This window comes from Granulicella paludicola (assembly GCF_025685545.1).
In the GTDB taxonomy this organism is placed as follows: Bacteria; Acidobacteriota; Terriglobia; order Terriglobales; family Acidobacteriaceae; genus Granulicella; species Granulicella paludicola.
Genome location: NZ_JAGSYC010000020.1, coordinates 229,027 through 336,353, shown reverse-complemented (window position 1 = coordinate 336,353; position 107,327 = coordinate 229,027). Strand labels below are relative to the sequence as shown.

Annotated in this window: 79 protein-coding genes and 1 tRNA gene (1 of these 80 running past the window's edge); 22 read left to right on the top strand and 58 right to left on the bottom strand. The window is 59.6% G+C overall.

The features are described 5' to 3' along the window. The first annotated feature begins 332 nt into the window (after positions 1-332). Entirely contained in the window at positions 333-2,915 is a 2,583-nt protein-coding gene (locus OHL14_RS04555; protein WP_263378134.1) for a glycosyl hydrolase 115 family protein, read from the top strand. A gap of 25 nt (positions 2,916-2,940) precedes the next feature. Here OHL14_RS04555 and OHL14_RS04550 read toward each other — a convergent pair whose 3' ends face one another. Further along, on the bottom strand, positions 2,941-4,278 hold the full coding sequence (locus tag OHL14_RS04550) for a hypothetical protein (RefSeq protein WP_263378133.1): 1,338 nt from the start codon (positions 4,276-4,278) through the stop codon (positions 2,941-2,943). A 372-nt stretch (positions 4,279-4,650) separates the two neighbouring features. On the opposite strand from OHL14_RS04550, the gene OHL14_RS04545 reads away from it, so the two are divergent. Continuing rightward, positions 4,651-6,915 carry a GH92 family glycosyl hydrolase gene (locus OHL14_RS04545; protein ID WP_263378132.1) on the top strand — a complete coding sequence of 755 codons (2,265 nt, stop codon included), beginning with the start codon at positions 4,651-4,653 and terminating at the stop codon, positions 6,913-6,915. A 492-nt stretch (positions 6,916-7,407) separates the two neighbouring features. Continuing rightward, entirely contained in the window at positions 7,408-8,589 is a 1,182-nt protein-coding gene (locus OHL14_RS04540; protein ID WP_263378131.1) for a glycoside hydrolase family 27 protein, read from the top strand. On the opposite strand, the gene OHL14_RS04535 is transcribed toward OHL14_RS04540, so the two are convergent. Continuing rightward, positions 8,579-9,799, bottom strand: a complete 1,221-nt coding sequence (locus OHL14_RS04535; protein WP_263378130.1) for an MFS transporter — start codon at positions 9,797-9,799, stop codon at positions 8,579-8,581. The two genes, OHL14_RS04540 and OHL14_RS04535, sit on opposite strands and share 11 nt — an antisense overlap. A 111-nt stretch (positions 9,800-9,910) precedes the next feature. On the opposite strand from OHL14_RS04535, the gene OHL14_RS04530 reads away from it, so the two are divergent. Genes OHL14_RS04530 through OHL14_RS04520 form a run of 3 tightly spaced genes read left to right on the top strand, consistent with a single transcriptional unit; the run spans position 9,911 to position 16,106 of the window. Further along, on the top strand, positions 9,911-11,881 hold the full coding sequence (locus tag OHL14_RS04530; RefSeq protein WP_263378129.1) for a hydantoinase/oxoprolinase family protein: 1,971 nt from the start codon (positions 9,911-9,913) through the stop codon (positions 11,879-11,881). Then, complete coding sequence (locus OHL14_RS04525) at positions 11,878-13,482, top strand: hydantoinase B/oxoprolinase family protein (RefSeq protein ID WP_263378128.1); 1,605 nt, start codon at positions 11,878-11,880, stop codon at positions 13,480-13,482. Before OHL14_RS04530 ends, OHL14_RS04525 begins: the two co-directional genes overlap by 4 nt. After that, on the top strand, positions 13,479-16,106 hold the full coding sequence (locus tag OHL14_RS04520; protein WP_263378127.1) for a M1 family metallopeptidase: 2,628 nt from the start codon (positions 13,479-13,481) through the stop codon (positions 16,104-16,106). Before OHL14_RS04525 ends, OHL14_RS04520 begins: the two co-directional genes overlap by 4 nt. An 11-nt stretch (positions 16,107-16,117) precedes the next feature. Here OHL14_RS04520 and OHL14_RS04515 read toward each other — a convergent pair whose 3' ends face one another. From OHL14_RS04515 to OHL14_RS04470, 10 genes are all read right to left on the bottom strand, one after another. Next, a complete protein-coding gene (locus tag OHL14_RS04515) occupies positions 16,118-17,215 on the bottom strand; it encodes an MFS transporter (RefSeq protein WP_263378126.1) in 1,098 nt (365 codons plus the stop codon). Between the two features lie 41 nt (positions 17,216-17,256). Continuing rightward, positions 17,257-18,309 (bottom strand): LacI family DNA-binding transcriptional regulator, encoded by a 1,053-nt coding sequence (locus OHL14_RS04510; protein ID WP_263378125.1) that lies wholly within the window; start codon positions 18,307-18,309, stop codon positions 17,257-17,259. Positions 18,310-18,356: 47 nt separating this feature from the next. After that, positions 18,357-20,552, bottom strand: a complete 2,196-nt coding sequence (locus tag OHL14_RS04505) for a VWA domain-containing protein (RefSeq protein WP_263378124.1) — start codon at positions 20,550-20,552, stop codon at positions 18,357-18,359. A gap of 13 nt (positions 20,553-20,565) precedes the next feature. Beyond that, a complete protein-coding gene (locus OHL14_RS04500; RefSeq protein ID WP_263378123.1) occupies positions 20,566-23,784 on the bottom strand; it encodes a TonB-dependent receptor in 3,219 nt (1,072 codons plus the stop codon). A 6-nt stretch (positions 23,785-23,790) separates the two neighbouring features. Then, positions 23,791-24,549: a TIGR03435 family protein gene (locus OHL14_RS04495; RefSeq protein ID WP_263378139.1), complete on the bottom strand. Its 759-nt coding sequence runs from the start codon at positions 24,547-24,549 to the stop codon at positions 23,791-23,793. Between the two features lie 102 nt (positions 24,550-24,651). Then, entirely contained in the window at positions 24,652-25,470 is an 819-nt protein-coding gene (locus OHL14_RS04490) for a TIGR03435 family protein (RefSeq protein ID WP_263378122.1), read from the bottom strand. Between the two features lie 29 nt (positions 25,471-25,499). Continuing rightward, positions 25,500-26,672 (bottom strand): TIGR03435 family protein, encoded by a 1,173-nt coding sequence (locus OHL14_RS04485; RefSeq protein WP_263378121.1) that lies wholly within the window; start codon positions 26,670-26,672, stop codon positions 25,500-25,502. Between the two features lie 275 nt (positions 26,673-26,947). Continuing rightward, the gene (locus OHL14_RS04480) at positions 26,948-28,096 is read right to left on the bottom strand and encodes a phosphatidylinositol-specific phospholipase C1-like protein (protein WP_263378120.1); all 1,149 of its coding nucleotides are present in this window, start codon (positions 28,094-28,096) and stop codon (positions 26,948-26,950) included. Between the two features lie 183 nt (positions 28,097-28,279). Beyond that, on the bottom strand, positions 28,280-29,047 hold the full coding sequence (locus OHL14_RS04475; RefSeq protein WP_263378119.1) for a 5-deoxy-glucuronate isomerase: 768 nt from the start codon (positions 29,045-29,047) through the stop codon (positions 28,280-28,282). 150 nt (positions 29,048-29,197) lie between these two features. Beyond that, on the bottom strand, positions 29,198-30,058 hold the full coding sequence (locus tag OHL14_RS04470) for an inositol oxygenase (RefSeq protein WP_263378118.1): 861 nt from the start codon (positions 30,056-30,058) through the stop codon (positions 29,198-29,200). A 478-nt stretch (positions 30,059-30,536) separates the two neighbouring features. On the opposite strand from OHL14_RS04470, the gene trhO reads away from it, so the two are divergent. Continuing rightward, positions 30,537-31,262, top strand: coding sequence for an oxygen-dependent tRNA uridine(34) hydroxylase TrhO (gene trhO, locus OHL14_RS04465; RefSeq protein WP_263378117.1), 726 nt, complete (start codon positions 30,537-30,539; stop codon positions 31,260-31,262). A gap of 725 nt (positions 31,263-31,987) precedes the next feature. Here trhO and OHL14_RS04460 read toward each other — a convergent pair. Beyond that, positions 31,988-33,004, bottom strand: a complete 1,017-nt coding sequence (locus tag OHL14_RS04460) for a LacI family DNA-binding transcriptional regulator (RefSeq protein WP_263378116.1) — start codon at positions 33,002-33,004, stop codon at positions 31,988-31,990. A 34-nt stretch (positions 33,005-33,038) separates the two neighbouring features. Then, positions 33,039-34,340, bottom strand: coding sequence for a DMT family transporter (locus OHL14_RS04455; protein WP_263378115.1), 1,302 nt, complete (start codon positions 34,338-34,340; stop codon positions 33,039-33,041). A gap of 442 nt (positions 34,341-34,782) precedes the next feature. Here OHL14_RS04455 and glpK point away from each other — a divergent pair, with 442 nt between their 5' ends. Together glpK and OHL14_RS04440 are read left to right on the top strand one after the other, a co-directional pair. Continuing rightward, positions 34,783-36,288: a glycerol kinase GlpK gene (gene glpK, locus OHL14_RS04445; RefSeq protein ID WP_263378113.1), complete on the top strand. Its 1,506-nt coding sequence runs from the start codon at positions 34,783-34,785 to the stop codon at positions 36,286-36,288. After that, on the top strand, positions 36,285-37,844 hold the full coding sequence (locus OHL14_RS04440) for a glycerol-3-phosphate dehydrogenase/oxidase (RefSeq protein ID WP_263378112.1): 1,560 nt from the start codon (positions 36,285-36,287) through the stop codon (positions 37,842-37,844). Before glpK ends, OHL14_RS04440 begins: the two co-directional genes overlap by 4 nt. Before the next feature lie 18 nt (positions 37,845-37,862). Here OHL14_RS04440 and OHL14_RS04435 read toward each other — a convergent pair whose 3' ends face one another. After that, positions 37,863-39,032, bottom strand: coding sequence for a cellulase family glycosylhydrolase (locus OHL14_RS04435; protein WP_263378111.1), 1,170 nt, complete (start codon positions 39,030-39,032; stop codon positions 37,863-37,865). 78 nt (positions 39,033-39,110) lie between these two features. Here OHL14_RS04435 and OHL14_RS04430 point away from each other — a divergent pair, with 78 nt between their 5' ends. After that, the gene (locus OHL14_RS04430; RefSeq protein WP_263378110.1) at positions 39,111-40,130 is read left to right on the top strand and encodes a LacI family DNA-binding transcriptional regulator; all 1,020 of its coding nucleotides are present in this window, start codon (positions 39,111-39,113) and stop codon (positions 40,128-40,130) included. 3 nt (positions 40,131-40,133) lie between these two features. On the opposite strand, the gene OHL14_RS04425 is transcribed toward OHL14_RS04430, so the two are convergent. Then, positions 40,134-41,072, bottom strand: coding sequence for a hypothetical protein (locus OHL14_RS04425; RefSeq protein WP_263378109.1), 939 nt, complete (start codon positions 41,070-41,072; stop codon positions 40,134-40,136). A gap of 185 nt (positions 41,073-41,257) precedes the next feature. Between OHL14_RS04425 and OHL14_RS04420 the strand changes: the two genes are divergently transcribed. Next, entirely contained in the window at positions 41,258-43,333 is a 2,076-nt protein-coding gene (locus OHL14_RS04420) for a M1 family metallopeptidase (protein ID WP_263378108.1), read from the top strand. Between the two features lie 127 nt (positions 43,334-43,460). On the opposite strand, the gene OHL14_RS04415 is transcribed toward OHL14_RS04420, so the two are convergent. Then, complete coding sequence (locus OHL14_RS04415) at positions 43,461-45,014, bottom strand: VWA domain-containing protein (RefSeq protein WP_263378138.1); 1,554 nt, start codon at positions 45,012-45,014, stop codon at positions 43,461-43,463. A gap of 137 nt (positions 45,015-45,151) precedes the next feature. Between OHL14_RS04415 and OHL14_RS04410 the strand changes: the two genes are divergently transcribed. Further along, complete coding sequence (locus OHL14_RS04410) at positions 45,152-46,054, top strand: S1/P1 nuclease (protein ID WP_263378107.1); 903 nt, start codon at positions 45,152-45,154, stop codon at positions 46,052-46,054. Between the two features lie 70 nt (positions 46,055-46,124). Here the strand turns inward: OHL14_RS04410 and OHL14_RS04405 are convergent, their stop codons facing one another. From OHL14_RS04405 to OHL14_RS04365, 9 genes are all read right to left on the bottom strand, one after another. Further along, the gene (locus OHL14_RS04405) at positions 46,125-49,562 is read right to left on the bottom strand and encodes a TonB-dependent receptor (RefSeq protein WP_263378106.1); all 3,438 of its coding nucleotides are present in this window, start codon (positions 49,560-49,562) and stop codon (positions 46,125-46,127) included. Between the two features lie 169 nt (positions 49,563-49,731). Next, a complete protein-coding gene (locus OHL14_RS04400) occupies positions 49,732-52,275 on the bottom strand; it encodes an Ig-like domain repeat protein (protein ID WP_263378105.1) in 2,544 nt (847 codons plus the stop codon). A gap of 350 nt (positions 52,276-52,625) precedes the next feature. Next, positions 52,626-53,177 (bottom strand): hypothetical protein, encoded by a 552-nt coding sequence (locus tag OHL14_RS04395; protein WP_263378104.1) that lies wholly within the window; start codon positions 53,175-53,177, stop codon positions 52,626-52,628. Then, positions 53,174-53,800 carry a response regulator gene (locus OHL14_RS04390; protein WP_263378103.1) on the bottom strand — a complete coding sequence of 209 codons (627 nt, stop codon included), beginning with the start codon at positions 53,798-53,800 and terminating at the stop codon, positions 53,174-53,176. The genes OHL14_RS04395 and OHL14_RS04390 overlap by 4 nt, the downstream gene beginning before the upstream one ends. 3 nt (positions 53,801-53,803) lie before the next feature. Next, on the bottom strand, positions 53,804-56,548 hold the full coding sequence (locus OHL14_RS04385) for a sensor histidine kinase (protein WP_263378102.1): 2,745 nt from the start codon (positions 56,546-56,548) through the stop codon (positions 53,804-53,806). 265 nt (positions 56,549-56,813) lie between these two features. Continuing rightward, complete coding sequence (locus OHL14_RS04380; RefSeq protein ID WP_263378101.1) at positions 56,814-58,247, bottom strand: sulfatase-like hydrolase/transferase; 1,434 nt, start codon at positions 58,245-58,247, stop codon at positions 56,814-56,816. Positions 58,248-58,290: 43 nt separating this feature from the next. Next, positions 58,291-59,457 carry a Gfo/Idh/MocA family protein gene (locus OHL14_RS04375; protein ID WP_263378100.1) on the bottom strand — a complete coding sequence of 389 codons (1,167 nt, stop codon included), beginning with the start codon at positions 59,455-59,457 and terminating at the stop codon, positions 58,291-58,293. A 91-nt stretch (positions 59,458-59,548) separates the two neighbouring features. Beyond that, the gene (locus tag OHL14_RS04370) at positions 59,549-60,436 is read right to left on the bottom strand and encodes a TIM barrel protein (RefSeq protein WP_263378099.1); all 888 of its coding nucleotides are present in this window, start codon (positions 60,434-60,436) and stop codon (positions 59,549-59,551) included. Positions 60,437-60,479: 43 nt separating this feature from the next. Next, positions 60,480-61,814, bottom strand: coding sequence for a Gfo/Idh/MocA family protein (locus OHL14_RS04365; RefSeq protein ID WP_263378098.1), 1,335 nt, complete (start codon positions 61,812-61,814; stop codon positions 60,480-60,482). A 233-nt stretch (positions 61,815-62,047) separates the two neighbouring features. Between OHL14_RS04365 and OHL14_RS04360 the strand changes: the two genes are divergently transcribed. Next, positions 62,048-62,395, top strand: coding sequence for a cupin domain-containing protein (locus tag OHL14_RS04360; RefSeq protein WP_263378097.1), 348 nt, complete (start codon positions 62,048-62,050; stop codon positions 62,393-62,395). On the opposite strand, the gene OHL14_RS04355 is transcribed toward OHL14_RS04360, so the two are convergent. Both OHL14_RS04355 and OHL14_RS04350 read right to left on the bottom strand, forming a co-directional pair. Continuing rightward, positions 62,392-63,297, bottom strand: a complete 906-nt coding sequence (locus OHL14_RS04355) for a D-hexose-6-phosphate mutarotase (RefSeq protein WP_263378096.1) — start codon at positions 63,295-63,297, stop codon at positions 62,392-62,394. The two genes, OHL14_RS04360 and OHL14_RS04355, sit on opposite strands and share 4 nt — an antisense overlap. 21 nt (positions 63,298-63,318) lie before the next feature. Continuing rightward, on the bottom strand, positions 63,319-64,068 hold the full coding sequence (locus OHL14_RS04350; protein WP_263378095.1) for an SDR family NAD(P)-dependent oxidoreductase: 750 nt from the start codon (positions 64,066-64,068) through the stop codon (positions 63,319-63,321). A gap of 239 nt (positions 64,069-64,307) precedes the next feature. Between OHL14_RS04350 and OHL14_RS04345 the strand changes: the two genes are divergently transcribed. Both OHL14_RS04345 and OHL14_RS04340 read left to right on the top strand, forming a co-directional pair. After that, positions 64,308-65,609 (top strand): L-fuconate dehydratase, encoded by a 1,302-nt coding sequence (locus tag OHL14_RS04345; protein WP_317890392.1) that lies wholly within the window; start codon positions 64,308-64,310, stop codon positions 65,607-65,609. 36 nt (positions 65,610-65,645) lie between these two features. Then, positions 65,646-66,476, top strand: coding sequence for a fumarylacetoacetate hydrolase family protein (locus OHL14_RS04340; RefSeq protein WP_263378093.1), 831 nt, complete (start codon positions 65,646-65,648; stop codon positions 66,474-66,476). A gap of 74 nt (positions 66,477-66,550) precedes the next feature. Here the strand turns inward: OHL14_RS04340 and OHL14_RS04335 are convergent, their stop codons facing one another. Beyond that, positions 66,551-67,405 carry an IclR family transcriptional regulator gene (locus tag OHL14_RS04335; RefSeq protein WP_263378092.1) on the bottom strand — a complete coding sequence of 285 codons (855 nt, stop codon included), beginning with the start codon at positions 67,403-67,405 and terminating at the stop codon, positions 66,551-66,553. Between the two features lie 63 nt (positions 67,406-67,468). Between OHL14_RS04335 and OHL14_RS04330 the strand changes: the two genes are divergently transcribed. Then, positions 67,469-68,926 (top strand): amidohydrolase family protein, encoded by a 1,458-nt coding sequence (locus OHL14_RS04330; protein WP_263378091.1) that lies wholly within the window; start codon positions 67,469-67,471, stop codon positions 68,924-68,926. 372 nt (positions 68,927-69,298) lie between these two features. Here OHL14_RS04330 and phoU read toward each other — a convergent pair whose 3' ends face one another. The 8 genes from phoU to OHL14_RS04290 all read right to left on the bottom strand — a co-directional run bounded on the left by phoU (position 69,299) and on the right by OHL14_RS04290 (position 78,555). Continuing rightward, positions 69,299-69,967, bottom strand: coding sequence for a phosphate signaling complex protein PhoU (phoU, locus tag OHL14_RS04325; protein ID WP_263378090.1), 669 nt, complete (start codon positions 69,965-69,967; stop codon positions 69,299-69,301). Next, positions 69,964-70,722: a phosphate ABC transporter ATP-binding protein PstB gene (gene pstB, locus OHL14_RS04320; protein WP_263378089.1), complete on the bottom strand. Its 759-nt coding sequence runs from the start codon at positions 70,720-70,722 to the stop codon at positions 69,964-69,966. The genes phoU and pstB overlap by 4 nt, the downstream gene beginning before the upstream one ends. Next, complete coding sequence (pstA, locus tag OHL14_RS04315; protein WP_263378088.1) at positions 70,722-71,612, bottom strand: phosphate ABC transporter permease PstA; 891 nt, start codon at positions 71,610-71,612, stop codon at positions 70,722-70,724. The genes pstB and pstA overlap by 1 nt, the downstream gene beginning before the upstream one ends. Next, the gene (gene pstC, locus OHL14_RS04310) at positions 71,612-72,667 is read right to left on the bottom strand and encodes a phosphate ABC transporter permease subunit PstC (RefSeq protein WP_263378087.1); all 1,056 of its coding nucleotides are present in this window, start codon (positions 72,665-72,667) and stop codon (positions 71,612-71,614) included. The genes pstA and pstC overlap by 1 nt, the downstream gene beginning before the upstream one ends. Positions 72,668-72,797: 130 nt before the next feature. Next, positions 72,798-73,820, bottom strand: a complete 1,023-nt coding sequence (pstS, locus tag OHL14_RS04305; protein ID WP_263378086.1) for a phosphate ABC transporter substrate-binding protein PstS — start codon at positions 73,818-73,820, stop codon at positions 72,798-72,800. A gap of 119 nt (positions 73,821-73,939) precedes the next feature. Continuing rightward, positions 73,940-75,814 (bottom strand): hypothetical protein, encoded by a 1,875-nt coding sequence (locus tag OHL14_RS04300; protein ID WP_263378085.1) that lies wholly within the window; start codon positions 75,812-75,814, stop codon positions 73,940-73,942. Positions 75,815-76,179: 365 nt separating this feature from the next. Then, positions 76,180-77,535, bottom strand: a complete 1,356-nt coding sequence (locus OHL14_RS04295; protein WP_263378084.1) for a sensor histidine kinase — start codon at positions 77,533-77,535, stop codon at positions 76,180-76,182. 228 nt (positions 77,536-77,763) lie between these two features. Continuing rightward, positions 77,764-78,555: a winged helix-turn-helix domain-containing protein gene (locus OHL14_RS04290; RefSeq protein ID WP_263378083.1), complete on the bottom strand. Its 792-nt coding sequence runs from the start codon at positions 78,553-78,555 to the stop codon at positions 77,764-77,766. 338 nt (positions 78,556-78,893) lie between these two features. Between OHL14_RS04290 and OHL14_RS04285 the strand changes: the two genes are divergently transcribed. After that, positions 78,894-81,446 carry a beta strand repeat-containing protein gene (locus OHL14_RS04285; RefSeq protein WP_263378082.1) on the top strand — a complete coding sequence of 851 codons (2,553 nt, stop codon included), beginning with the start codon at positions 78,894-78,896 and terminating at the stop codon, positions 81,444-81,446. A gap of 207 nt (positions 81,447-81,653) precedes the next feature. Next, on the top strand, positions 81,654-83,075 hold the full coding sequence (locus tag OHL14_RS04280) for an APC family permease (RefSeq protein ID WP_263378081.1): 1,422 nt from the start codon (positions 81,654-81,656) through the stop codon (positions 83,073-83,075). Between the two features lie 133 nt (positions 83,076-83,208). On the opposite strand, the gene OHL14_RS04275 is transcribed toward OHL14_RS04280, so the two are convergent. Together OHL14_RS04275 and OHL14_RS04270 are read right to left on the bottom strand one after the other, a co-directional pair. Further along, a complete protein-coding gene (locus OHL14_RS04275; RefSeq protein WP_263378080.1) occupies positions 83,209-83,832 on the bottom strand; it encodes a TetR/AcrR family transcriptional regulator in 624 nt (207 codons plus the stop codon). 184 nt (positions 83,833-84,016) lie between these two features. Then, positions 84,017-85,000: a DUF4410 domain-containing protein gene (locus tag OHL14_RS04270; RefSeq protein WP_263378079.1), complete on the bottom strand. Its 984-nt coding sequence runs from the start codon at positions 84,998-85,000 to the stop codon at positions 84,017-84,019. A gap of 422 nt (positions 85,001-85,422) precedes the next feature. On the opposite strand from OHL14_RS04270, the gene OHL14_RS04265 reads away from it, so the two are divergent. Continuing rightward, complete coding sequence (locus tag OHL14_RS04265) at positions 85,423-87,384, top strand: M61 family metallopeptidase (protein WP_263378078.1); 1,962 nt, start codon at positions 85,423-85,425, stop codon at positions 87,382-87,384. A gap of 107 nt (positions 87,385-87,491) precedes the next feature. On the opposite strand, the gene ligA is transcribed toward OHL14_RS04265, so the two are convergent. After that, positions 87,492-89,663, bottom strand: coding sequence for an NAD-dependent DNA ligase LigA (ligA, locus tag OHL14_RS04260; RefSeq protein WP_263378077.1), 2,172 nt, complete (start codon positions 89,661-89,663; stop codon positions 87,492-87,494). A gap of 86 nt (positions 89,664-89,749) precedes the next feature. On the opposite strand from ligA, the gene OHL14_RS04255 reads away from it, so the two are divergent. Continuing rightward, positions 89,750-90,022, top strand: a complete 273-nt coding sequence (locus OHL14_RS04255; protein ID WP_263378076.1) for an oxidative damage protection protein — start codon at positions 89,750-89,752, stop codon at positions 90,020-90,022. Positions 90,023-90,114: 92 nt separating this feature from the next. Continuing rightward, positions 90,115-90,191 (top strand) — tRNA-Pro (locus OHL14_RS04250). Between the two features lie 44 nt (positions 90,192-90,235). Here OHL14_RS04250 and OHL14_RS04245 read toward each other — a convergent pair. The 15 genes from OHL14_RS04245 to OHL14_RS04175 all read right to left on the bottom strand — a co-directional run bounded on the left by OHL14_RS04245 (position 90,236) and on the right by OHL14_RS04175 (position 102,567). After that, a complete protein-coding gene (locus tag OHL14_RS04245; RefSeq protein ID WP_263378075.1) occupies positions 90,236-90,730 on the bottom strand; it encodes a TadE/TadG family type IV pilus assembly protein in 495 nt (164 codons plus the stop codon). Further along, a complete protein-coding gene (locus OHL14_RS04240) occupies positions 90,730-91,191 on the bottom strand; it encodes a TadE/TadG family type IV pilus assembly protein (protein WP_263378074.1) in 462 nt (153 codons plus the stop codon). The genes OHL14_RS04245 and OHL14_RS04240 overlap by 1 nt, the downstream gene beginning before the upstream one ends. Then, a complete protein-coding gene (locus OHL14_RS04235) occupies positions 91,188-92,588 on the bottom strand; it encodes a pilus assembly protein TadG-related protein (RefSeq protein ID WP_263378073.1) in 1,401 nt (466 codons plus the stop codon). The genes OHL14_RS04240 and OHL14_RS04235 overlap by 4 nt, the downstream gene beginning before the upstream one ends. After that, complete coding sequence (locus OHL14_RS04230; protein ID WP_263378072.1) at positions 92,588-93,937, bottom strand: ArnT family glycosyltransferase; 1,350 nt, start codon at positions 93,935-93,937, stop codon at positions 92,588-92,590. The genes OHL14_RS04235 and OHL14_RS04230 overlap by 1 nt, the downstream gene beginning before the upstream one ends. A gap of 18 nt (positions 93,938-93,955) precedes the next feature. Next, entirely contained in the window at positions 93,956-94,312 is a 357-nt protein-coding gene (locus OHL14_RS04225; RefSeq protein WP_263378071.1) for a DUF192 domain-containing protein, read from the bottom strand. Positions 94,313-94,490: 178 nt separating this feature from the next. Continuing rightward, on the bottom strand, positions 94,491-95,396 hold the full coding sequence (locus OHL14_RS04220) for a type II secretion system F family protein (protein ID WP_263378070.1): 906 nt from the start codon (positions 95,394-95,396) through the stop codon (positions 94,491-94,493). Between the two features lie 2 nt (positions 95,397-95,398). After that, positions 95,399-96,367 carry a type II secretion system F family protein gene (locus OHL14_RS04215; RefSeq protein WP_263378069.1) on the bottom strand — a complete coding sequence of 323 codons (969 nt, stop codon included), beginning with the start codon at positions 96,365-96,367 and terminating at the stop codon, positions 95,399-95,401. Positions 96,368-96,373: 6 nt separating this feature from the next. After that, positions 96,374-97,711, bottom strand: a complete 1,338-nt coding sequence (locus OHL14_RS04210; protein WP_263378068.1) for a CpaF family protein — start codon at positions 97,709-97,711, stop codon at positions 96,374-96,376. Positions 97,712-97,725: 14 nt separating this feature from the next. Further along, complete coding sequence (locus tag OHL14_RS04205) at positions 97,726-98,973, bottom strand: AAA family ATPase (protein ID WP_263378067.1); 1,248 nt, start codon at positions 98,971-98,973, stop codon at positions 97,726-97,728. Between the two features lie 14 nt (positions 98,974-98,987). Then, a complete protein-coding gene (locus OHL14_RS04200; protein ID WP_263378066.1) occupies positions 98,988-100,343 on the bottom strand; it encodes a type II and III secretion system protein family protein in 1,356 nt (451 codons plus the stop codon). A gap of 56 nt (positions 100,344-100,399) precedes the next feature. Then, the gene (gene cpaB / locus OHL14_RS04195) at positions 100,400-101,212 is read right to left on the bottom strand and encodes a Flp pilus assembly protein CpaB (RefSeq protein ID WP_263378065.1); all 813 of its coding nucleotides are present in this window, start codon (positions 101,210-101,212) and stop codon (positions 100,400-100,402) included. After that, on the bottom strand, positions 101,209-101,754 hold the full coding sequence (locus OHL14_RS04190; protein WP_263378064.1) for an A24 family peptidase: 546 nt from the start codon (positions 101,752-101,754) through the stop codon (positions 101,209-101,211). Before OHL14_RS04190 ends, cpaB begins: the two co-directional genes overlap by 4 nt. Positions 101,755-101,870: 116 nt before the next feature. Next, entirely contained in the window at positions 101,871-102,053 is a 183-nt protein-coding gene (locus OHL14_RS04185) for a Flp family type IVb pilin (protein WP_263378063.1), read from the bottom strand. A gap of 78 nt (positions 102,054-102,131) precedes the next feature. Further along, positions 102,132-102,314, bottom strand: coding sequence for a Flp family type IVb pilin (locus OHL14_RS04180; protein ID WP_263378062.1), 183 nt, complete (start codon positions 102,312-102,314; stop codon positions 102,132-102,134). A 70-nt stretch (positions 102,315-102,384) separates the two neighbouring features. After that, positions 102,385-102,567 carry a Flp family type IVb pilin gene (locus OHL14_RS04175; RefSeq protein WP_263378061.1) on the bottom strand — a complete coding sequence of 61 codons (183 nt, stop codon included), beginning with the start codon at positions 102,565-102,567 and terminating at the stop codon, positions 102,385-102,387. 728 nt (positions 102,568-103,295) lie between these two features. Here OHL14_RS04175 and OHL14_RS04170 point away from each other — a divergent pair. Continuing rightward, a complete protein-coding gene (locus tag OHL14_RS04170; protein WP_263378060.1) occupies positions 103,296-103,979 on the top strand; it encodes a Crp/Fnr family transcriptional regulator in 684 nt (227 codons plus the stop codon). A 185-nt stretch (positions 103,980-104,164) separates the two neighbouring features. Here OHL14_RS04170 and OHL14_RS04165 read toward each other — a convergent pair whose 3' ends face one another. The 3 genes from OHL14_RS04165 to OHL14_RS04155 all read right to left on the bottom strand — a co-directional run. Then, entirely contained in the window at positions 104,165-105,805 is a 1,641-nt protein-coding gene (locus OHL14_RS04165) for a glycosyltransferase family 39 protein (RefSeq protein ID WP_263378059.1), read from the bottom strand. Between the two features lie 317 nt (positions 105,806-106,122). Beyond that, positions 106,123-106,977: a spherulation-specific family 4 protein gene (locus tag OHL14_RS04160; protein ID WP_263378058.1), complete on the bottom strand. Its 855-nt coding sequence runs from the start codon at positions 106,975-106,977 to the stop codon at positions 106,123-106,125. A 41-nt stretch (positions 106,978-107,018) separates the two neighbouring features. Further along, positions 107,019-107,327 carry the 3' end of a TonB-dependent receptor gene (locus OHL14_RS04155; RefSeq protein WP_263378057.1) on the bottom strand. It continues 3,051 nt past the right edge of the window, so 309 of the gene's 3,360 nt are visible here — the last part of the coding sequence; its start codon lies beyond the right edge, outside the window; its stop codon occupies positions 107,019-107,021.

The following is a 107,327-nucleotide window of genomic DNA, read 5'->3' as shown; positions in this document are numbered from 1 at the left end:
CGAAGTTGACCCGAAGAAACGTGCAGTCGTTCAAGCTCGCGGTAAGGCGAACCGCTCAGCCTCCGGCAAGCCCCTTAAGCTTCTGCATGAGTGGGCCGGTCGGGAAGGATTAGACGTGGCTATTTCACAGTGATGCCGGATTAGTCCCGGTATGTCGGCTTCTGGGAAGCGACGCGCCGCTCTTCCCCACCTGCGACAACAAGCCACGCCTTCCTCCACGCCGGAGAAGCCGGAACTGGTCCTGAGAACCGCGCCTCTTCCTATCCACCCACAGCAACCATGCCACAGAGGGACCCCTTCGGGTTCCCGGCGTCCCGCTACAATCAACCTCAATGCGACGCCTTACTCTAGCCCTGATCCTCACCGCCTCGCCCGTCTCGTTCGCCCAGGCCTTCCCGCATTCCACCCTGGTCCACTTCGACCACACCTCCGGCGACATCGCATTAGCCGACCACGGCCACACCACCGCCATCTACCTCGACCCCTCCGAAGCCGGCACCCTCGCGGCTCCTGTCGAAGCCTTCGTCTCCGACATCGAGCGCGTCACAGGCAGCAAGCCGCAGATCCTCACCACGCTGCCGTCCAGCGCCGACAATCTCATCCTCATCGGCACCTCCGGCCACCCGCTCATCGACGACCTCTCCAACAAACACAAACTCAACACCAGTTCCATCGATCACAAGTGGGAGAGCGCACTCACCACCACCCTCGACAAACCATTCCCCGGCATCAAGCACGCGCTTGTCATCGCTGGCAGCGACCGCCGCGGTGCAGCCTTTGCTCTCTTCTCACTCTCGCGGCAGATGGGCGTCTCCCCATGGAACTGGTGGGCCGATGTCCCCGTCCCGCACCAAGACGCCGTCTTTATCACCGCGCACAACGAGCTCCAACCCGAACCCAGCGTCCCCTATCGTGGCATCTTCCTCAACGACGAGGACTGGGGCCTGCGTCCCTGGGCCGCGAAGACGATGGACCCATCGCTGCACAACATCGGCCCCAATACCTACGCCCGCGTCTTTGAACTCCTGCTGCGCCTCCACGCCAACTCGCTCTGGCCAGCCATGCACCCCGGCACACTCGCCTTCAACGCCGTGCCCGCCAACGCAAAGTTAGCCGACAAGTGGGGCATCGTCATGGGCTCTTCGCACTCCGAAGCCCTCCTCCGCAACAACGTAGGCGAGTGGAACGAAAAGACCGACGGCCCCTGGAACTATCAGCTCAACAAGCCCGCCATCGACGCCTATTGGGATAAGCGCCTTGTCGAAAACGGCCACTTCGAAAACTTCTACACCGTTGGCATGCGCGGCGTGCACGACACCGGCCTCGAAGCCACCGGCGACGCCATCACGAAAGCCCATCTCGTTGAGCAGGTCATGCACGACCAGCGCGACCTCCTCGCCAGACACGTCAACCTCGACGTCACCAAAATCCCACAGGTCATCTGGCTCTACAAGGAATCTCTGGAACTCTACCGCGCCGGTATGAAGGTTCCCGACGATGTCACCCTCGGCTGGACCGACGACAACTACGGCTACATCCGCCAGCTCCCCACCACAGCCGAGCAGCAGCGTCCGGGCGGCTCCGGCATCTACTACCACGTCTCCTACTGGGGCTTCCCCCACGATCACCTGTGGCTCTCGTCCACGCCGCCCGCCCTCATCCGCGAAGAGATGACCAAGGCCTTCGACCACAACGCCCGCCGCTACTGGGTACTCAACGTCGGCGACATCAAACCCGCCGAGACCGACATCGACTACTTCATGCAGCTCGCCTGGAACGAGCCAGCCATGGCAAAGATCGACCAGCGGACCTTCCTCACCGCCTGGGCAGCCGAGCAGTTCCCCGCCACCCTCGCCCCCTCCATCGCCAGCCTGCTCGACCGCTACTACCAGCTCAACTTCGTCCGCAAGCCCGAGTTCATGGGCTTCAACGGCTACGACGACGGCATCAACCGCACCGCCTTCAACCCGCTCGCCTGGGGCAATCAGAACGCCACCCGCGACGCCGCTTGGCAGCGCCTCGCTCACGACACCACCACCCTCGCCTCGTCACTCCCCGCCGCCTATCGCGACGCCTGGTTCGAACTCGTCGGTTACCCCATCGAAGCCTCCGCCGTGCAGAACGAAAAGTTCCTCGCCGCCGACCGCACCTACCTCGACGCCCACGAGCACAAGCCCCTCGCCACCGACGCCGCAACCTCGCAGTCAGCCTACGACCGCATCCAGACCCTCACCGCGCAGTACAACTCGCTTCAATCCAGCAAGTGGGACGGCATGATGTCCTCCGCCCCGCGCAATCGCCACGTCTTCGAGATGCCCACCCTCGCCACCGCAGCCGACGCCGCAAAGCCCCTTCCCACCTCGTGGGGCGCACCCGCTTCCCCCAAAGCCGAACGCGACGTCATCTCCCTCAACGCCGCGCTCTACTCCGCCAAGTCGGACGGCACCGCCGACCGCTGGAACACCCTCGCCGATCTCGGCATCACCGGCACCTCCATGGCCTACGGATCTCCCGGCCTCCTCGCAAACGCCGCAACCCCCAGCAGTCCCGCACCGTGGCTCGAATACACCTTCACCACCACCAGCACCCAGCCCGCGCAACTCTCCATCTACACCCTGCCGACCTTCCCCGTAGATGCCGACCATCACCTCAGCTTCGATGTCTCTCTTGACGGCGGCGCTCCGCAAACCCTCGACCCTGGAGCTACTGGCGAGTGGCACGAAAACACCGCCCCCACCTGGGCCGCCAACGTCCTCCGAAACGCAGCCGTCCTCACACTTCCTCTAGGTGAGCTCCCCGCAGGCTCCCACAAACTCCGCCTCATCTACCGAGACCCCGGCGTCGTCTTCCAACACCTCACCATCACCTACCCCGACACCCCGCCCGCCTACCCCGTCCCACCACCATCTCGCTAAAAAACCACTTCCCACTCCCAACTCCCTACCTCTGATACACCCGATACGCCACCACCTCAGCGCTCATCGGCGTGCTGTTCAAATGCGTCGTCCTCAGCACCACCTCAAAATACGGCAGCGTATCAACCTTCAACAGCTTCTTTAAATTAGCCAACGCCTCCTCCGAAGTCAGCCACTCCCCAGCCGCATCCGTCGCCTGCCCATCCACCCCGGCGATGCTCAGCGCCTTGCCCGTATGGTCCGGGTTTGGCAGAAACGTGATCACGCTGTAACCCACCGTCGCCGTCGAATTGGAAGGCACCACGTACGTCGCCTGCTCACCCTTCGCCGGAGCGCGGTTGATCACATACGAGAAGTTCTTCTCCAGGTTCACACCGATCGTAAAGTTCTGCTGGTCCTTCAGCAGTCCCTGCCACGGGTTCGACTTCGGCCCCCCAATCAGGATCAGGTTGTCCTGCTTCAGCAGCGGCGGCGTGTAGTCCCGCGCATAGTACACATGCAGATTCTTCGCCGTCGGATCCAGCGCAATCACCCGCTGCGCCACCCGAAAGTCCCCCAGGCTGCCCGAGGTCCGGTTCGCAATAATCTGCAGGTCCGCCCGCCTGTCCGCACTCAGCGCGGTCGATTGAATCTGACTCATATAGCTGTGATCCAGATAGGCATCCAGCGCAATCGGCTGCTGCGTAATATCTTCCACCAGAGAAAACGACGTATCTGCAAGGATCACATCGGTATTGATCTTCGTGCCCAGGAACGCTCCCCAGAACGAAGCCAGCGCCGGCGTATCCCGCGAAGCATAATGTGGCTTCTGCAACTCCTGGTTCTCCACCCACAGCACCGCACAGCCAATCGCCAGCGCGGCAACCACCACCGCAGTCGCTCCCCACGCCCATCGCATCCATCCGCTGGTGGCAATAGCCGGGCTCGCCGGGACAACCGTCACCTCGGTCGCAGCACCCACCACCGGGGCAGCAGCCACTGCCTCTTCCACCTGCGGATGCCGATACCGAAACACCGGCATGTAGCTTCCGCGCGGAATTTCGAACACCAGCGGCTCGTCCGCGCCGTCGTTCGTGAAGTAGTCCTCAATCCGCTTGCGCAGGTCCGTCGCATTCACACGGACAATATTGTCCACGCTCGTGTCATACCCCACCATGCGCCCGAACACTTCGGAGCCGATCTCCTGCTCCTGCACCTGCTCCACGCCGTCCTTCAACGTGCGCTGTCCCACAAACTGCAAAAACTCCCGCATCCGAGCCGCGCGCCGCAGCTGTGGGCTTCCCACCACCCGCTGCAACACCTCCCAGCATGCCTCGGCGTCGAGCACCCCCTTCTCCCGCACACCTGGTTCACGCACCGCCATAAAACGCCTCGTAGTCCTTTCGAAGCTCGCCGAACATCTGGGGAGCTTCTGATTAAGTCCGCTTTGAAGGGTACGGGCTTCAGCCCGTACGGTGAAAGCCCTGTAAAATCGTGGGCTTTAGCCCCGGAGGGTACGAATGTTTAAACCCAAACAGACTTTTTCAGAACTTTCCTGGATGCCCCGTGCCTGACACTCTCATTGTCAGGCATGGGTGCCGATACCCTCACACCTTTCGAACGTCTCTCAGCTTACCATTCAGCCTATTTCCAGCAGATTTCACTCCTTACTCGAACCCTAACCGTAAGACCTCGTCCCCTTACAGCGAAATCACTTGCGAGTCCTCCACTCGCTCCCCCACACTTCTTCTCTCTTATGCGTACTCTTTTGCTGCTGTGCCTCACCACTCTCGTCGTCTCGCCTTCGCCCGCCCAGCAAGCCCCCAAAAAGCCGGTCGACTTCGTCAACGAGTACATTGGCACCGCCAACGAAGGCCAGACCTTCCCCTCCACCGCGCCCCCCTTCGCCATGACGCAGTGGACCCCCCAAACCCGCGCCGGCAACATCAAGTGCGTCCCGCCCTACTACTTCGCCGAAACCCGCCTCCAGGGCTTCCGCGCCAGCCACTTCCTCTCCGGCTCCTGCACCCAGGACTACGGCAGCATGACCGTCATGCCTATCAGCCTCCCCGCCGGAGCTGACCCGACCCTCAAGCTCACCCCCGACGCGCGCGCCTCCGCCTTCGACCGCGCCTCCGAGCACGCTACCCCCTTCCACTACTCCGTCACCCTCGCCGACTACGGCATCGACGCCGACCTCACCGGCACCACCCGCTCCGGCATCCTCCGCTTCCGCTTCAATAAGCCCGGCCAATCCCTCCTGCTCATCGAATCCAACGCCCCCCACAACGAAGGCACCCTGCACATCGACCTCGCCGCGCAGGAGATCACCGTCGTCACCCCAGTCCGCCGCATCTACGCCGGCAGCGGCCGGCCAGGAGGCTTCAGCGGCAACTTCACCCTCCGCTTCGACCACCCCTTCCGCATCGGCGGCACCTGGGCAGGCAAGACCGCTCACCCCGGCTCCACGGATCAAAGCGGCACAGCCGACGGTCTTCCCGGCGCCTACATCGCCTTCGACCTCAAACCCGGCGACACTGTCACCGCCCGCGTAGGCAACTCCTTCACCAACCTCGACGAAGCCCGCCATAACCTCGCCTCCGAGATCCCTGGCTGGGACTTCGACCGCGTCGTCTCCCAGACCCGCTCCGCCTGGGATAAAGCCCTCAACGCCATCCAGATCGACGCCCCCGACACCCAGAAGCACATCTTCTACACCGCCATGTACCACGCCATGCAGCTACCCCGCGTGCTCTCCGACGTCAGCGGCACCTACCCCACCTTCGCCTCCGGTGGTCCCGACGCAACACAGCGCCCCGCCGTCTCCAACGCGAAGGATTACGTCTACTACGACGACTACTCCCTCTGGGACACATTCCGCGCCGTCCACCCCCTCTTCACCCTCATCGAACCCACCCGCGAGCGTGACATGGTCCGCTCCCTCATCGCCAAGGGCGATGCAGGCGGCTTCCTTCCCATCTATCCGGCATGGTCCAACTACACCTCGGAGATGATCGGCGACCACGCCGACGCCGTCATCGTCGACGCCTGGGCCAAAGGCATCCGCGACTTCGACCTCGACGACGCTTATCGCCTCATGCGTCACAACGCCACAGCCTCGCCCGCTACCCACGACCTCTACCTGGACGGACGCGGTCGCCGCGGCCTCGAGTCCTATCTCAAGTACGGCTACATCCCCCTGGAAGACACCATCCCCGACGCCTTCCACAAGAACGAACAGGTCTCCCGAACCCTCGAATACGCCTACGACGACGCCCTCGTCGGCACCATCGCCAAGGCCCTGCATAAAGTCGACGACGAAGCCCTCTTCGCTAAGCGCGCCCAGAACTACCGCAACGTGATCGACCCCAGCGTCGGCTTTGCTCGCGGCCGCCACGCCGATGGCACCTGGGTCACTCCCTTCGAGCCGCTCAAGCCAGCCACCTACGTCACCGAGGCCCTGCCCATTCAGTACACCTTCTTCGTGCTGCAAGACATCCCCGGCCTCATCGACCTGCTCGGCGGCAAACAGCCCTTCATCGTCAAACTCGACGAGCTCTTCGATGGGAAATTCTACGACCACGGCAACGAACCCAGCCACCACATCGCCTACCTTTACGACCACGCCGACGCCGCCTGGAAGACACAGCTCCGCGTCCGCAACGTAGCCGACTCTGTCTACAAGAACACCCCCGACGGCATCGCAGGCAACGACGACTGCGGCCAGATCTCCGCCTGGTACATCTTCAGCGCGCTAGGCTTCTACCCCGTCACTCCCGGCACCCCAAACTACGAGATCGGCACTCCCCTCGTCGACAGCGCCACCCTCAACCTTCCCAGCGGCAAACACCTGCGTATCGAAGCCAGGGGCGCAAGCTCAGGCCTCACCTACATCCAGTCCGCCACCCTGAACGGCAAACCCCTTACCACCTACTACCTCACCCAGGACCAGCTCACCTCCGGCGGCACCCTCATCTTCAAAATGTCCGCCACCCCCAACAAATCCTGGCCATCCCACTGACTCTTCCCTGTCATTCCCGAAGGCAATCTGCGTCTCGCCCTCGTTTGTCATTCCCGAAGGGAATCTGCGTCTCGCACTTGTTTGTCATTCCCAAAGGCAATCTGCGTCTCGCACTTGTTTGTCATTCCCGAAGGGAATCTGCATCTCGCTCTTGTTTGTCATTCCCGAAGGAAATCTGCTTTTCGCCCGCACCACCTCGTCTTCTCTCTCCTCTACCGCCTTTGAAACCCTGTCAAGCCCCCCGACCCTCCCCACCGCCACAAACCCTCATAAACACTGCCGTTTTCACTCGAAAGAAAATTGGATGTTTACTACTCTCAACTTGATATCCTTCAGATAGGCCTCCGAGAAAGAACCTGAATAGTGATTCGGACTTGTACAACCCAAGGCCAGACCTACCTCCCTTCGAATCAAGACTTTAGGACTTAAAGTATGGGGGGAGAGGGGGTACCCCTACCCAATGCAAGCGTTTGCATACTATAGTGGTTGCCCATGCGATCCCTCTCGACTCTCCTCATCGCCCTGACTCTCGCCTCCCCTTTGGCCGCGCAGCAACCGAAGCTCGCCGCCACGCCGCCGATGGGCTGGAACTCCTGGAACTGGTTCGCCGGCAAGGTCACCGACAAGGACATCCGCCAGGCCGCCGATCTCCTCGTCTCCTCCGGCATGAAAGACGCAGGCTACGTCTACGTCAACATCGACGACACCTGGGAAGGTAAGCGCGACGCCAACGGCGTCCTGCACACCAACGACAAGTTCCCCGATATGAAGGCCCTCGCCGACTACGTCCACTCGAAGGGCCTAAAGCTCGGCATCTACAGCTCACCCGGCCCCTTCACCTGCGCCCACTTCGAAGGCAGCTACGGTCACGAACAACAGGACGCCGATCTCTACGCCTCCTGGGGCATCGACTATCTAAAGTACGACCTCTGCGGCTTCCGCGAAATCCAGAACAAGGAAGCTCCTGACGACATCCCGAAGCAGTACGCCATGATGCGCGCCGCCTACGAGAAAATGCATCAGGCGATCCTCAAGACCGGTCGTCCCATGATCTACTCACTCTGCCAGTACGGCTGGGACGAGGTCTGGCAATGGGGACCGGAAGTCGGCGCCAACCTCTGGCGCACAACCGGCGATATCAACCCCAGCTTCGATCGCATGGCCTACATCGGCCGAGAGCAGGCAGGCCTCGGCAAGTACGCAGCCCCCGGACATTGGAACGACCCCGACATGCTCGAGGTCGGCAACGGCAAGCTCAACCTGGACGAAAACCGCACTCACATGGGTATGTGGGCGATGCTCGCCTCGCCTCTGTTGGCTGGCAACAACCTCAGCGAATTGACGCCCGAGGTGACGGCGGTCCTCACCAACAAGGAAGTCATCGCCATCGACCAGGACCCGCTCGGCAAGCAGGCGGAACGCATCTACGCTGAGGGTCCCGTGGAAATCTGGGCGCGTCCACTTGCTGACGGCAGCCGCGCCATCGACGTCATCAACTTCGGCGAAAGCGAGACCTCGCTCCGCGGCGTCCATCTGCACCTGAAGGAAGCGGGCGTCGGCAGCGGCTGGAAGGCCCACGACATTTGGGGCAACAAGGACCTCGGCCCCATCAAGGACGACTACCACTTCACGCTAAAGCGCCACTCATCCCTTCTGCTGCACCTCACGAAGTAGCAAGCCGCGGCGCTGATCGTAGTCTCGTCGCGATCAGCGCCGCCAACAAAAACGCCACAGACGTCAGCGTGAGCGCCGCTCCCAGTCCATGCTTCTCTGAAATCAACCCGATCAGATACGGCGCAGCCGCGCTAGCAATCCGCCCCACGTTATAGACAAACCCCATCGCCGAAGCCCGTAGCTGCGTCGGAAACAGCTCGCTCGCAATCACCGCGAAGCCTGAGAAATATCCCGTCCCAAAGAACCCCACAATCGGCCCGACAATCAGCAGCAGATAAGGATTCGCGACCGAAGCGAACACCGGCACCGAAGCCGCCGCGATTAGCAGGAACACGATGTAGGTCCGCTTCTGCCCGAACCGCGCCGCGATGTATCCAAAACTGATGTAGCCCAGAAACGTCCCCAGCTGCATCACAATCGTCCACCCCGACGTGTTCACGATGCTCAGCCCATGTCCGCCCGCAGCCACCGGGAGCGACAGGAACCGCGGCGTCCACGTAAACAATCCCCACCATGCAAACAGTGCAGCCGCGTTCATCGTGGCGCACACCAGCGTCCCATGTGCCAGCGGTCCGCGAAACAACTGCATCACCGCCGGCCGCGCCACACGGTCGCGCTCGAACGACGCAGGCTCCTGCACGCTGTGCCGAACCCACAGCGTCAAAAACGCCGGAATGATCCCCGCAAAGAACACCGCCCGCCATCCATAATGCGGCAGCAGCACCGCCGTAATCGCAGCCCCCAGCGCATAGCCAATGGCCCAGAAGCTCTGCACAAACGCCAGCGCCTTCCCTCGCGCCTCTGCCGGAAACGTCTCCGCCACCAGAGCCGCACCAGCAGCCCATTCGCCACCCATGCCGAGCCCCAGCAATACACGGCAAGCAGCCAGCGCCATCGCCGTGTGCGTAAAGCCACACATCATCGTAGCAATGGAGTACAGCAGCATGCTGCCATTCAACGCGCGAGTTCGGCCCATGCGATCGGCAAACCAGCCGAAGAAGATGCCACCAATCGCCGCCGCAATCAACGTGGCCGACATCATCGCCCCGCTCATCGCGGAGGTCAGATGCATCTCCTTCTGCACCGCGGGTAGGATCATCGCATAGATCATCACATCCATACTGTCGAGCATCCATCCCAGCGAAGCCGCCGCCAGCGCACGCCGTTGCGTCGCCGATGCCGCTTTCAGCCAGCCTTGAGTTATCTGCAAAGGTCATCCTCATCCGGCGAAGCTCTCGCCTGCGTGGCTGGTATTGTTGCGTTACAGTCAAGCATACTGCGTAGGTAGCCTCACTTTACATCTGCAACTCAGGAGCAGCGTTTGCGCATCGCCATTGACACAGGAGGAACCTTCACCGACTGCGTAGCGCTTGTCGATGGGCAACTGAAGGTGCTCAAGCTGCGCTCTACACCGCACGATCCCGGCGCCGCGGTCGTGCAAGGCGTCGCACAACTCAGCTCTGGCAGCGAACGCGCACATCTCTGTCACGGAACAACAGTCGGCACCAACGCGATGCTCGAACGTAAAGGCGCGCGTGTCGCCTTTGTCACGACGCAGGGCTTCGAAGACACCATCGCCATCGGCAGGCAGACACGCCCCAAGCTCTACGCCTGGACCTCCGAGCCCAACGTCTGCCTCGTGCCGCAGGACCTTCGCTTCGGCATCCCTGAACGCGGCACCTCCGAAGGCGAGATTCTTCGCAGCCCCACCGACGCAGAACTCGCCACCCTCGTCGAGCAGGTCCGCAGCAGTGGAGCCGAAGCCATCGCCATCTCACTCCTCTTCGCCTTCCTCAATCCCGAGAACGAGCGTCGCGTCGAGGCCGCGCTGCTCACCCTCGGCTTGCCCGTCTCCACCGGCCATCGCATCCTCCCCGAGTTCCGTGAGTACGAGCGCGGCTCCACCCTCGTTGTCAACGCGTACCTCGCTCCAAAGATGCAGGGCTACCTTCTCGGCCTCGAACAGTCCATCCGCTCCGAGCACAACGGCACCGTGCAGGTGATGCAATCCTCCGGCGGCATCGTCGGTGCGCAGCTTGCCGCCAAGGAACCTGTTCGCACCGTCCTCTCTGGCCCCGCTGGCGGCGTCATGGGAGCCTGGGCCATGGCACAGGCCGCAGGCATCGACCGCATCCTCGGCTTCGACATGGGCGGCACTTCGACCGACGTCTTCCTCGCCGACGCACGCAGCGGAGGCCCCTCGCTCACCACCGAGAGCTCCGTCGCAGGCGTCCCCGTCAACATCCCCATGCTCGACATCCACACCGCAGGCGCTGGCGGCGGCTCTCTCGCCCGCTTCGACGCTGGCGGCCTGCTGCGCGTCGGTCCCGAATCCGCTGGAGCCGTTCCCGGCCCCGTCTGCTTTGGTCGCGGCGAAGAGCCCACAGTCACCGATGCCAACCTTCTCCTCGGTCGCCTCGATAGCGAGCAGTTCATGAACGGCACGGTCACGCTCGACATCGACCGCGTCAGAAACTGCTTTGAAGCGCGCAAAGGAACGCTCGCCTCCGCCGAGCTTTTCGCCGAAGGCATTCTCCGCGTCGTCGAAACACAGATGGAACGCGCCATCCGTCTCATCTCCATCGAGCGTGGCCACGACCCGCGCGACTTCATCCTCGTCGCTTTCGGTGGCGGCGGTCCGCTGCACGCCTGCGCCGTCGCCCGCGCTCTCAGCATCCCGCGCGTGATGGTCCCAGCCATGCCCGGAGCACTCTCTGCCGTCGGCATCCTGCTCGCCGACTCCGTCCGCGACTACTCGCGCACCGTCATGCTCCCCCAATCGCAGCTTCTCGCCCTCGAAGAGGAATTCCTCGCCCTCGAAGCCCTCGGCTCAACCGACTTCAGCCATCAGCCCCACCTCCTCGAACGTAGCGTCGACCTCCGCTACGCAGGCCAGGGCTACGAACTGAACGTACCCTATACCTCAGCCGCCGCAGAAGCCTTTCACGCCATGCACACACAGCGCTACGGCTTCGCCAACCGGGAACGCCCTCTCGAAATCGTCAACGTTCGCCTTCGCGTCCGCATTCCCTCTGAGCCCCACATTCCCACGCGCACCACTCCGCGCACAGGCGACGGCAGCGCGGCTTTGCGCGGCAAGCAGCGCGTCTTCTTCGCAGGTGCTTGGCATACCGCAAACGTCTACGATCGCGACCGCCTGCATCCAGGCGACATCTTCGCCGGACCCGCACTTATCGCGGAGTACACCTCCGTCACCGTGCTTCCACCGCATGCCTTTCTCCAAGTAGACGAGCTCGGCAACCTCATCCTAGACGTGGAGATATCACAATGACCATCGACGCCGTCGAGCTTGCCGTCTTCCAAAGCGCTATGCACTCCATCGCCGAAGAGATGGGTGCGGCTCTGCGACGCACCGCCATCTCACCCAACATCAAGGAGCGTCGCGACTATTCCTGCGCCGTCTTCGATGCCCAGCATCGCGTCATCGCCATGGGCGACCACATGCCCGTGCATCTCGGCTCCATGCCCATGTCGGTCGAAGCCGCCGTCACCTCGCTCAAGCTCGAACGCGGCGACATCGCCGTACTCAACGACCCGTACTGCGGCGGCACACATCTACCCGACATCACCATGGTGCAGCCCGTCTTCTGCGAAGGCCTCGCCACGCCCTCGTTCTACGTAGCCGCCCGCGCGCATCACGCCGATGTAGGCGGCATGTACCCCGGCTCCATGGGCCCCGCCCGAGAGATCTTTCAGGAGGGCCTGCGCATCCCTCCCGTTCGCCTTGTGCGCCACGGCGAAACGGATCGCGACCTGCTCCACCTCATCCTGCTCAACGTCCGCACGCCCGCAGAACGCGAAGGCGATCTCGCCGCGCAGATCGGTTCCTGCCGCGTGGGCGAGCGGCGACTGCTGCAGCTCGTCGAACGCTACGGCGAGGCAAAGCTACAAGCGATGAGCGAAGAATTGCTCGCCTACTCCGAACGGTTGGTGCGCGCCGAGCTGAAGCAGCTACCCTCGGGCGTCTACGAAGCCGAAGACTGGCTCGACGATGACGGCGTAAACGACATTCCCGTGCGTCTCGCCGTCAGCCTCACTATCGACGCAGCAGCAGGTGCCATCGCCATCGACTTCGCAGGCACCTCCGCACAGGTGGCAGGCAGCATCAACGCCGTCCGCGCCATCACACTCTCTGCCTGCTACTACGTCCTCCGTTGCCTGCTCAGCGAAGACGTACCTGCCACCGCAGGCATCCTGCGTCCACTCACGTTGAAGCTCGAACCCGGCACCGTGCTCGACGCCACACCACCGGCGGCCGTCGCCGGTGGCAACGTAGAGATGTCGCAGCGCACCGTTGACGTCCTGCTGCGCGCGCTGGCCAAAGCCGCGCCCCATCGCGTGCCCGCAGCCAGCGCCGGCACCATGAGCAACCTCACCATCGGCGGCATCGATCCTCGTTCCGGCGCTGCCTTCACCTACTACGAGACCACCGCAGGCGGCATGGGCGCGGGCCCACATCAGGATGGACTTTCCGGCGTGCAGACCCACATGACCAACTCGCTCAATACGCCCATCGAGGCACTCGAGTTCGCCTACCCGCTGCGTATGAAAAGCTATGGCTACCGCCGCAGTTCCGGTGGAGCAGGCGAACATCGCGGCGGCGATGGCCTCATCAAAGAGCTCGAAATCCTAAGCGATGCGCAGGTCACCCTCCTCGCTGATCGCCGCAAGTTCCGCCCCTACGGTCTGCAGGGCGGCGAAGAAGGTTCACCGGGCCACACGCTTCTCATCGAACCCGGCGCAATGACCGCCATAGAGCTTCCAGGCAAAACCAGTCAGCGCCTCAAACATGGCTCGCTACTTCGGCTGGAATCTCCCGGCGGCGGCGGCTGGGGCGCAACACCCACAAACACTACACGGAGAGATGCATGATCCCGCTTCGCCTTTCGACCCTCGCCACGGCCTGCACATTGCTCCTGTCGTCATCCTTCGCAGGCGCACAGAGCCCAGGTCCCGGCGTGTCGAAAGACCTGGCCGTCAGCCGCGCAGCGCGCATCTCGAACCTACACTACGCCCTGTCATTCCAGCTGGCACCCCACGCTTCCGTCATCCCCGGCACGGAGACCATCGACTTCACCAACACTGGCACCGGCGACCTCGCACTCGACTACCGCGATGGTTCTATCTCTCAGGCCTCACTTAACGGCACCGCCATTCCGACCGCTCTCACCGATGGTCATCTCAACCTCCCGGCGTCCGCACTCGCAAGCGGAAAGAACGAACTCAAGCTCACGTTCATTAGCCAGGTTGCGACCTCCGGCAAAGCTTTCACCCGCTACGAAGATCGCGACGACCACAACGAATACCTCTACACCCTCTTCGTCCCCATGGACGCCAGCATGGCCTTCCCATGCTTCGACCAACCCGACCTCAAAGGACGTTTCGCGCTTCAGATCACCGCTCCCTCCGAGTGGACGATCATCGCCAACACCGCCGCCGATCGCAAAACAAGAGATGGCGCGACCGCAATCTCCATCTTTCCCGACACCCGCCCCATCAGCACCTATCTCTTCGCGTTCGCCGCAGGCCCGTTCGAAGCGCTCGCCGGAGTCACCGCGGCGGAGCCGACCCTCTACGTCCGCAAGTCACAGCTCGCCCGCGCGAAAGCGGAAGCTCCGCAGGTCCAGAAGATGGCCGCGAGTGGCATCCGTTATTTCTCTGACTACTTCGCTCAGCCGTTTCCCTTTCCCAAGTACGACCTCGTGCTCATCCCCGGCTTTCCCTTCGGCGGCATGGAGCACGCTGGAGCCAGCTTCCTCAACGAAGACGGTGTACTCTTCCGCACCGCACCCACAGCCAGTGACTACTTCCGCCGCAATATCCTCGTGCTTCACGAGACCTGCCACCAGTGGTTCGGCGACCTCGTCACCATGCGCTGGTTCGATGACCTGTGGCTGAAAGAAGGCTTCGCGCAATATATGGCTTACAAGGCTCTCGCACAACTCGAGCCCGCGCAGAATCCCTGGAAGCACTTCTATGAGGACATCAAGCCCGCAGCCTATGCCATCGACGAGACGCAGGGCACCACGCCCATCTTTCAGAACATCGCAAACCTCAAAGACGCGAAGTCTGCCTACGGTGCCATCGTCTACCAGAAAGCTCCGTCCGTGCTGAAGCAGCTGAATTTCTTCCTTGGAGAAGACAGCTTCCGCGATGGCCTTCGCCTTTACCTCAAGCAACACGCTTACGCAAATGCACAGTGGGCCGACCTTGTTCACGCCTTCAGCACCGCCGCCCAAAATAATCAGCAGCAGCGCGACGTGGACAGCTGGGCGAAGGCATGGATACTGCAACGCGGCATGCCGGAGGTCACAATCCACTTCGAATGTGCTGCAGGAAAAATCACGAAGCTCACACTTCATCAGCAGGATGTACTACCCGATAGCTTCCTGTGGCCCATTTCGAATGACGTGCTGCTCTCTTCGTCTTACGGCGCCGAAGTCCTCCACGTCCGCTGGAACACCGCGGTTTACCCCGTCGCAGAAGCCGTCGGCAAAACCTGCCCAACCCTGGCCTTCGCCAATGAAGGAGACTTCGGCTATGGACGTTTCCTGCTCGATGCACCCAGCGCAGCCAGCGCGACCCAGGCGCTCGATACAACACACCCGCAGCTATCCGCAAGTGTCGCCGACCCTCTGCTTCGCTCCATGCTTTGGGGTGCCCTGTGGGACAACGTCCACGTCGCCGCGACCTCGCCAACCACCTACATCGACCTCGTGCTGAAAGCGCTTCCGCACGAAACCGATGAGTCCCTCTCGCGCATCGAAGGCGTTCACCTCACCACCGCGCTGCACGCCTACCTGTCTGACGCCACACGCGCTGCATACCTTCCCCGTGTAGAGGACGTGCTTTCCGACCGCATGCTCCACGCCTCCACACTCGGTCTGCGCATCGTCAGCTATCGCAGCTTCACCGGCATCGCCGAAACCCCACATGCACTCGCGCAGGTAAAGTCTCTACTCAACGGAACTCTCTCAATCGCGGACATGCCACTAAAGCCTCTCGATCGTTGGAACCTCATCGGCCATCTCATCGCGATGAACGACCCTGCCGCATCCGATCTCTTCTCTACTGAAAAAGCCAAAGATCATAGCGGCGAGGGTCAGAAGTATGCCTACGCCGTCGAAGCAGCCACTCCCAGCGCCGCCACCAAGCAACGCTACTTCACTGAGTACCTGCACTCCACCGACAGACCGGAAGACTGGATCACCCAAAGCCTTGGCTCTTTCAACAGCTGGAACCAGACGACCCTCACTGGCCCTTATCTCACCCAGGCTCTCAACGCGCTACCCGAGATCAAGCAGCATCGCAAGATCTTCTTCCTCGGCGCATGGCTCGGCTCCTTCATCGACGGACAGCATAGCCCCGAGGCACAGACCGCCGTCCATCAATGGCTCAGCGTCAACACCATCGATCCTGATCTACGCTTGAAGGTCCTTGAGGTCTCCGACGCCCTCGATCGCACCGTCATGATCCGCCAACGGTTCGCACACTAACCGCACACGACTCACGCCTCCACGCCTCTCTGCCTGCGATACGCCACAGCGCACAAACCCATCACGACACTTCCAGCAAGCGGCACGCTTAGTCCCGCAGCCAGCGACTTCGTACCGCCTGACACCAGCCCCGTCAGCAAAGGCAACGCTGAAGAGCCTATGCCCCCCGCAAGAAACATCACATTGCCAGCCTCTCCATATCCCAGCAGCAACGACAGCACCAGTGGATACACCGGCCCAATCGCCAACCCGAGCAGCAGCGCGCCACTGAGAATGAACCACCCTTGCGGTCTCACAATCACCACGAACAAACCAACACTCATCAGCCACGGACTCACCCGCAACACCAGCTGCTGAGTCGAGACCGCAAGCGATCGCTGTGACTGGATCAATCGACTCAGCAATAGCCCCGCCCAAAAACATGTCACCGTGCTGATCGTCGCTCCAAGCAGCAGACCCGAGCGCTTGGAGTAAGCCTCCAGCCAGCCACCCACGCTGCTTTCAATCCCCGTAGCCAGCGGCACCAGCACAAGTAGCAGCAGCGGCAACGCCCGAATGCCGCTCAAGCGCGACGGTATCCCCTGCCCCGTCGTTGAGCTTTCACCGCTGTCCAGCAGAAAGATCGCCAGCAGCGCCAGTGCGATAAAGTAAATCGCCACCCCATAAAGCACCGCCTGCAAGGACCAGTGCGCCGCTCCCCGCAGCAACAGTGTGGGGCTAAGAAACGCACCAAAAGCCCAGATCATATTGAGCCGCGCCATCTCTGCCGTCCGCTCCAGCGGCCGACGCCGCGACTGCAGCAGACTCACCGAGGTCATCGTCACTCCCAGCCCGCCACCAAACAACGTCATCGCTAGGAAAACCTCCATGCGCGACGCCAGCGCCAAAGCCACAACGCCCGCCGCGATACACAGACACCCACGTGCAATCGACTTCGATAGCCTGCCGCGAGACAACAGCGCGCCGATGCTGGACCCTACAAAGAACAAGAAGAACAGCAGCCCTGCCTGCTGATCGCTCAACGCCCACCGCGCCAGCAACACCGACAGCAAGGTCCCCGGCAGCACCACGCCCGTCCCGGTTCCCGCAAACGCGGCATATACAATCACGTCCGTCACTCTGCCTGTTTTCAGCCCGGTCACCGCGGCCACTAGCGACCCCTCTTCACAGCGCGCGCCACAGGCCCAGTCGATTCACGCAGCATCAGAGAAGGCTCAATGCGCGTCAGTTCCGGCACCGCTTCCCCGCCGATCTTCTTCAGCAACAGCGAAGCAGCCGCAGTCCCCATTGCCTCCAGCGGCTGCCGAATCGTCGTCAATCGTGGCGTGTAAAACTCCGCCGCCATGATGTCGTCAAAACCCACCACTGAAACATCCGTCGGCACGTGCAGCCCCGCATCGTAGAGAGCGCGCACCGCTCCGATCGCAGCCACATCGTTGAATGCAAGCACCGCCGTAAAGTCCTTGTGCCGCGAAAGCAGCTCCTTCACGCTCTCATAGCCCAGCTCTGGCGAGTAGCTGTCCTTATCCAGATGCATCGTCAGCTCCGGCAGCACCTGTAACCCGAGGGCCTTCGCCACGCGCAACGTCGCTTGCCAGCGGCTGCGTGAATCCGAACTGAACGTCTGGCCACGCATCATTGCAATCCTGCGATGACCTAGCTCATACAGATGTTCCAGCGCCAGCTCCGCGGCCCGCTCATCGTCGAGCATCACATTGGGAACGCCCGCGATCGCCGTGTGTGACGCGAGCGTCACCGCCGGACAGCTCAACGCTTCCTCAAAGTGCGTATCGATCAGCAGCAGACCCTCCACCCCGCGCGCCTGTAGCAGTCCCGGATACTTGCTCACAAGATCAGCGCGATGGCGATGATGTGCCGTGAGAAAGAAATATCCTTCCTTCATCAGCAGATCCGCCGCGCCACTCAGCACCTGCGAGTGATAACCGTTCCCGATCTCCGGCAGCAGAATGCCAATCGTGTGCGTGCGACGCCCCTGCAGCGATCGCGCAATGTGGCTCGGTTGATAGCCGAACTTCTTTGCAGCATCGCGAACACGTTGCCTCGTCTTCTCTGGAATCGAGCGGTTGGGCGCGTCGTTCAGTACGAACGACACCGTAGCCGCACTCAGGTCGAGATACGCTGCGAGCATCTTCAAGCTCACAGGGCGGCCCGGTTCTATCGGCAGAGAAAGTTTCTTCGTCATCACGTCTGAACAAGTCTAGTGCAGACATGAGGCGACAACCAACGGCGTTAGCGCACAAGCTGTATAGGGTAGCGGCGGAAAGTGACCTTGCCCTTCACCGGATCGATCACACTCACCTGGCAGTCATATCTGCCCGGCGCCAGGCTGCCCAGACCAACCTTGAAGCTCAGCGGCACCACACCCAACCGCGTGCCCGGCTTAGGCAGCACGGCTGTCGGCGCCGTCTCAAAGACCTTCTTGCGGTCCTGATAGAAGGTCACAAAAGCCAGCACCGGTGTATCGGGAGCTGTGGGCGTCGCAGGCGTGGCGGTAGATGTGGACGCAGGAGTTGGCGCAGCCGCGCCCTTCGTATAAGCCTGCAGATACACATACAGATCGCGGTCCACGCTGAAGACCCGCGTCACGCTCGGAATCAGCTTGCGACCATCCTCAACCAGCGGATTTGCTGCGTCGTTCTTCGCAGCATCCTTGCCATGCGTCGCGTTATACAGCGCATCCTTGCTATCGACGCGCTGGCTGCTCAGCACCACAGAACTGATCGGCAGTCGCGTCACCTCTTTGTTCAGGTTCGGGATCACAAACGATCCCTGATACGTCCCGATGCGCCCCGTTTCGTCATCACGCGCCAAAAACTTGATCGAGTACTTGCCCGGCGTAAGCGTAAAGCCTGCATCGTATTCGATCGGCTGATGCGCCAGGTCGGCCGCCGTTGATTCGTTCAGTTTGATGTTCACGCTGTCGCGCACATTGCTGACCGTGATCCCGCCCAGCTCATCCTTCACCTCGCACACAAAGTCGATCAGCGTGTGCTCCGCTCCCATCTTCTTCGCTAGCGCCAGCTCACGTCCCGGAATCTTCACCATGATCGGCACGTAGTACTCCGCGCGGTTCAACTGGAAGTAGTTGATCTCCATCGCGATCGTCAGCTCGGTCATCGGATCGCCCAGCATCAGCGCATCCTCCAATTGCCGCTCCTTGTCTGCCTCCGTGAAGTGCGCGAATTCCTTATTCGCGTAGTAACCCTGCCTATACTCAAGCGCCGCTCCGCTGTCTTTGTTCAGCGTCAGCTTGATCTTGCGGAAGCGCCCGTTCGGCGTAGAGTTCGTCGTGTAGTAGCCGATGATGTAGTAGTCAGTAATCGCCTGCTGTGCCTGCACAATACCGCGCGCCAGATCGTTGTTATCGAGGAACGCCTTGCCACCCGTATCCGCAGCCAGTGAGTACATCGTGTCCTGCGACTGCTGAAAGTTGTCCGTCACCGCCTGCGCACCCGCGCCCGAATACATCCCTTGATTGCCCGGCGAGCCCTGCGTCGCATCGCCTAGTGGAGCGTTCGCAACCAATCCGCGCGCATCCACCGGCCAGAACGCCACACCCGCACGCACCGCCGCATCCACCGTCGCATGCAGCTGTGCCTGGTTATCGACACCCCGCAGTCGCAACCCGCTCGCAAAGTAGATCAGCGACTTCTTCTCATTCATGCTCGCCAGCATCTGCGCCGCCGTCTGCAGTGCAGCCAGTTGTCGATCAGTGTTGAAGATGTTGAACTCGCTGTCATCCTGCCCGAAAGCTGCACCGGTGTCCGCGCTACTCGCATCGTCGATCGAATCGTTGTTGCCCTGTCCCTCACCGACAACCAATGTCTCCAGAATACTCAGCAGCCGGTTTCGGTCTGCGCTGAAGTCCTGCAGCACATCCACCGCTCCTCCATTGAAGCGCATGATCGAAACGAGATCGGCCGCCGTCATCTGCGTTCGAATAAACTTCTGCGCCGCTGACAACGCTCGCAGCTGGTCCTCAGGCCCCATCGACGACATATCGAAGTACATCGCCAGCAACCGATGTCCCTGATACTTAGTCGGACCATTCTCCTTCGCCGGTCCTTCGGCTGCAATCGAGGTCCGCGTCAGCCGCTTGTACACCGTCAGCTGCTCCTGGTCGCTCGGCACAACGGGCAGCGGAGCCGTCTCCGTCGGCATCTGCTCGTGCTCGCAGAACTTGATCGTCTGCACCACGCCATCTTCGGTCAGCGTGAAGTCCTTCGCCGTCAGGCCATTGATGAACTTGCCAGACTTATCCTTCGCCACGACCGTCTCAACAACAAGCTGCGACTTCACAGACAGCGTGTACGTGTCCGCCTTGCCCTCCGCTTTGTTCGTGCCGATCTGCTGCGCTGCCGCCACGCCACTCAGCACAACCAGCCCTGCACTCAGCCCTGTCGATAGCCACCACGATCTCTGCATCCGTATCATCGGCTTAGAACCTCAACCTTCCGGTGATCTGCACCGTGCGCATTCCATTCACAGCTGTCGGCAGGCCAAATGTCGTATTCGTGCCTGTGCTGTTGATCGTGGTGTTGTACCCCGTATACACGGCATGGTTCAGCAGGTTCTGCGCATCCAGCTTCACATCCAGATTGAACGGCGCCTTCAGCCGGAACGTCCGTGCCAGCGACCCGTTCAAGCTGAAAGTTCCCGGCCCCGTGATCGAGTCGCGCGACGCATTCCCCCACTGCCCCGCAGCCGGAGCCGTATACGCAGCCGCATTCAAGAATCGCCCGTCCGACAGCACATGAATCGGCGCGCCCGTCAGGTTCGGTCGAATCGTCCCCGTCACACCTGTGCCCGGAACCGCCGCTAGATAAATCGGCGTCTCCGGCAAGCCGCTGCCTGCACTGAACTGCGCCAGCACCGTCCACTCTTTGAAGGCACGTCCGCGCCAACCCGTCAGCAGCGTGCCGCCGCCCATGCCCGTCGTGTACTGAATCTGCCCGTTCACCAGATGTCGCTGATCGAACGTCGACCGCTCCCGCTCCGCCCGCAGATTGAGCCAGTTCTGCGCCACCACCGGCGAGGCCGTCGTCGCACCCTCGCTCGAACTGCTCGCAGACGATACCGCCGTACCCACCACATGCCCCTGCGACCCCACCTGCGAGTCGTCATCGAGTGACTTCGAGAACGTGTAATCCACCGACGCCGTAAAGCCAGCCCGCAGCCGTCGCCGCAGCTGCACCTCGCCCGCCTCACGCGTCGAGTTCCCATTCGATGTGCGGTAGATAAACCCAACCGGGCATTGCGGGCACGGATTCGTCGCTCCAATCGGATACGTGTTCGGCAGAAACTCCTGCATCCCGCGGGTGCCCTTGATCCCCGAGTACGTCACCGTCATCACCAGCGCCTGCGGCAGGTCTCTCTGCGCTGAAAGCTGCCACGCCTGCGCGTACCCCACCCGCCAGTTCGGATCGATCGCAAAGGTATCCGGCGTCGTCCCCGCACAATTGCGGAAGCCCACCACCAGCGTCAGCGAACATGTCGCCGAGTTCGACACACTCACACTCGTCGACAGCGGAGCCTGCTGCGACATCGACTCCGCGCTCGTCAGATACCCCGACGTGTCGTCGTAGATGCCATACCCCGCCCGCACCACCAGCGTCGACGCCGGAATCGGTCGCCACGACACACCGATGCGCGGCTCAAACCCTCGCTTGTCCGGATTCACCAGCGACGTCGGGTAACTCATCCCCGTAAGCGCGCCCTTCGGACTGCTCCCCAGCACCGGAGTCACCGCGCTGAACCCGCTTGCCACATCCAGGTTCACTAGCCGCCCCTTCAACTCCGTCGGTGGAGCACCATACTCCCAGCGCATGCCCACCTTGATCGTCAGCTCCGGCCGCACGCGCCAGTCGTCATTCACATAAAGGTCATATACCGACTGCCGAAAATATTTATCAGGATTGCCATACGCCAGCGCGCTCGTGTCCGGCACACCCACCAGGAAGTCCGCAAGGTCCGAGCCGCTCGTCGTAGAAGTCGCACCCGTAGCCGAAGTCGCCGCACCCGTAAACGTAAAGTTTCCGCGTGGATTCTGCTGCGCGAACTGGTTGTGCTCCTGCCGCCGGAAATCTCCACCCACCGTAATCGTATGCCGCCCGCGCGTCGTATCCGCCTTCGCAGACGTCGCATCCGTGCGGTTGCGGTTGAACGCGCTGATACCATCCGTCAGCCCCGCATAGCCGCTTGAAAATGACAGCGTCGGTGGCCCCCAGTTCGTCGGGTCCGTATCGTTGCCCGTGATGCCAGCGTTCCCCGAGATGTCCGCGCTATGCGAAAACTGCGGCCGCGTCTCCGTCCGCTGTCGCGTCAGGTGATAGCCCAGCAACACAAAGATCTGGTGCGCATAACGGTGTGACCAGTTCGCATTCGTATCGATGCCCAGCGTGTTCGTCGTGTCGTGAAAGTTGAACAGGTTCACACTGTCGCTGCGAATGCTCTGGAACCCAAAGCCGCCATACAGCTGATCTCTGCGTCCAATCGACTTATTCAAGCGCGACTGCAGCGCATCATCGTGCGAGTTCGTCACAATGCCGCGCTCATAGTTATAGATGGAGCTGCCCGTCACATTCGGTGCCGGGTACAAACTCAACAGCTGCTGCGCCGCAGAACTAAGGCAGGCCGCCGGAATCACGTTGCCCACAAACGGACTTCCCGGCGCCCCACAGATCGCCGGCAACGCATTCGTCGCTAACGTGCTCGGCACATAAATCTGCGGTCCCGGCACCGTCACCGCCGTGGGCGTCGCTCCCTGCGCACACGAGTTATTCGCCACGCAGTCAAACGGAGTCTGATGATAGGCAACATCCGGCACCAGCCCCTGCGCCGTCGATGCATCCTTGTTCCGTGTCCACTGATACGCCAGAAAGAAGTTCGGCCCGTGATAGAACAGCGGTGGAATCCGTATCGGTCCCCCCAGCGTCAGCAGCATCGTCACGCGGCTATAAGCATCCTTCGGAATCTGCAGCCCCGATAGCGAATACGGCTTCGCATCGAACACTGAGTTGTCCGCAATCACACCGATACCACCGTTATACAAACCCTTCACACCCGGTCGGCGATTGCCAAACGCAGGTGACAAACTGAACGGCGACGTCGAGGCATTGCTCTCGCTGCCGTTGATCAGCAGGCCGTCCGATGGCCGCTCCGCCTCCTCCGCAGCAGGCGCAGCAACCGGACCTTCATCCTTGCCCTTCTTTGCATCTGCCCTTGCATCCGCCTTCACTGGACCAGTCGTAGCAGCTGGGAGCACCTCGCGCGGCTGCAGTGGCTTCGCCTCAGGCTGCACCACCTTCGTCTCGGCCAGCATCTGGTCCAGACTCAGCAGCTTCAAATCCCACTCGCCTTGTGCCGCGTTTGCCGCGATCGTCACGTCCCCGTCGAGCTTCGCGAACCCGCGCATCTCAATCTCGAGCTTCCATGCACCGTCCGCAAGATCGGGAAACTCATACAGTCCCTGGCTGTCCGTCGTGGTGCTCAGATGTTGCGTCCCCTGCGTCACCGTCACCGTCGCGCCGGGAATCGGAACGCCACCGAGCAGCACGCGCCCGTGATACTCCGTCGCGCTCGCCGCCCCAACACACAGGAGCACGCTCAGCAGATAGCCATATCTCTTCAACTGGGGTCGCAGCAACCATCCCGCCATCGCGTATCAGTTCTCCGTAGGCACTTCAATGTGATCAATCACGAGAGTTTCGACGGGACCTTTGTCCGCCTCGAGCTTCAACCCCAGCTGCTCCTGCACGGCAGTAAAAATATCCGGCAGATCCTCCGCGCCGTTATCGCCCTTCGGCGCATCGTCGCCGTGCCATTGCAGCTTCACGTCATAGCCACCCGGCAGCCCCGTCTTATCAATCACCTTGCGCTCCACCTGATCGGCGAGCAGGCTGGCCAGCGTCACCATCTTGCATCCTTTCGCCGTAAGGCTCTGATTGTTGACGTTAGTGTTCTCATCCTTCGACTCCACACCATCCACCCTCGGGGTCGGCTGAATCTTCAGGCCGTCCTTCGCCACCACCAGGTCATAGACCGGCAGCGTCTTCACCTCGATGTGCGTCTTCATCTGGAACCGCTCAATAATCAACTGCCGAATCATCGCGCGCCGCTCCTCGCGCGTCAGGTTCTCCAGCACGGCCTTATCCGCATCCACTACCTTCGCCACAATGTCATATCGCTGCGACTGCGCCCACCCCGGCAACCCGAACACCAGGCTCGGCTTGATGCCATAGCCCGCATCGATCATCATCTTGATGGAAACGTTGGTCGCCTTCAGCAACCCATCGTCAATGCTGATCGTCGTCGATCCACTCGCCGTGTTGTTTGGTTTCACCGTCGATACCTCATAAACAGGCAGCTTCGTCTCCGCCGCAGGTGCCTGCGCCCAAAGGCTGAGACCGCCACAGGCCAGCATCAAAGCCAATCCAAATGTTCTCTTCGCTCGACCCTTCATCTTTCAATCCTCAACTTGCTCGAACAACGCGCCAGCAATCACCGCGGTTAACAACACTCGCCATTAGTTCTCCGTCGGCTTCTCCATCTGATCCACGACCAGCGTCTTTACCGGCCCCTTCGAACTCTCCAGCTTCAACCCCAGCTGTTCCTGCAAGGCATCGAACAGCGTCGGCAGTTGCAGATCTGCATCGGAGGCCGCACCCTCCGTCTCGCGCCGCCACTTCAACTCCATGTCATAGCCAACATCCTTCGGCAAACCCGTCTTGTCGATGATCGTGCGTTCCGCGCGGTACTCAAGATTCGACGCCAGCATATCTATCGGCACGCACTGCAGCTTCATGTCGTTATCACTCGACATCATCCAGCCCTTGCATCCTTCCACACCAAGCTTCTTTCCTGCTCCGTCGAACTTGATCCCGCCCTTCGCAATCACAAGGTCATACACCGGAAGCTCCTTCATCTCCGTATGCGTCTTCACGTGGAACCGTTCCTCGAGCAGATGCAGAATCATGCCCTGCATCAACTCGCGACGCTGCTCTCTCGTCAACTTCTTTACAGTCTCGGGGTCCAGCTCGGTCGCCTTCGCCACAATGTCGAAATGCATCGACTTCGCCCACGCTGGCAAGCCCGTGATCAAGTCTTCCCGAACGCCGAAGGCCACACTCAGCAAGCTATCCACCTGCACATTCTTCGCGGTGTAGGTATTCTCGCCCCAGTTGACGTTCACCGAGCCATCTTCGCTATGATTTGGCTTCATCGTCGACACGTCGAAAACAGCATTCGGAATCGCCGTCTTCGCTGCGTCTGCAGGCACCTGCGCCACCCCGCCCGCCACGGACAAACTCAACGCCAATACCATCCCGGCCCGATGAAATCGCAATATCCTTATCCTCTCTTCACTGGCTGTGATCAGTTGTCGCTCGGCTTGTCGACGTGGTCGATCACCATCGTCTTCACCTGCGCCTTCTCCGCATCAAGCTTCAATCCCAGCTGCTCCGGCATGGCTGTAAACAAGGGAGGAGGCGCATCAGCCGCAGGTTCAGGCATTTTCATCTTGCCTCCAAACTGCGATTCATCCGGTGTCCACTTCAGCAGAAAGCTCCAACGGCCCTCGAGTGCCGTTTGGTTCACCACGGGGCGGTCAAGAACAGAGGCCTGCATCATGCGGCAAAAGCCGTCCATATCTGAGTTGTTCACTGACAATATTCCCAGCCCGCGAAACCCATACCCCGGAAGCCCATCCTGGCTTTCACTCTTCTTGATCTTCGGGCCATCCTTGCTCACGCGCAGCACGTAAGCCGAAAGCTCGCGCTTGTCGTCGTGGAACTTCAACTGAAAGCGATCGGTCAGCAGTTTCTGCACCATGTTCTTTAGCTGGCGCTCATTCGGCAGCCCCGGGATATCAGGCTGCGCGCTTACATCGAATTTATCGGTCGCCACCCAGGCGGGCGCCTCCACCACCTGCTTATCCTGCAAATCGTACGAAAACTTAATCAGATCCAACAGAGTCGTATTGAGGGTCCTGAAGCGGCCACCGGGAATTACCTGGATGCCCCAGCCCTGCGCATCGGGCTTACTCGGCTTCACCGTAGCTACCTCGAAGGTTGGGTTCGCGTCAGCGGCCATGCGGGGCGTCGGTGGCGGCGGTTCAGGAATCGCCCAGGCGGTCGCAGGCGTCGTCCGCTCGAAGATTAGCGGCCTCGGCGTACCACCCTGCGTCGCCGCGCCCGTAATCGACCTCCCGTCCGACGAAATCTTGCCCTCATAGGTCAGATCGATTCTCTCTATCCCGTACTTGAGCACGCCATCCTGAAAGCTGATGGAGCTCGTTTTGATACCTTGTCCGCCTTGGTCGATGCTGAACATCTGCCCCGTCAGCGCACCCTTTTCGTCCTTCGAAATCTTCAGCACCGTGCGCAAATCTTTCCCACCAGGGTCCGTCACATGCAGCGTTCCCTGCCACGTGTCCTCGATGCCAGCCTTCGCCGCCTGCGCCATCGCAGCGCTTCCCGCCGCCACTATCAGCAGCAGAGCAAACGCCACAACTCCCGCACCCCGGACCACACACGTCAACCTGCTCATCACGCCTCCATACACCGCTTGCCGCAAAAGAATGTACTCAGCATAGCCGAGCCCCGACAGTCCGCAGCGACACATCCACGAATCCGCCTCAAGACGAAAATCCGCTTCCCTGCCGTTCAAGTGATAGTGCTGATTACGCAGGTTGGACGCCCGGGGTTCCCAAAAGTCTCCCAAACGCTTCACCGCGACGAAAAATATTCACCATCCTCACTCCACCCCTATCAAAAGTGCGGGCCACTCCATCGAGTGGCCCGCACCATCACCTCAAGCAGCAGCTATTTCCCGGCATCCTGCAAAAGCGCGCTCACACAGCCCACCGGAGCATTCAGCGGATTACACCGGGCCACCATCCCACCCGGCAACTCCACCTTGTACCCCGTCCAAGACGACGGCTCCGCCCCCGGATAATCCGTGCTGATGATCTGCGCCCCCGTCGCCAGCGCCGTATCTCGCCGCGTCGTATCGTTCGTCCGCGCCTGCTCCGTCCCCTCGTCCGTACGCGTCCGCACAAGGTAGCCCTGCTTCACCAGCCCATCAATCACAGCCTTCGTTCCATCGTTCTCTTCGATGAACGCCGCATCCGGCTGTCCCGGCTCCGCATTCGTAAACAAAATCCGACCCCGCAGCGAAGGATGTCCCTCCGTATAAATCGACTCCACCTTCCGCTGGTCCATCAGGAACACCACGCGCCCGCGAGCCTTCTCCAGTGTCGGCCATCCACCCGTCTTAATCGCTTCGTTCAGCGTCGCATGTCTCCCCCGCACCTCATCCGGCAGAATCATCTCGCCCGGCTTGAACACCGACCGAATCTCCGCATCCAGCAGGTCGAACACCGCCGGCGTAAACGCCTCCGTCTTCGGAGCAGCAGGCAGCTCCTTCACCTCGCCCTCCTTCGTCTCAATCAGTAGAAAGATCGGCATATGCCCCGGGTGCGCCTTCGACCACGCCCGCACCGTCGTCAGGCAAGCCACAAACGTCTGGCAGCTCGACCGCTGGTCCAGCCCCTGCACATGCATCACCTTGAACCCCGGCTTATCCATCACATGATCCGGATCGAACGGAGGATCGGCCGGCAGCCCCGCCGCCTTGATCTTGTCGTCGACATCCATGTGCGCGAACCGCCCACCCTTCGTGTCCGCAAACACATCGATCTCCAGCTGCCGCACGCCGCCCGTCAGCTGCACATCCAGAGCCGGATGGCTATAGTCCAGCGCCCGCAGCGCCTTCGGATTCACCTTCTCCAGGTACTTCCGCGCACTCGGCGCAAACCCCGTGTGATAACTGTTGTGCGACCCGATCACCTGAATCTCGTTCAGGTGTACCAGTTTGTCCTGCTTCCTCTGCGCCGCCACATCCACCTGCGCCATGGCCGAGCCAGCCACTGCCAGCGCACACACCGTCATCCAACACATCTTCATAGCCATCTCAACTTCCCCTGCCCGGTCGGCATTCCTCTCAGTGTGACATCGTCATATTGCTAGAGTATGTTTCATCCAGATTTATCTTTTGAGATTGTCATCCTGAGCGCAGCGAAGGACCTGCTTCTTGCTCATAGCCGTACGACTCTTCAAAGTTTATGAAACAAGCGCTACTTGGAGAACAAGCCCTTACGCGTACCGGGCATCCACCTGCACCACGCCCCACTTCCGATCTACCACCTCGCGATGCGCCGCCATGATCCACACAAAGTTCAGCGCAGACCCCGGTATCGCCACATTCGGGTGATACCCCGCAGGCAGCAGCACCGCATCGCCGTCGCGCACCACCTCCACCTCCGCTGGCGTAATCGCATCCGTGTACACCAGCTGCAGCCCAAACGCAGGCTCCGGCATATCGACATACACATAGATTTCTTCCAGCATCGCCGCATGCTCATGCGGAGGCCAGCTCGTCCAATTCCCCGGCAGCGACCGCGTCACCCCCACCACCAGCCGTCCCGCCTTCACATTCGTCCCCAGCAGAATATTGATCTCGCGATGCGCACTCTCCGTCCCCGCCACAAAGTGCAGCTTCGCATCCGCCTGCACACTCTCCGCCGAGACATACTGCAGCGGATACTCACCCTCCACCGGAGCCGAGCACTCCACCAGATCCAGCTCGCCCTCCGTCTCGACAATGATGCCCAGCCCCTTCGGAACATACAGCGCATCGTCCTTCTTCATCGCGAAGCGTTGCCCATCCGCCATCACCACACCCCCGCCACTCACGCAGATCAGCCCCGTCTCCTGCCCTTCGTTCTCAAACTCCACGCGCGCAATCTCACGATCCAACCGAATCCGTCCATAGCTCACCTGCAACATCGAGCTGTTCCCCGGATGAACAAACACCTTCCGCCCCCGCTCGCTCGCCGTCCCCGTCACCAATCGCTTCGACATCACAACTCCATCCCTTTTCTTTGTCATTCCCATTTATTTTCATTCCCGGAGGGAATCTGCTTCTCACGCTTCGTCCCCACCAGACCAACAAAAGGCCCCAAGGCTCAACACCCCAGGGCCTTCCTTATTCCCGACTCCCTATTCCCTGCCTTACCAGGCGATCTTCTCCGGGAAGAACTCCGCAAACAGGTCATCGTAGTAAGGCTTCAGTTCCTTCATATTTGGCTTCGTGTGTCCCTTCGAGTACAGGTCATACACGTTGAACTTGTTCACCCACTCCAACATCTCCACGTCGTGGTCGTTCATCAGGTGGCGATACGCGCCATGCTTATGCGCCGGGTAGAACGAGTGATACCGAAGCATGTACAGCGATTCCTCCGGCATGTAGTTCTTCATCACCTCGCCGATGTACCCGTCATGTCCGAACGACAGGTGAACATTCTCCAGCCCGCAGTTCGGCTCGTACACGCCGTATTTCGTCTGGTACAGCGGGTTGTTATAGTCCGGGTTCGCCTTGAAGTACTCAGGAAACACAATGTCCTTCGAGTACGCGCAACCTACCGGGAACGTATCTCCCACCACGCCCCACTGCGGCTCGCCCCACAGGCAAAGCACCTTGCCCAGATCATGAATAAACCCGGTCAGCACAAACCACCGCGGATGCCCATCGCGGCGAATCGCCTCCGAGGTCTGCAACAGGTGCTCGATCTGTGTCAGGTCCGTATCCGGATCGCTGTCATCCACCAGCGTATTCAGAAACTCCGCTGCCTCCCAGATACTCTTCATCCCCTTGTTCAGGCTGAAGTATTCCTTCTCCTTCGCCATCACGTAGTCGTAGGTCTGAAACTGGTGGTTCAGCCGATAGAACTCGGCCACGCCGGGAGTCGCCTTCTCGTCATACTGACGAAACTCCTCCTCGCTCTTGCCTTCCTTATAACGTCCGGTTAGAAACTCATCCCACTCGTCCATATCCTTGAGCGGTGCGTCAGCAGGAAGTACCTGGGTGGCCATACGTCATCTCCAAACTTCAGATTTGCGGCAACGTTACCGCTAACTAAGCCAAAACTCTAAGTCCCTATGCAAACGACTGTCAAGCCTTTTCCTTCGCATCTTCCACGCCATCCGCTCCCGCTTTGTCATTCCGCAGCACAGCGGAGGAATCTGCGTTTGGAACCGCCCCTGTCATCTCAACCGGTGCGAACCGGACCGCTTTGTCATTCCGCAGCGCAGCGGAGGAATCTGCATTTGGAACCGCCCCTGTCATCTCCACTGGAGCGAACCGGAGTGGAGAGACCTGCATTTTGGGGGTACTCCGCTGACGACAGCCGGATGCTCCGCTCATGACAGCTTCACCGTCACGAACTGGTTCGCAGCCCCGCCACCTCTCCGGTACCCCGACGATTAAGCATAGGATCTCCTAACGCCCTGGATAAAGAGGGCTTCAGCCCACGGTTTGCCCCTCTCCTCTCTCCTCTAAACTAGTACCAGCATGTACACCATCGCCGCCTACTATCGCTTCTTCGCTCTGGCTGACCCCGCCGCCCTGCGCGAAGAGCTTCTCGCCACCTTCACCGGCTCCGACCTCCTCGGCACCACGCTGCTCGCCCCCGAAGGCATCAACGGCACCATGGCCGCCTCCGCTGCCACCATCGACCGCCTGCTCGCTCTCCTGCACGAACGCACCGGCCTCACCCGCGAAGAGGTCAAGTTCTCCACCTCGGAGCACCCACCCTTCCGCCGCCTCAAGTTCAAACACAAGCGCGAGATCATCACCTTCCGCAACACCTCCATCGACCCGTCTCGCCCCGGCCAGTACGTCGACCCCGCCCACTGGAACCAGCTTCTCGCCGACCCCGAAGTCCTCCTCCTCGACACCCGCAACACCTACGAGACCGAGATCGGCACCTTCACCGGAGCCGTCGCCCCGCCCCTCGCCACCTTCTCTGACTTCGCCACCTACGTCCGCGAAAACCTCGACCCCGCAAAGCATCGCAAGGTCGCCATGTTCTGCACCGGCGGCATCCGCTGCGAAAAGGCCTCCGCCTTCATGCTTCAGGAGGGCTTCCCCGAGGTCTACCACCTCAAAGGCGGCATCCTCAAATACCTCGAAGAGGTCCCCACCGACCAAAGCCAGTGGCAAGGCGAATGCTACATCTTCGACGAACGCGTCTCCGTCGACCACAAAGACTTCCCCACGCCTCCACCCAACAAATAGCCTCACTGCCGCCGATGATGGACGAGCGCCAACTCTTCAGCCGCAGCCGTTGCAGTAATCTCTGTTATCTGTTTTCTGAACGAAGCCCCGCACCAACCCGACCCTCAATGCCACTGCGTGACACGCTTAGAGCATGACGCTGTAAGGAACGAATCTCTACGTTCCGCCACTTTCCCTGCACCCTCTTCAGGGTAGGTTTTGCCTCTCACCTGATTCCCATCTTGGCATCCCTCCCACCTCAAACAATTTTCTTTGCAATCTAAACATCCAGATCCTCCGTCCCTGCTGCAGGAGGAACTACCATGCTGTCACTCTTTATCTCACTCTCGATCTCGCTGTGTCTTGACTGCTGCTGTCCTCACTCGTGCTCCTCGTCTTCAACAACTCCGCCCAACCAATCCGCCGCCTAAGTCCACGCAAACCCCCGGTATCCCCTAAACTTGAAGCTCGGATGGAAGGTTCAGCCATCCATCCGGGCTCTCAATCTTGTCAAGCCCCCTACCGCACTAAACCATTCATTCCAATAGAGATAAAAGTTGCATAAGTACTCTTTGCAGGTTGTTATAATAGAGACAGAGGAAAGATAAGGAGTGACTCGTCTCCTGAATCCGCTCCTTGTCGTATGGGCCCGCTCGACCAAGCGCATTGGAAATGCACCGAAGTCAACACCCTAAGCCTCGTCGAATGAAGACTTTGAGCTGAAAGTAGGGGGGAGGGGGTATCCTCTACCGGCTGCCCGCCACGCTCGACTCTCGCACTACCAAAGTCGAAGCCACCAGAATGCTCTTCGGCTCCTGCTGCGGCTTCATCGAAAGCTCCAGCGCAAACTGCCCTGCAACCCGCCCGAGTTCTGTCGTTCCATGGTCGATCGAGCTCAACGGAACCTTCAAATAAGGCGCATAACGCAGGTTTCCGCAACCAATAAACGCAATATCCTGCGGAACGCGCAAACCCGCCTGCAAAGTCGCCTCGATCGCACCAACCGCAGTCATGTCGTTGTAGCAAAAGACCGCATCAGGTCTCGGCTCCACCTTCAGCAGCTCCTGCATCGCCTGAAAGCCGACTTTGTCGCCAGCCTCTTCCACACGATCATGCGCCTGCACAAACGAATCCTGCGTCGGCAGTTGCGCCGCAAGCAGCGCATTCCGATATCCGCGCAGACGATCGAACGAGGTACTCGAGTTCTTACCGCCGATATGCGCGATCCGCTTGCGGCCAATATCGATCAGATGTCGCGTCGCCATCTCGCCGACCAGCACATCGTCCGAACCCACAAAATGCGCCGCAAGATGCGGAAAGTTTCGGTCGAACAACATATACGGCGTGCGCTCATCTCCAAGCGCATAGAAGTTCCGCAGGTTCGTCTGGCAGGATGCAATCAGCAACACGTCGACACCGCGGTTCAGTAGCGTCCGAATCTCCTGCTGCTCGACCTCGGGATCTTCCTCGCTCGAAGCCAGGATCAGCGCCCGCTTGCTCGTCCGCAGGTAACCACTCAGCGACTTCGCGAACTCCGCAAAGAACGGATGCACGAGATCAGGCACAACAAGACCAACCGTATAAGTCCGTCCGCTGGCCAGACCGCGCGCCATCATGTTGGGCTGATAGTTCAGCTCCTTCATGCGCTTCAGCACGCGCTTCCGCGTCTCGTCCCCGATATCGGCATTGCCGCGCAGCACCTTGGAAACCGTCACCACGGAGACGCCAAGATCGCGTGCGATGTCCTTCAGCCTTACTGCCATGACAACATCCTAAGCGAAGTTCCCCAAGATTCCCCTAGTAGAAGCGTGTTCGCCGGTACAGGCTCCATCCACCAGCCACCAAGCTCACCACGAGCGCAACACCGAGCGCTGCAACCCAGCGCAGATTCATATCCAAAGGAGGAACCACCGCGCGCACGCCGAGCGTCACAAAAACCAGCGTTGCAACAGCCACAATCGCATAATCCCACCAGCGCCGCTTCTCGCTCTTGTCGCCGAACTCCTCGCCTGCTTGCGCCATGATTGTTTTGTTGTAGTCCAACCCATAGCGATCGCACTCGCGGGCCACAGCCTCATTGGTCGAGCTGTGTTCCTTCGCTGAAGCCACAGCCGTGCTGATCGCCAGCGCGCCCAGAATCATTAACAGCGAGCCACCGATCACCAGCAAAAGATGCTCGTGGTCTGCGCCCCGTAACTCGCCAAACACCAGCGCGCCCCACGCAAGTCCCCAAAGCTGATTCGTGTTCGACAGCGGAATCCCGCGACCGATTCCGAGATACTTCGCTGCAAACTGCTGGAACAAGTCTCCAATCACCCACACAAACCCGCCTAGAAACAGCCAGAACAAAACACCGGGCTTATGCAGCAGATCGAACGCAGTCGAATGAATCCCACCATCGAGCAGCAGCGTAAGTCCGAAAACGGTGCCAAGCTCACCCACCGTAAACGCCGTCACAAACGACAGCGGATTCATCCCGCTGAGGTATGCCTTGCGATACGGCACATACATCGTGCCCCACATCAGGCTGGCTCCGAGAGCAGCCGCAATACCTCGCACAGCATGTTGCCCGGTAGAAGCTCCATGCAGCGTGCTAAAGCCCAGCATGATCGCAGCAACCACGATCAAGACGCCGCCCAGCACGACCTTCGCGACGTTCTTCCCGCTAGCTCCATGCAGCTCACGGAACAGCACCCAACCCCAGAACAGCCCGATCAGCGAGTTCGCATTCCACATCGGAAACGCCACGGCCAGCCCTACATCGCGGATGGCAAACACCGTCAGCGTGTTCGCCACAGCCCAGAGCGCGCCAGCCAGCAGCGCCCACACGATTAGGTGCTTCTTCTCGCGCAGATCGGCAAAGACATACGAAGTGCCCTTCAGCAGGGTCGGGAACGTCCACCGAGCAGTAAAGACGCCTGCGACCATGCACAGCGAAATCGCGTACGGCGAAAACCCAGCATTTACCAGCTTTGTTGGCGCCTCAGCGGCTCCCAGCCAGACGCCAGCCGTCAGTCCGCAGATTACGCCCAGTCCATGCAGCGACATCTTCGATCCAGCTTTACTCTTTGTAACAGCAGACGTGCTTCCAACAGACATACGTGCTCCCTTTTTCGTGCTCGCGGCTGCTAGTGCAGAATCACCAGCAGCGTGATACCAGCCAGCAGGACAAAAAAAGGCACGAGGAAGTGACTATCGGTGACAATACACTTCGCAGATTTCAGGAAGCTCATCCAGGTCCTTTACAGCTAGTTGCAGCGCGGTAGATTTTAGCGAAAACCCAATAAGTCAGCGGTGACTTGAGCGAAACCATACCCACTCGCGCCCGCCAGTGTCAAACTGGCTTCGCGCCTTCGATCCGCTCCGCAACCACGCAAACAAGCCGCGACCAGCGATATCTGAGCACGATGCTCAGTAAGCAGACCTTATTGTATAGTCCGCTCTTCGAACAGTTCCCTTTCGCATAGTCATCTAAATCGCCTACGATCTGTGTGGACTGATCCAACGCAGACCGCTCTGCATCGAACAGTTCGGAGGCTCCATGGCTACGAAACGCTTCATCCTTGCGCTCGATCAGGGAACAACGAGCTCCCGCGCGATGATCATTGACTCTGCTGGCACCGTCTCCTCCATCGCACAGCGCTCCTTCAAGCAGATCTTTCCTCAGCCCGGCTGGGTCGAGCATGACCCCATCGACATCTGGTCCTCGCAGATCGGCACAGCCACAGAAGCCCTTGCAAGCGCAGGCATCTCGCCCAAAGAGATCGCCGCCATTGGCATCACCAATCAGCGCGAAACGGCTATCGTCTGGGACCGTAAGACAAGCGAGCCCATCTATAACGCCATCGTATGGCAGGACCGTCGCACCGCGGCTCTCTGCGATAAGCTCCGCAGCGACGGACACGCCGAGATCATTCAGCAGAAGACCGGTCTACTTCCTGATGCCTACTTCTCAGCCACAAAAGTCAGCTGGATCCTCGACAACGTCAAGGGGGCGCGCGACCGCGCCGAGCGGGGCGAACTTGCCTTCGGTACGGTCGACAGCTGGCTTATCTGGAAGCTCACCAACGGAGAGCGCCATGTCACTGACGTCACCAACGCCTCACGCACCATGGTCTTCAACATACACACGCTCGCGTGGGATGACGACCTGCTCAAGCTGCTCAACATTCCAAGGTCGCTACTGCCTGAGGTCGTTCCCTCCAGCGGCGTCTGCGCCACCACCTCCAACGTGCTTCACGGCATCGAGATCGCAGGCATCGCAGGCGACCAGCAGGCCGCGCTCTTTGGACAGATGTGTACGCAGCCGGGAATGGTGAAGTGCACCTTCGGCACCGGCAGCTTCATGCTGCTACACATCGGCGAGACACCAACGCCATCGAAGAACCAGCTGCTCACCACGATCGCTTGGCAGCTCAGCGGCAAAAACGGCAACAAGGTCGAATACGCTCTCGAAGGCAGCATGATGATGGCTGGTGCCGTCGTGCAGTGGCTCCGCGACGAGCTTCAGATCATCCGCTCCTCAGCAGAGGTTGAAGCCCTTGCTGCTTCGGTTCCGGATACGGGCGGCGTCTATCTCGTGCCCGCGTTTTCCGGCCTCGGCGCTCCGCATTGGGACCAGCGTGCTCGCGGCGCTATCGTCGGCATGACGCGCGGCACCAACCGAGCGCACATCGCCCGCGCTGCGCTGGAAGGCATCGCGTTACAGGTGACCGACGTCCTTGAGGCCATGCAAGCGGACTCCGGCCTCTCGTTGCAGGAGTTGCGCGTCGACGGCGGCGCGTCCGCCAACAACATGCTGATGCAGCTACAGGCAGACATCCTTGGCGTGCGTGTCGTACGCCCGAAGAACTCCGAGTCCACCGCTTTGGGCGCTGCGTACCTCGCTGGTCTCGGTGTCGGCTACTGGCCGGACAAAGAGACCATTGCCAGCCAGTGGCAAAAGGACAAGACCTTCGAGCCGAAGATTGATGACGTAGCACGCGCAAAGCAACGCGCCCAATGGAAGCGCGCGCTCGACCGTTCGCGCGACTGGGAGACAGAATGAGCCTGACCCGCAAAGCAGCACTTGAAGCCATCGGCGAAGGCCGTCAGTGGGATGTCCTCGTCCTCGGAGGCGGTGCCACCGGCCTTGGCGCTGCCGTCGAAGCCGCATCCCGCGGCTACCGCACGCTGCTGATCGAAAAGCACGATTTCGCCAAAGGCACCAGCAGCCGCAGCACCAAGCTCGTCCACGGCGGTGTGCGCTACCTGGAGCAGATGAACATCACGCTCGTCCTCGATGCCCTGCGTGAACGCGGCTACATGCTGCGCAACGCACCGCACATCGTGCATCGGCTCGACTTCGTCGTACCCGTTTACACCTGGTTTGGCCTTCCATACTACGGCATCGGCCTCAAAGTGTACGAGTGGCTCTCCGGCAAGCTCTCGTTCGGCCCCTCGAAGATTCTTTCGGTCAAAGAAACCCTCGCGCATCTGCCAACCATCAAGCAGGAGGGCCTCAAAGGCGGCATCCTCTATCGCGATGGTCAGTTCGACGATGCGCGCTACGCGATCAGTCTTCTGCGCACGCTCGAAGACCTCGGTGGCTTCGCTATCAACTATGTCGGAGCCACTGGCCTCATTCAGCAGAACGGCGAAACTGTCGGCGTCTATTCCATCGACAGCGAAACCGGCCAGCCGATGGAGATCCTCGCGAAAGTCGTCATCAACGCGACCGGCTCCTTCACTGAAGAAGTGATGCGCATGGACGAGCCCGGCGAGGGTTCGCTGCTCACCATCAGCCAGGGCACACACTTCGTGCTCGACCGCAAATACCTCCCCAGCGCCAACGCGCTGATGATTCCCAAGACCTCCGATGGCCGTGTGCTCTTTGCGATCCCCTGGCACGATCACCTCGTCGTCGGCACCACGGACGAGGCCGTTCCCACAGCAAGTCTTGAGCCGCACGCCCTTCTGAAAGAGCGCGAGTTTCTCATCGACCACATCCATCGCTTCCTCGGCGCAACGCTTGAGCCGACCGACGTGCTCAGCATGTGGTCGGGGCTTCGGCCGCTGGTGCGCGAAGGGAGCGGCAGCAGCTCAAAGCTTTCGCGCGATCACAAGGTGCTCATCTCGAAATCCGGCCTGATCACCGTCACCGGTGGAAAGTGGACGACCTACCGCCGCATGGGCGAAGACGCCATCAACAAAGCGGCCACGCAAGGAGGTCTTGCAGCCTCACCGTCGCGGACCTCAAATCTGCCTCTCCACGGAGCCATCGCTGCTGATGCCGTGGCCTCCCTGCCCGAATCCGATCGTGTCTATGGCTCTGACCTTGCCGCGCTCAACGCAATCGATGCCCCCGACGAACGTCTGCACCCGGAGCTGCCCTACCGTGCTCACGAAGTCCTCTGGGCTGCGCGCTACGAGATGGCGCGGAGCGTCGAAGATGTTCTGGCTCGGCGCACACGAGCGCTTTTTCTCAACGCCCGCGCTGCGCAGTGGATGGCTCCAAAGGTCGCCGCCATTCTTGCGCAGGAGCTCGGCCGCGACGAGGCCTGGCAACAGCAGCAGGTGCGCTCGTTCGAGGCCATCGCCAACGGCTACATCTATAACGGCTGAGTTTAACTCGATCAGAAGCTAGTCGGCACCCGATCCGCGCCCGGTCAACGAGCGAATCAGGTCAACCTCATGCTGCCTATAAGGGGTGCCATCCTTGCGGAAGACCTCATGAAACCAGACCGTCGGCTGCGAGAGCACGTACGGATGATCCCACGAGTCCCACGGCAGGTACGTCTGGGTCTTGCCAGCCACTAAACCCCAGTTGATCGCGCCAACGTTGTATTTCTTCGCAATCGGCAGCGAGTTATCGAAGGTGCTCCCCGCGCCCCGCGCCATATATTCAGTGCAGATGATGGGGCGATGCTGTTTCTGCAGCTCCTTGATTCCGGCTTCGAACTCCTCCGGCCAGCCGTAGTTATGGAAGCTGATGATGTCGGATTCCGCGAGCTGAATCTTCGTCGTCGCACTCATCTTCAACTCATCCGACCAGTTCCCATTCCATACGCCACTGGTCAGCGGCTGCGTGGGCTTCGCCGCACGCGCCCAGGCAAAAACCTGCGGCAGCAGAGCATCCACCAAATCAGCCTTGTGCGGCGCCTCGTGAAAACGGGCGTCGTTCCCATTGTCGGGCTCGTTCCAGATATCCCAGGCCAGCACGCGATCATCCTTACCGAAGCGTCCCACCACACCTTCTACATAAGCCTGCAGCTTCGGGTAGTAGCTCTTGTCCATCAGCTCCGCCGCACCAGGGCTCTGCACCCAACCAGAGTTATGCACGCCAGGAATTGGCGGATGCTGTGGACCGAGCTTTGGGTTCGCCTCCCAGCACGAGTCGAAAAGCACTAGCACGGGACGAATGTGGTGCTTCGCGGCAATCGCGAGGAATGCATCCAACCGCTTCGAAAACCCTTCGGGGTCTGAAGTCCACAGCTGGTCCTGCAGAAACACACGCATCGTGTTCATCCCGATGCCTTCTGCCAGACTCAGCTCACGGTCATTGATGGCAGGGTCAAACGTCGCCTGCTGAAACATCTCCAGCTCGTTGATCGCATTCGACGGCACGTAGTTCGCGCCCACCAGCCAAGGCTGCTTTGCGTACCACTCGTTGGCCTGCTGCTCCGTCCAGCGGTGAGTGCTCTGCGCAAGGCCTACTACAGAACCACTGAATAAAAGACCAACCGCGATAAGACGCCGCGTGAAAGAAGCTGACGACCTCGTTACGGGATGCAGAAAGGAGGGGATGTTCATCGCGGTGAAGTCTACCATTTCGAGGCATCAGGTCGTACAGTAGACACAGCTTCTAGTGTTCAAAGGTCTTTACACAGCATGAATATTCGCGAGGTTGCAAAGATAGCCGGAGTCTCCACAGCCACAGTGTCGCGTGTGCTGAGCGGCTCCGTACCCGTGGACGCAAAGACCGAAAGCAAGGTGCGGGCAGCAATTGAAAAAACCGGCTACTACCCCAACAGCCACGCGCGCATGCTGGGTTCTGGCAAAAGCAACACCTATGGCCTTATCGTCTCCGACATCGCCAATCCCTTCTTCCCCGAGCTGGTGAAGTCCTTCGAGCGCCTGGCGGTCGAGCACAATCAGGAAGTGCTCATCGCCAACACCGACTACCACCCTGAGCGCACCGAACATTGCGTACGTCGCATGCTGGAGCATAAGGTCGACGGCGTCGCCATCATGACCTCAGAGATGGCCCCACACCTTATCCAGATACTCAGCAAGCGCGGCATTCCAATCGTCTTCCTCGATACCGGAACCGTCGGACGTCTCATCAGCAACATCTCCATCGATTACGAGCACGGCATTGACCTCGCGATCAACCACCTCACCTCGCTGAAACATCGTGAGATCGCTTTCGTTGAAGGCCCACGAGATTTGAAGTCTGCCACCATCCGTCGCGACGCCTTCGTCTCATCGCTCAAGCGCAACGGCATCAAGGTCGCCCCAGGATTTATCTGCCAGGGCAACCACGGCATTGATGGCGGGCAGAGGGCGATGTCGGAGTTGCTCGCGCTGCCCAAGCGGCCCACGGCCATCATGTGCTCCAACGATCTCACCGCCATCGGCGTACTCATCGCGGCGCATGTTGCTGGCGTGCGTGTACCACAGGATATCTCCATCGTCGGCTTCGACGACATCGAGCTCAGCAGCCTGATGCAGCCTGCTCTCACCACCATTCGCGTCTCACGCACCGAGATCGCAGCCCGCGCCTTCGAAGCTCTCTATGGAGCGGCACACGGTGGCATCGAAAAGGGCATCAACTACACCATCCCGAGTGAGTTGATTGAGCGCCAGTCCACAGGACCTTGCCCTCCCAAGTCCGTTCGCAAAGCCTAGCCGTTATCTGGATGTTGCAGTGATTGCTCTGCGAATCGCGCTCTCCGGCGCCGCGTCATCCAGCGAACCATCCGGCTTCACACCCAACTGCTGCCAAAGTGCCTCCAGCTCAACCGGCACAGCTGTTTGGCTCCAACGCACATACATCTCCTCCAGCACACGCGTGTGTGTGGCCCCATCGCCCACACGCAGCACCGACTCAACAGGCATCTCTTTATCGATCGTGTCGCCCGCAGCCACGATAGCCCGCAACGCATCCTGCAATCCATAGCGATTCCGTGTCTGTCTGCGAATCTCCACATCCGCGCTCAGGCAGAACAACGCTCCGCCCCAGTAGGTTCGTCCCCAGGTATGCGTGTGATCGAGCCCCCTATCGCCAGCCACGGGCTCGCCATTCGGCATTCCGCTCACCATGTCGGCCCAGATGCTCTTGGCTGCAAGCTCTCCGGCCTGCACGCGAGCGATCGGTTCCACATAGCTGGCGAGGCCTTCTTCGAACCAGTGCTGATCATCCGGCAGCGATGCCAGCGCGGTGTGCGTCAGCTCATGCGTTATCACCCAATCGACCTTCAGCTCATCCGCCGTGGTTCTCTGTCCAACACGCAGTCTGAGAAACGCCGGAAATCCCGACATCGCTCCCCAGGTCGTTCCCTGCATCACTCCATGCCTGCCTGCTGAAGGAATTACAAGCACCCGCGCCTTCGCCACCGGGAACCGCCCGTAATAAACAGACACCGCATGCGCCGCCATCTGGATGCGGTCCACTACCGCTGCTCTGCCGAGATCGATCGCGCCCTCGGCGAAGTCGATCTGGAGGGCACCGCCACCTTCATGAATCGTCTGCGAGAACACCACCGGTGCACGGTCTGGCTGAGCGTACATGACGCCGCTCATCGCAAACATCGCCATCACCCGCAACACGCTTCCGCGACCAGATCTCATAGCTGTTTAGACTACGTCTCTGCGCAGAAGTTTACGAACGATATGCGACACTAAGGGCATCCCAAGGCATCGTTCCCGAGCCGCCACGTCGCGGCTCCAACGTCCTCCCTATCCTCTGCCACTACGGCCAGTAGCGCGGATACCCACCTGAAAAATCAAACGGAAGACCACAAAGAGTTCAGCCTATGAAGACTTCATCGCCGTCCCTTCTGCTCCTCACATTGCTCACCCTTTCCTTAGCCGCGCAGACACCCGCTCCTCCCACAACGAGTACCTACGACCCGCGCGTTACCTTCGCTCCGCTCACCCTGCCTGAGGCCGTCAACAGCTACCGCAGCGGCAACGGGGCTCCCGGCCCGAACTATTGGCAGAACGTAGCCGACTACGTGATGCACGCGGCCATTGACCCCGCCTCACATACGCTCACCAACGACGAGGTCATCACCTACACCAACAACTCGCCCGACACGCTGACGAGCCTCTGGATCCTCCTCGAGCAGAACACGTATCGCAAGGACTCACGCGCACATAACCTCGGCAACGCCGGCGGAGGTCGTGGGCCGCGCCCCGGAGCTGCCGCAAATGCGCCTGCTCGTCCCGCGCGTGCAGACAACTCCACCGAAGGAAATGTGCTCGACGACGTGACGCTAACCCCAGGAGCAGTCGGACCCGGTACAGCCACTAGAGCCGATTACCTTGTCGATGACACGCGACTGCAGATTCGTCTCGCCACGCCGCTGAAGAGCAAGGGCGCCCTCCGCATCCACATCAAGTATCACTACACTATCCCCGGCCCCTGGGGCGGACGCACCTCTGTCGGCATGGCCGAGCACGGTGAAATCTATGACATGGCGCAGTGGTATCCGCGCATGTGCGTCTATGACGATCTCCGCGGCTGGGACACGCTACCCTACATAGGTGCCGAGTTCTATCTCGAATACGGCCACTTCGACTACTTCGTGAACGTACCTTCTTCCTTCCTCGTCGCAGGCTCAGGTGAGCTGATGAACCCGACCGAGGTCCTCACCAAAACCGAGATCACTCGCCTGGAAGAAGCGCGCCATTCCGATAAGACGGTCTACATCCGCAAGCCGGAAGAGGTGAACGACCCGGCCAGCCGCCCGAAGAAAGACGGCACGCTGACTTGGCACTTCCACATGGATCACACCCGCGACGTCGTCTTCACCGCCTCGCCAACCTTCGTGTGGGACGCTGCGCGCATCAACCTACCGCCCGCCACTGGCGACAACAAAGTTCCCAACGCTCTGCCTGCAGGCAAGAGTCCGCTAGCTATGTCGGTCTATCCCGTCGAGAGCATCGGCCCGGATGCGTGGGATAAATCGACCGAGTACGTGAAGGACTCCATCGAAGAGTTCTCCCGCCGCTGGTATCCCTATCCGTATCCCGTGGCCCTCAGCGTTGCTGGCTTCTCCACTGGCATGGAGTACCCCGGCGTCGTTTTCGACGGCATCCACGATAACGGCGCGTTCCTCTTCTGGGTGACGGCGCATGAGGTTGGTCACTTCTGGTTCCCGATGATCGTTGGCTCCAACGAACGCCGCTGGGCCTTTATGGACGAAGGCTTCAACACCTTCATCGACACCTTCGAGTCCGACGACTACGACCACGGCAAGTACGGCCCTAAGCGCGACAGCGAATACTCCGCTGGCGGCGAGCCACCGGACACCATCCTCAAGGTGCTCGACAACCCCGACGCACCGCCCATCCTCACACGAGCCGACGGCTTCACCGGTGCGCTTGGCCACCCCGTGCAGTACTTCAAGGGTGCGTACGGCAACATCCTACTGCGCGAACAGATCCTAGGGCCGCAGCGGTTCGACTATGCCTTCCGCAAGTACATCCGCGACTGGGCCTTCAAACACCCCAGCCCGTCGGACTTCTTCCGCGCGATGGAGAGTGAAGGCGGCGACGACCTCAGCTACTTCTGGCGCGGCTGGTATATGCATAACTGGACGCTGGATCTCGCGATCGACTCCGCCAGCTACAACGGCAATGATCCGAAGAATGGTCTGACGGTTGTCGTCTCCAATCGCCGCCCGCTAGTGCTGCCGGCGCCGCTTGAGGTGGTCTACACCGACGGCACGAAGGAACGCATCCGCATCCCCGCGGAAGCGTGGCTCTCAAAGAACACGGCCACATTCCACTTCAACGGCGACAAGCCAGTGGCCAGCGTCACGGTCGATCCGGACCACAAACTCCCCGACGACGACCGCACTAACAACACGCTCAACCTGAAGTAGCTCTCAATCAAAGACATAGATGCCGACCGCAGACGTCCGGTCGGCATCCATGTTTAACAGCTCTACCTATTCTCTTTGTCATTCCGCAGCACAGCGGAGCAATCTGCATCACGAACCAACACCGAGCCTACCGCGAAGCTACCAACGGGAGATCCACGCTCCCCATCATTCCCGTTACAGAATCCCGCACCACAAACCGCACACGCGCAGCCTTGCTGCTATCTTTCACAACGATGTCAAAGTTCGCGATCTTGCCCTCTGCACGGACATTCACCCCTGACTTGGCAGCTGCGGTCATTGCCTGCAGAGTATGGTCCACCATCTTGTTCTTGCCAGTGAACACCGCCGCCAGCACCGCCACGTGCGCAGAAGACGAGCCATCCTCATTCGTGCTCCAGCTCAGGTCGCGCGACCGTACATGCAGCGTGTACGTATTACCCTTTTCGTCAGCATTGTCCCGCTCTACCGTCACTGCCAAACCGTTTAGAGCAATCATGCTGTCGGCAGCCGTGCTCATGTCGTAGGAGATCGCCTCCAGCGAACCCTGCTTTTCAGCGGGTGAAGGATAATACCCGTTACGCGTCGCAATCAACACGCCGGGCCGCTTACACACCACGCGAATCTTGCGGTACTTAGCCGCTGCATCGCTCGCTGAAGTCGGAGAGTAACTCAACGTGTAGTAAGCGTCTCCCTGAGCGATAGCCGCTCCAATCTGCATACCCAGATCGTTTCGTCCACGCACAATGCGCCCACCCGTCACCGGTCCTAACTTGTCGAAGTCCGCCCTCGCGCCGAACGGATCTACATCGCCGGTCGCAGCATCACCCGCAGTTTGCACGAACATCATCTGCGTTGCATTGACAACTTCAGTCATCCCCGGCATCGAACTCGTCGGGTCCACTGCGTACACCGTCATGCGCTTCTCCAGCAGCACATCGGTCACATGCTGAATCGTGTTCTTTACCAGCTGCAAGTCTCCGGCGTCGACAGCATCGGGATCGAGAGATGGAAAACCGCCGCCCACCCAGACCAGGTTCTTCTTCCCTGGAACCCGCGCATAGCTCTGCGCCATCTCCTCGAGCGCATTCAACGATGCCTCCAATCGCTCAAGCGGACCATGGTCAGCCTTGCCATTGACCTCCAGCGCCCACGCATACTTCGTTGGAGCTCCAGCCAACGCCTTCAACAATGCGTCGCGACTTCGCGTGAACCCCTGCAGCGGGCGAAAGTTTCCCTGCTCCAACGTCAGCAAAGTCGTGGGCTGCGCAAGCATCGCCGGCTGCGTTGCCAAATAGTCGTGCAGCTGTCGCCGTGCGAATGAGCTGTCCTCGAAGTGCGTGTTCAATTGGTCCAGCACCAGCACCGTCACTGGCGATTGCCCAAATGACTTTGGCTCCGCTGGATCAAACACTTCATCTACGCCCGTTGCGTCCTGCGGCAACACGTGTGCTGCTGGTGCCTCGAAGGACTTCATAGGTTGCAGTTTGTCGTCTTCGAAGATCTGAAAGTCGTCGCGCGTCAGGCCAGCAATGGGTTGACCATCTTTATCCGTCGCAGAAACATCCAGCACCACCAACCGCGTATTCACGGTGATCGTCGCCGTCTGCGCCCTCAGGCTCAACCCTGCCGCCATGACGACACCGCAACCCAGCCAGGCAGTCCACCGCACACACAACTTCATCGACAAAAGAACTCCTCTGCTGCAATTCCCTGGCTCTCGTAGAAGAGATCCGATCGCAACGCCTGCACCGCATCCGTCACGTTCTTCCTGACTCGGCGTTCATGCCAGAAGCGTAAAAAACGAAGTACTATCGGCTAATGAAACATTTTTTCACGAAGAAGGTTGTACGCGGTGCGATAGTTGGAGTTTTCCTTCTGGGGTTTGTAGCGCCACGCAGTTGGGCCTGGGGACGTGAAGGACATCGCCTCACCGCACTCGTTGCCGAGGCCTATTTAACACCCGCCACCAAAGCACAGATCGCCGAACTTCTCAATGTGAAGATCACCGATAAAGACGCTCTCGCCGATGTCGCGCCTTGGGCAGACGACTACCGTCAGAGCCACCCTGAGACCGCTCCATGGCACTACGTCGACATCCCCAGCACCGAAGCATCCTACGATCGCAAGCGCGACTGCCCTGGCTCCGCCGACGCTACCTCTCCGTGGCGTGATTGTGCCACCGACCGCATCCTCTACTTCGAAGGCCGTCTCGGCGACACCACACTCCCGTTGAGCGAACGAGCGATCGCACTGAAGTTCCTCGTGCATCTCATCGGCGACGTCCATCAACCCTTCCATGCCATTGGGGATGCGCGCGGCGGCAACGGTATCGGCATCACCTTCCTCGGCTCCAATCAATGCGGCACCTTCAAGTGCAACCTGCATGGCGTGTGGGACGAAAGCCTTATCGAGCAACGCCGCCTGAACGAAGCCAAATACACCGATGCGCTTCTCACAGAGATCAAGGAAAACCACTGGGAGAGCCTCGCAGGTGGCTCGCCCACGCTATGGGTCAACGCCTCGCACAAGTACGCCGTCAACGCTCTGGCACCTGACGGAGCCATGCTGCGCCACGACTACGTCGACGAAGAGACGAAGGTCGTCGACTCGCAGCTGGCCCTTGGCGGCCTGCGCCTCGCACATGTGCTGAACCACATCCTTGATGATCCGATGAATGCGCCAACAGGCACTCCGCTACCTAAACCAGCTCAGCAACCATAGGCTTCCGATTCAGACAGAAACACAAAGGGCGACCATCACTGGTCGCCCTTCGTTGTTTTCCTGCTACGTATTAGAAGTAGAACCGGCCAGCAATCTGCAGTTGGCGCGGCGTGAGCACGGTGTTGCTGTTTGAGTTCAGGTACGTTCCGAACAGCGGGTTGGCGATCAGGTAATTTGCAGCCGTCGTCGCTGGCAGAGCCTGGACCGGCTTGCAGGAGACACCCGTCGTTGCAGTGGTAGTCGGCGGCGGTGCTGTGCTCAGGCAGTACGCCGTTGTGTTCACAGACGTGATGTTCTGATGGTTGAAGAGGTTGAACGCCTCACCCAGAATCTCGAACCGGTACTCATGCTCACCGATGTGCTTGGTGAAGTATTTGCTGAGGCGCAGGTCGACAGTCGCTGTTTTCGGCATCGTGTAGCTGTCGCGATCTAGATCAGGAATACGCGCAGTTCCGCCTGCCCCGAGAATGCCTCCATAGAGTGTGCCGGTGATGCTCTGCGTGACGCCTGCGCTATACGGCAGGCCGTTTTGGATCTGCAGAATAGGAGCGATGCCCCAGCCGTTGATAAACGTCTTCTCCCAGCCGCGTGTGAGGCTCGGGAAGTTCACACGGTAGGTGCCGGCCGCAACGAAACGATGACGCACATTCAACGAGCTGGTCGCATACTCGCCCGCCGGGTTCAACGGATCGAGCAACTCGGACGACGTGCCATACCCCGTGCTGAGATAGGGGTTGTAGTCGAGCGCATGCGCAAAGGTGAAGTTCGAAAGGAACGAGAAGTTATCCGAGAAGCGATGATTCAGCTGCATCACTAGCGCGTTGTAGCTGGAGTTCACCTCGCTCTTGAACTCAAGCACATGATAGTAGCCCGGGAACGCCGTGCTCGCAGTCGTGTACTCCTTGTACGTGTGCAGACTGTTAGCGATCAACGCAGGAGGCTTGCCGCCGTGCGGGTAGGTGGTGTAACCGGAAACAGGGGGCTGCGTATTGTTCAGCACCTCGAACGTACGGCTGGCGGTCGCAGGCGATACGTTCTGGTCCACAGCTGCCGCCAACTCACGGCCCATTGAGCCCATGTAGCTGATCGAGAACGTCGTCTGATGGCCGAGGTCCTGCTGCACCGCAAGATCGACCTCGTGGATCTGCGGGTTTTGCAGATGCTTGTCCAGATAGGAGATCGTGTTCGAGTTCAAGCCTCCGCTCGCGGTCTGGCAGGCGCTGACAAACGCCTGCGCCGACGCAAAGATGTTCGGGTACTGCTGGCACTTGTTCGAAGCCGTCGGTTGAAAATCAACTTGGCCGTTCTGGCTGCCGGAGAGCAGGTAGGACTGGATGATGTTCGAGTTGATGATGCGACCGTAATACATGCCGTAACCGCCTCTCAGCGTCGTCTTGCTGTCACCGAACACGTTGTACGCAAAGCCCACGCGCGGGCCAATGTTGTTACGATCGTCTGGCTTGTTCAGAGTTTGCGAGACAGGCCCCGCGTACGCCGCGCCCGTGAGGCCGTTGCCCACGGTGTTGGGAGCGAATGGCTGGGGGATGTACTCGTACTCGTAACGAACACCCAGGGTCAGCGTCATGCGCGGCGTAATCCGCCAGTCGTCCGTGACAAAACCTGCGTAGTCCGTCGTCGCCAGTTCCGCTCGAGGATTGCCGAAGCCCTGGCTGAACGAGTAGTACTGCGGTGCGTAGTTGGTGCCGCCAACCCCTGTCGTCTTGTGCAGATAGTCGGCGATGAAGTCGTAGCTGTAGTCGTAGCTGAAGCTACCACCCTCTTCGTACAGGTTGTCGACGTAGTCGAACACGCGGTTGACCTCGATGCCTGCCTTGGTTGTGTGCAGTCCATGGCTCCAGGTAACGATATCTTCACCCTGCATGCGGCGCTCGTTGGGTAGAGCGCGACGCTCGCCCAGGTACGAACGGCCAATGTCGAATCCGGTGCCGTCGAACTCGTAGCCGATCTGCGTGTCCGGCGCGGCAGCCGGTGCCTTCGGATCGTCTCCGATCAATGTCTCCAGCGGGACTTCGTTCGGTAGCGGCTTCTGCGAGCTCTCATACTCGAAGTCACGGCCGTACTGGAACAGCAGGCTGTTCACGATGTTCGAGGACAGCACCGTCGACAGGCGCGCAATTCCGAAGTCTTCCTTCACAAAATCATTGCCGAAGGAGCCGCGGCCGTAGAAGTTCGAGGCCTGTGTCTGCACGCCCGCTGGCGAACTGTATCGCAGGCGGTTGTACTGCAGCGTCAGGCGATTGCGATCGTTGATCTGCCAGTCAAGCTTCGGAAAGTTCAACACCTGGTCAGAGTGACGCGGCACTGCGCCGAGGAACGACGAGATCACGCCCAGTCCCTGTGTATAGTAGGCCGCGCCCGCCTGGTACGCGCCGGGTCCACTCCCCAGATTGAGCGCATTCGCCTCCTGGCAGGCAGCGCCATCTCCAGGGGCCGTGCCCGAAGTAGTATTCAGGTTGCCGCCAGTGCACGTAACACCATTCGGCAGCGTCGAATCCGCAGCCGCAAACGTATCGGTCGGGTCCGAAGCACGAGCCGTGCCCGGAAAGTTCCGCTGGCTCTGATCATACGAGTAGAACCAGAACAACTGGTCGTGCAGTAACGGACCACCCGCACCAAAGCCCCACTGCTTGCGCCAATCCTTCGGTTTGTATGGGTACGTTGTAAATGTGTTTGTCCCGGCCACCTGCGTCGTCAGCGTCGTATACGGGTTTTCCGCGCCGAAGTCACTGTCGCGATCATAGAAGAACAGCTCTCCATGGAACGCATTGCTGCCCGACTTCGTGACCGTGTTGATCACGCCACCCGCTGCACGACCATACTCAGCCGAGTAGTTCGACAGATTCACCTGGAACTCCTGCACTGCTGACTGCGACACCGAATAAGAAGCACGTGTGCGTCCACGCTCCTCCGAAAAGTACGCCTGGTTATTGTCCGCACCGTCCACCGTGCTGTTGTTCAGCAGCACACTAATACCGCGGAAGCTCAGCAGTCCAAACCCGTCCGAGTTCGACACCACGCCCGGCGTCAGCAGCGCAAAGTTCGACCAACGGCGACCGTTGATTGGCAGATTGTCGATCGCGTTCTGATCGATCGTCGATGAGATCGCATTGTTATCCGTGTCCAACAGCGAGGGTTGACCTGTGACCTCGGTCTTATCCGAAGTTGAACCCACAGTCAGTTGCGGCGAGATTCCGGCCACGCCACCGACTGTCACCGTCACCGCATTCTCTTCCTTCGTCTGAAAGCCGTCCGCTGTGAAAGACACTTTATAGCTACCTGGCGTTAGGTCACTTACGCGATACTCGCCCTGCGCGTTGGCCTTAACTGTGCGCGTCGTTCCTGTATCGGTCGAGGTCACTGTGACTGCTGTGTTGGGTAGCAGTGCGCCGCTCGTATCCGAAACCGTACCACCGATCGCGCCTGTAGTGGCGGACTGAGCATACGCGCTGGGCGCCATGCTAAAGATCGCGACAAGAGCGGGAACCATAACCAGAGCCGCACATACACAGGCCCTGCAGCTTTTCAAAATCTGGCGAAACATAAAAGACATCCTGGGAATCTCCTGGCCGAAGACCGGCCTGAAACAATGAATCAAAGTCGTACAAGAAAATCGGCAACGGATGGACAGGACCCTCTGTCCATCCGCCGAAGAACGCCTAGTTGACCGTCAGCGGCACCGTAAACGAGGATGTGATTCCAGCCGAACCCGTCGCCGTCACTGTCACCGTGCTCGTCCCCTTGGGCGTCCCACCGGTACCGGCAATCTTCGTGCCCGTGCAGGCCATTAGCGAAGAGAGCCCAACCAGCAGCGCCAGACTCATCGCAATCTGCGACCAGCGAGCTCCAGCCTTGCGCCGGCGCAAGCCAATCAGCAACGCGAGCCCGATCGCCGGGAACATCGCCATCAACTGCCAGCGTCCCTTGCCAAAACTCCCGAAGCCACCGGCTGTCACATAACCCTGCAGTGTCGTGATGCTCATCGCAACCGTCGTGCCCGTCGAGCAACCGTTCGCCGTCACCGTCGTGGGGCTGAATGAGCAAGCCGCACCCGAAGGCAAACCAGAGCAGGCAAACGTAATCGTGCCTGCGTACACGGTCTGCGCCAGATTGAAGCTGTACAACGCCGTGCCACCCGCCACAACCGCATTCTCTTCGTTCGCTGTGTTCAGCGAGCTCGCAAACGTAGGGTTGGAGCTTGTGATGTTCGTGCCTACGGAAGTAGACGTCTTGAAGTAGCTGTCGCCGCTATAGACAGCGGTTACCGTGTAGGTATTCGGAGTCGAAAAGGTATAAGTCAGGGTCGAAGTATAGACAGGCGCGGAAGCAGTACCACCGGTCGTGATGCTCTGCGGTGCACCTATCGCTGCCCCGTTTGCATAGAACTGAACCGACCCGGTCGGCGCCGCAGGACCATTCGCCGTAATCGTCGCCAGGAAAACAACCGGCGTCGTCGGCGAGAAGGAAGACACACCCGTGCAGCTCAGGCTCGGCGCCGTGTAACTCAGTGCCGTGCGCGTGTTGGGGCTTTGCGCATACGTGCCGGAGAGCGTAATCGCATTCGTCCCTCCCAGGCTTGACGTAATCGTAAGCGTTGCCATGAACGCACCCAGCGCCGTCGGCGTCGCCGTCACGGGCAGTGTGCAGTCCATCGTGTTATCGCTGTTCGTCGTGCAGGACTGCGTACCCAGCGCGAAGTTTCCAGCGCCATTGCTCAGGACATACGCACCTGTTGCCGCCGGTCCATCTCCCACGCCAAAGTGAATATCGATCGTCTGCGTAGGCTGGTTCGCTCCAATGGTTCCGAACTGCGCGTTCGTCGCGATCTCGGTTACCGTTCCCATCTCCGTGTCGCCGAAGAACAGGTTGCCATTCGCATCCACGCTGATGCCGAAGGCACCCGGCCCTGGCAGAGTGGCGCTCGCAAAGCCCGTTGTACCGCTCTTGCCGAAGCCGCTCGCAATCAGGAACTGTTCCTTCGTTCCTGCATCCACACGCCACACATTGCCGTAGGCCGCATCCGTGAAATACACATTGTTGTAGGCGTCCGCTGCCACACCGAACGGGCTGCCAATCGCATTTGTTCCCGCTACTGCGCGCGCCGTCGAACTACCCGTCTTGTTGTAGACGCCCGCAAAGTTCGTGAGAACACCCGACGGATCCACTTGCAGAATCGTGTCGTAGAATTCGTTCACCAGATAGGTGTTGCCGTTCGGTGCGGAGGCGATCGCATACGCGCTGCGCAGTGGCGTCTGGTTCGCTTGGTTGCCCGCAGAGTAAACAACGTTATACGCGCAACCAGGATTTGTGCCCGGAGTGTTCACGCAGTAGGGATATGTAGGAGCCCCGGTCGCCACGGTGCCTGCGATCTTCCAGATCGTGCCAGCCGGAATCGTAACGTTATTGACCTTTGTGCTGCCAGTGGTGTTCAGGTTTAGCGCCACCGCCGCCGCCGTGTACTCATCCATAATTAGCAAATCAGGCTGCGTATTGGGTGAGACAGGAGTATCGAACGCCAGGCCATACGGTCCGTCCAGAATGCTCTGCGCTGCCGTCACAGTTGTTGTTGCATTGCTGATGTTGTAACCGGTGGTGAATCCAGCGCTCGTGGTGCCAGCACTGCCGGCAACCAGCGAGATCACGCCCCCGGTAGCCGGAATCACTTTCGCCGTCGCCGTGATCTTGCGCACGTTGCCATAGCCGTAGTCGGCGAAGTACAGATCGCCGTTCGGCGCTAACGCCAGCGCCGTCGGCTTGCTCAGGTGGACCGCCGTACCCAGACATCCGTCGCCCTTGGCATCGGTGGAGGTGTAAGCGCCACAGGCAATACCCGCCTGCGGTGACGCCGTCGCTCCACCGGCCACCGCCGTCATCACGCCTGTCAGCGCGTCCACACGGTGAACAATGCCATTCACAAAATCCCCGAAAAATATATTGCCCGCAGCATCCGCCACCGCATCGCGCGGTCCCGTCGGCGACGTCGTCGTGCCGATGATCACCTCCGTCGCCAGGCAACCATCTCCGTAGGCATCGGTGGCCTTGAGACCTGAAGGACAGTTGCCACCCGCAGCCGGGTTCGCCTTGGGCGTCACGCCCGAAACTGTCGTCGTACCCGCGACGACCTTTGTCGTATACGGCAGAAGCTGAGGTGCCGTCTGCGCACCGGCCACACAACCTAGTCCAACAACGGAAACCAGACCCACTTCCGCCAGCGTACGCAGGGCGGAAGACAAAGAAACACCAGAGAATTTACACACGAAGTAGGACTCCTGAAAGGCAAAGCTGGGACGGTCCGACTCTCTGCCCTCATCGAAGTGAGGCTTCGCAGATCAAACGTCGGGAACTACCAACGGTTCGATCATGGCTCCGCACTCGGAAACGAGTCACGCACCATGACAAAACTGTCAGAAAGATTGTCTATGCCAGAAATCTATCAGGGATTTGAACCTCGTTACGAACAATTCTCGTCCAATGCGTTGCGACACGGTAAAATTTCCGTGACTCATGCAAAATCGGCACCTCCGCGCATGACCCCCGTAACACCCTTCCGTCTCTATCGCTCCTCCAGCACCGCATACGGCAGAGCGAATCGCCCAATCTGAATCACGCCCTTCTCGCTTGGTGGCCAGATCTTCACTGGCACCACCGTCACCTTGCCATCCATCAGCTTCGCAGTCAGACTGCCTCGCTCCACCCCGGTCGCCGCTTCATACACGTGAACTAGCAGTCCCTCCTGCTCGCGCGTCCACCCGATCACATACGCTCCCGGCTTCAGCACGATATCCGTGCCGATCTTCAGCCCACTCTGCGCCAGTAAGTAATGGGAGTACTTCCCGTTTGCCGCATACCCCGCAGTAATCAGCACGATCGCACCAATCACATGCCCGCGCCCATCGATGATCCCCGTCGCTGACCGCGTCTCTGTCTCAATCCGTTCATTCACCACCGGAGCCCGCGCAGGCATCACCGCCTCGAGCTCCGCATCCGTCGCCGTGTGCCAACCCTGCTTCGACGTCTTTCCTTGAGCAGCCAGGCCTATTTGCCCGCCAGTCATCGGCCATAGCAACACCCCAACGAGCACCGCCCGCTTCCATAAATTTTTCATCGATGCGCCACCAGTCCGCGCTGAATCGCCACCGTCGCCGCGTGCGTCCTGTCAGCCACGCCAAGCTTACCCAGCAGGCTGTTGATGTGCGTCTTCACCGTCGCCTCGGAGATGAACAAGTCGGCCGCTATCTCCTTATTCGCGCGCCCTGCCACGATCCGCTCCAGCACGCTAAGCTCCCTCGCGGTCAACTCCTGGCCGCTCACCCGTTGTGCAAGCTTCTCCGCAACCGAACTGGGAATATGCAGCTTCCCTCCATGGACTGCCTTGATCGTCGCCACCAGCTCCTCCAGCGGCATGCCTTTGAGCAAATAGGCTCTTGCCCCCGCCTGCAGGGCCCGGTAGATGTCCTCGTCTCCGTCGTAGGTTGTGAGCACGATCAGCCGTGCGTCCGGAAACTCCCCACGAATCTGCCGGATCGTCTCTACGCCACCCTGCTTCGGCATCTGCAAATCCATCAGTGTCACGTCCGGCCGCTGCTTGCGAAACATCTCTGCCGCCGACGCGCCATCGCCGACCGCGCCCACCACTTCAATCCCGTCATCGGCAGACAGCAAAGCGACTAGCCCTTGCCGCACCACCTGGTGGTCTTCCACCAGCATCAACCGTATCCGCTCCGCCATCGTCTACCTCGTCCCCGCATCCAGGGGGACCCGCAAATTCACTGTCGTTCCAGCACCCGGCTCGCTTGCGATATCCAGTGTGCCACCAATCGACGACGCTCGTTCTCGCATCCCGACCAGTCCGAAATGCCCATCCTTGCGCGCCGCAACCTCTTCGCTGAATCCCACACCGTTATCCCGCACCGTCAGCACAAGGGCATCGCTCGCATACTGCAACTCCACCCAGCAATGCGAGGCCTGCGCATGTTGCAGAGCATTCGCCATCGCCTCCTGTGTGATCCGCAGTACCTCGCGTTCTACCCTCGCCTCCAGCACACGATACGCTCCGCCTACCTTTAACTGAGGCGAGATCGCAGCAAACCTGTCGCGATCTACGAGATTGCTCATTCGCGTCGGAAGGGTATCGCCAGCCTGGTTCGCTCGAAGCTCCCAGATGCTTCGCCGAGCCTCCTCCAGTCCCTCAGTCACCAGCAGCCGCGTCCGCCTCACGTCTTCAATCGCCGTCTCAATCCTGCCGCTCTTCAAATGCGCTGCCAGCAGGTCGAGCTGCAAGGACGTCCCCACAAAATCCTGCGTCAACGTGTCATGGATCTCCCGTGCCATCCGGTTTCTCTCCGCCAGCACCGCATCGAACTGCTGCCGCAACCTCCTCAGCCGCAGCAGATAAAGCCCAGCGAGTAAGGCGCCCACCAGCAATACAAAAATCGCCACAAACCACCAGCGACGCCAGAACGGAGGCACCACACGCAGACTCAACGTGGCACCCTCGGTGCTCCAGACACCATCGTCGTTCATCGCAATCACTCGAAACCTGTACTTACCTGGCGGCAAATTTGTATACGTTGCCACCCGGCGCACACCAGCGTCGGTCCAGTGATCATCGAAACCTTCCAGCATGAACCGGTACCGCACTTCACCCGGAGCGACAAAGCTCAACCCCGCATACTCTAACGTCAGCCGCGATCTTCCTGCCTTCACTTCGATCAAACCGTCCGTCAGCGGCTGCGCCACATCATCAATCAAGAATCGCTCGATCGCCACCGGCGGCGGCACCCTATTCAACGGCAGATGCAGGGTATCCGCCACCGCCACGCCACCGCGAGTCGGAAACCATAGCTCACCGCTGGTCGTCAGCCATGGCTGCGATGTTCCCTCCGGCACGACTTCGCTGTTGGGCATTCCATCCGCCAGCCCATCCGCATCCGCCTTCGCAATGCACACAGCGTTCGCCACGCAGGGGCGCATCTCGGACAACAGAATCTGCTTCACCCCACGATCCATCCGCAGCCACAGCGAACCTCTACCATCCGAAACCATCGCCTCGACTTTGTTCTCGCGATCCTCTAACTGCAACGCGCGCACAAATCCGTTGTCCTCAAAACGACTCAGCAGGTTAGCCTCTGTCACCACCCAGATGCCACCCCGATTCCCTTGAGCGATGGCCTTCACAATTCCGTCGCCCAATCCATCCTTCGCTGTGTAGCTCGCGATCGTCCCGTCCTGCGCTATATGGCTCACCCCCTGCGAGGTAGCCACCCATAACCCACCGTTCGCACCGCGGGCCATCAGCATCGTTCCGATCAGGTCTCCCCCCAGACCGTCCATACTTGTCAGCGTCTTTACACTCACCCTGCCTGCTGCATCCACGCGCAGATGCACTAGCCCGCGCCGCGTACCCGCCCACACCGAACCATCGGGAGCCACAGCCAGCGATCGAATCGTCTCATCCGGCAGCCCCTCCGCCGAAGTAATCCTCTGCACATTGCCATCGCTCCGTACCAGGTTCAAGCCATCCGGAGTTCCCACCCACACCCCGCCTGCCTCTGATGGCACCATACTTAACACAACCTGGCTCGTCAGCGCTTTGGCTGGCTCGTCCCATACACCGTTCCGCAGCCGCCGCAATCCATCATCCCGAGATCCCACCCACATCGCACCATCCGACGCCTGCACCACCACGGTCACCGGCGTCCCCGCCAATGCCCCCTCACTGCGAAACTTGAGTCGCCGCAGTACGTGCAGCCCCGTCGTCTCCGTGCCGACCCAGTGGTTCCCCTCCGCATCCTCCATCACGCTCAAAACGCCGCTGCCCTTCAGCGCGTCGACACTCTTCACCGCCCCACTTTCCCGATCGGCAATCACGAGACCTTTGCTCATCCCGACCCAGACTGAGCCCTCACGATCCACCTCTACAGCCGTCACCCGCCCGGCTGGTAACTCTTCCCCTAGCTTCCATGTCCTCGCCACACCCCGCACAGAAAGCTGGCCATCGACCACCTTCCACGCAGGCTCTAGGTTCTGCGCCGCAACAAACTTCGCCCCATCCCATCGCGACCACCCTCCCGTCGTCTCGACCATGAGCCCCCGCGGCCCGTCGCTCAACGACAGCACAAACTCCGACGCCAGCCCTTCGGCCACGCCATACCGCTGAAACTTGTCTCCCTGCCTGCGCACCAATCCATTCGACGACCCTACCCAGAGCCCAGCCTCCCGCGCCAGCAGGCAGCAAAGATCATCGCTCTTGAAGGCTTGCTGCTCTGCGTGACCGAACGCTGTGAAGTTCACTCCATCGAACCGCGCCAGCCCACCCTCGGTCGCAGCCCACACGAACCCATCCTTCGTCTGCGCGATGCCGTGAACGCTGCTCTGCGGCAACCCTTGTTCGGTCGACCAGCTCTGATGGCTCAAATACCGCAAATCCAGCGGATCCGTATTCGCCGATAGTGCCTGACCCCATGTAGCAGACATTCCCCCCGCACACACCATCGCAAGCAACAGGCATCGAACTCGGGGAAAAAAGCAGGGCATCGTTCGTCCAGTATCGTCGCGAGACCCCACTCTGCGCCAACCGAACGTCCCAAATTCAACCTTTCGATGGATGCCCTCAAACAACATCCCCTCTAAAGTCAAAGAGTGCTCTAGTCCAGCACAAAGTTATCGCTAGACCTCCAATGTCCCTCTCCCCGCTAAGGAGAGGGACACTTTTATGCGCCCACCTTTTCTATTCCCCTTTCTAGGGATACAGCTTCGCCTCGACGATCTCCGGCTCCGGCTCCCCTGCCGCCACGATCATCTTCTTTAGTTGCTCCCTAAGCTCCCGAGCCTTCGCGCGATACTCCTCGCGCCCCGCCAGATTCACGAGCTCATTCGGATCGGCCCGCTGATCGTACATCTGGTACTCGTGATACACCGCTGCAGCGGCTTCCTTCGTATTTCCGGTGTTATCCACCACGCAGTACGTCCACTCCGGCGTGCGAATCGCCCGCCCCGTCATTGATTCGCTGATTTGAATAAACTGCACGTTCGGCCAGCTCTCTCGGGCCTTCGCATCATTCAGCAGAGGCATCACGCTGTGCCCCTTCCACGAGGTCGGCACCGGCACACCCGCAGCCTCCAGCAGCGTCGGAGCCACATCAATCAACCCCATCAGCTCCGGCACCTGCTGCGTGCCCCGGAACCCGGGCCCATCCACAATCAGCGGCACGCGAATCGAGCTGTTGTGCGTGCTCCGCTTGTACTCCTTATTCCGTGTCATAAAGTGGCAGCCGTGGTCGCTCAAGAACACGAAGATCGTGTCCTCCGCCAGCTTCTCTTCCTCGAGCACCTTCAGCACCCGCCCCACCGACTGATCGATCGCCTCGATGCAGCCGTAGTAATCCGGCAGCTGCGCCTGCCACGTCCCCGGTAGCGCCTTCAGATCATCCGGCACCTTCGCATTCAAAAACCGCGCCGCAGCTCCCTTTGGAGCGATCGGCGAACCCATATCATTCTGCTGATGTGGCTCCAGCTGCGAGATAAACAGGAAGAACGGCTTCTCCTGCTTCTGCCGCAGAAACCGCTCCGCACGGTCCGTCAGAAAATCCACACGGTACTGGTCCTTATACGTAATCTCTTTACCATCGCGGTCCCAGATCGTGCCCTCATACGGATGCGAGGTATGCTCCAGCGCATTTGCGCCCTCCCATAGATCGTCGAAGCCGCCGCGGTCCTCGAGCTTCACAAACCCCGGCCCACCGCCATCCTTCTCGGCCTCAATCGCCAGATGCCACTTGCCGATCAGGTTCGACGTGTACCCCGCCTTACGCAGCTCACCTGCCAGCGTCGGCAGACTCTTGTTCAGCCCGACACCGTTATGCCACACGCCCGTCTCCGTCGCATACCGGCTCGTCATCAGCACCGAACGAGAAGGCCCGCACACCGGTTGATTGCATACCGTCTGCGTAAAATTCTTCCCACGCTTTGCCAGCGCATCCAGGTTCGGCGTATGCACACTCGCATTGCCGGTGCCGAGGAAGTCCCACCGCCACTGGTCCGCCAGATACAAAATGATGTTCGGCTGCTTCTTCTTCGCCGGCGCTTCACCCATCGCAGACGTCGCCACAGCCGCATGCGCAACTGCGGCTGCCGAAGCAGCCGCAGAGCCAAAAATGAACTTCCGTCGATTCACGCTCACAAAGAAACCCTCGTGACGTTATTATCGCGCAGCAACTTTACGCAGAGAGCTTCACCCTCTTCGCATCCTTTTGCGCACGCACCACCAGCTCCGCCGCCAGCAAGCACTCCGTCTGGTCCTGTGCCGTATGCGTGCGGTTCACGATGTCCGCAACAAACTGTCGCCCGAACGGTAGAGCCACATTATTGCAGTCAATATACCGCGACTCCTTTTGGTCCACGATGAACAGGTTGTTGCCCTGCTTGCTCACGGCCACGTTCGTGTACTTGCGCACTTCGATGTACCCCTCCGTGCCCAGTACGAACAGACGCCCATCGCCCCATGTTCCGAGCCCGTGTGGCGTAAACCAGTCCAGCCGGACATACCCAAATCCCTTATTACCGCGCAACACCATGTCGCCAAAGTCCATAAACGTCGGATGCTGTGGATGGTTGATGTTCGACACCTGCGACTCAGCCACCTCCGCCTCGGTAGAGCCCGTAAACCGCAGGAACTGGTACACCTGGTGCGATCCGATATCCGTCAGGATCCCGCCTGCCTGCTCGGGGTTCCAGAACCACGCCGGTCGTCCGCCGCTGCCACCCGCATCGCCACCGCCGCCCTGCACAATCTGGTGCGGCGCGATGTTGATCGTCTGGATCACCCTGCCGATCGCTCCAGCTTGCACCAGCTCCAGCGCTTTCACGGCCGCCTTCACCTCCAGCAGTTCGCTGTACATGATCGCGTAGATCCGTTTCGTCTCCGCAACCGTCTTACGTACCGCCGCCAGCTGCTCCAGGTCTGTAATGCCTGGTTTGTCGCTCAGGAAATCCTTGCCGCTCTTCATCACGCGAATACCCAGCGGCGCGCGTTCGTTCGCGATCTGTGAGCTCAGCACCAACTGGATCGACTTATCGTTGATGATCTCGTCCTGCGTCGCAGCAATCTTCACATCCGGAAAACGCTTCTTAAAGTTCGCCAGCTTGTCGGGCTCACCCGCCCAAGCCGCAACCAGCACACCGCCTCCACTCCTCACGGCCTCGATCATGCCGTAGATGTGGTCGTGGCTCATGCCGCACACCGCAAACTTCACCGAATATTGCGGCTTCTCTTCCTGTTCCGCAGCCACAACCTCATGCACGATATGCGAGCCATTCGGCCCAATCGCTCCGGCCTCACCGGCTAGTGAAACCAGCCCTGCCGCTCCCACTCCACGCAAAAACATCCGCCGATCCAGCTCAAACATTTGCTTGCCTCAAATCTCTCGGTTTGTCATTCCCGCAGGGAATCTGCTTGTCGACCAGCGACCCTAAGCCCTACAGCAAATTCCCGTGATACCCCAGCCCGGTCAACACACCGCGCATATACGCAAAGCTCTCAATCACTCCCGGCATCGGATCATCGCCATGGACCTCATACTCCAGATCGACATACCCGTCATACTTCACCGCAATCAGCGCCTCGAAGATCTCGCGAATCGGCATCCGTCCCTCGCCCACCGCAACCTGGCTATCGCGCGTTGTATAGTCCGAAAGGTCCTTCGTATGCAGGTTGAACAGTCGTGGTCCCACTTCGTGAATCGCCTTCACCACATCAGTGCCCGACCGCATGCAGTGACCTATGTCAATGCAACAACCCATGCGCGGATCCATGCCCTTCATCACCTTCAGCACATCCATCGGCGAGTGCCAGATCTTGTCCTCCGGCCCATGGTTATGGATCGCGAACTTGATGTCGTACTCCTTCACGAACTTCTCAATACGCGGAAGCGTCTTCGCCTCAGGATCGCCAGCCACAATCACCTTGATCCCCGCGCGCTTGCAGTACTCGAACTTGCTGCGAATGTCGTCGTCCTCATCCTTCGGGAAGTACAGCGTCCCCGCAGCATGAAGCTTGATGCCATTCGCCTTATAGTCTGCGATCGCCGCATCTTCCTGCGTCGGGTCCATCGGCAGATGGTCCTTCACGTCCTTGCAGTTCAGGTCCGTCAGGTGAAGCTGCTTCATCCAACCGATCATCTTCGCGCGGTCGAACTCCCGAAACGTGTAGCTCGCCAAGCCAAGTTTGATCGGCAAAGGCTTCCCCGTCTCGCTCGGCAGATGCTCTGTCGGCAGCTGCGCCATTGCCAACGGTGCGCTCATCACCGCGCCTGCGGCCAGAGCGCCGCCCTTCAAAAACCCACGCCGATCCATTCCAAAGCTCATCGCACTCTCCTCGCTACTTTTCCTAATCCCTTTTCCCTAATTCCTAGAGATGCGGCGCCCAGCCCTTTTCGTACTCGCGGCCCCATTGCTTCATCGCCTCGGGATCGCCCTGAATCTTGCCATCAGTCTGGTCCAGCTTCAACTCGCGGTTCACAAAGTAGGCGATGTTGGATAGCTGCAGCATCGTCACCGCCACATTGCCCGAAGAGATTGGCTGGTTCAGCTTCTCGCCCTTCTGAATACCTGCAATGAAGTTGCGGAAGTGAGCATCGGTCATCGAATCGCGACCCATCAAATCGTCCGAAGCCGCAGCCTTGCCCACGCTGTATGAGTCGACCTTCTTGCCCTTGAGGTCATAGACCTCGTACCCGCCGCGATCGATCACCACCGACCCCGTCGTACCCGTGATCGCCGCACCGCGATCGCGGTCGTAGTAGCGTTCGCCGTTGCAGCAACGGCAATCCCAGCTGATCATCCGGCCCGGCTTGCCGTTCGCCTCCGGATACGTAAAGCTCGTCACCAGCGTGTCGTAGAACTGCCAGTCATCCTTATACGCATAGCGACCACCCGAAGACGTCACGCGCTCCGGAAACTCCACACCCATCAGATAACGAGCCACATCCACTTCATGCGTGCCATTGTTCAGCGTCTCGCCCGTGCCCCACTTGCGGAACCAGTGCCAGTTATACGGCTGCACGTTGTCTGTGTAGGCCTGTCGCGGGGCCGGTCCCTGCCAAAGATCCCAATCCAGCGTCGCCGGCACCGGAGCAGGCTTGCCATGTCCAATCGATTTACGCGTGTTCGAATACCATGTCTTCCCAAAGTACGGATCGCCGATCAGCCCGTCATCGATCTTCTTCTTCATCTCGATCGTGTGCGGGCTAGACCGCTGCTGGCTGCCCATCTGCACCAGCTTGCCGTACTTCTTCTGCACTGCCACCAGCAGCGCACCCTCCGCCGGGTTGTGGCTGCACGGCTTCTCCACGTACACATGCTTGCCTGCCTGCACGCCTGCAATCGCCATCGGAGCATGCCAGTGGTCGGGAGTCGCAATCGTAATCGCGTCCACATCCTTCATCTGCAGCACATTCCGGAAGTCGCGATCTGTCTTTGGAGCCTCGCCCATCTCCTTTTCAGTCGCCGCCGCAAACTTCGCCAGGATGTTCGACTCCACATCCACCACATGCGAAATGCGCGCATTCGCCTTGTTCGCCTTAAGCGCCGAAAGGTGTGCATACGCTCGGCTGTTCAACCCGATCACCGCGAAGTTCAAACGGTCGTTGGCACCCATAATCTGCGCATAGCTCTTCGCCGATCCCATCGCCATCGCTGCCCCGCCAACTGCAGCGCCCTGTACCAATTCACGTCGAGTGATCATAAGTCTCCTTTGACGCTCGAAATAATACGGTCTTCGTACTACATCGCGCCACCCTTCAAAGCAATTTAGTTGTCACTCCGGCTAAAATTTCATATCGGACCCCACGCCAGCCGCATTTCACGGCACTCATAACAGGATTTCGAGGCTTGGAAGCAAAACGGGAACGACTCAATTCCGCCCCCTGACCCCAGGCCGATAGAATGGCGAAGAAGCATCCCCAGGAGCCCCGCGCCATGTCCCTTGAAGTCACCCCCCTCATCGCCTCGCAGGATGAAGGCATGACCACTCCCGAGCCCGGCCTTCGCCGCCAGCTCATGAGCTACACCGAAAACCTCATGCTCGTTCGGCATCGCATGGAAAAAGGCTGGAGCGGCACCCGCCACAGCCATCCTCACGAGCAGATGGTCTTTGTCCTCAGCGGCCTCATCGAGTTCGAACACCCTGGCGGCAAGTTCCTCGTCCGCGCCGGCGAAAGCTTCATCGTTCTCGGCAACGTCGAGCACCAGGCCTCCGCCCACGAAGCCTCCGAGGTCCTCGACATCTTCACTCCATACCGCGAAGACTACGCACCAAAAGCTTAACCCAGCTTCTCCACCGTCGAATGCGCCACCATCGTGGCGCTCGCTCCTGCAGCGAGCGTCACCGCGTCGCGCCCCGCATTCGCCGTCTCCACCGCCACATACTCGTGCCAGTCCCACTCGCCGAGGTCCGGCATCGCCGCAAAGTTATTCCACACCACCGTCGTATTCGAACCACTCTTGTGCAGCCTGATGCGCCGCCGACCGGCCACATCGTCAATCACGCAGTCCGAAGTCGTTCCGTTGTACACGCGGTCTTCCTTCTTGGTGAACCGCACCGGCTTACCCTCGGCGGGCTTCACCTTGAAGTCATCCGTCTTGTCGATGAACGAGGTCGCCTCTAGCCCGCGGACCGCCACTTCATGAATGTCAGCGATCTTGTAGTACGTATGGAAAGCGTCCTCGAACATCAGAGCCGCTCCGCCGGTGTTCTTCACCGTCATCGACATCGTCAGCGCCTTGCCGATCACGAACTCCATCGTCAGCAGAAACGCGTCGTACCCCATCGACCGGCTCATCGCCGTCGGCCCCAGAGTGAGTTCAAGCCTTAGCTCGTGCCCGCGCGACTCCACCTTATCCAGCGACCACTCCTGCACCCGCGCAAAACCATGCGCCGGCCCTGGATGCCCATCGATGCGGTCCTTCTTGCTGTCGTTCGCGAACCACGGAAACACCACCGGCACGCCGCCACGAATCGGCTTCCCCTGCGCAAGGTCCGTCTTGCTGCTCAGGAAGATGACCGGTCCTTCGCCCGCAGGTTCCCACGCCGCCAGGTGCGCTCCCTGCAGGTAGATCGTCGCCGTCGCCTCCGGAGTATGCACCATCGCGCGGATCAAGCCGTTCTGCTCCTCGAAGGTCAGCAGCTTCGGCATGTTGAATCTGGATTGCAGAGTTGCGATGTCCACGGTAATGTCTCCCGCCTGAAACTATCGCAGGTTGAAGAACCCGCCGTCGATGGGATAATCGCAACCCGTGATAAACGAAGCCTCATCCGAGCACAGGTACAGCGCCAGTGCAGCAATCTCGCTCGGCTTGCCCATGCGTCCAATCGGCTGCGACTTACCCAACTCCGCCAGCTTCTCCGCCTCGCGTCCCGGATAATTCTTCGCCACAAAGCCATCCACGAACGGCGTATGCACCCGCGCCGGAGACACGCAATTACACCGCACACCCGCAGCCAGATAATCCTTCGCCACCGAAAGCGTCATCGCCAGCACAGCGCCCTTCGTCATCGAATACGCGAACCGATCCGTCAGACCTGCAGTCGCAGCAATCGACGCCAGATTTAGAATCACGCCACTTCCCACAGCGACCATCGGCTCAATCGCCGCCTTCATGCACAGGTATGTCCCACGCACATTCACAGCATAAAGCCTGTCGAGATCCTCCGGAGTCGTCGAACGCAGGTTGCCCACATGCGCAATGCCGGCACAGTTCACCAGCACATCAATCGGCCCACCAATCTGCGCAAAGCACTCGGCTACACTCGCCTCGTCCGATACATCGCAGCTGAATCCGACTCCACCCAGCTTCGATGCCGTCGCAGCCACCGCCTCAGCGTTCAGGTCCACCGCCACGACCTGGGCCCCATTCGCCGCAAACAACTCTGCCGTCGCCAGCCCAATCCCGCTGCCCGCTCCCGTGATCACTGCCCTCTTCCCGTCAAGTCGAAACACTTGTATCCTCCTCCCGCCGGCGCAAACGTCCGACCGGCCCCACTCAAATCAACACCCTTGGTTCTAGCCACCGCGCAGACGTGTGTCAAACGCAGCCGAATTACATCTCCTCAAGATTCTCCCATGCAACGAACGTTTCATTGACGAAAAAATCTCATGACTCCTATACTTGATAGATTCACGCGCCCTAACCTCCTCTTCTCTCTCCAGAGCGCGCAGATCACTGAGACCTCGTAAGGATGCTTGTGCCCTCCATCACCATCACGAACGTTCGCGTCATCGACCTACGCTTTCCCACTTCTCGCGAACAGATCGGCTCCGACGCCGTCAACAAAGACCCCGACTACTCGGCTGCCTACTGCATCCTCGAAACCGACAGCGATCTCTCCGGCCATGGCCTCACCTTCACTCTCGGCCGCGGTACCGACCTCGTCGTCGCTGCACTGAAGTACCTAGCCGCCAACGTCCAGGGTCGCACCCTGGATTCCATCACCAGCGACCTCAGCGGCTTCTATTTACAGGTCACCGGAGACACCCAGTTCCGCTGGCTCGGCCCTGAAAAAGGCGTCATCCATCTCGCCTGCGCCGCACTGCTCAACGCCGTCTGGGACCTCTACGCCAAGTCCGAAGGCAAGCCCGTCTGGAAGCTGCTCACCGACATGACACCCGAGCAGATAGTCGCCATCATCGACTTCCGCTACATCTCCGACGCACTCACCCGCGACGAAGCTCTTACCATCCTGCGCGACAAGCAGGCAGGCAAAGCCGAGCGCCTCGCTCAAATCGAGCAAACCGGCTACCCTGCCTACACCACCTCCGCTGGCTGGTTCGGCTTCAGCGACGATAAGATCCGTCAGCTCTGCCGCGAAGGCCTCGCCGATGGCTGGACGCACTTCAAGCTCAAGGTCGGCGGCGATGCCGAAGACGACCTTCGCCGAGGTCGCATCGTCCGCGAAGTCATCGGCTGGGACAACCGATTGATGGTCGACGCCAACCAGAAGTGGGGAGTCGTCCAAGCCATCGAGCGCACCCTGCAGCTCGCTGAGCTCAAGCCCTGGTGGATGGAAGAACCCACCAGCCCCGACGACATCCTCGGCCACGCGCGCATCCGCCGCGAAGCTGCTCCCACCCGCATAGCCACCGGCGAGCACTGCCACAACGCCGTCATGTTCAAACAGCTGCTGCAGGCCGGCGCCATCGATGTCTGCCAGATCGACAGTTGCCGCGTCGCAGGCATCCACGAAAATCTAGCCATCATTCTCATGGCCTACAAGTTCGGCGTCCCCGTCTGCCCGCACGCTGGCGGCGTCGGCCTCTGCGAGTACGTGCAGCATCTCTCCATCTTCGATTTCCTCTGCGTCTCCGGAGCGCTCGAGGACCGTGTCATCGAGTATGTTGACCACCTCCACGAGCACTTCGTCGCACCCGTTACCATAAAGCGTGGGCACTACATGGTGCCGCAGGCAGCGGGCTACAGCGGCGAAATCCTTGCCGAATCGCTCGAACGCTACAGCTTCCCCGATGGCGAAGTCTGGAAATAATAACCCTCAGCCACACGAACACGTTCGGAGACTCCCATGAAGTTCGTCACCTATCGCACCGCCGAAGGCACACGCCGCAGCGGTCTTCTGCAAGGCGATCACATCCGTCCCATCCGCGGCACTGAAGACGACGTTGTCCTCACCTTCATCCGTAGCGGTGAAGCTCATCCCGAGCTCGAGACCACATCCGTCCCGCTCGCAGACGTGAAGCTCCGTGCGCCCCTGCTCCATCCTCCGCGCATCTTCGGCATCGGCCTCAACTATGTCGAGCACGCTGTCGAGTCCAAGATGAAGGTGCAGGAAGTCCCCACAGTGTTCCTCAAACTCTCCTCCTCCATCTGTGGCCCCGACGAAGACGTGCAGCTGCCGCCAAACGCCACGCAGCCCGACTACGAAGCCGAACTCGCCGTCGTCATCGGCAAGCCCGGTCACCGAATCGCCGCGAAAGATTGGGAAGAGTACGTCTTCGGCTACACAATCCTCAACGATGTCAGCGCGCGCGGCGTGCAGCTCGCCACTTCGCAGTGGAACCTCGGCAAGAGCTTCCCCACCTTCACTCCCATCGGCCCCGCCATCGTCACCAAAGACGAAGTCCCCGACCCGCACAACCTCGGAATCAAACTTACACTCGCAGGCGAAGTCATGCAGGACGCCAACACCCGCGATCTCATCTTCCGCATCCCGCAGCTCATCGAGTACATCTCCAGCATCCTTCCGCTCGAGGCCGGCGACATCATCAGCACCGGCACGCCTCCAGGCGTCGGCCTCGGCCGCACGCCGCAGCGCTGGCTCAAACCCAACGAAGAGATAGTCATCGAAATCGAACGCATCGGCACCCTCCGCAACAAGACCGTAGCCGTCGACTAAGCTCTTCCACAAAACATCAGGGGCGCAGCGATACCGTACGTATCTTTGCGCCCCTGACTGCTTCTTGCCGAAACCTACCGCTTCTTACCCAGCGAACTCCCACCGAGCTTCCCCGAAATTTCAGCAGCCGCCTTCTCCAGCTCACCCATCACCATCGCCATCGTGATCTCCGAGTCAGTGTATTCAATATGCGGAATCGTCAGCGCACCAATCGCCCATCCGCGCTCGTTCACAATCGGATAGCTGATGTTCACCACGCCCTTCACCAGGTAGCTCGGCCGCTTCTCAAATCCCTGCTTCCGAATCTTGTTCAGATGGGTCTGCAAATCGCTCGGCTGCGTTCGCCCCGTCTCGCGCTCCCACTCCGCAAGGATCCGTTCCAGCTGCTCCGGCGGCTGATGCGCAAGGATCACATAGCCGCTGGCCGCATCCATAATGTCCACCGTCGATCCCAGCTTCACATAGAAGCCGATCCGTGTCGGCGGATTTACCTGCGCCAGAATCGCCACATTCCCCAGCTCCAGCACACCCAGGTGGCAAGACTGCTTCGTCACATGTGCCAGGTGATGCATCACCGGCAACGCCTCCACCAGCAGCCGCTCCGTCGGGGGATGCTCCTGCACCAGCTGAAATAGCTTCAGCGTCAGCGAGTACCTGTCCTCCGAAAGCTGCGCGATGTACCCGCGCTCCTCAAGGCACACCAGCATCCGAAAGATCTCCGAAACCGTGCGGTTCAACTCGCGTGCCAGCTGGCTCTTGGTCAGCCCCGCAGGCTGATGCGCCAGCAGCTCCAGCACATCCAACCCTTTCTCCAGCGCCGGAGCCGCGTAGGTCTTCGCGGTCTTCGTCTTGCTCGCCTTCGCTGCCTTCGCCTTCACGTCGGCACCCTTCGCCACGGAAGTCTTCTCTGCGGTCTTCGTCCTTTGCATACGCAAAGCTTACATCAGCCACCGCAGGCTTGCCCCCTTCCTGCATCCACGCGACAATAGCGCATGAACCCCCACAAGGTCTTCAGAACCCTGCGATCGCTCACCGTCGCCGCAGCGCTCCTGCCCTCCCTTCACGCGCAGCCCGCACCTAATTGGCAGCCAAAGCTCCTCGTCGAAAACGCCTTACTCCTCACCATGGCGCCCGAGCAAAAGAAACCCTTTCTCGGCTATATGCTCATCGCCGCCGACGGTAAGATCCTCACCGTCGCCGTTGGCGCTCCGCCAGCTAATCTGCAAGCGCAGCAGGTGCTCGACGCCCACGGTCACTGGATCATCCCCGGCTTCCTCTCTGCCCACTCGCATCTCTGGCAGGCAGCTTTCCGCGGTCTTGCCGCCGACAGCACCCTCACCGGCTGGCTTGACGCCGTCTACCGCGACAGCGGCGACAAAGCCCAGCCCGAAGACTTCTACTGGTTCACCCTGGCCGGCGCGCTCGACCACCTGCAGCACGGCATCACCGCAGCCTACAGCTTCAACTACGGTAGTGCAGCGGCCTGCTCGCTCGCCACCAACGTCGCTCACTCCTGCAACGGCTACGCCTTCCAGGCTGAAGAAGACTCCGGGATCCGTTTCGTTCACGGCTTCGACGCAGGCAAGGCCACCCCCGAAGGCGTCACACCTGCCTACACCGCCACGCAGGCCCGCATCCCGCTCAAGGCCTTCCTCGACTACGCGCAGCAGCAGTCCACACACAAGGGCAGCGGCCAGTACCTCAGCACCATGATCAGCGGCTACGCAGCCTTCTCGAACACCGAACGTCAGGCCTATCTCGATAAAGCCCTCATGGACGAGTTTCACCTCGCCAACCAGTCGCACTACCTCGAACCACCCGAGTCCGCCAAAGAGGAGCAGGCCAAGTTCAACTGGTTCACCGACAGCGGCCTGCTCTCGCACGATCTCATCTGGGGCCACTTCATTCACACCACGCCCGAGATCCTCGCCGCCAGCGGCAGGGCCCACACCGCCATGAGCTGGAACCCGCTCTCCAACGGTCGCCTAGCCAGCGGCGTCGCCGATATCCCCGCCTACCTCAGGGACGGCATCCGCGTCGGCATGGGTGTCGACGGCGAAGCCTCCGCCGATCTCGCCGACCCCTTCGAGAACATGCGCACCGGCCTCTACGCCATCCGCGACAAATACGAGTCCGCCACCATCATGAGCCCGTACGACGTCCTTCGCCTGCACACCCTCGGCAGCGCCGACGTCCTCAACGTCGCCGACAAGCTAGGCTCCCTCGAACCCGGCAAACTCGCCGACTTCCTCATCATCGATCCATCCCGCTTTGGCCCCGTCACAGATCCCTACGCCTCGCTCGTCTTCATCACCGGTGAACGCGATCTCGAAAGTGTCTTTGTGGGTGGCACCCTCCGCGTCCACAAAGGCCAAATGCGCAACCAGAACATCACCAAGGTCGACGAAGAAGTCAATCGCCGCGTAGCCAGAATCCGCGCTGAGAAATAGGACTGCTCAGCGAAACTCGAATCTGCAGGACCGGCAGCGTCGTGAGATTTTTCTCCCGACACTCACGCCAGACACCTGTCCCCAAACTCCTGCTTCGCGAAAGGCCAACCTTGGCTTCCGAACCTCGTTCAGAAAGCGTTCTTCCCGCAGACACCGCGATCGCCCTCTGGTCTCCCTTCGCTCGCGGCGTCCTCCGCTTCGTATATGCGTACATCTTTCTCTACGCGATCTACAGCTTCACGAACGTTGCTTCTTTCCTGGCCGCTTCGAGATCAAAGATGAAAGTCTTCCTCTGGTGAATCGTTAGCGCACGCAGCGACGCCGAGCCCTAAAGGCTCGGCGTCGCTGTTTTCTAATCCCTAATCCCTGCCTCTAAACATCCTGCTCGGCATGGTGCCGCACATCCGCACCCTTCACCCAGAAGATCACATCCTCTGCGATGTTGGTCGCATGATCGCCCACGCGCTCCAGGTTGCGAGAAATGATCAGCGCATTCAGCGCCTGCGGCGTCAGGTCCGGCTTCTCCTTGATCAGGTTCGCCAATGCCCGGAACGCATCGCGGTTCATATCGTCCACTTGGTCATCCAGCTTCAACACCGACTGCGCCATCTCGGCATCGCCTTCAATGAACGCCTGCAGCGCCTTGCGCACCATCGCGCCCGCCAGCTGCGCCAGCTTCGGAATATCCACCGGCAGATCGACATTCGGCTGCTTGCCCAGCTCCTGCACCCGCCCTGCAATGTTCACCGCCTGGTCACCAACGCGCTCCAGATCGGCATTGATCCGAATCACCGCAATGATGAACCGCAGGTCCACCGCCATCGGCTGCTCCATAGCCAACAAGTCGAGCGCCAGCCCATCGATCTCACGCTCCATGCGATTGATCGCAGGCTCGGACATCAGCACCAGCTCACACAAACTTTGATCGCGCGACGAGTAGCTCTCCGTCGCTCGCTGGATCGCCTGCTCCACCAGTCCGGCCATCACCAGCAGCCGTTCCTTCAACTCGTCCAGGCTCTGCTGAAAACGTATGCGTGTCATCCGAACCTCCCTGTGATGTAGTCTTCCGTCCGCTTGTCCGAGGGGTTCGTAAAGATCTTCGTCGTCGGAGCGAACTCTACCAACTTGCCCGTTAAAAAGAAGCCCGTATTCTCAGCCACACGCGCCGCCTGCTGCATGTTATGCGTCACAATCACGATCGTGTACTGGCTCTTCAGCTTGAATATAAGGTCTTCGATCTTCGCCGTCGATACCGGATCCAGTGCACTCGCTGGTTCATCCATCAACAGCACCTCAGGATCGACCGCCAGCGCGCGCGCAATACATAGACGCTGCTGCTGACCACCCGACAAACTCGCACCCGACTTCTTATGCAGCGAGTCCTTAACCTCTTCCCACAGCGCGGCAGACTTCAGCGACTTCTCCACCACTTCATCCAGCACGCGCTTCTTACGAAAGCCATTCAACTTCAATCCGCTCGCCACGTTGTCATAGATCGACATCGTCGGAAACGGATTCGGCCGCTGGAATACCATCCCGATGCGGCGGCGAATCTCCACCGGCGACGCGTCCTTGTAGATATCGATATCGCCCATCCGCACCACGCCCTCAGCGCGAGCGATCGGGTTCGTCTCATGCATGCGGTTCAGGCAGCGAACAAAGGTACTCTTGCCGCAGCCCGAAGGCCCGATCAACGCCGTCGCCTTATTCGCAGGGATGTTCAGATTGATGTCCCATAGCGACTGCGTCGTTCCGTACCATGCGTTCAGATTCTCAACGCGTATATCGACTCCCACTAGTGCTGCCCTCCCTTGAGTGCGCCGCGGGCTGTGAAGATCCGGACCAGCGTCACTGAAACCATAATCATCACAATCAGCACCAGCGCGCCGGCCCATGCCAGCCTGTGCCACTCATCGTACGGAGAAACCGCATACGCAAAGATTTGCAGCGGCAGCGCCGCCATCGGCTGGTTCAGATTCACTCCAAAGAACTGGTTGCCCAGCGCCGTAAACAGCAGCGGAGCCGTCTCACCTGCCACGCGCGCAAATGCCAGCATGCAGCCCGTAATAATACCCGGCGATGCCGTCCGCAGGCTGATCGAAATCACCGTCCGCCACTTCGGAATCCCTAGGCCCAGAGCAGCCTCGCGCACCATCTGCGGCACCGTGCCCAGCATCTCTTCCGTCGTGCGCGTAATCGTCGGCACCATCATGATCGCCAACGCCACGCCACCTGCAAAGCCGGAGAAGTGATGCTGCTTCGCCACGATCAGCGAGTAAGCCGCAATGCCCATCACGATCGAAGGCACACCGTTCAATACATCGGCCGTAAACCGGATCGCCGTTGCCAGCCACGTCCCGCGGCCATACTCGGCCAGATAAACACCCGCGCCGATACCCAGCGGAATCCCCATCGCACTCGCCAGCGCAAGAATCACGCCCGAGCCCACGATGGCATTCGCCATACCGCCACCCTCTTCTCCCACAGGCGCGGGCGGCTTCGTAAAGAACGCGAGGTTCAGCGAGCTGAAGCCCTTGTAAAGCAGGTACCCAAGAATAGCGATCAGCGGCACCAGCACAACCAATGTCGCCACGACCGCCAGAGCTGTCACCAGGTGATTAGAGATCTTGCGCCGCAGATTCAACATGCGCTCGGTGTTCTCAGAACGAACCAGTAGTGGATTCATTAGTGCGCCACCGCCGAGTTATTCCGCGTAACAGCCCACACCAGCAGCCTCGCGATCGCATTCACCACAATCGTCACCAGGAACAGTGCCAGGCCAATCTCGATCAGCGCACTCAGATATAGATCACCCGTCGCCTCGGTAAACTCATTCGCAATCACGCTTGAAAGCGTATACGCGGGCGCGAACAGGTTCTTCATGATGTCCGGATGGTTACCGATCACCATCGTCACCGCCAGCGTCTCGCCCAGCGCGCGTCCAAGGCCCAGAATCACCGAACCCACAATCCCAATCCGCGAGTTCCGGAGGATGCTGATGCGGATCATCTCCCAGCGTGTCGCGCCTAGCGCCAGTGCAGCCTCACGCTGGCTCGGCGGTACCACCCGCATCACATCGCGGCTGATCGAGCTGATCACCGGAAAGATCATGATCGCCAGAATCACACTGGCCGCAAACATGCCCACGCCAAAATTCGGCTCCACAAAAAAACCCGTCCAGCCCAGGTACTTCTCCAGCACCGGCCCAGCTTGGTCGCGGATGATCGGCACCAGCACAAACACGCCCCAGAGGCCATAAACCACGCTGGGGATCGCCGCCAGCAATTCGGTCAGGAACGAGATCGGCCCGCGCAGAAACTGCGGGCAGATCTCCAGCAGGAAGATCGCCACCAGCAGCGCCAGTGGTACCGCCATCGCCACCGCGAGCAGCGAAGACACCACCGTGCCGTAGATAAACGGAAGCGCCCCGAAGTCGCCCGAGACGGGATCCCACGTTGTGCCCGTAAAGAACTTGAAGCCAAAGGTGTGGATCGACAGCTTCGAGCTCGAAATCAGCACAAAGAGGATCAGCAGCACGATCAGAAAGATGCTCAACGCGCACACGAACATCAGGCCACGGAAAGCGCCATCCGGCACCCGGCCTGAGCTCTTGCTGTTGAGAAACTTGCGGATCGCGGAGGGAGCCGGAGGCGGCAAATCCGGTGCCCCGGTCGGATTCTCCGGAGATACAGACTGCGCCACAGGGGTCGGCGGAAGCGAAATGAGGTTCGGTTCGTTCATAGTTCCGCTCGAAGGCGTAGGCCGTCAGTTTATGAAAGGAGTGTTAACACACCGTAAATCACGGTCGGATTTGACGCTCTCGAAGTATAGGCCCGGCTATACAAGCCCGGACCCATCTTCGCTTTTCTTACTACTGGATCGTCTTGATCGTCTTCGCCACGCTGGCCGCAACGGCCTTCGGCAGCGGAGCATAGCTGAGGGCCGAAACCTCGCCCTCACCCTTGGTCAGCATCCAGTTCAGGAAATCGACCATCACCTTGCCCTTGGCGGCATCGTCGAAGTGCTGCGGAATCAACAACCATGTAAACGAAGCGATCGGGTACGAGTCGTTACCCGGAGCGTTCGTGATAGACACGCGGTAGTCAGCAGGCATGCCCTTGGCGTCTGCGGCGGCAGCAGCGGTCACACCCTCAACCGAAGCCTTCAGCCACTTGCCCGAAGAGTTCTTCACAAAGCCGTACTCCATCTTGTTCTGCAGCGCGTAGATCAGCTCCACGTAGCCGAACGAGTAGGCGCTGTTGTGCACCATGCCCGCAACGCCTTCGTTGCCCTTCTGTCCGATACCCAGCGGCCACTTCACCGAGGTCGACTTGCCGATCTTCTTCTGGAAGTCAGGGCTCACCTTCGACAGATAATCCGTGAAGATGTACGTCGTACCCGATCCGTCCGAACGATAGACAGGCAGAATGCCGTGGTCCGGCAGGCTGATGCCCGGGTTGTCCTTCACAATGCGCGGATCGTTCCACTTGGTGATCTTGCCGAGATAGATATCGGCAATCACGTCAGGCGAAAAGCGCAGCTCCTTCGCCGCACCCGGAATGTTGTACACCGGGACCACTGCGCCCAGAACCGTCGGGATGTGCACCAGCTTCTGCTTGGAAGCTGCGAGCTGCTCATCGGTCATCGGGCCGTCGCTGGCGCCGAAGTCAACCGTCTTCTCCGACACCTGGCGGATGCCAGCGCCCGAACCCACGGACTGATAGTTGATCTGCACGCCGGGGTGCGATGCGCTGTACTCGGCAAACCACTTCGAGTAGATCGGGTTGGGGAACGAAGCGCCCGCGCCCGTGATGTGCTGAGCGCCGGCCGTCATTACGCCTGCCGTTGCGAGTACCGCAGCCAGTGCCGCGGACGAAATCGTCTTGAATGTCATAAGTCGTACTCCTGGAGATGCCTTCAGCTTCTGTCGTGGTACCAGACTAAATTTCTACCTTCGCTAGGATGCGCCCTCCAGCTTCGGAGGACGCACCCAGTTCTTCCTTCAACTGCAGTTTAGGGGATGTAGTAGCGCATCTGTACGTGAATCATCGGCTCGGTCGCGCGCGGGCCGCTGGGCGTCGTCGTGCTGGCTACCGAGCTGCTCCACAGGTTGCGCTGGATGTAGCTGTAGGTCGCCGAGTACTGCAGCTTGCCGTACTTGGGGCTGCTGATCGGACGCCACTGAATGCCACCCATCGCTTCATAGATCGCACGCGTCGGCTCGGCACAGGTGCCCGTTGCCGAAATCGAACCTGCGGTACCCGAAGAGCCACCCGTCGCCGTCGGCGTGTTGTAGCAGCCGGCGTTGCTCAGGTTGCGAGGAGCGTAGCCCATGGTCGTACCAAACGACGTCGTGTAAATCGTGCGCTGAGCGTACTCTGCACCGCCGTAGAAGAACACGTCGAACTTCGGCGTCACATGGATCTCGGTCGAGTAAAGGCCGTGGTAGTTCTTGATCGGAGCCAGAGTCTCGTCCGGGCGGAGCGTTGCGTCAGCCAGCTGCGACGAACCATAGCGGCCCGTGCCCGTACCCGCCATACCCTGCAAAGCAACTTCAACCTTCTTGTTTGCAATGTAACCGCGAACCGAACCGAACACACCGCCAGCCGTCTTCGTGTTGTTCACGTAGCTCGAAGCGTAGGTGTAGGCAGCCGTCGTCGTGTTGTAGTTGAGGATCGGGAAGTAGTAATCGCGCATGAAGCGGGCGATGCCGCCGATCTCGATGTGGAAGGCAGGAGCGTCGTACGCAACCTTCGCGAGGACGTCAGGAGCAACGTTGTTCGCGTAGGTCGTGATGCCGCCCGTGCCGGCCGTGTTGCCACCGCCGATGTTACCGGCTGCGTTGTACAGACCGCCGTTCTGGCCGATGCCTCCGAAGAAATAATCCGCAGGAAGCGCGCCGGACGAAGCCACTGTGAAGCTGGTGATCTGCGCCTGCTCGGCAGCGACAGCCACGGTGAAGGCGCTCTTCGTCAGATCGCCCCAGCGCTGCTGCACACGGATGCCAGGCTGACGCTCCCAGCTGTAACCCACAAGGTACTGTGAGTCGATCGTCTGCGGCTGGATCTCAGTGCGAGCATCCGTTCCCTTGCGATCTTCCGTTACCAGCGACCACATCTGGCCGCCCGTCACCGTAAAGCCACTTGCCAACGCTGCCTGGCCCCAGATCTGGCGCTGACGCAGAACGTAGCTGTTCGACTGGTTGTTGTTCGAAGACGTACCCGTTCCCAGGAAGTCCATCTCGTAGTAGCCCGTAAGCGAAAGGTTCGGTGTCGGCTTTGACTGCGCCAGTACCGATAGACGGCTCTGACGACCTGAAAAGTTCAACTCACTCACATGACCTTCAGTCGCGCTCGGGAAGGGAATGCTGTTGAACGGGGTGTTGACGTCCGAGTTCACCGAGTGCTGACGGTACACACCTTCGAACGCCACAAAACCGCCCGGCGTGATGTTGATGCCCTTGTAGTGCAGAGCGGCAGGCGAGAACACCTCATCATGCAGCGCATCTACCTTCTTGTTCGCATCGGTAGCCTTCACATCGGCTGCCTGTGCGGTCTGAACGGCACTGCTCGAGCTCGCCTCTGCAGCCTGGGCATCGGACTCAGCCTTCTGCGCCAGCGGCGTAGCAATCGGGTCGATCTCCGGCGGAGGCGGCGGCACCGTCGGTGCCTGCTGGTTCGCCAGCTGCTGCTTCAACGCATCGATCTGCGCCTGCTGATCGGCGAGCATCTTGCGAACATCATCGCAAGGGCTCTCGGCCTTCTTGCCGCGGTGCTTCTTCACAACCGTCGTGCATGGATTGGACTTCGTCGCTTGAGCATGCGCACTCGGCATGCTGAAGATAGCTGCGGTGGCCAAAGCAGCAGTAGCAAACTTGAGAGTTCTCATTAATCCTCTTCACGGATAGGGCTAAGACGTAACGTTCCCTGTTCGGCCATACCTGCGGCCCGCAGATTCGTTCGTCTTGCCGTGTCTATCTGTTGTGTTCCAGCTTCGACCGTCTCTGTGAACACACGTGTTCAGCCACGTGAAAGGACGATGAAAATCCAATCCCCACGTTGAAAACCGCAGTTTATTCAGGAAATTTAGCCATCCGCATAGTCAGCCGCTACCCAATATCCCGTTTCTGGGACGTGGGTTCGCAGGATTTCTCGTGTCGCGTCTTCCCAGTCGCGACACTCAGGCACCCCGAGGCTTCAGCCTCAGGTCTCATGATCGCCCAAAAAAAGGGGCTTCAGCCCAGCCAAACCGCCCTACTCCGCCAGCGGCAGCGTAAAGCAGAACCGGCTCCCCACGCCCAGCTCGCTCTCCACCCACATCTGGCCGCGATGCGACTCTACGATGTGCTTCGCAATCGCCAGCCCCAACCCGGTCCCACCAGAATCCCGCGACCGCGCCTTATCCACCCGGTAGAACCGCTCGAACAGCCGCCCCACATGCTCGCTCGCAATCCCCTGCCCAAAATCCTCCACGCAGAAGCGCACATACCCATCCAGCCGATTCGCCGAAATCCGCACCAGCGCCTCATCCGGCCCACGTCGCCCATAGTTCAGAGCATTCTCCACCAGGTTGCTCATCACCTGCACGATTGCATCCACATCCGCCACCACCGTCGCCGCCGGAGCTTCATCTATCTCCAGCGTTCCCCCCTTCTCACGCACAAACCCCGCGACCGCGATCTCCGCCTCTTCGATCAGGGTCTCCGCCGTCACCGGCTTCGGCCGCAGCTTCTGCTCGCCGCTATCCACCCGCGCCATCGCCAGCAGATCGTCCGTCAGCCGCCCCATACGCCGCGCGCTCTTCTGGATCGCCTCCAGAAACTCCAGCACCTGCGGCGTAAACGTGCCGGCCGTCCGCGGGTCTTCGATCAGCATCTCCACATAACCCGAGATCGAAGTCAACGGCGTCCTCAGCTCATGGCTCACATTCGCCACAAACTCCCGCTGCGTCCGCTCTACCTGTTCGATCTGGGTGCGGTCCTGCATCACAACCACCGCGCCGCCCTCCGGCATCGGGCTCGCGCTCACCGCAAAGATCCGACCGAACGGCAGCGACACCGATCGTTCTTCAGCCAGTTCACCTAGCTCCAGCGCCACCTGCACACACTTCAGCACCTCAGGCGCTCGAATCGTCTGTACCAGCGAATGCCCCGCCCGTACCGCGCCGCTCGACTCCGCCATCAGTCGCTGCATCGGCAGGTTCGCCCACACGATCCGTCCCGCCGCATCCACGCTCACCACCGCGTCCTGCATCGAATCCAGCAGCGCCTCCAGCTTGCGCCGACTCTCCCCACTCGCCGCCAGCCGCCGCGCCATCTCCGCACTCAACGAGTTCAGTGCATCGACCGTGCCTTCCATCTGCCGGTACGGAGGATCGGGCAATGGCTCGTCGCGTTCGTACGCGGCCACCACCATCGGCTCCAGCTTCTCCAGAGAGTTGGTCAGCGCATACGTCGTCGTCGTCGCCAGCCAGATCGCCGCGGCCATCGCCGCCAGCACCATCATCCAGGGCCTCGGCAGCAGCAGCACCGCTACGCCCACGACCGCCACTGCGATCGTCGCACGCCAGAACAACGCCAGAAACAGACTCCGCCTCAGAAACTCCCTCATCGCCACATCTTATGTGTCAGTCCCCTGAGCAAAGTCGGAGGAGCACTTGCTTCTGCACTTTGTTTGTCATTCCCGAAGGGAATCTGCTGCTGAACTTGCTCTTTCCTTTGTCATTCCCGAAGGGAATCTGCTTCTGCACTTGCTGTTGTTCTTGCTTCTGGATAGGTCCGGGCTGTAGCCCGGACGTTCCCGACCGCCCAAAATCAAGGGGCTTCAGCCCCGGAGGGACTACTCGACCAGACCTTCGGTCACAGCGCTGTCGTCAGTCGATCCGCCGTCCACCGCTCCACCTTCACCAGCCTCGGCATCCTCCGGTCGTCCCTTTGGAATATCAAACCGATATCCCGCACCGCGCATTGTCTTCAGGAACCGCGGCGTCTCCGGGTCGGCCTCGATCTTCTCGCGAATGCGACGCACATACACATCCACACTCCGCGGCGTCACAAACCGAGCGTCGCCCCACACCGCATCCAGCAGGTGATCGCGGCTGAACACACGCCCCGGATGCCTTGCCAGGTAGTCCAACAGGCGGAACTCTGTCGCCGTCGTCGTCACCAGCTTGCCATGCACCCGCAGCTGCATCGAGTTGCCATCGATCTCCAGCGATTCGATCGACAGTACCGCCGTCGTGCCAGGTGCCTCCGGCCGCTCAAACCGCCGCAGCACAGCCTTCACACGCGCCAGCAGCTCGCGCATCGCAAATGGCTTCGTAATGTAATCGTCCGCGCCCAGTTCCAGCCCGGCCACGCGATCGTTCTCCGCTGCCCGCGCCGTCAGAAAGATAATCGGCACGCTCGCCAGCGTCGGGTTCTGCCGCAGCCGCTTGCACAGGTCCAGCCCATCGCCGCCCGGAAACATAATGTCCAACAGAAACAGCGACGGCCGCTGCCGCTCCGCGTCCTGCACGATCGTGCCCAGCGACGGATACGATCGCACCGCATATCCTGCACCCTCAAGCTGATACTGCACCAACCGCCGGATGTCCGTATCGTCTTCCAGCAAAAAGATCGACTGACTCACTCGTAAACACTCCAGTCTTGCCATCAGCACCCTTCGCTGATCCGCGCCTCACAGGGCATCACGGCTCTCGCGTACAGGGTCTTCGACATCTAGCCTAGCGCGTCCAGCTTTGACCTTTGCTAAAGGATGATGAATCCTCACAGCTCTTCTACGCACGCACTCGCCGCCGTTTAGATTCATCCCGGCACTACCCCAAAAGTAGTACACCATACTCACCTCGCGGGGCGTTTTGACTCTTCATTTATTCCCGAAATGACAATAGCTTTAGATTGTGCACCAGCGCCGACGCTGGGCACGGACGCCAATAGATCAACCGCACGCCGGAAAGACTTATCCACATGACTCTGCACACTGAATCGCTCCGCTCGAGCGAACGCGTCGAAGCGCGCCCTCTCTCTTTCGCCTCCTCGATCCAGCGCACAGGCGCCTGCCTGCTTGCAGGCCTCCTCACCTGCGCAGCCTTTACTCTCTCCGGCTGCACCGGCACCTTCGTCATGCCCGATACCCCCGTCGCCACCACCTCCGGCTCCGGCGTCACCTCCGATGCCACCTCCACCTCTGGCTCTGTGTATGGAGGACATGCCCCCATCGTTAACGCCAAGGTTTACGTCCTCACCCCCAGCACCACCGCCAACTACGGCCTCGCCACCTCGCTGATGAACAGCACCAGCTCCACCACCGGCGGCTACCCCGTAACTCAGGACACCTCCGGCGGCGTCACCAACGGCATGTACTACGTCACCACCGATGCCAATGGCAACTTCAACCTCACCGGCGACTATGCCTGCACCGTCAACCAGCCCGTCTACATCGCCGCCGTCGGTGGCAGCCCCGTCACTCCCAACAACTCCGCCAGCACCATCTCCAAGGTCGTCGTCAGCGGCACCTCGGGCACCGGCTCCGCCCAGACCGCCACTTTCACCTTCACAACCTCCACCACCGAGCTCTACTTCGTTGGCGAGGTCGTCAGCCTCAGCGGCCTCACCGGCAGCCTCAGCTACCTCAACGGCACTACCCAGACCGTCCTCTCCACCAGCCTCACCACCACCACCTTCGCCACCACCACCAGCACCTACAACTCTTCCACCAGAACCAACATCTCTGCCACCACCTACAGCGGTCTCACCGCCTCCGCCACCGCGAACCCAGCCAACAACCCCGCCGTTGTCAACATGGCCGCCCTCGGCATCTGTCCCTCCAGCGGCACCTTCGCAGGCGTCATCTCCTTCATCTACATGAACGAGATCTCCACCGCCGCGCTCGCCTACGCCACCGCCGCCTTCGGCACCGACGCCTTCCACATCGGCGTCAACCAGACCGGCACCCTCAACAAGACCACCATGCCCGGCTACGTCACCGGCAGCATGGTCCAGGCATTCAACAACGCCTACCTCCTCTACGACATTCAGGGCTCAAACTCCAGCACCACCTTCGCTGGAGAAGGCCACATCGCCCGCCTCACCACCCCAGCTGGCAATGGCACCGTACCCCAGGCCACCCTCGACACCCTCGGCAACATCCTTGCCGCCTGCGTCGACTCCAACAACACCGCCGCCACTGCCTCCTCGCAGTGCACCACCCTCTTCGCCACCGCGACCTCCACCGGTGCCACCACTGGCACCAAACCCACCGACATCGCAGCCGCGGCCTTCAACATCGCCAACTTCCCCGCCGGCACCAGCAACACCAGCTTCGTCTCGACGCTTTACAACCTGCCCACCGGCAACGTCCCCTTCGCTCCCAACCTCGCCGCCGCTCCCTCCGACTTCACCCTCGGTATCCAGTTCAAGATCAACACCTCCAACGGCGGCACCGACAACCTCATCAACAACCCCCAGATCCTCGCGCTCGACGCCGGCACGACCGTCGGCACCGAAACCGGCCTCAGCGGTAGCGCCAACGCCCTTTGGATCGGCAGCTACGGCGCTCAGCCCACCAAGCTCCTCACCAGCGGCACTCCCGACTACGACGCCAACGCCGCTGGCCTCGCCTCCGCCACACGCTCCCGCAGCGTCGCCGTCGACTCCAGCAACAACCTCTGGATCATGAACGAGGCCACCACCGTCCTGCAGCGTTTCTCCAACGCAGGCGCCCTTCTCACCTCCGTCCCCGCTCCCACCAACCCCCTCACCGGCGACCTCTTCTTCAACGGCACCGACGCCGCCATCGACGCTGCCGGCAACGTCTACGCCGACTACGAAAACACCATCTTCAAACGCACCAGCGCTGGCGTGAACATCCCCTACACCGGCGGTGGCACGAACGCTGCCTGGAGCAGCAACAACTCCACCCTCGGCTCCCTCACCACCTACACCCACAACGGCTACTTCGATAGCAACGGCCTCTACTACGTCGTCAACAACCTCGGCACCCTCTGCGTCGCCAACCCCGCAACCGCCAACTGCACCTACAGCGTCTCCGGCTTCAGCGCAGGCAGCGCGTCCAACGCCGTTTACTTCTCTTCACTTGACGCCAACAACACCTTCTGGGCCATCCCCAGCAGCAACCCCACTTCGACCATCGTCGGCTACAACTATGCGCTCAAGACGAACGGCGTCTCCTACACCTTCACCGGCGGCGGGCTCAACACTCCAGCAGCCACCGCAGTCGACGGCGCCGGCAACATCTGGGTCGCCAACGCCGCCACCGGCAACAGCCTCTCCGCCTTCACCCCCTCCGGCACCGCTCTCAGCCCAACCGCCGGCTTCGGAGACATCGGCACCACAAACAGCACCAACAGCGCTGACCTCGCCATCGACCGTTGCGGTGACGTCTGGGCCGTCTACAGCGGCTACAACGTCGTCGTCGAATACATCGGCCTGGCCACCCCCACCGTCTCCCCCACCGCCTTCGCCACCTTCAACGGCTGGATCGGCAAGCGCCCCCTCTAAAAGTCAGCTGTTTCGCTTTGTCATTCCCGCAGGGAATCTGCTTTCCGGGTGCCCATCTTCGCCGCGCTTTTGCGGCTAGGGTGGGCATCGCGCGTTAAGACGCCGACCACTCCTTACCACTTGCCACTTCTCACATACCCCTCCTCCCGACTCCCCGTCATGCCACAATAGACCTCACACCCCCCAACACCCGAGGTCCCCCTGCGCATGACCCCCTCCCAAGGCGAACCCGCAGTCGCACACCACGACGGCGCCAAGCTCATCGCGATCGAAAACTTCGGCCTCCGCCACAACATCCTCTCGCCCCTCGAAACCCTCGCCCAGTCCATCTCCACCATCGCGCCCAGCACCTCGCCCGCGCTCACCGTGCCCCTCGTCTTCGCCCTCGCCGGACAAGGCACCGCCATCGCCTACCTCATCGCGACCGTACTGATGGTCCTCATCAGCCTCACCATCGCACCCTTCGCCCGCGAGAGCTCCTCCCCCGGCTCGCTCTTCTCCTACACCCGCCTCTCGCTACCGCCGTCGCTCTCCTCGCTCACCGCCTGGGCCCTCTTCTTCGCCTACATAACCACCGCCTCGGCCGTCATCGGTGGCTTCGTCTTCTTCTCCGGAACGCTCCTCGGCGATCTAGGCCTCACCACCATCCCGGTCGTGGCCGCTCGCCTCCTCGCCTTCGTCCTCGTCGCCATCGCCTCCATCGGAGCAGGCTGGGTCGCCTACCGCGACATCCAGGTCTCCGCCCGCCTCATGCTCTATATCGAAGGCGCATCCGTCTGTCTCATCGCCGTCGTCATCGCACTCATCCTCCTCAGGCACGGCCTGCACCTCGACTACGCGCAATTCACCCTCCGCACCATGTCCTTCCGCAACATCGGCCTCGGCGTCATGCTTGCCATCTTCAGCTTCGTCGGCTTTGAAAGCGCCACCACCCTCGGCGCCGAAGCGAAAGATCCTCTCCGCACCATCCCCCGCGCCGTCATACAGAGTGCCATCCTCTCCGGTGCCTTCTTCGTCGTCTGCAGCTACGGCGAAACCCTCGGCTTCCACAGCTCTTCCACACCCCTCGACCAGTCCGCCGCTCCCTTCCATTACCTCGCTGCGCAAGCCGGAGTCGCCCCCCTCGGCATCCTCATCGACATCGGCGTCCTCGTCAGCATGTTCGCCGCCACCCTCGCCTGCGTCATCGCCGCCTCCCGCGTCCTGCTCCTCATGGCCCACCACGGCCTCGCCCACAAGAGCCTCTCCACCACCCACGCCCACAACGAAACCCCCGGCACCGCCAGCATCCTCGCCGCGACGCTCGCCTTCCTCCCCGCAGCCGCCCTCGCCCTCCACGGCACCACCGGCGCCGACATCTACGGCTGGATGGGCACCCTCGCCGTCTACGGCTTCCTTACCGCCTACGGCATGGTCGCCATCGCCCTCTTCTTCCACCGCCTCAAGAGGCCCAGCTTCCTCGCCACCGCCATCTTAACAACGCTCGCAACTCTCGCCATGCTCGCCGCCATCGCCAGTAACATCTACCCCATCCCCCCGAGCCCGATGCGCTACTTCCCCTACATCTACGCAGCCTACCTCGCCATCGCCCTCAGCTGGCTCGCCCTCAACAACCGCTCCAAAGCCTGACCCAACTTTTTCTATTTGTTTGTTCGTTCGTTTGGTTCTTCTTGTTTTATTCCTCTTGTTTTGTTTCTTGTTTTGTCATTCCCGAAGGGAATCTGCTTTTGCTCTTGCTCTTGCTCTTGCTCTTCCCTACTCCCTACTCCCTACTCCCTACTCCCAGCAACGCATCAAACATCCGATCCACCACTCTCCTCAATTCGTCCTGCCCAACCGCTCTCGCAAATTCCCACTCCAGCGACAGCGCCGACACCACCGGCTGCATCGACAAAATCGCCGCCACACGGCTAATTCCCCCAGCTGGCGCTGGCCCCAGGATCGCGGCAATTCTCTCCTCATCCAGTGCCGACAGGGATTGATCCATAAACCCCCGCAACCGCGCCTTCGACTCTGGATGACGGATCGCGAACAGCTTGTACTCCAGCAGCAGCAGCCGCCACGTCCGGTTCTCCGCCATGTTCTGGTAAAACGAGCGCAGCGCCTCCAGGTTTCCTTCTATCGTCGTAGACTCCGCCAGCAGCGCCTCCATCTTCGCGCGATAGTGTTGCCGGTTGTCCTCGATCAGCGCCAGGAACACCTCTTCCTTGCTCGCAAACTGCGCATAGATCGCACCCTTTGTCCTCCCGGCCAGCGCGGCAATCTGGCCAAGCTCCGCACCCTGGTAGCCATCCCGCGCAAAGATCGTCTCCGCAGCCTTCAACAGCTGCTCGCGCGTCTCCCGGGTCTTCAGCTCGTGCTTGGTAGTAAGTTTCTTGGCAGTCATCTCGCGTCCCATTCTAGGTTGTATCGACGCATTTGGAAGTACACGAACCTCTCTGCTTCCAAGGTCTGCCGTTTTGTATAGCGCCAAAGGCGCGGCCACATCACAGCCCAGTCCGGAGCCGGGAGCCCCGGCGGACGGCTTCTTGTCCGCTGGGGGCGAAGCGTACCCCCTCACCTCCACGACTCTAGCTCCCCTGAACAGCACCCCCGGTTCGCACCACCCTCGCATAGTGCTTCACCACATTCTTCGCCAGATGGTCCGCCACATCCGTGCTCTCGGACTCGCCCCGCATCGTCGCCTTGATCTGCTCGGTGCTGTGCAGCGTCCCCGCGGCATCCGTAAACGTTACATCGAACACCATCTGAGTCGTCCCCACAAAAAACCCGACAGGGCCCAGCGCCGCCCTCTTCACCGAGTTCCCCTCCTTGAACGCCGACACCGCAATCTTCACCGTGTACGCCGGGCATCCCTTCGCCTCACCCTCCTCGCCGGAGCGGTACACCTTGCCCATCTCCTTCGCCTTTCGCAGTCGCTCCACCAGATGCTCATACACCAGCGCCCGATACACCGCCGGCACCTGCGCCTTGTCCCACTCCGGAGCCGCCACCAGCACACTGTGCGGATCCCTCGGAACACCCTCACACTTCGCCGTAACCTTCGGCTGTACCGGAACCGGAACCAGAGCGAAGCTCTGCAACGCTCGCTCCGCCTCGTTCGCCGGCAGAAGGAAGACCGCCGCATGTTGGCCGTCGCGCGCGTCCCTGAACTCCACCGTCAGCAGATCGATCCGATGATGCAGTACCGCCGCAGCCGCCAGTCCTCCCCCATCGGGAATGACGCCCCGCACAATTCTCATCCCAAACCCGCCGATCTCCACCCGTTGGTTCCCCGCGCTCACCGCCGTCACATCCGAGCGAAGAATCGACGTGCTGCCAGCCTTGTCCGTGAACGTCAGCGCATCCGGTCCGAAGAGCAGCGTGCCCTTCTTGTGCGGCTTGATGTCCGGCAGACCATCCACATGCACGGCCTTGCTGGACTGCCAGAGCGCAGGTGAAGCCATAGCCGAAGTCCCCGGCACAGGCTGCAAACCCTGTGCCCGCATCGGCACCGGGACCAAAAGAAGCGCATGAACAGCTACGACAACGGGGGCAAAGGGCAAATTCTTCATCACTCTCCTAAATACGTACTAGTACGTATTTATAATATAGACGCACCTCCCGTTGGTTAGGTATCAAAAAAATCTCTCTATCTCCAAACCTTACAAGAGCGTGCCCCGCTCTTCCCACTCCCCACTCCCTGCCTTACGCTGTCAACCCCCAAACGCTGTAACCCCAACAAATCAAACCAAATAGAGTTGCATGTTTACCCTGTCCAGGTTGCTATACTTTAAATAGAGATCAATGCAAGAAACTTGCCAGAGACCCCGCTCGTCCCTTGGCCAGCACTTACTTCAGGCCTTCACAAGACACCGACCGTAGTCGACACCTGTGAAATGACATACCAAGTATCTCCCTCCATCCCTTTCTTTCCAAGACTTTGGCCCTAAAGTATGGGGGGAGGGGGGTACCATCCCCTCGAGGTTCCATCTTCATGCAAATCCGTACCAGCGTCCTCGCCGCAGCGACCCTGCTCTCCACCGCAGTCTTCGCTCAGGCTCCTATCAAGATCACAGCGGACCTCTCCGAAGCGCCTCGCCGCCTCTATCACGCCGAAATCGACATCCCCGTAAAACCAGGCGCGCTCACGCTCACCACGCCCAAATGGATTCCCGGCAATCACCGCCCAACAGGTCCCGTGGAAGACATCACTGGCGTCGTCTTCACCGCCGACGGCGAAACCCTCAAGTGGCGCCGCGACGACGTCGAACTCTACGAGTTCCACCTTACCGTTCCCAAAGGTGTCAGCAGCATCCACGCGCATCTCGACTGCATCGTCACCTCACGCGTCAGCGATCACATGGCTGTCCTCGAGTGGGAAAAGCTCCTCCTCTATCCCGCAGACAAGACCACCAAAGACATTCCCGTCGAGCCGTCCGTAACTGTCCTTCCCGGCTGGGGAATCGGCACCGCGCTGCAACCCACCGGAACCGGAGCTCCGCCGCCAACAACCGGCGTCAACGAGCAGGATCACACGCCGCCCGCAGGCTCAGTCACCACGCACTACGCTGCAACCAACATCGAGCAGCTTCAGGACTCGCCAGTCATCGCTGGCCAGTACTTCCACGAGTTCCCTCTCGCCACCGAGCTCCCGACCAAGCACTACATCGACGTTGTAGCCGACGATCCCGGCGATCAGGACCTCTCGGCCGAGTACATCGCCCGCATCTCCAACCTCGTCCGAGAGGCCAATGCTGCCTACGGCTCGCATCACTACAACGTCTATCACTTCCTGCTGACGCTCTCGGACGTCGCCGGCGGCGAAGGCCTCGAGCACGGCCAGTCCTCCGACAACGGCGAAGGCGAGAAGAGCTTCTCCGACGTCAACCACGCCGACGACCTGCTCGCCCACGAGTACACGCACTCCTGGAACGGCAAATATCGCCGCCCCGCTCGCCTCAATCAGCCCACCTTCGCGACGGCCGAGCAAGGCGATCTGCTCTGGGTCTACGAAGGCATGACGCAGTACATGGGCAATGTACTCTCCGCACGCTCGACCATGATCTCGAAGCAGGAGTACCTCGACACCATCGCGGGCGTCGCTGCTTATCTTGATAACCAGCCCGGTCGCGACTGGCGCTCCACAGAAGACACCGGCATCGCTGCCAGTATCCTTCGCGGTGGCGATCAGCGTTGGTCCAACTGGAAGCGCGGCCAGGACTACTACTACGAAGGCCTGCTCGTCTGGACCGACGTCGACACAAAGATCCGTCAGCTCACCGACAATAAGAAGTCCCTTACCGACTTCCAGAAGATATTCCTCGGCAAAGGCGGTTCCACCGGCCCAGAGATCGTCGGCTATGAGTTCCCTGAGCTCGTGAAGGACCTGAACGAGGTCGTTCCCTATGACTGGGACAAACTGCTCCGCGAAAAGATCAACGGCATCAACCCGCGCGCTGATGTCAACGGCATCACGCAGGGCGGCTACAAGCTGGTCTACCTGGATCACCCATCACCTTCCGCTGCCAGCAAGGCCGGTCGCGGCATGGGAACAGCCAGCCTCTGGTACTCCATCGGCATCCGCATCGGCGGCGGTCGTGGCCCAGCGGCTTCTGGAGCAGCTACCATCGGCGATGTCCGCTACGGCGGTCCCGCTGACGCAGCCAAGCTCTACCCTGGCGAGCAGATCATCGCGGTGAACGGTCAGACGTACTCAGCGGAGGCCATTAACAAGGCAGTGAAGGATGCCGCTGGCAAGACCGAGCCTATTCACCTGCTGGTCTCGCACGAAGGCACCGTTGAAACCGTCAACATCAACTATCACGATGGTGAGAAGTACCCGACTCTGCAGCGCGTAGACGGCACCCCCGACTACCTCAGCGACATCGCGGCACCGCTCACTACACCGCAACATGCGCCGGACTACAAGCCTGAGCACACACACGAACAGAAGTAAGCCTCAGAAAAGCGGTGAAGGGCGTGGAGACAATCTCCACGCCCTTCAGCATTTAATCCTTGTCATTCCCGAAGGGAATCTGCTTGTGCTCTTCTTGCGGATCAATCTCAAACCAGCATCGTCAGCAATCCCGCCTCATCAAGCACCGCGACTCCTAACTGCTGCGCCTTTTCCAGTTTCGATCCAGCCTCTTCGCCTGCGACCACATAGCTGGTCTTCTTGCTCACCGAGCCCGACACTTTACCGCCAGCTGACTCGATCTTCTCCTTCGCCTCATCGCGCGTCAGCGTCGGCAACGTTCCAGTCAACACAAACGTCATGCCTTCAAGTTTCGTTCCACGTTCGCGCTTCTTCGCCGTGAACGTGAGCCCATAACCTCGCAGCCGCTCCACAAGAGCGAGATTGCGGTCGTTCGTAAAGAACTCACGCACCGTAGCAGCAACCTTCGGCCCAATATCATTCACTCTTGTCAGCTCTTCTTCGGTGGCGGCAATCAACGCATCAATCGATCCAAACTCATCGGCCAGCGCCTGCGCCGTGCGCTCGCCCACATGCCGAATGCCGAGCCCGAGCAAGACACGATTCAGAGGCATCTTCTTCGAGCGCTCAATCTGCTCCAGCAGCGACTCCGCCGTCTTCTCACCGATGCGCTCTAACGTCAGCAGATCACTCTTCGTCAGCTTGTAGATGTCTGCAATCGAATGCACCAGCGCAGCACGCGTGGGCTCAGCGGTAGCCGTTTCGCAATCGGCATCTTTAACGGCTTCGACACTGACCTCTTCCCCTTCAATCGCTTCGACCTCTGCAAGCGTATGACCGAGCAGTTGCGCCACCAAAGACTCGCCCAGGCCTTCAATGTTCATCACTCCGCGCGACGCAAAGTGCCGCAACTCTTCTTCAAGTCGTGCGGGGCAACTCACATTCACGCAGCGCAGATCGACCTCACCAGGCTCTCGCACAAGCGCCTCGCCGCAGCGAGGACATGCGTCGGGAAAGACAATCTCCTGGGTGCCGCGCGGATGGTCTTTGTCCTCTATAACCTCTGTGATCTTGGGAATGACATCGCCGCCGCGCTCGACCGACACATAGTCGCCAATCTTTACGCCGAGCCGCGTGATCTCGTCGGGGTTATGCAGCGTGCAGCGCGACACAGTCGTTCCACCTACAAAGACCGGAGCAAGCGCGGCCACAGGCGTTACCTTGCCCGTTCGCCCGACCTGAAACAGAACGTCGTCGAGCTTCGTAATCGCCGCGCGCGCTGGGAATTTGTAGGCTATCGCCCAGCGCGGAGCCTTGCCGGTGAAGCCGAGCCGACGCTGCTGCAAAGTAGAGTCAACCTTCATCACGATACCGTCGATCTCGTAAGGCAGACCATCGCGTTTCGCCTCACCATCCGCGATGAACGCCATCACCTCCTCGATCGTATCGACCGTGCGCGTATTGCTGTTGACGAGAAACCCGGCCTTGCCCAGAGCTTCAATCGCCGCACTCTGCGTATCAAGCAGGAACTCTCCGACAGCAGGTTTTCCTTCACCGCCAGCGCTCAGCAGGAAATAAGCGAAGAACTCCAGCCGCCGCTGCGCCACGATGTTCGGCTCCAGCGTACGAATGGTTCCAGCAGCAGCGTTGCGCGGATTCACCGCAGGCGCAAGCCCTTGTGCGATGCGCTCCTCGTTCATCTTCGCGAAGGCCTTCTGCGGCAGCACAACCTCACCACGCACCTCAAACTGCTGCGGCAATCCAGCTGCTTTCAGCTTCGCCGCGGAGATGTGAAGCGGCACCGAACGGATCGTGCGCACATTCGAGGTCACGTCCTCGCCTGTTGTTCCATCCCCACGCGTGATCCCGGACCTCAGCACCGCCTCGCCACCCTTGCCTGCGACGTATTGCAGAGCCATCGAGAGACCATCGAGCTTGAGTTCGCATTCATAGCGAACCTTGTCGCTGCCGGCGAGTCCCCCCGCGACTCGATCTGCCCAGGCGCGCAACTCGTCTTCGTTATAGGCGTTGTCCAAAGACAGCATCGGGCGCGAATGTTCGACCTTCGCAAACCCATCCTTTGGCTTGCCGCCCACACGCTGCGTCGGAGAATCTGGCGTGATCCACTCAGGATGCTCAGCCTCAAGCGCCTTCAACTCATTCATGCGCTTGTCGTACTGCGCGTCGGTCCATTCGGGCGCATCCGCCACGTAGTACAGGTACTCGTGGTGACGCAGCTCTTCGCGCAGCGCCTCTATTTTCGCCTCGGCCGACATTTGCGTAGTGTGATCGGTTGCCATCGCTAGTCATTCTAAAGCTCTGGAGGGCGACTCGTATCCGACCGCTCTCTCAGGTAAACTAGAGACTCCAAAGGAGCGACACGCCAATGCCACACATGGTTTTCTGTGCCAAGTACAAAGCCGAGATGGAGGGCCTCGAAGAGCCCCCGTTTGACTCCGACTTCGGTCAGAAGATCTATAAGACCGTGTCGTTAAAGGCCTGGAACGAGTGGGTCGAACGCCAGAAGATGCTGCTGAACGAGTACCGCCTGCAGCCCTGGACGCGCGAGGCGCAGGAGTTCCTGGTGGAGCAGATGAACGAATTCTTCTTCGGCTCCGGTGGCGAACTGCCCAAGGAGTACGTGGCTCCCGCGCACTAATCGAGTGCGTGGCACACCAAAGGCCTACTTCGTGTAGACTAGAGGTACCCCTGTTGCTGGCCCGAAAGGCGCGAGCGGCAATCGTAACAAGTCGGGACGTGGCTCAGCCTGGTAGAGCGCACCCTTGGGGTGGGTGAGGTCGCTAGTTCGAATCTAGTCGTCCCGACCATTTCCTTCGATATTCTCTCGTGCGCGTTGAGAGTTCTTGCGGCATCACTGCGAGATCGTCATCGATGAAGTGCTCTGCAGGGACATCGCGTTCTTAGGCAGGAACGGCAGTGAGAACGTATACGCGTATTTGACCTTGACCGTGACGAGACAACCGTAACTGTTGGATACCCTGACGGCGTTGGTGCAGGTTGCGCCAGAGCCATCGGTGCCTGGCCAGCTCGCGGCTATGGTGAGGTTTGCGATTTTAGTGCCAGCCGGCGCGAGGCTGTCGACATAATTGATGATGTTCGCCTGCGTAGCGTCACAGTTTGCCGTGGTGACGGTAGTGCAGGCGGTCCCTGAAAAGTCCGCGCCGCGAACAATCGCGTAACGTGTGGCCTGCCGAGCAGCCATCACCACAAAGTGATCGGTATAAAGCGCGCGTGACAGGTCCATGATGCCGAAGACAACGGTCAGCAAAGCTGTGATGCACAACGCAAACTCGATGAGCGTGGCGCCGTCCTGCTCTCGCGGGAAGGAGTGCAGAGATCTCAGCATCACTGCCCTGCCCTTAGTCGTACGGTGCTGGAAAGCGGAATGGATACAGGAGCGCCCGGATAGGTCAGAGTCGGCTTATAACTGGCAGTAACGACCACCTGCACATAGTTGACGATATTGTAGGTACAGGTGGTTGGCGAAGTCGTACAAGAGGCGACGGCGGCGGTGCCATCGGAACACTCGCAGCCGTAGGTAGCGACGGCCTGCGTGTTGAGAACGTCGGCCGCATCGAGCTTGGCGGCGTTCTGCATACCGGTAAGGTTGGTGACGTTCTGTAGACCGTACTGCGCGCCCGCTTCCGCCGCAGTGGCCACTTCAATGGTGGCGAAGTAGGCCTGACCGAAGTCGTACGCACCAGCGAGAACAAGTACGAGGAAAGGCAGTACAAGAGCTGTCTCCACAAGACTTGATCCGCTTGTACTGCGGGCGAGACTGAGTAGTGCTTTGGCAGAATGATTCATTGGATGAGCACTGCTCCTGTCGCTGGAATGGGCGAACCGCCGGGCAATGTGCTGTAGTTGTTGCCGAAAACGCTCTGCTCGTAGGCTGTTCCACCGATCGTCAGCACGGTAAAGTCGATGTCCTTCGCGACAAGAATATTAAATTTGGCGCTGCCGGAGACAGCGTAACTAACGGAGGCAGAAGGAAAGTAAAAGGCACCTTCGAGCTTAGTGCCACCACCGATACTGGCCGCAAGGATGGCTGGAGCCGTGTCATTCGGGTCTTGAAAGAAGAGGATGCCCGCGTACGTACCAGTGGTAGGAGCGACCAAGTTGATATTGCTGATCAGGGGCAGCGTACCCGCAAAGGTTATGCCACCGGTGAGTCCATTGGATGGACCGTCGTTGTAGAAGGTGACGCCATTGCCTTGTACGGTGGCGCCAGCTGTAACGGTGAGACCACCCAGCAAAGGTATGCCCAGCAGCCCAGTATTTGTGAGCACGTAAGTGCCAGGCAGGAAAGTCACGTTTGCAGCGGGGCCGATGATGATACCGCCGCAGTATCGTCCCGGCGAGAGCGTGGCCGTGCCTAGAATCTGCAGGCTCGTGAGACCGAGCGTTGGGGAACCTGTGCAGGTGCTCGGAACTGCGGGCTTCGGAAGGTAAGCCAGGGGATCGGCTGGCGTCGGAATCGGTGCGTGCACCTCCGGCGGAGGGTTGACGCCAGCACAGAGCAATCCCTCCGTTCCGCCTGTGACACGGATCAGCGTAGCGGAGACCGCGGCCAGCACGTTACAGCCAAAGGCCGAGGGGGAACTGGATTCGTCCACGATGGGACATTGGGCCTGCAGTGCTGCGAGGGCATCTACAGAGATGGCGTTCGTGCTGGTCTTATCGAGCGCATAGATGCAGGGTGCCGGTGCTCGTGTCGCTTCGGCGCGCGCGACCACCGGGACAGAGGTGAAGCCGAGGAGACTGGCGAAGTATGTCGACTTATACTGCTTCATAACGACTTCGACGTAGTTGGTGTTGCTCGCATTTGGATCGCTGGAACCGTTCGCGCAGACGGGGTTGTTGAGCATCAGGGTGAGTCCGCTGGAGGCGGTAGCACCACAGTTGAGGACGAGGGCCGCTCCGGTGTAGGCGTTTTCTGTAACCGACTTTGAGGCGGCAGTCTGCATGGCACTGCAATTGTGTGAGGTGCCGCAGCTTTGCAACTCCAGCGCAGCCGCCAGCGCAGCTGCATCGGCGGCAGCCTGCAGCTTGCGCTGCTGATAGCGAAGATTGCCGACGTCGATCGCCAACCCAATGAAGCTTACAAGCATCACGAGGCACACAGCGGCGATGATCGCCGTTTGGCCGCTCTCGTCACGAAAGAAGGAAATCCCGATGTTCTGCAAGGACCTTCGTTGATCCATCAGGCTGCCTCCGCTTGCTCATCCATGCGAGGCATGGAGAGGACTGAACCTCGGGTGGGACCTTGTGGCAGGACCCTGCTCAGGCCGTAGGCGGCCAAAGCCATAAGCAGCGGGTCAATCACGAGTCTGTAGCGAAACTCCGCATGGGTGATGTAGTAGGGAAGCGGGAACAGCAGCAGTGGCAACAGCAACGGCAAAGCGTGCTTGATTCCCCGGTGCCTTACGAAGAGTACGGCACCGAAGAGGCCCAAAGTCAGCGTGAGGATCGCATGCAGTGCCACCACAAGCGATGCGCCGCGTGAGCCGGTGCCAAGCCAGAACCGCGCGATGCGTTTTACCGTGAGTTCGGCGAAGTCCCGAGGATGGCTTCGTATGTAGTCGACAGCAAGTTGCTTCTTTTCGCGATCGTAGGCAATTTCCCCATGGGATGCGTAGTCCGCAAACTCGGCGGCGTTGAAGTAAGGAAACAACTTCTCTTCAAGATGTCCGGTCGAGCCTGCATGATTCCCCATCCATAGCTCCAGACCGATGGTTGAACGGAACGGGACAAAACTGTGCAGAACGACGGCATTGCGGACTGGCCATGGAGAAAAGACGGCCAGGAACAAAGCAACAGATAGGGAGAAGCCCTTGATCCTTGCCTTGGGGAGTTGCTTTGCAAGCAGAGCGAGTAGCGCGATTGAAGTGAAGAACAGAGCGCTATTAAGCAGAGAGCCAAGAGCAAACAACGCACCTGCCGCATAGAGTTCGCGCCTCCTGATCCGCCAGTGGCTCTGCACTACAAAGAGAGACATCCCGGTGAGAATCGATGTTGTAAAGGTCGTATCCCAAAAGACTGTTGGCATCATGATGATGGGCGGCGAGCAAGCCCAGAAGAAGCCCGCAAGGAAGGCCGCTTGTCGACCGGCAACCAGTTCTGCAAGGCGAATGAGTAACCACAGATTCAGTACGCTCACGGCGACCTGCAAACTGAGAACGATAATCTCTGAGGCCAGTGAGTATGATCCAGCGAATTTAAAGATGCCAGCGATCATCAGAGGGTAGACAGGGCCGATGAGCGCCGTGGGTCCGGTGTGCCCACCAAAGGGCGAACTGAGTCCTTCGCCACTGAGAATCGACGTGGCCATCAGCCCCATTTCTATGCCTCGGGTGAAGAGCCACATGGGAGGACGCTGACGGATAATTGCCAGCATCCCGCAAAAGCGCAAGATGAACCCAAAGAACAGGAGGAAGACGAGCTCCAGCCTCTGCATCCTGACCGGAACCATCGAACTCGCATTACTCATAATGGGAGCGCGTACACCGGCGGGTGTCGGATGCTTATCAAACGGAGCTGTCAATGTCGTCATCACGCACCTCCGCTGTTCCTATAACTCAACCATCTTGAGGGTGTCGCCTACGTGAGTACCGCTCTCGGCTATCTGCCCGGCCCTCAGTTCAATCACGCTATGCATCTTTAGGCTGACGCTGGTGACTCGGAATGGAACCAGATCCTTCCAGACCTTCAACACAGTGCCCTTGCGATCAAGGCCTACGACGTCAATGGGAAACATCATCCCCATGGTGTGCACGCCTGAGGAAGGCTTGATCCAAAGTCCCTGGCCGGCATCGAGGCTGCGGCGTCCAAGGAGTCCGAATAAGCGCCGCATGGAGGTGTTTGCCACCTCCACGCGGTCGCCGATTACAGCTCCCCTGGTTTCGTTTACCACCTTTACGAGTTTCATGAGGCTGCATCTCCCGAAGTACATGAACGTACGGCACTAGACATCTTTGCGGCTGCGGCGGTAGATGATGACGCAGAGAACGATCAGCGCCATGGCGCCACAGCCCACTCTTACCCACAATGTGTTATCCATCTCGAGTTCCTCCTTTCTCAAACGTTCAAAGTGCAGTTCAACTTCGTTACTTCGCCATCTGGTGAAGTCCGCTGATGATGCTCAACAATGCAGGCGCAAGCAGCACAATGAACAGGCAGGGAAATATAAAAAACACCAATGGGAAGATAATCTTGATCTTGGTTTTCGCCGCAGCCTCTTCGGCGTGTTGGCGGCGCTTCATGCGCAAATCTTCGGAAAACCGAGTCAGTGCCTTCGCAATCGGCGTGCCAAACCGCTCCGTCTGCGTGAGCATGTTAGCGAAACCGATAAACTCCTCGACAGCTGTCCGAGTTGCTGCGTTGTTCCACGCCACAAGGCGCGGCTGACCGGCCTTCTGTTCGAGGTGGACTTGCTGCAACTCTTCATAAATCTGCGGATGGCTAAGCTTCAACTCGTCGTTTATACGGAGCAGCGCCTGGTCGAGGCCAAGGCCAGCATCCACGCAGATGACGAGTAAGTCGATGGTATCCGGCATACCTCGCTGAATCTTCTTCTTACGCGCTTCAATCTTTCTACCCAACCAGAAATCAGGGGCAAGGTAGCCGACCATGGCCAGCGCAATGACCCAAAAGATCGTGCTGTCATGGATGAAGCTGCCCGCGAAGATTCCCAGAATCGGGCAAAGGCATTGCGCTGCAAAATAGAGATCAGAGGCATTGGAGCTGCGGTAACCAGCGGCATTCAATTTGCGTTTACTCTTGGCATTTTCAGCGAAGCCCATACGCACACGCATCGAGGCGGCAAGCTTGATGATGCTCTCCGTCATCGAGACGCGGCTTGCTGATGCAGTGGAGACTGCGGGTTTCTTATTCGCAACGACGTTGAGAATGTGCTGAGTCTGCGCGGATGGCCGCAGCAGGGATGGCGCAAGCACCACCGCAAAGGTGATAAGAAACGTGATACCTGCAACGAGATAGATGGTGGTCGGCATGGCTATACCTCAATCCCGTTGACAATTTTTCGAATAGTGAAGGCACCGATAAGGAGAAGCGCTACGCCGGTGTAAAGCATCTTTTGTCCAAAGCTGTCCGTGAACAACGGCGTCGAATACCCCGGCGAAATCAAGTTCAAAGCAATCATCACTCCCACCGGAAGCAGGCATAAGATCCAGCCTGTCATGCGTCCCTGAGCAGTATGAACACGAACCTCACCTTGAATGCGAACGCGCTCTCGGATGACTGCAGAGATTCGTTCCAGCAACTCTGCCAGGTTGCCGCCCGTGTCTTTCTGTACGAGGATTCCAGTCACAAGTACGCGCAGATCAGGTGAAGGCATACGGTCCAGCATCTCCAACAGCGCATCGCGCAGAGGTAGACCATAGTTCTGCTTCTTGTAGACCTCGGCGAACTCAGTCTTCGCGGGCTCGGCGCTCTGCTCACCTGCGATCTGAATCGCTGCCACAATCGAGTAGCCTGCCCGCAGAGCGCGTACGATCATCTCGATCGAATCCGGCAACGCCTTACTAAAAGCTTGGACTCGCCTGGCACTCTTGAAGTTGAGGTACAAGAAAGGAAGCGAACTCGCCGCAGCCGCCGCAGCGATTGCAATCAGAGTCATATGCGTCGAGAGCGAGACGATCGCAAACACCACAAGCAGAATGGCGAGCCACAGAAAGAGCAACGTGCCCGTTGACCACTCGCTGCCCGCATGGACCAGAAGTCGCCGGAACTTTTCAGTCGAGGTGGCACGGCTGAAGATATCCTCGAGCCATTCAAAAGAGTGCGATCCCGGTGCGGCCAGGAATTCTTCCAGGCGGTGGTCCGTTTGCGGTAGGTCCCCGCTGTTGCTGCGCAGGTTACTGAGGCGTTTCTGAACGCGGACCTCGTCTTTGGTTGGGCGCGTGAGTGAGATCACGAGACCGAAGGTGATGAGCGCCAGGAGTAAAAAAAGAAGAAATAGCATAGTCGTCTACACCTCCTGCACATGGTTCATGGCGCCTTCAGGCACAGGAATGCCGGCAGCGACGAGTTTTTCAAAGTACTGCGGCATAATTCCGAGCGCGCGGAACCGTCCGCGGACCTTGCCTTCGGCATCAAGGCCCTTCTTTTCAAACACGATCAGATCATTCATGCTGATGGCCTCGCTGTAAGCTCCCGTCAGCTCGCTGATGTGCGTAATGCGGCGCGTCCCATCCGACATGCGGGCCACTTGGACGATTAAATGTACGGCCGAGGTGATTTGTGCTTTGATGGCCTTCTCCGGCAAACGGATGTTACCCATCATGGCCATCGTCTCCATACGCGCAAGGGCATCACGCGGCGTATTGGCATGAACCGTAGTGATGGATCCGTCGTGGCCGGTGTTCATAGCCTGAAGCATATCCAGACACTCTTCACCACGCACCTCGCCCAGCACGATGCGGTCAGGACGCATACGCAATGCATTGATGACGAGTTCTCGCTGGCGAATCGCGCCGTTGCCTTCCATGTTTGGAGGGCGCGTTTCAAGGCGAACGACATGCTCCTGCTTGAGCAATAGCTCAGCGGAGTCTTCGATCGTCACGATGCGTTCACGCGATCCGATGAAGCCTGAAAGCACGTTCAGTAGCGTGGTCTTGCCAGCGCCTGTTCCACCTGAAACGACGATGTTCAGCTTTGCGGCGACAGCAGCCTGCAAAAGGTCCAGCATCGTCTGTGTCAGCATCAGGGAGCGTACAAGATCGACAGACGTCAGCGGCGAGGAACCGAAGCGACGAATCGAGAGGATAGGACCATCGACGGCAAGGGGAGGAATAATCACGTTCACGCGCGATCCATCGGCAAGTCGCGCATCCACCATGGGAGAGGACTCATCCACGCGCCGCCCCACAGCCGACACGATCCGATCGATAATCTGCATGAGGTGAGCGTTATCGTTGAATACCGTACTCGTCTTTTCGAGCAGTCCGCGACGCTCTACATAGACAGAGTTATATGTGTTGACCAGAATGTCGCTAATGGTCGGGTCTTTAAGCAGCGGCTCCAGAGGCCCCAGACCGAAGACCTCGTCGACAACCTCCTGCGCAAGCCTGTCGCGTTCCGGGGCGCTGAGCGGTGTACCTTGATCGACGAGAAGTTGTTGAATCAGCGCGAAGATCTGCTGTTGGCCAGAGCGCGTCTGGCTGAAGTCAGAGATACGTTCCAAGTCCAGGCGACGTATCAGCTCCTTATGTACAGCGGCCTTCAGTTGCTGCTGCTGGCCATCCGCTACGCTTCGAACAGGACGAAAGCGGGAGCCATTTTCCGAGTTGGTTTCAGCCATTGGCATCGGTGTGCTCTTTCTTAGTGCGCGATCTCATCCGCGGGCGTCCAACGAAAAAATGTAGGCTTCTTCAACTTCGTGGCGAGGGGCCGCCGCGGCGCCGGTCCTGCGAGCCCGGCAGCCCAGCCTTCGATCTTCTTTCCAAACTCCGACTTCATCTTGGGCGAAAGCGTCTGGCCGAGGTTAGCCACCTGCTGCAGTTCCACCTGGCTGTTTGGTAGCTTTATATTGATGGGACGACCGATAGCCGACTCGATCTGCTCAAGGCTGATTGCCGAAGTCGACGAGAAACGGTTGAGTACGAGCTTCAACTTTTTCTCGATCTCCTCCGTCTGCCCAAAGGCTTCGAGATAGCGGGCAAGGTCACGCAGAGAAGCGATGTCTGGCGAGGCGACAAGATAACTCTCCGCAGAGTTCTCCATGAGCGTCAAGCTCGTGTCATCCGTGCCGATAGAAGAATCGACGAGAACAAAATCGTACTCGCCGCGTAAGAAGTCCAGTGTGTGCGCCATTGAGGCCGGATCTTTACTGGCGGCAGCCATGCACACCTCCGGCGAGGACAGTACATCCAGACCGGTGGAATGTTTTGCGACGTAACCTTTGAGCAGTTCGCTATCCAGGCGGTTCACATTCTGCATCACCTCTTGGAAGTTAAAACGACTGCCGTCGAGACCAAGATAAAGACAAGCATGGCCAAGCTCTGTGTGGTTGTCGATCAGCAACGTCTTCTTGTTATGGCACTGCGTAAGATATACGGCGAGGTGAACCGCGATCATGGTGGTGCCGACGCCTCCTTTGACTCCGAAAAATGACAGAATGGTGCCAGCATCGCGAGCAGGCTCGGCGATGCCGCTACTGCTGCCAACCTTTGTCAGTACCTCGGTGAGAGCGGTTGATGCCAGAGGCTTCTGCAGGAATTCGCCACAACCTGCGCGCATTGCGGTGATCAGGAACTCGGGGTCGCGTCGCTCTGCAATGGCGATCACTGTGATGTCACCGTGGAAGAGCTGCTTCAAGTGGCGTGTCGATTCTGCGGCGGCGTCAGCATCGCGATCGTAGTCAACGAAAGCGATGCGGAGGTCTATAGCCTTCATCTGCGGCGGAATGCTCACGCGGCGTTCTGCAGAGATGTACGCATCGAAGCTCGCGGACAGCACCTGCCAACCAGCGTTCTGGACGAACTGCTCGATCGCCTCGGAAGAGGTTCTGCCAAGGGAGACGCTGATGAAACCCACCGAAGGAGAACTATTGTTTGTCTGCGTAGCCATGCTGTGTCCTCCGTCTACTTCTGTTCGTCCGGTTTAGCTGTCTTCTTGGAAGACAAGGTCTTGTCAAAGGCGTGCGAGTCGATGTTCGTCACCGCGGGTATGGGCGTGACAACCTCCTCTGCAGCGGTCAACGGGTTCACGACAGTTGGTGTCACGATCACGATGAGTTCCGTTCTTGAGTGGTTGATGTTTTTCGACTTGAAGAGCTCGCCAAGGATGGGGATGCTCGCGATACCGGGCGTTCTCGAGAGCGCGTCCGTCGCGCGATTGTCGAGTAAGCCGGAGATAGCAAAGCTCTGACCACTGTTCAGGACGACCTGCGTATCGGCTCTGCGCGTTGCAATGGCGGGGATGGTATAACCGCTGAGAGTGACAGCATTGGTGAAGTCCAGAGCACTCACTTCAGGCGACACCTTCAGATCGATCGTCCCGTCGGGATTCACAATCGGCAGAAATTCCACCTTCACGCCGTAAGACTTGAACTGGATGGTGATGGACGTTGTTCCACCGCTGCTGCCCTGAACGACAGGAAACGGAAACTCGCCGCCAGAGAGGAAGTTCGCTTTTTGACCACTGACCGTGGTAATCGTGGGCTCCGCCAGAATCTGAAGGATGCTCTTTGTAGCCAGATCTTGCAGCGTTGCCCCTATATTCAGCTTCGTGTTGTAGTACGAGAAGTTCAACGGATTAGCGATAGTCACTGTTGAACCGGTCGTGCTGATCGTTGAGGGGAACTGAGTCGTCGAGGTGGTTGCAAGGTTTCGACCGCCGCCGCTGAAGAAGTTGAAGCCGAACTGTTCGAGCTTGGTGCGATCAACCTCTACCACGCGAACCTTCAACTCCACCTGTTTCATGGAGGAGCTGTTCACCACGATGGTGTTGGAAATATCCTTTGCATAGAGACTCGCGAGCTTCCCCGCAGCGTCAGCAACGGCCGCACTACTGACCGTGCCACTAAGAACAATCCTCCCCTGATCGCCCTCCGCCTTGATCGGCTCCAACGGAAACATCTGATGCAGTCCGGTATTCACAGACCCGGCATCCGTATCTGCCTGAACTGTGTAGAACTGCAGGATGCTTGACTCATCTTCAATCATGATCGTGCTAATACCCGCTTGCTTCGCTGTGATGACGACCTTGTGCGGGTCGGCAGTGAAGGAGTCGAGTATTTGAGGGTTTGCAATATAGACGCGACTGACTCGCAACTTGGTCTTGATGAGTTGCGAATGTCCGACAGCGATGTGAACCAGCTCCGCGCCCGCCGCCTCATTCGTAAAGTTTTCTATCGGCTCAGCTTTGGGCGTGACAGCAGAAGACATCGCCGCCAATTTGGTCTGCGCCTTCAAGGTGCACGTATTGCTTGCCGCCATCGCAAGGATCAGAAGAGAGAGAGATAAGGTTCTGCTGCAACGTGCTGATTGAGTCATTAGAATGTCTCCACGCTCTGCTTGTCGCCGCGGATGATCTGAATACTGTAAGAGGTACGTGTAGGTGCAGCAGAAACAACTCGGACAGGTGCGGCAGCGGGTTGCGGATGCGGCTTTACACCACCGCCAAACTCGGCCAGGTTTGCCGGACTGTCCTGCGTCAGGCCGCGGTCGGCTCCGTTGCGAAGAACGAAGTGTACGGTTCCTTCAGAGCTTGCAAGCGTGACTTTTTCGGCATCGTCCGGTGTGACCAGCAGCGTCACCACATTCACCGTATTCGGCTTACCCTCCGGATCGGGCTGCATCTTCTGCCCGGCAGTCAGCACCTGCACATCCTGTAATACCGTTGCCGTTAGCGGATCCGGCGAAGGGGAGATGTGATACGTCACAAGCACATCCACGTGTGTGCCCGGCAGCAGAAAGCCTGCGACGCCCACAACCTCATCCGACTTGAGCGAGATTGCCCTCATGCCATCGGGGATCTTGGGCGAAAGTCCAGGTCCTGATCCGGCAGCCGAAAGTTGAGCATCAAGAACAGGCTGCCCACCGGCGATAGGATAGAGAAGCGTTCGGCCATCGACCTGATCCATCGCGGTGAAGGCACCTGTCAGTGGGATGTCGCTGGGCCACTCCACCATCTTGAGCGCAGAAGCATGCAGCACATCGCCTGCGGTCATCGGCTGTGTGACCGCGACATACTTGCGATGACCGTTTGAACCCTTCGCTCCCGCGATTTTGCGGAGCCATAGCGTACAGAGTCCCGAAACTGTAATCGCGAGAACGAGTGCGACGAGAAGGCGTTGTGTCTTCACTGGCCTATCCCCTGGCCTACGCGAGCCCACTCAGTCAACAGACAGCCTGCCGCAATCGCAATCGCATACGGCAGCCGCAGCTGCGAGCTATTGCGCACGTTGATCTCCGGATGCGCCTGGAGACCCTGCGCGAGGTGATGCCTAGCGATCGTTCCGACGTTGAAAAGTGTCTCCCGCATCCGGCCGCGGAAGAATGCCAGCGCGAGCGCCATCGCCCCACCGGCGAGCGCGGTGAAGACGAGAAGTATAGGCACAGCAGAGAGCCCCGCAAAGCCGCCCGCCACCGCTATCAGCTTTACATCGCCGGCACCCATACCACCGGCTAGATAAAAGAGGAAGAACACAACTCCACAGGCAAGGCTCGCAAGCAGAGCATTGAGCATTCCATGCCAGCCACCCAGCGCAAGGTGCAGACCAAGGGCGGCTAGAAAGCAAGGTCCCGTCAAAAGGTTTGGAACCCGGCGGCTTCTGATGTCGAAGACCGCTGCGATGACTGCGCATAGGGAAGCTGCAGTTGTAAAGATCAGATCTTGCTCAATCATGATGTACCTGTCTTCGGCCTGGGAAATAGCTCTTGTTCGTAAGTTAGCCAATGGGAAAGAGATTGTCCGGATGCGATCGCGAACGATCGCATCCGGCCTCATCTCAGGGCAGTTGGTTACACAGCTGCGGTGAGCGCAGCGGTAACCGAAGTGAAGACGCTGCTCACTTCCGTGGCAAGCGGCTGCAGGGAGGCAACGGCGCCGAGGCTGACGACAGCAGCAACAAGCGCGTATTCGATCAGGTCCTGGCCGGACTCGTCGTTCACAAAGTTCTTGGCAATCATCTTGAGCATCTTCATGGGTATTCTCCTTTTACGGTGGATGCTTCCACAATCTTCCAAGGGGTACGGCGGGGCATCGCTGCACCCGCCGCCTGACTAAACAGCGGAGGTGAGTTCGGCGGTGACCGCGGTGAAAACACTACCGATCTCGGTGGCCAGCGGCTTGAGTGTTGCCACTGCTCCGAGGCTCACCACGGCGGCCACCAGGGCGTACTCGATCAGGTCCTGGCCGGATTCATCGTTCACAAAGTTCTTGGCAATCATCTTGAAGTTCTTCATGGTGTTTCTCCTTTGGGCTAAGTTGCGCTTGAAGATGGCTGGCGGGTACCTCTCGGCGCCCGCCACAGGACTAGACAGCGGAGGTCAGTTCGGCGGTGACCGCGGTGAAAACACTACCGATCTCGGTGGCCAGCGGCTTGAGTGTCGCCACAGCTCCAAGGCTCACCACGGCAGCAACCAGCGCGTACTCGATCAAATCCTGACCGGATTCGTCGTTCACAAAGTTCTTGGCAATCATCTTGAAGTTATTCATGGTGTTTCTCCTTTGGGTTAGTCGTTCGCTGCCTCGACATGATTCCTGCATTCCATGCCAACGTTGGTCTCTACAGTTGAAAGCTCCGGTTCATCATGTCGATTGGTATCGGGCCAATGACTGTGTGCCTACATTGCTTTCTTTCAATCAAAGTCGATATTGATGTATGTCAAGTTAGATATCTCGCGACCTTCGAACTCGAGGTCCTGGCACCGCTGTTCAGTAGTGGAACCGCGAAAATCCCAAGATTTACAGGGATTTGTGATGGAAAGCACGCGGCATACCGCGGTTTAGTACAGCAGTAATGAAACGGGAAGCCGAGTACCATTGCAGCTGCAAAGCGAGCACATAAGGTAATAGAAGCCCTCTACTGCAACGCCAAACTCGAGGGCAAGTTACACCCGCGCGCGCGACATGAGTGCAGCTTCTACATATGTCACCTGAACCTGTTATGAGCACTGATTGGAAGCATTCGACACATTTGCCACAAAGATGAAAACGAACGGTCTATCTGCATAAACCTCTGCAGTTTCCACTCCGTCAAGGTTCCTTGAAGAAGGGCTTATCCCGTTTCGGAACGACAAGAATTTATCGAAATTGTTTCTAAGTTGAGGATTGTCGGCAGGTGTTAGTCTCTCGCTTATTGATCTGTAACTCTTGTTTCTCTTGATCCATATGACTTCAATCCCTTGCAATGACAGATGTTCAGTCAGGCAGAAGGCAGTACTATGAACCGCAAGTTCTACTCTGAGGATTTTCGGCCCCGACTCGTACCGAAACAGGCTTCTTTGGGCTACCCAGGTTTTGCCCCCGTTGTTTCCGAAGCCTTCGAACACTTGAAGGATCTTCCACCCGCTATCACGTTCGAGGCGGACCAGACGCTGCTCGAACAAGGTGAAATGGTCAACTCGGTGTGGCTCATTCGCAGCGGCTTGGTCAAGCTTCGATATGGCAGCATGACCGGACGCGATTCCACCCTTGGCCTTCGCAGCGCAGGTTGGTGTGCAGGCGGTGTTTGGGTCTTGATGAATCGTCCTAGCGTGTATGCCGTGACGGCCATTACCCAGTGCACAGCATCGTGCATCCCGGCTTCAGAATTTTCTTCGCGACTCATGCAGAGCTCAAAGCTGATGCGGCACTTCTTGCAGAATCTATGCCAGGAGGTTATGTCGCAGGCGATCTCTCAAGCTCAGATTATGAGCTGGACCGCCGAGGAGCGCCTGCAACAGTGCTTTATTGAACGCGATACTACAGACTTCAATGTCAAGACCGTCGACATTCTGCCTGTATTGACTCAAGTTGAGTTGGCTCATCTACTTTCGATCACGCCCGAACACCTGTGCCGACTGATGCGAAAAGCAGCTAACCTGGCGAAGGAAGACGAAGCCGTTTGCGCTGAAAAGACTGCCTGATGGAGTCTGTACGGGACTGAGTCTGTGCAGAGTGGGTCGATCAGCCCGATGCCGAGCGCTACGTAGTTCTGATGGTTTGCAGAGCGTGAACACGCATTCCCAACCCACATGGGGTAGCGGGTCAGCACCAGCAAAAATCAAATCTCGTCAGCACGCACGGACTTCTCTAGCCTTCTAAGTGCAGCTCACTTCGCGGAGGGTTCCGCGTTTGCATGTGAATTCAAAACCTGGTTATTGCGAACCTCGAACAGATCGTCGGCCGCTACCGTAGTTTTAAACTTGCCAAGGTATGCAAGTGGCAGGCGATGATCCATCATGTATCGGAGACTCCATTCTTCCGAAGACATATAGTCGCCGAGAACATAAAACTTGGCATGCGCTTTTAGAAATGTAGTCATCGGTTCTGCATGACCAGCCAAACCAAGAAGCGGCGCAGTTTGGTCTTCCGTCTCAAATAACGTTTGTCCTGAATATTTCTCCGCTTCACCCCTGTCCGTCAAGTAATACAGACGCTTCGCGATCAAGGGAGGCTCTCGATCATTCAACTCGGTAAAATCGGTCGCAGACGCAACTACGATGGGCAGTTGGGGATCGAGCGATTCAAGTGGCTTGGTGGAAACTCCCATGGCAGTTGGGCGCTCTGCACCCATCAGGTCGTGTGTATCCAGATAGCAGTTCGCCGCGGATGCGATCAACATGCCGATCGCAAGTAGAAACGCCACGGTGCGCGCTCTATCGCAGAAGCTGATGACGAAACATGACAATAGCAACGCTAGACCTACGCAGCCGCACGCGGCATACCGCGCAAAAAACTGCGTGTGATGGATGGCCGCGACGATAAGCAGTAGCGCCGGCAAAGCAGTCAGGGTGACCATCATGACCCAGACTTCAGGTTGCAACGACCGCGACGACCGCGGATACGCGGATCGCTCTGCAACGATATCAGCGAAAACCCAGCAACCCGCAAGGCAGGCCAGCGGAAGCAGAATGAGTCCGATGTAGACATCGACTCCCATGGAGAAAGAGGGCAGATAATTTTGCGTAAAGCCATTCGTCGCGAAGCTTCGAATCTGCTCGCAGTAGCTAATGCCCGCTACGAATGGGAGCATTAGCCCCGCGAGAACGGGTACATCGACACACCTGCGCCGATAAGAGCGTACCGCTTCTGCTAGTAAAAATGCCAGCAGACACGGCAGACCAAACATGTAGTCAAGCACCATTGCGAACCCGGATAAACCTATGGTGAGAGGCACCCACCAAGGGCGCCTCCACTCGCTAGTGAGGCTCCAGAAGAATGCAGTGAGCGCGAGGAAGCATAACCAAATCGCGTAGGGCCGGTTCGACCAACCGAAATTGGTCGCTGGTGTAAACCAGTAGAGCGAGGCAGCCAGCAGGCCAAACAAATTTCCAAAACGTCTAGCGACCACACCAAAGATAGCTATGAGTCCAACCCAACCTGCGAGCAGGCTTGGGAGGCGAGAGCTCAACCATCGTGGCAACTCAAGCATGAGAGCTGCTCGCTGCAGCAGAAAGTGCAGCGGGGGATGGAGATCAATCTGTCGACTCAAGTGAATCATGGCAGCGATGGTCGGCTGCTGGGCAATATGATAGGTATAAATTTCATCTGAGCTCAACCGCTGAGCGTGAGCCATCAGGAATGCTAATGGGAGATACGCTACGCTGATGAGAAGCACACAGCGCCACCACTTTGTCTCTACCCATTCCGAGCCAACAACGAGAGCCCCGCGCAGATATGACACAGCCGCCATTCCGCTCGAAACTCCAGGGCGCACATTCCGTCCGGCGCCCGTCGCAATCGAACCCATCCTGGCAACCTCCTGGCTTTAGCCCACACCTTTAGGTACTTGCTGCGAGCAAGTACCTGCTAGGACGCCAGTTGATTGGACAGGGTTTACCTAGATATCTTTTCTCTTTCAGGTGGCAAAAATGATGTTTGATGCGCGAAATCCATATTTTATGGAGTCCATCTCAACACAGCAGGACCTGCGTTCTACTATGCGCTGCACTTCGCATGGACAGAGATTGCGATCAGTAGGCTGCTCTTCGGCGTTTGTAAACCGCAACACAGCAGCATAAAGGGTGCGACCGAAGTCGCACCCTTTATGCTGTCCGCCGGATGCAATTACTTGCAGGCCGCCTGTGTCTGCGCGACCAGTTGGGCCCAGTACGAAGGCAGTGCCCCATAAGGATTCGGCAGCGCCTGATCCGTCACGAAGATGTTGCCCACATTGCGTTGTGCCGAAAGCGTAAGCACATTGGCAAGGTTCGCCGCTGGAACGTTGTAAACGAGATGAACGAACATCGATGCCGGGTAAGTATTCGCCCAGGCAGGCACCACGGTCGTCAGGTAATCGGTGTAGTCCCCTTCATACGTCACAATCGTAAGAGCCGAAGTCGTAGGCACAGTGATCTTCGCATAGCTCGGATCCGGATAGTCCCCAGCATTCAGCATCACACCGTTGGTTGGTGTCTGCGTAGTGATGTAGTTGGCGAACGGCTGGTAGTACGTGCTCACCAGCGCGGGGTCAGACGACGCGGCGTCCACAAAGATGCCGTCCACGTTGTACCAGGTCTTGTACTCCGTGGCCTGCGTCTCGGCCGAAGCCAGCGATACCGCGCCGTAGTTAGTGTAAACGTAGCCGTACACGAGGCCGCCAGCGTTATGCACCTTCGTCACGATGTTCTGGTAGTCCGAGTTCGCGGCCGTACCTGGCCCGCTACCGGGGTTCATGATAAAGATGCGTTTCGTATCTTTGTTCCATGGTGAGTCGCTGATCCCTACATTCCATCCCGAACCGAGGTACGACGGATAGATATATGTTGGTATCGCGATGGACTGACACGTGGAGCCAGTTGCGTTCGAGGTCGTGGTTCCGGTCGTCGAGGTCTTTCCCCCGAACTCCGACACTCCTGTACATCCAACAAGTGCCAACAGGCCCGACATAGCGACAGCTGCGGCAATAGCTTGAGTCTTCATTTCAGTCTCCTGAGAAGTTGAAAGATCGTTTGTTTTGCCGCTTAGAAGATGAACCGTGCGCTCAGCAGGCCGGAACGCGGTCCAGCGAAGCTGCGGCCCGTGGTTCCGTTGATCTGACCTACGCCCTGGCCTGGGAACGTGTTGGTCGGCGAAACCGACAGGTCGACCAGCGGATCACCAAAGTTCGGATGGTTCAGAACGTTGGTAAAGCTGCCACGCAGTTCTACGTGCGATTCGCGATACACCGGGAAAGACTTGAACAGAGCCAGGTTTAGGGTGTTCGAGCTAGGACCTTCAATCGTTCCAAAGGATCCCGAACCGAAGGTGCCTTGTGCCGGAATGGCGAAGGC

What these genes read in the sequence shown, in the direction of transcription:
- OHL14_RS04555 (WP_263378134.1), top strand. Translation starts at nt 333, where the DNA reads ATGCGACGCCTTACTCTAGCCCTGATCCTCACCGCCTCGCCCGTCTCG.
- OHL14_RS04550 (WP_263378133.1), bottom strand. Translation starts at nt 4,278, where the DNA reads ATGGCGGTGCGTGAACCAGGTGTGCGGGAGAAGGGGGTGCTCGACGCC.
- OHL14_RS04545 (WP_263378132.1), top strand. Translation starts at nt 4,651, where the DNA reads ATGCGTACTCTTTTGCTGCTGTGCCTCACCACTCTCGTCGTCTCGCCT.
- OHL14_RS04540 (WP_263378131.1), top strand. Translation starts at nt 7,408, where the DNA reads ATGCGATCCCTCTCGACTCTCCTCATCGCCCTGACTCTCGCCTCCCCT.
- OHL14_RS04525 (WP_263378128.1), top strand. Translation starts at nt 11,878, where the DNA reads ATGACCATCGACGCCGTCGAGCTTGCCGTCTTCCAAAGCGCTATGCAC.
- OHL14_RS04520 (WP_263378127.1), top strand. Translation starts at nt 13,479, where the DNA reads ATGATCCCGCTTCGCCTTTCGACCCTCGCCACGGCCTGCACATTGCTC.
- OHL14_RS04510 (WP_263378125.1), bottom strand. Translation starts at nt 18,309, where the DNA reads ATGACGAAGAAACTTTCTCTGCCGATAGAACCGGGCCGCCCTGTGAGC.
- OHL14_RS04505 (WP_263378124.1), bottom strand. Translation starts at nt 20,552, where the DNA reads ATGCAGAGATCGTGGTGGCTATCGACAGGGCTGAGTGCAGGGCTGGTT.
- OHL14_RS04500 (WP_263378123.1), bottom strand. Translation starts at nt 23,784, where the DNA reads ATGGCGGGATGGTTGCTGCGACCCCAGTTGAAGAGATATGGCTATCTG.
- OHL14_RS04495 (WP_263378139.1), bottom strand. Translation starts at nt 24,549, where the DNA reads ATGCTGGCCTGTGGCGGTCTCAGCCTTTGGGCGCAGGCACCTGCGGCG.
- OHL14_RS04485 (WP_263378121.1), bottom strand. Translation starts at nt 26,672, where the DNA reads ATGAGCAGGTTGACGTGTGTGGTCCGGGGTGCGGGAGTTGTGGCGTTT.
- OHL14_RS04480 (WP_263378120.1), bottom strand. Translation starts at nt 28,096, where the DNA reads ATGGCTATGAAGATGTGTTGGATGACGGTGTGTGCGCTGGCAGTGGCT.
- OHL14_RS04475 (WP_263378119.1), bottom strand. Translation starts at nt 29,047, where the DNA reads ATGTCGAAGCGATTGGTGACGGGGACGGCGAGCGAGCGGGGGCGGAAG.
- OHL14_RS04470 (WP_263378118.1), bottom strand. Translation starts at nt 30,058, where the DNA reads ATGGCCACCCAGGTACTTCCTGCTGACGCACCGCTCAAGGATATGGAC.
- trhO (WP_263378117.1), top strand. Translation starts at nt 30,537, where the DNA reads ATGTACACCATCGCCGCCTACTATCGCTTCTTCGCTCTGGCTGACCCC.
- OHL14_RS04460 (WP_263378116.1), bottom strand. Translation starts at nt 33,004, where the DNA reads ATGGCAGTAAGGCTGAAGGACATCGCACGCGATCTTGGCGTCTCCGTG.
- OHL14_RS04455 (WP_263378115.1), bottom strand. Translation starts at nt 34,340, where the DNA reads ATGTCTGTTGGAAGCACGTCTGCTGTTACAAAGAGTAAAGCTGGATCG.
- glpK (WP_263378113.1), top strand. Translation starts at nt 34,783, where the DNA reads ATGGCTACGAAACGCTTCATCCTTGCGCTCGATCAGGGAACAACGAGC.
- OHL14_RS04440 (WP_263378112.1), top strand. Translation starts at nt 36,285, where the DNA reads ATGAGCCTGACCCGCAAAGCAGCACTTGAAGCCATCGGCGAAGGCCGT.
- OHL14_RS04435 (WP_263378111.1), bottom strand. Translation starts at nt 39,032, where the DNA reads ATGAACATCCCCTCCTTTCTGCATCCCGTAACGAGGTCGTCAGCTTCT.
- OHL14_RS04430 (WP_263378110.1), top strand. Translation starts at nt 39,111, where the DNA reads ATGAATATTCGCGAGGTTGCAAAGATAGCCGGAGTCTCCACAGCCACA.
- OHL14_RS04425 (WP_263378109.1), bottom strand. Translation starts at nt 41,072, where the DNA reads ATGAGATCTGGTCGCGGAAGCGTGTTGCGGGTGATGGCGATGTTTGCG.
- OHL14_RS04420 (WP_263378108.1), top strand. Translation starts at nt 41,258, where the DNA reads ATGAAGACTTCATCGCCGTCCCTTCTGCTCCTCACATTGCTCACCCTT.
- OHL14_RS04415 (WP_263378138.1), bottom strand. Translation starts at nt 45,014, where the DNA reads ATGAAGTTGTGTGTGCGGTGGACTGCCTGGCTGGGTTGCGGTGTCGTC.
- OHL14_RS04410 (WP_263378107.1), top strand. Translation starts at nt 45,152, where the DNA reads ATGAAACATTTTTTCACGAAGAAGGTTGTACGCGGTGCGATAGTTGGA.
- OHL14_RS04405 (WP_263378106.1), bottom strand. Translation starts at nt 49,562, where the DNA reads ATGGTTCCCGCTCTTGTCGCGATCTTTAGCATGGCGCCCAGCGCGTAT.
- OHL14_RS04395 (WP_263378104.1), bottom strand. Translation starts at nt 53,177, where the DNA reads ATGAAAAATTTATGGAAGCGGGCGGTGCTCGTTGGGGTGTTGCTATGG.
- OHL14_RS04390 (WP_263378103.1), bottom strand. Translation starts at nt 53,800, where the DNA reads ATGGCGGAGCGGATACGGTTGATGCTGGTGGAAGACCACCAGGTGGTG.
- OHL14_RS04385 (WP_263378102.1), bottom strand. Translation starts at nt 56,548, where the DNA reads ATGTCTGCTACATGGGGTCAGGCACTATCGGCGAATACGGATCCGCTG.
- OHL14_RS04375 (WP_263378100.1), bottom strand. Translation starts at nt 59,457, where the DNA reads ATGTTTTTGCGTGGAGTGGGAGCGGCAGGGCTGGTTTCACTAGCCGGT.
- OHL14_RS04370 (WP_263378099.1), bottom strand. Translation starts at nt 60,436, where the DNA reads ATGAGCTTTGGAATGGATCGGCGTGGGTTTTTGAAGGGCGGCGCTCTG.
- OHL14_RS04365 (WP_263378098.1), bottom strand. Translation starts at nt 61,814, where the DNA reads ATGATCACTCGACGTGAATTGGTACAGGGCGCTGCAGTTGGCGGGGCA.
- OHL14_RS04360 (WP_263378097.1), top strand. Translation starts at nt 62,048, where the DNA reads ATGTCCCTTGAAGTCACCCCCCTCATCGCCTCGCAGGATGAAGGCATG.
- OHL14_RS04345 (WP_317890392.1), top strand. Translation starts at nt 64,308, where the DNA reads ATGCTTGTGCCCTCCATCACCATCACGAACGTTCGCGTCATCGACCTA.
- OHL14_RS04340 (WP_263378093.1), top strand. Translation starts at nt 65,646, where the DNA reads ATGAAGTTCGTCACCTATCGCACCGCCGAAGGCACACGCCGCAGCGGT.
- OHL14_RS04335 (WP_263378092.1), bottom strand. Translation starts at nt 67,405, where the DNA reads ATGCAAAGGACGAAGACCGCAGAGAAGACTTCCGTGGCGAAGGGTGCC.
- OHL14_RS04330 (WP_263378091.1), top strand. Translation starts at nt 67,469, where the DNA reads ATGAACCCCCACAAGGTCTTCAGAACCCTGCGATCGCTCACCGTCGCC.
- phoU (WP_263378090.1), bottom strand. Translation starts at nt 69,967, where the DNA reads ATGACACGCATACGTTTTCAGCAGAGCCTGGACGAGTTGAAGGAACGG.
- pstA (WP_263378088.1), bottom strand. Translation starts at nt 71,612, where the DNA reads ATGAATCCACTACTGGTTCGTTCTGAGAACACCGAGCGCATGTTGAAT.
- pstC (WP_263378087.1), bottom strand. Translation starts at nt 72,667, where the DNA reads ATGAACGAACCGAACCTCATTTCGCTTCCGCCGACCCCTGTGGCGCAG.
- pstS (WP_263378086.1), bottom strand. Translation starts at nt 73,820, where the DNA reads ATGACATTCAAGACGATTTCGTCCGCGGCACTGGCTGCGGTACTCGCA.
- OHL14_RS04300 (WP_263378085.1), bottom strand. Translation starts at nt 75,814, where the DNA reads ATGAGAACTCTCAAGTTTGCTACTGCTGCTTTGGCCACCGCAGCTATC.
- OHL14_RS04295 (WP_263378084.1), bottom strand. Translation starts at nt 77,535, where the DNA reads ATGAGGGAGTTTCTGAGGCGGAGTCTGTTTCTGGCGTTGTTCTGGCGT.
- OHL14_RS04285 (WP_263378082.1), top strand. Translation starts at nt 78,894, where the DNA reads ATGACTCTGCACACTGAATCGCTCCGCTCGAGCGAACGCGTCGAAGCG.
- OHL14_RS04280 (WP_263378081.1), top strand. Translation starts at nt 81,654, where the DNA reads ATGACCCCCTCCCAAGGCGAACCCGCAGTCGCACACCACGACGGCGCC.
- OHL14_RS04275 (WP_263378080.1), bottom strand. Translation starts at nt 83,832, where the DNA reads ATGACTGCCAAGAAACTTACTACCAAGCACGAGCTGAAGACCCGGGAG.
- OHL14_RS04270 (WP_263378079.1), bottom strand. Translation starts at nt 85,000, where the DNA reads ATGAAGAATTTGCCCTTTGCCCCCGTTGTCGTAGCTGTTCATGCGCTT.
- OHL14_RS04265 (WP_263378078.1), top strand. Translation starts at nt 85,423, where the DNA reads ATGCAAATCCGTACCAGCGTCCTCGCCGCAGCGACCCTGCTCTCCACC.
- ligA (WP_263378077.1), bottom strand. Translation starts at nt 89,663, where the DNA reads ATGGCAACCGATCACACTACGCAAATGTCGGCCGAGGCGAAAATAGAG.
- OHL14_RS04255 (WP_263378076.1), top strand. Translation starts at nt 89,750, where the DNA reads ATGCCACACATGGTTTTCTGTGCCAAGTACAAAGCCGAGATGGAGGGC.
- OHL14_RS04245 (WP_263378075.1), bottom strand. Translation starts at nt 90,730, where the DNA reads ATGCTGAGATCTCTGCACTCCTTCCCGCGAGAGCAGGACGGCGCCACG.
- OHL14_RS04240 (WP_263378074.1), bottom strand. Translation starts at nt 91,191, where the DNA reads ATGAATCATTCTGCCAAAGCACTACTCAGTCTCGCCCGCAGTACAAGC.
- OHL14_RS04235 (WP_263378073.1), bottom strand. Translation starts at nt 92,588, where the DNA reads ATGGATCAACGAAGGTCCTTGCAGAACATCGGGATTTCCTTCTTTCGT.
- OHL14_RS04230 (WP_263378072.1), bottom strand. Translation starts at nt 93,937, where the DNA reads ATGACGACATTGACAGCTCCGTTTGATAAGCATCCGACACCCGCCGGT.
- OHL14_RS04225 (WP_263378071.1), bottom strand. Translation starts at nt 94,312, where the DNA reads ATGAAACTCGTAAAGGTGGTAAACGAAACCAGGGGAGCTGTAATCGGC.
- OHL14_RS04220 (WP_263378070.1), bottom strand. Translation starts at nt 95,396, where the DNA reads ATGCCGACCACCATCTATCTCGTTGCAGGTATCACGTTTCTTATCACC.
- OHL14_RS04215 (WP_263378069.1), bottom strand. Translation starts at nt 96,367, where the DNA reads ATGCTATTTCTTCTTTTTTTACTCCTGGCGCTCATCACCTTCGGTCTC.
- OHL14_RS04210 (WP_263378068.1), bottom strand. Translation starts at nt 97,711, where the DNA reads ATGCCAATGGCTGAAACCAACTCGGAAAATGGCTCCCGCTTTCGTCCT.
- OHL14_RS04205 (WP_263378067.1), bottom strand. Translation starts at nt 98,973, where the DNA reads ATGGCTACGCAGACAAACAATAGTTCTCCTTCGGTGGGTTTCATCAGC.
- OHL14_RS04200 (WP_263378066.1), bottom strand. Translation starts at nt 100,343, where the DNA reads ATGGCGGCAAGCAATACGTGCACCTTGAAGGCGCAGACCAAATTGGCG.
- OHL14_RS04190 (WP_263378064.1), bottom strand. Translation starts at nt 101,754, where the DNA reads ATGATTGAGCAAGATCTGATCTTTACAACTGCAGCTTCCCTATGCGCA.
- OHL14_RS04185 (WP_263378063.1), bottom strand. Translation starts at nt 102,053, where the DNA reads ATGAAGATGCTCAAGATGATTGCCAAGAACTTTGTGAACGACGAGTCC.
- OHL14_RS04180 (WP_263378062.1), bottom strand. Translation starts at nt 102,314, where the DNA reads ATGAAGAACTTCAAGATGATTGCCAAGAACTTTGTGAACGATGAATCC.
- OHL14_RS04175 (WP_263378061.1), bottom strand. Translation starts at nt 102,567, where the DNA reads ATGAATAACTTCAAGATGATTGCCAAGAACTTTGTGAACGACGAATCC.
- OHL14_RS04170 (WP_263378060.1), top strand. Translation starts at nt 103,296, where the DNA reads ATGAACCGCAAGTTCTACTCTGAGGATTTTCGGCCCCGACTCGTACCG.
- OHL14_RS04165 (WP_263378059.1), bottom strand. Translation starts at nt 105,805, where the DNA reads ATGGGTTCGATTGCGACGGGCGCCGGACGGAATGTGCGCCCTGGAGTT.
- OHL14_RS04160 (WP_263378058.1), bottom strand. Translation starts at nt 106,977, where the DNA reads ATGAAGACTCAAGCTATTGCCGCAGCTGTCGCTATGTCGGGCCTGTTG.